This window comes from Streptomyces sp. DSM 120436 (assembly GCF_055778765.1).
Genome location: NZ_JBSKBS010000001.1, coordinates 1976671 through 2087912 on the forward strand (window position 1 = coordinate 1976671; position 111242 = coordinate 2087912).

110 protein-coding genes and 3 pseudogenes (2 of these 113 only partly in view) are annotated in these 111242 nt (G+C 71.5%); 90 read left to right on the forward strand and 23 right to left on the reverse strand.

The genetic code is table 11. The features are described 5' to 3' along the window. Positions 1 to 1232 carry the end of a DNA-directed RNA polymerase subunit beta' gene (locus ACWH4W_RS09100; protein WP_473075285.1) on the forward strand. It extends 2680 nt beyond the left edge of the window, so the window shows 1232 of its 3912 coding nt (coding positions 2681-3912); its start codon lies off the left edge, out of view; its stop codon occupies positions 1230 to 1232. Positions 1233 to 1402: 170 nt separating this feature from the next. Then, entirely contained in the window at positions 1403 to 1933 is a 531-nt protein-coding gene (locus ACWH4W_RS09105) for a DUF1707 and DUF4190 domain-containing protein (protein ID WP_473075286.1), read from the forward strand. Positions 1934 to 2001: 68 nt separating this feature from the next. On the opposite strand, the gene ACWH4W_RS09110 is transcribed toward ACWH4W_RS09105, so the two are convergent. The 6 genes from ACWH4W_RS09110 to ACWH4W_RS09135 form a co-directional block, all read right to left on the reverse strand. Next, entirely contained in the window at positions 2002 to 3339 is a 1338-nt protein-coding gene (locus ACWH4W_RS09110) for a M48 family metalloprotease (protein ID WP_473075287.1), read from the reverse strand. 42 nt (positions 3340 to 3381) lie between these two features. Further along, positions 3382 to 3942 (reverse strand): Pycsar system effector family protein, encoded by a 561-nt coding sequence (locus ACWH4W_RS09115; RefSeq protein ID WP_473075288.1) that lies wholly within the window; start codon positions 3940 to 3942, stop codon positions 3382 to 3384. Next, positions 3939 to 5651 (reverse strand): hypothetical protein, encoded by a 1713-nt coding sequence (locus ACWH4W_RS09120; RefSeq protein WP_473075289.1) that lies wholly within the window; start codon positions 5649 to 5651, stop codon positions 3939 to 3941. The genes ACWH4W_RS09115 and ACWH4W_RS09120 overlap by 4 nt, the downstream gene beginning before the upstream one ends. A 51-nt stretch (positions 5652 to 5702) precedes the next feature. Then, entirely contained in the window at positions 5703 to 7928 is a 2226-nt protein-coding gene (locus ACWH4W_RS09125; RefSeq protein ID WP_473075290.1) for a hypothetical protein, read from the reverse strand. Beyond that, positions 7925 to 8785, reverse strand: a complete 861-nt coding sequence (locus ACWH4W_RS09130; RefSeq protein WP_473075291.1) for a hypothetical protein — start codon at positions 8783 to 8785, stop codon at positions 7925 to 7927. The genes ACWH4W_RS09125 and ACWH4W_RS09130 overlap by 4 nt, the downstream gene beginning before the upstream one ends. A 207-nt stretch (positions 8786 to 8992) precedes the next feature. Then, on the reverse strand, positions 8993 to 9778 hold the full coding sequence (locus ACWH4W_RS09135; protein WP_473075292.1) for a Crp/Fnr family transcriptional regulator: 786 nt from the start codon (positions 9776 to 9778) through the stop codon (positions 8993 to 8995). A gap of 402 nt (positions 9779 to 10180) precedes the next feature. Between ACWH4W_RS09135 and rpsL the strand changes: the two genes are divergently transcribed. The 5 genes from rpsL to ACWH4W_RS09160 all read left to right on the forward strand — a co-directional run bounded on the left by rpsL (position 10181) and on the right by ACWH4W_RS09160 (position 17325). Further along, positions 10181 to 10552 carry a 30S ribosomal protein S12 gene (gene rpsL / locus ACWH4W_RS09140; RefSeq protein ID WP_003948652.1) on the forward strand — a complete coding sequence of 124 codons (372 nt, stop codon included), beginning with the start codon at positions 10181 to 10183 and terminating at the stop codon, positions 10550 to 10552. Between the two features lie 2 nt (positions 10553 to 10554). Beyond that, positions 10555 to 11025 carry a 30S ribosomal protein S7 gene (gene rpsG, locus ACWH4W_RS09145; protein ID WP_003998848.1) on the forward strand — a complete coding sequence of 157 codons (471 nt, stop codon included), beginning with the start codon at positions 10555 to 10557 and terminating at the stop codon, positions 11023 to 11025. A gap of 39 nt (positions 11026 to 11064) precedes the next feature. Next, entirely contained in the window at positions 11065 to 13191 is a 2127-nt protein-coding gene (gene fusA / locus ACWH4W_RS09150) for an elongation factor G (protein WP_473075293.1), read from the forward strand. A 170-nt stretch (positions 13192 to 13361) separates the two neighbouring features. After that, positions 13362 to 14555 (forward strand): elongation factor Tu, encoded by a 1194-nt coding sequence (tuf, locus tag ACWH4W_RS09155; RefSeq protein WP_473075294.1) that lies wholly within the window; start codon positions 13362 to 13364, stop codon positions 14553 to 14555. Between the two features lie 1594 nt (positions 14556 to 16149). Then, positions 16150 to 17325 carry an endo-1,4-beta-xylanase gene (locus tag ACWH4W_RS09160; protein ID WP_473075295.1) on the forward strand — a complete coding sequence of 392 codons (1176 nt, stop codon included), beginning with the start codon at positions 16150 to 16152 and terminating at the stop codon, positions 17323 to 17325. Positions 17326 to 17384: 59 nt separating this feature from the next. Here the strand turns inward: ACWH4W_RS09160 and ACWH4W_RS09165 are convergent, their stop codons facing one another. Next, complete coding sequence (locus tag ACWH4W_RS09165) at positions 17385 to 18185, reverse strand: SAM-dependent methyltransferase (RefSeq protein WP_473077453.1); 801 nt, start codon at positions 18183 to 18185, stop codon at positions 17385 to 17387. A gap of 901 nt (positions 18186 to 19086) precedes the next feature. Here ACWH4W_RS09165 and gdhA point away from each other — a divergent pair. After that, entirely contained in the window at positions 19087 to 20490 is a 1404-nt protein-coding gene (gene gdhA, locus ACWH4W_RS09170) for an NADP-specific glutamate dehydrogenase (protein WP_473075296.1), read from the forward strand. Between the two features lie 73 nt (positions 20491 to 20563). On the opposite strand, the gene ACWH4W_RS09175 is transcribed toward gdhA, so the two are convergent. Continuing rightward, positions 20564 to 21322, reverse strand: coding sequence for a YqjF family protein (locus tag ACWH4W_RS09175; protein WP_473075297.1), 759 nt, complete (start codon positions 21320 to 21322; stop codon positions 20564 to 20566). A gap of 120 nt (positions 21323 to 21442) precedes the next feature. On the opposite strand from ACWH4W_RS09175, the gene ACWH4W_RS09180 reads away from it, so the two are divergent. The 3 genes from ACWH4W_RS09180 (at position 21443) to ACWH4W_RS09190 (ending at position 22855) form a co-directional block, all read left to right on the forward strand. Beyond that, positions 21443 to 21775 (forward strand): cupin domain-containing protein, encoded by a 333-nt coding sequence (locus ACWH4W_RS09180; RefSeq protein ID WP_473075298.1) that lies wholly within the window; start codon positions 21443 to 21445, stop codon positions 21773 to 21775. 138 nt (positions 21776 to 21913) lie between these two features. Then, the gene (locus ACWH4W_RS09185) at positions 21914 to 22561 is read left to right on the forward strand and encodes a hypothetical protein (RefSeq protein ID WP_473075299.1); all 648 of its coding nucleotides are present in this window, start codon (positions 21914 to 21916) and stop codon (positions 22559 to 22561) included. 6 nt (positions 22562 to 22567) lie between these two features. Continuing rightward, positions 22568 to 22855, forward strand: coding sequence for a hypothetical protein (locus tag ACWH4W_RS09190; RefSeq protein ID WP_473075300.1), 288 nt, complete (start codon positions 22568 to 22570; stop codon positions 22853 to 22855). A 196-nt stretch (positions 22856 to 23051) separates the two neighbouring features. Here ACWH4W_RS09190 and ACWH4W_RS09195 read toward each other — a convergent pair whose 3' ends face one another. Continuing rightward, positions 23052 to 23519, reverse strand: a complete 468-nt coding sequence (locus ACWH4W_RS09195) for an ATP-binding protein (RefSeq protein WP_473075301.1) — start codon at positions 23517 to 23519, stop codon at positions 23052 to 23054. A 155-nt stretch (positions 23520 to 23674) separates the two neighbouring features. On the opposite strand from ACWH4W_RS09195, the gene ACWH4W_RS09200 reads away from it, so the two are divergent. Both ACWH4W_RS09200 and ACWH4W_RS09205 read left to right on the forward strand, forming a co-directional pair. Next, entirely contained in the window at positions 23675 to 24520 is an 846-nt protein-coding gene (locus ACWH4W_RS09200; protein ID WP_365417880.1) for a helix-turn-helix domain-containing protein, read from the forward strand. Continuing rightward, positions 24517 to 24705, forward strand: coding sequence for a DUF397 domain-containing protein (locus tag ACWH4W_RS09205; RefSeq protein WP_365417877.1), 189 nt, complete (start codon positions 24517 to 24519; stop codon positions 24703 to 24705). The genes ACWH4W_RS09200 and ACWH4W_RS09205 overlap by 4 nt, the downstream gene beginning before the upstream one ends. 140 nt (positions 24706 to 24845) lie before the next feature. On the opposite strand, the gene ACWH4W_RS09210 is transcribed toward ACWH4W_RS09205, so the two are convergent. After that, positions 24846 to 25193 carry an ATP-binding protein gene (locus tag ACWH4W_RS09210; RefSeq protein ID WP_473075302.1) on the reverse strand — a complete coding sequence of 116 codons (348 nt, stop codon included), beginning with the start codon at positions 25191 to 25193 and terminating at the stop codon, positions 24846 to 24848. A 338-nt stretch (positions 25194 to 25531) separates the two neighbouring features. Here ACWH4W_RS09210 and ACWH4W_RS09215 point away from each other — a divergent pair, with 338 nt between their 5' ends. The 33 genes from ACWH4W_RS09215 to truA all read left to right on the forward strand — a co-directional run bounded on the left by ACWH4W_RS09215 (position 25532) and on the right by truA (position 48484). Beyond that, a complete protein-coding gene (locus tag ACWH4W_RS09215; protein ID WP_473075303.1) occupies positions 25532 to 30058 on the forward strand; it encodes a DUF6531 domain-containing protein in 4527 nt (1508 codons plus the stop codon). Positions 30059 to 30103: 45 nt separating this feature from the next. Further along, the gene (locus tag ACWH4W_RS09220) at positions 30104 to 30592 is read left to right on the forward strand and encodes a hypothetical protein (protein WP_471587789.1); all 489 of its coding nucleotides are present in this window, start codon (positions 30104 to 30106) and stop codon (positions 30590 to 30592) included. Between the two features lie 466 nt (positions 30593 to 31058). Continuing rightward, the gene (rpsJ, locus tag ACWH4W_RS09225; RefSeq protein WP_003948644.1) at positions 31059 to 31367 is read left to right on the forward strand and encodes a 30S ribosomal protein S10; all 309 of its coding nucleotides are present in this window, start codon (positions 31059 to 31061) and stop codon (positions 31365 to 31367) included. Between the two features lie 18 nt (positions 31368 to 31385). Next, the gene (rplC, locus tag ACWH4W_RS09230; RefSeq protein ID WP_019526946.1) at positions 31386 to 32030 is read left to right on the forward strand and encodes a 50S ribosomal protein L3; all 645 of its coding nucleotides are present in this window, start codon (positions 31386 to 31388) and stop codon (positions 32028 to 32030) included. Positions 32031 to 32038: 8 nt separating this feature from the next. After that, positions 32039 to 32698, forward strand: coding sequence for a 50S ribosomal protein L4 (rplD, locus tag ACWH4W_RS09235; protein WP_365417863.1), 660 nt, complete (start codon positions 32039 to 32041; stop codon positions 32696 to 32698). Next, on the forward strand, positions 32698 to 33117 hold the full coding sequence (gene rplW / locus ACWH4W_RS09240) for a 50S ribosomal protein L23 (RefSeq protein WP_006130779.1): 420 nt from the start codon (positions 32698 to 32700) through the stop codon (positions 33115 to 33117). Before rplD ends, rplW begins: the two co-directional genes overlap by 1 nt. A gap of 50 nt (positions 33118 to 33167) precedes the next feature. After that, positions 33168 to 34004, forward strand: a complete 837-nt coding sequence (gene rplB / locus ACWH4W_RS09245) for a 50S ribosomal protein L2 (protein ID WP_106412896.1) — start codon at positions 33168 to 33170, stop codon at positions 34002 to 34004. A 12-nt stretch (positions 34005 to 34016) separates the two neighbouring features. Continuing rightward, the gene (gene rpsS / locus ACWH4W_RS09250; protein ID WP_086726223.1) at positions 34017 to 34298 is read left to right on the forward strand and encodes a 30S ribosomal protein S19; all 282 of its coding nucleotides are present in this window, start codon (positions 34017 to 34019) and stop codon (positions 34296 to 34298) included. Between the two features lie 43 nt (positions 34299 to 34341). Next, entirely contained in the window at positions 34342 to 34689 is a 348-nt protein-coding gene (gene rplV / locus ACWH4W_RS09255; protein ID WP_006130776.1) for a 50S ribosomal protein L22, read from the forward strand. After that, positions 34689 to 35516: a 30S ribosomal protein S3 gene (gene rpsC / locus ACWH4W_RS09260; protein ID WP_004927271.1), complete on the forward strand. Its 828-nt coding sequence runs from the start codon at positions 34689 to 34691 to the stop codon at positions 35514 to 35516. Before rplV ends, rpsC begins: the two co-directional genes overlap by 1 nt. A gap of 5 nt (positions 35517 to 35521) precedes the next feature. Further along, positions 35522 to 35941, forward strand: a complete 420-nt coding sequence (gene rplP / locus ACWH4W_RS09265; protein WP_004984526.1) for a 50S ribosomal protein L16 — start codon at positions 35522 to 35524, stop codon at positions 35939 to 35941. Next, complete coding sequence (gene rpmC, locus ACWH4W_RS09270; RefSeq protein WP_003974259.1) at positions 35941 to 36165, forward strand: 50S ribosomal protein L29; 225 nt, start codon at positions 35941 to 35943, stop codon at positions 36163 to 36165. Before rplP ends, rpmC begins: the two co-directional genes overlap by 1 nt. Next, positions 36162 to 36449, forward strand: a complete 288-nt coding sequence (rpsQ, locus tag ACWH4W_RS09275; RefSeq protein ID WP_473075304.1) for a 30S ribosomal protein S17 — start codon at positions 36162 to 36164, stop codon at positions 36447 to 36449. Before rpmC ends, rpsQ begins: the two co-directional genes overlap by 4 nt. A gap of 95 nt (positions 36450 to 36544) precedes the next feature. Next, positions 36545 to 36913, forward strand: a complete 369-nt coding sequence (rplN, locus tag ACWH4W_RS09280; protein WP_003998823.1) for a 50S ribosomal protein L14 — start codon at positions 36545 to 36547, stop codon at positions 36911 to 36913. A gap of 2 nt (positions 36914 to 36915) precedes the next feature. Beyond that, the gene (gene rplX / locus ACWH4W_RS09285) at positions 36916 to 37239 is read left to right on the forward strand and encodes a 50S ribosomal protein L24 (protein ID WP_086699955.1); all 324 of its coding nucleotides are present in this window, start codon (positions 36916 to 36918) and stop codon (positions 37237 to 37239) included. Then, complete coding sequence (gene rplE / locus ACWH4W_RS09290; RefSeq protein ID WP_004984522.1) at positions 37239 to 37796, forward strand: 50S ribosomal protein L5; 558 nt, start codon at positions 37239 to 37241, stop codon at positions 37794 to 37796. Before rplX ends, rplE begins: the two co-directional genes overlap by 1 nt. 5 nt (positions 37797 to 37801) lie before the next feature. Further along, complete coding sequence (locus ACWH4W_RS09295; RefSeq protein ID WP_003948630.1) at positions 37802 to 37987, forward strand: type Z 30S ribosomal protein S14; 186 nt, start codon at positions 37802 to 37804, stop codon at positions 37985 to 37987. A 211-nt stretch (positions 37988 to 38198) separates the two neighbouring features. Beyond that, positions 38199 to 38597 carry a 30S ribosomal protein S8 gene (rpsH, locus tag ACWH4W_RS09300; RefSeq protein ID WP_014674378.1) on the forward strand — a complete coding sequence of 133 codons (399 nt, stop codon included), beginning with the start codon at positions 38199 to 38201 and terminating at the stop codon, positions 38595 to 38597. Between the two features lie 24 nt (positions 38598 to 38621). Then, complete coding sequence (gene rplF, locus ACWH4W_RS09305) at positions 38622 to 39161, forward strand: 50S ribosomal protein L6 (protein ID WP_473075305.1); 540 nt, start codon at positions 38622 to 38624, stop codon at positions 39159 to 39161. A gap of 3 nt (positions 39162 to 39164) precedes the next feature. Next, a complete protein-coding gene (rplR, locus tag ACWH4W_RS09310) occupies positions 39165 to 39548 on the forward strand; it encodes a 50S ribosomal protein L18 (RefSeq protein ID WP_473075306.1) in 384 nt (127 codons plus the stop codon). A gap of 36 nt (positions 39549 to 39584) precedes the next feature. Continuing rightward, entirely contained in the window at positions 39585 to 40190 is a 606-nt protein-coding gene (gene rpsE / locus ACWH4W_RS09315) for a 30S ribosomal protein S5 (RefSeq protein WP_004984517.1), read from the forward strand. Between the two features lie 2 nt (positions 40191 to 40192). Further along, positions 40193 to 40375, forward strand: coding sequence for a 50S ribosomal protein L30 (rpmD, locus tag ACWH4W_RS09320; RefSeq protein WP_473075307.1), 183 nt, complete (start codon positions 40193 to 40195; stop codon positions 40373 to 40375). A gap of 2 nt (positions 40376 to 40377) precedes the next feature. Further along, positions 40378 to 40833 carry a 50S ribosomal protein L15 gene (gene rplO, locus ACWH4W_RS09325; protein WP_006130771.1) on the forward strand — a complete coding sequence of 152 codons (456 nt, stop codon included), beginning with the start codon at positions 40378 to 40380 and terminating at the stop codon, positions 40831 to 40833. 243 nt (positions 40834 to 41076) lie between these two features. Next, entirely contained in the window at positions 41077 to 42390 is a 1314-nt protein-coding gene (gene secY / locus ACWH4W_RS09330; RefSeq protein WP_473075308.1) for a preprotein translocase subunit SecY, read from the forward strand. Further along, positions 42390 to 43043 (forward strand): adenylate kinase, encoded by a 654-nt coding sequence (locus ACWH4W_RS09335; protein WP_473075309.1) that lies wholly within the window; start codon positions 42390 to 42392, stop codon positions 43041 to 43043. Before secY ends, ACWH4W_RS09335 begins: the two co-directional genes overlap by 1 nt. Before the next feature lie 158 nt (positions 43044 to 43201). Further along, entirely contained in the window at positions 43202 to 44038 is an 837-nt protein-coding gene (gene map, locus ACWH4W_RS09340) for a type I methionyl aminopeptidase (protein WP_473075310.1), read from the forward strand. Positions 44039 to 44187: 149 nt separating this feature from the next. Next, complete coding sequence (infA, locus tag ACWH4W_RS09345) at positions 44188 to 44409, forward strand: translation initiation factor IF-1 (RefSeq protein ID WP_003948620.1); 222 nt, start codon at positions 44188 to 44190, stop codon at positions 44407 to 44409. A 60-nt stretch (positions 44410 to 44469) separates the two neighbouring features. After that, positions 44470 to 44583, forward strand: coding sequence for a 50S ribosomal protein L36 (rpmJ, locus tag ACWH4W_RS09350; protein WP_003974245.1), 114 nt, complete (start codon positions 44470 to 44472; stop codon positions 44581 to 44583). A 192-nt stretch (positions 44584 to 44775) separates the two neighbouring features. Next, positions 44776 to 45156: a 30S ribosomal protein S13 gene (gene rpsM / locus ACWH4W_RS09355; protein ID WP_019526959.1), complete on the forward strand. Its 381-nt coding sequence runs from the start codon at positions 44776 to 44778 to the stop codon at positions 45154 to 45156. Between the two features lie 66 nt (positions 45157 to 45222). Further along, the gene (gene rpsK / locus ACWH4W_RS09360) at positions 45223 to 45627 is read left to right on the forward strand and encodes a 30S ribosomal protein S11 (RefSeq protein WP_003956432.1); all 405 of its coding nucleotides are present in this window, start codon (positions 45223 to 45225) and stop codon (positions 45625 to 45627) included. Positions 45628 to 45772: 145 nt separating this feature from the next. After that, a complete protein-coding gene (locus tag ACWH4W_RS09365) occupies positions 45773 to 46795 on the forward strand; it encodes a DNA-directed RNA polymerase subunit alpha (RefSeq protein ID WP_003966937.1) in 1023 nt (340 codons plus the stop codon). Between the two features lie 191 nt (positions 46796 to 46986). Further along, positions 46987 to 47493, forward strand: coding sequence for a 50S ribosomal protein L17 (gene rplQ, locus ACWH4W_RS09370; RefSeq protein ID WP_473075311.1), 507 nt, complete (start codon positions 46987 to 46989; stop codon positions 47491 to 47493). A gap of 160 nt (positions 47494 to 47653) precedes the next feature. Further along, positions 47654 to 48484, forward strand: a complete 831-nt coding sequence (gene truA / locus ACWH4W_RS09375) for a tRNA pseudouridine(38-40) synthase TruA (protein ID WP_473075312.1) — start codon at positions 47654 to 47656, stop codon at positions 48482 to 48484. Positions 48485 to 48503: 19 nt separating this feature from the next. Here the strand turns inward: truA and ACWH4W_RS09380 are convergent, their stop codons facing one another. Then, entirely contained in the window at positions 48504 to 49385 is an 882-nt protein-coding gene (locus ACWH4W_RS09380) for a hypothetical protein (protein ID WP_473075313.1), read from the reverse strand. Between the two features lie 74 nt (positions 49386 to 49459). Here ACWH4W_RS09380 and ACWH4W_RS09385 point away from each other — a divergent pair, with 74 nt between their 5' ends. The 4 genes from ACWH4W_RS09385 (at position 49460) to glmM (ending at position 53643) form a co-directional block, all read left to right on the forward strand. Further along, positions 49460 to 50665, forward strand: a complete 1206-nt coding sequence (locus ACWH4W_RS09385; protein ID WP_473075314.1) for a glycosyltransferase 87 family protein — start codon at positions 49460 to 49462, stop codon at positions 50663 to 50665. Positions 50666 to 50908: 243 nt separating this feature from the next. Beyond that, on the forward strand, positions 50909 to 51352 hold the full coding sequence (rplM, locus tag ACWH4W_RS09390) for a 50S ribosomal protein L13 (RefSeq protein ID WP_048458033.1): 444 nt from the start codon (positions 50909 to 50911) through the stop codon (positions 51350 to 51352). 42 nt (positions 51353 to 51394) lie between these two features. After that, entirely contained in the window at positions 51395 to 51907 is a 513-nt protein-coding gene (gene rpsI / locus ACWH4W_RS09395; RefSeq protein ID WP_019526966.1) for a 30S ribosomal protein S9, read from the forward strand. Positions 51908 to 52284: 377 nt separating this feature from the next. Beyond that, positions 52285 to 53643, forward strand: a complete 1359-nt coding sequence (gene glmM, locus ACWH4W_RS09400; RefSeq protein WP_473075315.1) for a phosphoglucosamine mutase — start codon at positions 52285 to 52287, stop codon at positions 53641 to 53643. Positions 53644 to 53815: 172 nt separating this feature from the next. Here the strand turns inward: glmM and coaA are convergent, their stop codons facing one another. Then, on the reverse strand, positions 53816 to 54784 hold the full coding sequence (gene coaA, locus ACWH4W_RS09405; protein WP_473077454.1) for a type I pantothenate kinase: 969 nt from the start codon (positions 54782 to 54784) through the stop codon (positions 53816 to 53818). A gap of 176 nt (positions 54785 to 54960) precedes the next feature. On the opposite strand from coaA, the gene ACWH4W_RS09410 reads away from it, so the two are divergent. From ACWH4W_RS09410 to ACWH4W_RS09425, 4 genes are all read left to right on the forward strand, one after another. After that, positions 54961 to 55746, forward strand: a complete 786-nt coding sequence (locus ACWH4W_RS09410; protein ID WP_473075316.1) for a hypothetical protein — start codon at positions 54961 to 54963, stop codon at positions 55744 to 55746. 162 nt (positions 55747 to 55908) lie between these two features. Further along, positions 55909 to 57756 carry a glutamine--fructose-6-phosphate transaminase (isomerizing) gene (glmS, locus tag ACWH4W_RS09415; RefSeq protein ID WP_473075317.1) on the forward strand — a complete coding sequence of 616 codons (1848 nt, stop codon included), beginning with the start codon at positions 55909 to 55911 and terminating at the stop codon, positions 57754 to 57756. A 51-nt stretch (positions 57757 to 57807) separates the two neighbouring features. After that, complete coding sequence (locus tag ACWH4W_RS09420) at positions 57808 to 58179, forward strand: holo-ACP synthase (protein ID WP_473075318.1); 372 nt, start codon at positions 57808 to 57810, stop codon at positions 58177 to 58179. A 223-nt stretch (positions 58180 to 58402) separates the two neighbouring features. After that, positions 58403 to 59239 (forward strand): RNA polymerase sigma factor SigF, encoded by an 837-nt coding sequence (locus tag ACWH4W_RS09425; protein WP_198602489.1) that lies wholly within the window; start codon positions 58403 to 58405, stop codon positions 59237 to 59239. A 163-nt stretch (positions 59240 to 59402) separates the two neighbouring features. On the opposite strand, the gene ACWH4W_RS09430 is transcribed toward ACWH4W_RS09425, so the two are convergent. Then, entirely contained in the window at positions 59403 to 60605 is a 1203-nt protein-coding gene (locus ACWH4W_RS09430; RefSeq protein ID WP_473075319.1) for a hypothetical protein, read from the reverse strand. Between the two features lie 190 nt (positions 60606 to 60795). On the opposite strand from ACWH4W_RS09430, the gene ACWH4W_RS09435 reads away from it, so the two are divergent. The 5 genes from ACWH4W_RS09435 (at position 60796) to ACWH4W_RS09455 (ending at position 65642) form a co-directional block, all read left to right on the forward strand. Beyond that, the gene (locus ACWH4W_RS09435) at positions 60796 to 62280 is read left to right on the forward strand and encodes an NAD(P)H-hydrate dehydratase (RefSeq protein WP_473075320.1); all 1485 of its coding nucleotides are present in this window, start codon (positions 60796 to 60798) and stop codon (positions 62278 to 62280) included. Positions 62281 to 62455: 175 nt separating this feature from the next. After that, a complete protein-coding gene (alr, locus tag ACWH4W_RS09440; protein ID WP_473075321.1) occupies positions 62456 to 63634 on the forward strand; it encodes an alanine racemase in 1179 nt (392 codons plus the stop codon). A gap of 37 nt (positions 63635 to 63671) precedes the next feature. Next, positions 63672 to 64886, forward strand: a complete 1215-nt coding sequence (locus tag ACWH4W_RS09445) for an alpha/beta fold hydrolase (protein ID WP_473075322.1) — start codon at positions 63672 to 63674, stop codon at positions 64884 to 64886. Beyond that, complete coding sequence (tsaE, locus tag ACWH4W_RS09450; protein WP_473075323.1) at positions 64855 to 65358, forward strand: tRNA (adenosine(37)-N6)-threonylcarbamoyltransferase complex ATPase subunit type 1 TsaE; 504 nt, start codon at positions 64855 to 64857, stop codon at positions 65356 to 65358. Before ACWH4W_RS09445 ends, tsaE begins: the two co-directional genes overlap by 32 nt. Before the next feature lie 119 nt (positions 65359 to 65477). Further along, positions 65478 to 65642 (forward strand): hypothetical protein, encoded by a 165-nt coding sequence (locus ACWH4W_RS09455; RefSeq protein ID WP_473075324.1) that lies wholly within the window; start codon positions 65478 to 65480, stop codon positions 65640 to 65642. A gap of 3 nt (positions 65643 to 65645) precedes the next feature. Here ACWH4W_RS09455 and ACWH4W_RS09460 read toward each other — a convergent pair whose 3' ends face one another. Next, positions 65646 to 66191 carry a hypothetical protein gene (locus tag ACWH4W_RS09460; RefSeq protein WP_473075325.1) on the reverse strand — a complete coding sequence of 182 codons (546 nt, stop codon included), beginning with the start codon at positions 66189 to 66191 and terminating at the stop codon, positions 65646 to 65648. Positions 66192 to 66319: 128 nt separating this feature from the next. On the opposite strand from ACWH4W_RS09460, the gene tsaB reads away from it, so the two are divergent. From tsaB to ACWH4W_RS09495, 7 genes and pseudogenes are all read left to right on the forward strand, one after another. Further along, positions 66320 to 66973 carry a tRNA (adenosine(37)-N6)-threonylcarbamoyltransferase complex dimerization subunit type 1 TsaB gene (gene tsaB / locus ACWH4W_RS09465; RefSeq protein WP_106412874.1) on the forward strand — a complete coding sequence of 218 codons (654 nt, stop codon included), beginning with the start codon at positions 66320 to 66322 and terminating at the stop codon, positions 66971 to 66973. Continuing rightward, complete coding sequence (gene rimI / locus ACWH4W_RS09470) at positions 66970 to 67527, forward strand: ribosomal protein S18-alanine N-acetyltransferase (protein WP_473075326.1); 558 nt, start codon at positions 66970 to 66972, stop codon at positions 67525 to 67527. The genes tsaB and rimI overlap by 4 nt, the downstream gene beginning before the upstream one ends. Further along, a complete protein-coding gene (gene tsaD / locus ACWH4W_RS09475; protein ID WP_473075327.1) occupies positions 67520 to 68617 on the forward strand; it encodes a tRNA (adenosine(37)-N6)-threonylcarbamoyltransferase complex transferase subunit TsaD in 1098 nt (365 codons plus the stop codon). The genes rimI and tsaD overlap by 8 nt, the downstream gene beginning before the upstream one ends. Then, positions 68614 to 68877, forward strand: a complete 264-nt coding sequence (locus tag ACWH4W_RS09480; RefSeq protein WP_473075328.1) for a hypothetical protein — start codon at positions 68614 to 68616, stop codon at positions 68875 to 68877. Before tsaD ends, ACWH4W_RS09480 begins: the two co-directional genes overlap by 4 nt. 50 nt (positions 68878 to 68927) lie before the next feature. After that, positions 68928 to 69068 carry a hypothetical protein gene (locus ACWH4W_RS09485; protein ID WP_473075329.1) on the forward strand — a complete coding sequence of 47 codons (141 nt, stop codon included), beginning with the start codon at positions 68928 to 68930 and terminating at the stop codon, positions 69066 to 69068. Between the two features lie 709 nt (positions 69069 to 69777). Continuing rightward, positions 69778 to 70629, forward strand: a pseudogene (locus ACWH4W_RS09490) (helix-turn-helix domain-containing protein). 10 nt (positions 70630 to 70639) lie between these two features. Then, entirely contained in the window at positions 70640 to 70831 is a 192-nt protein-coding gene (locus tag ACWH4W_RS09495; RefSeq protein WP_473075330.1) for a hypothetical protein, read from the forward strand. 15 nt (positions 70832 to 70846) lie between these two features. Here the strand turns inward: ACWH4W_RS09495 and ACWH4W_RS09500 are convergent. Continuing rightward, a pseudogene (locus ACWH4W_RS09500) lies at positions 70847 to 71765 on the reverse strand (IS982 family transposase). A 104-nt stretch (positions 71766 to 71869) separates the two neighbouring features. Here ACWH4W_RS09500 and ACWH4W_RS09505 point away from each other — a divergent pair. The 3 genes from ACWH4W_RS09505 (at position 71870) to ACWH4W_RS09515 (ending at position 74094) form a co-directional block, all read left to right on the forward strand. Beyond that, entirely contained in the window at positions 71870 to 72412 is a 543-nt protein-coding gene (locus tag ACWH4W_RS09505) for a DapH/DapD/GlmU-related protein (protein WP_473075331.1), read from the forward strand. A gap of 228 nt (positions 72413 to 72640) precedes the next feature. Next, on the forward strand, positions 72641 to 72826 hold the full coding sequence (locus ACWH4W_RS09510; RefSeq protein ID WP_473075332.1) for a hypothetical protein: 186 nt from the start codon (positions 72641 to 72643) through the stop codon (positions 72824 to 72826). Between the two features lie 215 nt (positions 72827 to 73041). After that, on the forward strand, positions 73042 to 74094 hold the full coding sequence (locus ACWH4W_RS09515; protein ID WP_473075333.1) for a LacI family DNA-binding transcriptional regulator: 1053 nt from the start codon (positions 73042 to 73044) through the stop codon (positions 74092 to 74094). 225 nt (positions 74095 to 74319) lie between these two features. On the opposite strand, the gene ACWH4W_RS09520 is transcribed toward ACWH4W_RS09515, so the two are convergent. Next, the gene (locus ACWH4W_RS09520) at positions 74320 to 75507 is read right to left on the reverse strand and encodes a THUMP-like domain-containing protein (protein WP_473075334.1); all 1188 of its coding nucleotides are present in this window, start codon (positions 75505 to 75507) and stop codon (positions 74320 to 74322) included. Positions 75508 to 75630: 123 nt separating this feature from the next. Between ACWH4W_RS09520 and ACWH4W_RS09525 the strand changes: the two genes are divergently transcribed. The 6 genes from ACWH4W_RS09525 to ACWH4W_RS09550 all read left to right on the forward strand — a co-directional run bounded on the left by ACWH4W_RS09525 (position 75631) and on the right by ACWH4W_RS09550 (position 81631). Next, positions 75631 to 76518, forward strand: coding sequence for a polysaccharide deacetylase family protein (locus tag ACWH4W_RS09525; RefSeq protein ID WP_473075335.1), 888 nt, complete (start codon positions 75631 to 75633; stop codon positions 76516 to 76518). Beyond that, entirely contained in the window at positions 76515 to 77288 is a 774-nt protein-coding gene (locus ACWH4W_RS09530; protein ID WP_473075336.1) for a polysaccharide deacetylase family protein, read from the forward strand. The genes ACWH4W_RS09525 and ACWH4W_RS09530 overlap by 4 nt, the downstream gene beginning before the upstream one ends. 300 nt (positions 77289 to 77588) lie before the next feature. Next, a complete protein-coding gene (gene groES / locus ACWH4W_RS09535) occupies positions 77589 to 77897 on the forward strand; it encodes a co-chaperone GroES (protein WP_006130737.1) in 309 nt (102 codons plus the stop codon). A 150-nt stretch (positions 77898 to 78047) separates the two neighbouring features. Beyond that, the gene (gene groL, locus ACWH4W_RS09540; RefSeq protein ID WP_290009988.1) at positions 78048 to 79676 is read left to right on the forward strand and encodes a chaperonin GroEL; all 1629 of its coding nucleotides are present in this window, start codon (positions 78048 to 78050) and stop codon (positions 79674 to 79676) included. A gap of 227 nt (positions 79677 to 79903) precedes the next feature. Further along, positions 79904 to 80959 (forward strand): hypothetical protein, encoded by a 1056-nt coding sequence (locus ACWH4W_RS09545; RefSeq protein ID WP_473075337.1) that lies wholly within the window; start codon positions 79904 to 79906, stop codon positions 80957 to 80959. 78 nt (positions 80960 to 81037) lie between these two features. Then, entirely contained in the window at positions 81038 to 81631 is a 594-nt protein-coding gene (locus ACWH4W_RS09550) for a hypothetical protein (protein ID WP_473075338.1), read from the forward strand. Between the two features lie 9 nt (positions 81632 to 81640). Here the strand turns inward: ACWH4W_RS09550 and ACWH4W_RS09555 are convergent, their stop codons facing one another. Beyond that, on the reverse strand, positions 81641 to 82528 hold the full coding sequence (locus ACWH4W_RS09555) for a septum formation family protein (protein WP_473075339.1): 888 nt from the start codon (positions 82526 to 82528) through the stop codon (positions 81641 to 81643). A 127-nt stretch (positions 82529 to 82655) separates the two neighbouring features. Here ACWH4W_RS09555 and ACWH4W_RS09560 point away from each other — a divergent pair, with 127 nt between their 5' ends. After that, on the forward strand, positions 82656 to 82949 hold the full coding sequence (locus ACWH4W_RS09560) for a hypothetical protein (protein ID WP_473075340.1): 294 nt from the start codon (positions 82656 to 82658) through the stop codon (positions 82947 to 82949). Positions 82950 to 83178: 229 nt separating this feature from the next. Here the strand turns inward: ACWH4W_RS09560 and ACWH4W_RS09565 are convergent, their stop codons facing one another. Together ACWH4W_RS09565 and ACWH4W_RS09570 are read right to left on the reverse strand one after the other, a co-directional pair. Next, a complete protein-coding gene (locus ACWH4W_RS09565; protein ID WP_473077563.1) occupies positions 83179 to 83514 on the reverse strand; it encodes a hypothetical protein in 336 nt (111 codons plus the stop codon). 689 nt (positions 83515 to 84203) lie between these two features. Continuing rightward, positions 84204 to 84275, reverse strand: a pseudogene (locus ACWH4W_RS09570) (hypothetical protein); the annotation flags it as partial. 416 nt (positions 84276 to 84691) lie between these two features. Between ACWH4W_RS09570 and ACWH4W_RS09575 the strand changes: the two are divergent. Further along, positions 84692 to 85555 (forward strand): DUF1963 domain-containing protein, encoded by an 864-nt coding sequence (locus ACWH4W_RS09575; protein ID WP_473075341.1) that lies wholly within the window; start codon positions 84692 to 84694, stop codon positions 85553 to 85555. A 242-nt stretch (positions 85556 to 85797) separates the two neighbouring features. Here the strand turns inward: ACWH4W_RS09575 and ACWH4W_RS09580 are convergent, their stop codons facing one another. Next, the gene (locus ACWH4W_RS09580) at positions 85798 to 86571 is read right to left on the reverse strand and encodes an SDR family NAD(P)-dependent oxidoreductase (protein ID WP_473075342.1); all 774 of its coding nucleotides are present in this window, start codon (positions 86569 to 86571) and stop codon (positions 85798 to 85800) included. 143 nt (positions 86572 to 86714) lie between these two features. Next, entirely contained in the window at positions 86715 to 87395 is a 681-nt protein-coding gene (locus ACWH4W_RS09585) for an MOSC domain-containing protein (protein WP_473075343.1), read from the reverse strand. 92 nt (positions 87396 to 87487) lie between these two features. Here ACWH4W_RS09585 and ACWH4W_RS09590 point away from each other — a divergent pair, with 92 nt between their 5' ends. Continuing rightward, complete coding sequence (locus tag ACWH4W_RS09590; protein WP_473075344.1) at positions 87488 to 88384, forward strand: LysR family transcriptional regulator; 897 nt, start codon at positions 87488 to 87490, stop codon at positions 88382 to 88384. Between the two features lie 50 nt (positions 88385 to 88434). On the opposite strand, the gene ACWH4W_RS09595 is transcribed toward ACWH4W_RS09590, so the two are convergent. After that, positions 88435 to 88767, reverse strand: a complete 333-nt coding sequence (locus ACWH4W_RS09595; protein ID WP_006130727.1) for a WhiB family transcriptional regulator — start codon at positions 88765 to 88767, stop codon at positions 88435 to 88437. Positions 88768 to 89148: 381 nt separating this feature from the next. Between ACWH4W_RS09595 and ACWH4W_RS09600 the strand changes: the two genes are divergently transcribed. The 4 genes from ACWH4W_RS09600 (at position 89149) to ACWH4W_RS09615 (ending at position 93920) form a co-directional block, all read left to right on the forward strand. Continuing rightward, entirely contained in the window at positions 89149 to 89760 is a 612-nt protein-coding gene (locus ACWH4W_RS09600; RefSeq protein ID WP_003948568.1) for a response regulator transcription factor, read from the forward strand. A gap of 642 nt (positions 89761 to 90402) precedes the next feature. Continuing rightward, complete coding sequence (locus ACWH4W_RS09605; protein WP_006130726.1) at positions 90403 to 90990, forward strand: sigma-70 family RNA polymerase sigma factor; 588 nt, start codon at positions 90403 to 90405, stop codon at positions 90988 to 90990. A 173-nt stretch (positions 90991 to 91163) separates the two neighbouring features. Then, complete coding sequence (gene guaB, locus ACWH4W_RS09610) at positions 91164 to 92669, forward strand: IMP dehydrogenase (RefSeq protein ID WP_473075345.1); 1506 nt, start codon at positions 91164 to 91166, stop codon at positions 92667 to 92669. Positions 92670 to 92795: 126 nt separating this feature from the next. Next, entirely contained in the window at positions 92796 to 93920 is a 1125-nt protein-coding gene (locus tag ACWH4W_RS09615; RefSeq protein WP_473075346.1) for a GuaB3 family IMP dehydrogenase-related protein, read from the forward strand. A gap of 543 nt (positions 93921 to 94463) precedes the next feature. Here the strand turns inward: ACWH4W_RS09615 and ACWH4W_RS09620 are convergent. After that, complete coding sequence (locus ACWH4W_RS09620; protein ID WP_473075347.1) at positions 94464 to 95672, reverse strand: nucleotide sugar dehydrogenase; 1209 nt, start codon at positions 95670 to 95672, stop codon at positions 94464 to 94466. Between the two features lie 348 nt (positions 95673 to 96020). On the opposite strand from ACWH4W_RS09620, the gene ACWH4W_RS09625 reads away from it, so the two are divergent. The 8 genes from ACWH4W_RS09625 to ACWH4W_RS09660 all read left to right on the forward strand — a co-directional run. Continuing rightward, on the forward strand, positions 96021 to 97727 hold the full coding sequence (locus ACWH4W_RS09625) for a glycerol-3-phosphate dehydrogenase/oxidase (RefSeq protein WP_473075348.1): 1707 nt from the start codon (positions 96021 to 96023) through the stop codon (positions 97725 to 97727). Between the two features lie 347 nt (positions 97728 to 98074). Next, a complete protein-coding gene (locus ACWH4W_RS09630; RefSeq protein ID WP_473077455.1) occupies positions 98075 to 100093 on the forward strand; it encodes a serine/threonine-protein kinase in 2019 nt (672 codons plus the stop codon). Between the two features lie 153 nt (positions 100094 to 100246). Then, positions 100247 to 102712, forward strand: coding sequence for a protein kinase domain-containing protein (locus ACWH4W_RS09635; RefSeq protein ID WP_473075349.1), 2466 nt, complete (start codon positions 100247 to 100249; stop codon positions 102710 to 102712). Positions 102713 to 102860: 148 nt separating this feature from the next. Continuing rightward, entirely contained in the window at positions 102861 to 104510 is a 1650-nt protein-coding gene (locus tag ACWH4W_RS09640; protein ID WP_473075350.1) for a serine/threonine-protein kinase, read from the forward strand. An 83-nt stretch (positions 104511 to 104593) separates the two neighbouring features. Next, complete coding sequence (locus ACWH4W_RS09645) at positions 104594 to 105868, forward strand: serine/threonine-protein kinase (RefSeq protein WP_473075351.1); 1275 nt, start codon at positions 104594 to 104596, stop codon at positions 105866 to 105868. A 100-nt stretch (positions 105869 to 105968) separates the two neighbouring features. Continuing rightward, the gene (locus tag ACWH4W_RS09650; RefSeq protein ID WP_473075352.1) at positions 105969 to 107759 is read left to right on the forward strand and encodes a serine/threonine-protein kinase; all 1791 of its coding nucleotides are present in this window, start codon (positions 105969 to 105971) and stop codon (positions 107757 to 107759) included. A 160-nt stretch (positions 107760 to 107919) separates the two neighbouring features. Next, entirely contained in the window at positions 107920 to 109533 is a 1614-nt protein-coding gene (locus ACWH4W_RS09655) for a succinic semialdehyde dehydrogenase (protein WP_473075353.1), read from the forward strand. A 181-nt stretch (positions 109534 to 109714) separates the two neighbouring features. Further along, positions 109715 to 111242: the 5' portion of a GMC oxidoreductase gene (locus tag ACWH4W_RS09660; RefSeq protein ID WP_473075354.1), read on the forward strand. Its footprint extends 290 nt past the window's final position; 1528 of the gene's 1818 nt are visible here — the first part of the coding sequence; the start codon lies at positions 109715 to 109717; its stop codon lies off the right edge, out of view.

Here is a 111242-nt window from a genome sequence, read left to right on the forward strand (position 1 = left end):
GAGGTCTGCGCCTCAAGATCGCGAGCCGGGACGAGACGGGCGTGCTCCGCAAGGAGGACGACGTCGAGACGTCCGTGTACGCGCGCTGCCTCGCCGAGGACATCGTGGTCGACGGCCAGGTGCTGGCCCCGGCCGGCACCGACCTGGGCGACGTCCTCATCGAGGAGCTCGTCTCCCGCGGCGTCGAGGAGGTCAAGACCCGTTCGGTCCTGACCTGCGAGTCCGCCGTCGGCACCTGCGCGATGTGCTACGGCCGTTCGCTGGCCACCGGCAAGCTGGTCGACATCGGTGAGGCGGTCGGCATCATCGCCGCCCAGTCCATCGGTGAGCCCGGCACCCAGCTGACGATGCGCACCTTCCACACCGGTGGTGTGGCCGGTGACGACATCACCCAGGGTCTGCCGCGTGTCGTGGAGCTCTTCGAGGCCCGTACCCCGAAGGGTGTCGCCCCGATCTCCGAGGCCTCCGGCCGCGTGCGGATCGAGGAGACGGAGAAGACGAAGAAGATCGTCGTCACCCCGGACGACGGCAGCGACGAGACGGCGTACCCGATCTCCAAGCGCGCCAAGGTCCTGGTCTCCGAGGGCGAGCACGTCGAGGTGGGCCAGCAGCTCACCGTGGGTGCCACCAACCCGCACGACGTGCTGCGCATCCTGGGTCAGCGTGCCGTCCAGGTCCACCTGGTCGGCGAGGTCCAGAAGGTCTACAACTCGCAGGGCGTGTCGATCCACGACAAGCACATCGAGATCATCATCCGGCAGATGCTGCGCCGCGTGACGATCATCGAGTCCGGCGACGCCGAGCTGCTGCCCGGCGAGCTGGTCGAGCGGTCGAAGTTCGAGACCGAGAACCGTCGTGTGGTCCAGGAGGGCGGTCACCCGGCCTCCGGTCGTCCGCAGCTCATGGGCATCACCAAGGCCTCGCTGGCCACGGAGTCCTGGCTGTCGGCGGCGTCCTTCCAGGAGACGACGCGAGTCCTCACGGACGCGGCGATCAACGCCAAGTCCGACTCGCTCATCGGCCTCAAGGAGAACGTCATCATCGGTAAGCTCATCCCGGCCGGTACGGGTCTGTCCCGCTACCGCAACATCCGGGTCGAGCCGACCGAGGAGGCCAAGGCCGCGATGTACTCGGCCGTCGGCTACGACGACATCGACTACTCGCCGTTCGGCACCGGCTCCGGCCAGGCCGTTCCGCTGGAGGACTACGACTACGGTCCGTACAACCAGTAAGCGAGTCGCCTGAACCGCAGGGCGGTCACCCGTACGGGGTGGCCGCCCTGCGGCGTGTCCGGGGGCGCGCGGCCTCGGGGCTCCGGGGAACCGAACGCCCCGTGTGCTGCGTTCAAGTGGGTGAAACGCTCATACTGGGATCGTCCGTCCCGGGCCCTGGGGAGGCAGCCGTGTCGTATCCGACTCCGTGGCAGGGCCCTCCCCTGCAGGGGCCCGGCGTGCCGTCGATGCTGGCCTCCCACGCGGACCGCGAGCGCGCGGTGGACGTGCTGCGCGCCGGGTACGGCGAGGGCCGCCTCGACCACCCGGAGTTCGAGAAGCGCGTCGCGCGCGCCTACTCCGCGCGCACGGTGGGCGAGCTGTCCCTGCTGGTGGCCGACCTGCCGCAGGGGCCGATGCCCCAGCCGATGACGCCCCACGGCCCCGTCCCGCCGGCGTTCCTGCCCCGGCCGCAGCCCCGCACCAACGGCAAGGCGGTCGGGTCCCTGGTGTGCGGGGTGCTGTGCGTGGTCACCGGCGGTCTCACCGGGCTCCCGGCCGTGATCCTCGGACACATGGCGCAGTCGGAGATGCGCCGCACCGGCGAGAGCGGTGACGGGATGGCGCTGACCGGGCTGGTGCTGGGCTGGCTGTCGGTGGCCGGCTGGCTGATGTTCCTGGGGTTGTTCGGCCTGCTGGCCGTGGTGGTGCCCGCGGGCTGACCCGGTACGGCGGTACCCGGACCGGAGGGGCCGGCGTCAGCGGGTACCGGTTCCAGCGGGTCCCGGCTTCAGCGGGACGGCTGGAGGTATTGCCGCAGGTGGTGCAGCCGGGTGTGGTAGTCGGGGTGCGAGGACAGCAGCCTGCTCGCCGCCGTCCCGGTCGTCCGCTCGCCGTCCTGGCCGACCGCGGCGAGCTGCGCCTGCGCCTGCGCCTGCTCCTGCTGGTGCAGCTTCTCCAGCACGGCCGCCAGCATCGGCGCGAAACCGAGCGCCGCCGCGTGCTGGTCGGCGCGCAGTTCCGAGCGGCGGCCGACGGCGGCGAGCGCGTACGGCATGCCCAGGAGCAGCAGCGGCAGACCGTACAGGGTGCTGAGGGTGGCGAAGGCGATGCCGCCGACGCACAGGCCGAAGAAGGCGACGCCGATGCAGGAGAACGCCCGCGACACATGGAACAGGAAGCCGGTGACGGCGCGCAGCAGCCGCCAGGCGATCCGGCCGGGCAGCGCGTACCAGTAGCCGAGCAGCCCGGACCAGGCGTGCCCGCCGACGTGGTGGCCCAGCTCGTGCGCCATGACGGCGGCCAGCTCGCCGTTGGGCAGCCGGTTCAGGGCGAAGCTCGTGACGCCGACGATGTGTCCGGCCGCGGCGACCGCGTTGAGGCTGTCGCTGTCCTCGACCCACAGCTCGTAGTTCCTGCCCTCGACGCCGGCGCGGGCGGTGACCTCGCGCCAGACCGGTTCGAGTGTGGCGCGTTCCTGCGGAGTGGGGTAGCGCAGACGGAGCAGATGGCGGGCGAGGGCGCTTTCGGTGGGGCGGTGGAACACGAGTGCGCCGCTGGCCAGCCAGGCGAGTATCACCAGGAAGCCCAGGTCGCCGAAGACCAGCGAGATCAGGGCGACGACGACCAGGCTGCACAGGAAGTTCGGCAGGTGCAGGAGCAGGTTGCCGAAGGCGGTGGCGTCGGTGTGCCGCTGCTGGTTCGAGACGTGGACGCGCCCGCGGTGCCCGGTGTCGATGTGGTGCGGGTGGAGTGGGGAGCCGGGCGGCGGGACCGCCGCGGCCCGGGGGTGTGGGGGCGGGGCCGCCGCTGCGTGCGGGGACGGGGGCTGGGAGGCCGCCGGGTACTGGGGGGCGGCGGGACCGGCCGCGGGGTACTGGGGGGCCTGAGCGGGCGTGGGGTACTGCGGGGGCTGAGGGCCGGGGCCCGTGGGGTAGGGGGGCGGCTGCGCGCCGGGGCTCGTGGGGCAGGGGGGCGGGGTGGCCTGCTGGGGGATGTGCGGCGGGGCGGCCGGGCCGGGCTGCCGCGGGTAGGGCGGCGCCTGCGGCGGGACCTGGGCCGCTCCGGGCCGAGCGGGCCGGCCGGTCGGCTCGGGGTACTCCGGCGGGGTCGGCGGTGGCTGGGTCATGGTGCTTCCTTCACTCGACGTGCGCGGGTGGCCGCCCGGAGGTCAGCCGATCAGCAGGGAGGCCGGCAGCAGGAGCGTGCCGGCGCAGAAGGCGATCAGGCCGGTGCGGATCCACTGGTGTTTGCGCCAGGCGATCCGGCTGGTCTCGGTGAGCGCCGTCGTCAGGGCGGCCACCGGGTCGGCCTCGGTGTCGGCGAGCGCGGTGTCCAGCCGGCCCGCCTCCACGGCCCGCCGGATGTCGCCGAAGTACGACAGGGGCTGTCCCGGCGCCCAGGACCCGTTGCGGTAACGGGGCAGGACGGCCAGGAGCAGCGCCAGCAGGGACAGGGCGAGGACCAGGATCCCGGCCCACCACGCCACGGCCCCGGAGGCGGACAGCGCGTCCGGCGACCAGTCCCGCCCGGCGAGCAGACCGCTGAAGACGCCTGCGGTGATGCCGAGCGCGGCGACCAGCACGGCCGCCTTGCTGTCGGCACGGGCGATCTCGGTCCGCAGGTCGGCGAGCAGCCGTTCGCACACCTGGGTGCGGGCGGGGGAGGGAGGCGCCGGGGGCGACGGAGCGGCCGGGGGCGTGGAGGAGGCGCCCGGGTCGACGGCGGTCATGACCCCGGCTCCTTCCCCGCGGGCTCCGCCGGGTCGGGACCCGCAGGACCGGGCATGGCGGGCGGCTCCTGCGGGGGCGCGGTCGGCGTCCGGCCGTAGCCCGGGGGCGGCTGCCACGCGGGGTCCGCGGGCGGCGGGTACGCCCCGGCGGGTGGCGCGGGTGGTGTGTACGGGGGGCTGGACGGGGGCGTGTGCGGGCCGGGTGGAGGTGTGTACGGCGGGCCGGGCGGAGGGGGGAAGGCCGTGGCCGGAGGCGCGGGCGGGGTGCCGGGGGCCCCGGTGGGTGGCGTGGGTGGCGTGTACGGGCCGGTCGGCGGGGTGGGCGGGGTGCCGGGCGCCCCGGATGGAGGGGATGGTGGCGTGTGCGGGGGGCTGGACGGGGGCGTGTGCGGGCCGGGTGGAGGTGTGTACGGCGGGCCGGGCGGAGGCGGGAAGGCCGTGGCCGGAGGCGCGGGCGGGGTGCCGGGGGTCCCGGTGGGTGGCGTGGGTGGCGTGTACGGGCCGGTCGGAGGTGCGGGCCGGGTGCCGGGTGCCGTGGGCGGGGTGTCCGGCGGGGGTGTGGGCGCGGCGCCCGGGGGCGGGGTGCCGTCCGCTCCGCCCCCGTCCGGCGACGGCAGCAGAGGCGGGTTCTGCGGGACTCCGGGCAGCCGCTGGTTGAGGATGTCGCTGACGGTGCGCAGCGCGAGCTGCTTGGGCCCCTCCAGCTCGAACTTCTCCGCGCCCTCCCCGCCCAGCAGCTCCTTCACCAGCTCCATCTGCGCCTGGATCATGCGGAGTTGGTCCTCGCGCATGCTGTTCATCACCAGTCGCGAGTCCTCCGGGTGCTGCGCCAGGTGCAGCGCCCAGGCCTGCACCCCGCCCTGTGAGAGGTGCCACTGGTAGAACTCGATCTTCTTGGCCTCGACCCGCTGCAACTCCAGCATCTGCTCGCCCTGGAGCATCGCCTGTTCGTGCTGCCAGCGGTGCTGCTGCATGGCCAGTTCCTGCTGCTGACGGCCGTACTCCAGGGACCGCGCGGCCTGCAGCGCGTCCTGCTGCCGGTGGCGTTCGTCCAGGGTGACGTCGACCCGCATGCCCTCCTGGGCCGCGTGGATCTGCTCCTGCGCGGAGTGGCCGATCTGCTGGAGCCGCCGCTGGTGGTCGATGTCCGCCTGGTCCCGGCGCAGCCGCAGCGTCCACGTCACCCGGAGTCCCGCGGGCGCGCCCAGCGGGCCGATGACGGTGACCGCGTTCAGCAGGTCCCGCTCGGCCCGCGCGCTGTCGTCGACGGCGAAGCGCCGGGTCACCGGGCGGGCCGCCTGCTGGAGTTCGCCGATCAGCAGCGCCGGCACGTCCCGGACGCCGCTCGCCACGAACCGCGCCGGGTCCAGCACCTGCCACGAGACGTCCACCTCGGCGGTGAACTCGAAGGCGTCGTTGTCGCTGGGCAGGGTGAGCGTCTCGGTGAACGGGTGGACGCCCATGTCCACCTCGTACACGGCGGTGTAGCGGCGGGCGGCGATCTCGCCGCGGCTGGGCCGGGTGGGCGGCGGATACGCCTCGTAGCCGCCCTTCGGGGTGGAGAAGACCAGGGCGTGGTCGATGCGGACCACGTGCTTCAGGGACAGCTCGAAGCGGGACAGCTGTCTGACGGTGAGCACCGGGTCGGTCAGCCGGGTGTGCCGGTCGGCCGGCTGCTGCCACTCGGGCGGGCGGTGGAAGGAAGGCATGGGACGGATGTCTTTCGTCGGCGGGGTCGGTGCGTCGGCGGGGTCGGTGCGTCAGCGGGGCGGCAGCGTGCCGAGCAGCCGGGCGGCGACCCCCGGCGGGGGGTTGCCGTCCTCGCCGGGCATGGTGCGCAGCAGGTGGCTCAGCCGCTGGTACTCGGTGGGTGTGGTGACGAGCCTCGGCAGCAGCGCGGCGAGCGCCCACTCGACGGCGGTCGAGCGGTCGGCGACGAGGACCCACTCGCGCATCACCGCGAGCGCGCCCCGGGTCTGGAAGGGGTCGCCGAGCGCCTCCCGCCACAGGTGCGCGATGCCGTCGGCGGCCCGGTCCCCGTCGGCGGCGGCGCGGGCGTACCAGTCGAGGACGAGCGGGACGCCGTACCGTTCGCCGTCCTCGGTGCGGTGGCAGGCGCTCACGAAGCCGCCGAGGACCAGGTCGTGCACGGCGCGGTCGTCGTCGAGGTGGGCGCGCAGGTCGTCGAGGACCTCGGAGGAGGCGGGGGAGAGCAGCAGCAGTTCCACGGCCTCGGCGAGCTCCCCTGCCATCTCCACGTCGAAGTCGTCGGGGTCGCCGAAGCGCTGGTACAGCTCGCGGGCGGCGGCGCGCAGCGCGGCGAGCGCCTGGGCCGGCCGCTCCGGGCCGATCAGCGCGTAGGCGCGGACCGCCACCCAGCGCAGCCGGCGGTCCTCGGCGTCCGACCAGGTGTCGAGGATGCGCGGCACGTTGGGGGTGCCGATGTGGTGGGCCAGGGTCAGCGCGTTGACGGCGACGAGCCGGTGCCGGAACCGGTTGGACCGCGCCCACGGCTCGATGACCAGCGCCATCGCGGACGGCAGGTCGGTGCGGGCGAGGACGGCGACGGTGGACGCGGCGCGGGTGCGCACCAGGGGGCGGCCGTCGTCGGCCAGCCGGCGCAGCCACTGGATCAGCGCGGGCCGCGCCGAGGGGTGGCCCGTCCACACCTCGCGCAGCAGCACCAGCGAGGCCCGCTCGTCGTGGAACGCGGCCTTCGTCTGGGTGACCGGGCCCCACTCGGTGTGCTCCTCGCCCTCGGACAGCCGGGCGCGGGCGAGCTGGAGGCGCTTGCCGACGTGGGTGCCGAAGACGGGGATCCCGGCGGTCCGGGACCCGTTCTGGGTCTGCTGGAGGAAGCCGTGGAGCAGGTCGCTGAGTTCGGCGGTGAGCGCGTAGGGGGCGTCGTCGAACGCGGCGAGCGCGATGAGGAACGCCTTGTCCCGCAGGTGGACGGTGGTCTCGTCCTCCTCGAACCACTCGCGGACCTGGTTCTCCAGCGACACCAGGGAGAAGGAGGCGACCTCCTGCTCGGTGGCCTCGCCCGCGGCGTACCGGCCGAGGAGCTGGGCGAAGGCGGCGACCTCGCGCGGCTGGTGGCCGTGGTCGAGGAACTCCTTGACCGCCGGCATCCCCAGCAGGCGCGTCACGGCGTCCTCGCCGGCCCGGACCCGCAGGTGCGCGGCGAGCACGTCCTCGGTCGCGGGCGGCCGCCAGCCGACCGCGGACACGTCGTCCTCCAGGACCGCGGTCGGCCCGACCGTGATCACCGCGTACGCGTCCTGCTCCGCGAGCCGGTCGGCGGCGCCGAGCAGATGGGTCTCGCGCAGGGCGTTGCCGCGGCGGGTCTCCAGGTCGCACAGCACGTAGCCGCGGGCGGCGCCCGTGCCGCCCGCCGTGTCGTCGCGTGCGGTGAAGCGGTCGGCCAGCGACCCCGGGGTGGTCTCGCGGTCGAGGGCGACCACGGGACCGGCGCCGAGCCGGTGCAGCAGCATCAGGGCGGCCGTGCGACGGCCGGTGAAGCGGGCGCCGGACAGCACCAGCACCCGGTCGCGGCGCAGCCGCTCGACCAGTTCGCCGAAGGCGCCGTCGGCGGTGACGAAGGTGGCGGCGAGCCGGTCCAGGGTGGCGCGCGGTATCTCGCCGGAGGCGGAGGCGGCCGTGGACAGTCCGGGGACCGTCCAGTGGTGGACCGTCTTGCTGCCCATGACCACGTCGCCGGTGACCCGGCCGCCGGACACGCCGTGCTGGTCGCCGCCGACGAACCCGCCGCCGAACGCGGCGTGCGAGCCGACCTTCATGGTGCGCGGGCTGTGGTCGACCAGGTCGCGGCGGGCCGCCCAGGCCTTCTGCGGCTGGTCGTGCTCCTCCGGTTCCCCGTCGGCGGACTCCTTCGGGGGAAGCTCCTCGGGGGCGGCCCCGTCGGGTGCGGGGGCGTCCCCCGGCCCGCCCCCGGCTCCCGGGCCCGCCGGGTCGTGGCCGGTCATGAGCGGTCCCCCTCCGTCTTGCCGCCCATCACGACGTCGCCGGTGACCCGGCCGCCGGACACGCCGTGCTGGTCGCCGGCGACGTAGCCGCCGCCGAACGACACCGTGCCGCCGCCGACCTCCAGGACCGGACCCGGCGCCGGGGCTCCCCGCTGTCCGGCCGGCGCCGGGTGTTCCCGGGCGTCCTCCTGGGTGGTCCCGGGGGCCGGGCCGGCCGGCGCCGGGCGGTCCCCCGATCCGCCCGGCGCCTCCCCCGCCCCCCGCTCACCGCGGTCGTCCCCGGCCGACGGCGCCGGGCCGTGCAGCCACGCCGTCAGCGGGCCGTTCTTGGTGTCCACCGTCACCCGGTGGAAGGCGGCGGCCGGGACGCCCGGATGGTCGTGGCGTACGACGCCCTGGTACACGGAGTCGGACACGCACAGGGCGAAGTCGTCGGCGCGCTCCCGCAGGGCCGCGCGCAGCAGGGAGGCGTCCAGCAGCCGGCAGGCGTGGTTGAGGTCGGAGCCGACCCAGCCGTCGAGCCGGTCGACGGCCACGTAGCCGCCGGCGACGACCCCGCGCAGCCGCATCTGCGCCGACCGCGACGCCATGCGGTTCACGGCCCGCAACTGCGCGGGGACCTCGGTGAGCAGGGCCCGCAGCAGGGCGGTGACCGGGGCGTTCGCGTCGATCAGCTCCATCACGGAGTCCCCGCGGTCGGCGCGCGTGCGCAGTGTCTCGTCGATGCCGGCCGCCTCCAGCGCCCGGTCGGTGACGTCGTACAGCATGCGCCGCAGATACGCCTGCTCCACGTCGTCCCGGTCGCTGAACCTCTCGATGTCCAGCAACAGGATCGTGCGGCTCACGGGGTGGGTCATGGTCGCCCTTCGGAGGATGGGGAGGGTCGCGCAGGGCAGCAGAGTGGCGTGAGCGGAGGGTGGGGCGTGAGGGCGGATGACCCACAGGAACTGTGACGGCGTACACAGAAGCGGCTCGCAGGGGAGCGGGGAGCCGCGCGCCCGGCCCTCACCGGCCGGTGGAGGGACTCGGCCCGGCCGTCCCCCGTCCGGCTGGGGGCGCCGGGGTCAGAGGTCCGGGTCACCCCGGCGAGCCGTCGTCTCCCCGTCCCGGGACCGCTGGGGCGACGGGATGCCCGGGGCGGTCTGGTCGGTGGCGGCGATGCGGCGGAGGACGTCGGGGCGGCGGATCAGCAGGGTGCGGCGGCCCGTGGACACCGCGTCCTTCTCCCGCAGTTCGCGCAGCAGCCGCTGCACCATCTCCCGGGACGCGCCCACCGACCCCGCCAGCTCCTGCTTGCTGAGCGGCACGGCGAGCTCGACGCCGTCGGGGGTGCGGCGGCCGTGGCTGCGGGCCAGGTCGAGCAGCAGCACCGCGAACCGCTGGCGCACGTTCATCGACGCGAACTCCAGGCGCCGCCGGTCCGCCGCCCGGGTGCGGTCCGCGGTGAGACCGAGCAGGGCGAAGGACGCGGCCGGCGACCGGCCGAGGAACTCCTTGAACCGCGCGTGCTCCACCGCCACCGCCCGCACCGCCTCCAGCGCGGTCACCGTCGCCGACCGGGGCCGCCCGGTCAGCGCCGCCGACTCGCCGACCACGTCGCCGGGGCCGCGCAGCGCGAGCAGCGCCTCGTAGCCGTTGGCGGCCGCGGCCGTGACCTTCGTCCAGCCCTCGACGAGGAACAGGACGTGGGAGGACGGCTCACGCTGGTGCAGCAGGATGACGCGGGGGGCGAAACGCAGCTCGCGGCCGAGTCCGAGCAGCGCGGTGCGCTCCCCGCTCTCCAGACGGGCCAGGAACGGCACCCTGTCCTCCAGGCCACCGTCGTCCGGGCCGTACGACGTCGATGTCATCAGGCTGGATCCCCCCGTTCGTCCGCGGCGGACGGATCAAAGTACTGAGCGCCCGGCAGGTGAAGGGCGTGATTCGGCCAACCCGGCACAGGGGCGCGCGCCGCGCGAGAGGAACCACGGGGACCGGCAGGAGGAACCGCAAGAAGTCGGGCGTGTCGAGCTCCGTCCCCTTTGTTTTGACCGGAGTCCGTGAGCTGAGTACGCTCAGACCTTGTGCCTGGGGTGTGCCCTGGCCTTCGTGCGTGCCATCACACCGCACCGGGGGCTGTGAAACGGCCACCGTGATTCAGCGCTTCCTTCTGCCTTGCGGTGGGAGTCCGCCGGATTCGACACACCCGACCGCGTGGGTCGGAGATGTTCCAGGTTAGCTGTACCCATCGGCACACAGAAACCGGAGAAGTAGTGCCTACGATCCAGCAGCTGGTCCGCAAGGGCCGGCAGGACAAGGTCGAGAAGAACAAGACGCCCGCACTCGAGGGTTCCCCTCAGCGCCGCGGCGTCTGCACGCGTGTGTTCACGACCACCCCGAAGAAGCCGAACTCGGCCCTGCGTAAGGTCGCGCGTGTGCGTCTGACCAGCGGGATCGAGGTCACCGCCTACATTCCGGGTGAGGGACACAACCTGCAGGAGCACTCGATCGTGCTCGTGCGCGGCGGCCGTGTGAAGGACCTGCCGGGTGTTCGCTACAAGATCATCCGTGGCTCGCTCGACACCCAGGGTGTCAAGAACCGCAAGCAGGCTCGCAGCCGTTACGGCGCCAAGAAGGAGAAGTAAGAATGCCTCGTAAGGGCCCCGCCCCGAAGCGCCCGGTCATCATCGACCCGGTCTACGGTTCTCCTCTGGTGACCTCCCTGATCAACAAGGTGCTGCTGAACGGCAAGCGCTCCACCGCCGAGCGCATCGTCTACGGCGCCATGGAGGGCCTGCGCGAGAAGACCGGCAACGACCCGGTCATCACGCTGAAGCGCGCTCTCGAGAACATCAAGCCGACCCTCGAGGTCAAGTCCCGCCGTGTCGGTGGTGCCACCTACCAGGTCCCGGTCGAGGTCAAGCCCGGCCGTGCCAACACGCTGGCGCTGCGCTGGCTGGTCGGTTACTCCCGCGCCCGTCGCGAGAAGACCATGACCGAGCGTCTGCTCAACGAGCTCCTCGACGCCAGCAACGGCCTCGGCGCCGCTGTGAAGAAGCGCGAGGACACGCACAAGATGGCCGAGTCCAACAAGGCCTTCGCGCACTACCGCTGGTAGTCGCAGACCCCATCGAGACCGAGAGAAGACTGAAGCCTTATGGCTACCACTTCGCTTGACCTGGCCAGGGTCCGCAACATCGGGATCATGGCCCACATCGACGCGGGCAAGACGACGACCACCGAGCGGATCCTGTTCTACACGGGCGTCTCCTACAAGATCGGTGAGACGCACGAGGGCTCCGCGACCATGGACTGGATGGAGCAGGAGCAGGAGCGTGGCATCACGATCACCTCCGCCGCCACCACCTGTCACTGGCCGCTGGAAGACGTCGACCACACCATCAACATCATCGACACCCCGGGCCACGTCGACTTCACCGTCGAGGTGGAGCGTTCGCTGCGCGTCCTCGACGGTGCCGTCACGGTGTTCGACGGCGTCGCCGGCGTCGAGCCGCAGTCCGAGACGGTGTGGCGTCAGGCGGACCGCTACGGCGTTCCGCGCATCTGCTTCGTGAACAAGCTCGACCGCACCGGTGCGGACTTCCTCCGCTGCGTCGGCATGATCTCCGACCGCCTGGGCGCGCAGCCGCTGGTCATGCAGCTGCCGATCGGCGCCGAGGCCGACTTCAAGGGCGTCATCGACCTCGTGAAGATGAAGGCCCTGGTCTGGTCCGCCGAGGCGACCAAGGGCGAGATGTACGACACCGTCGACATCCCCGAGGACCTCGCCGAGCTCGCCGAGGAGTACCGCGGCAAGCTGCTCGAGGCCGTCGCGGAGAACGACGAGGAGCTGATGGAGCTGTACCTCGAGGGCACCGAGCCCTCCGTGGAGCAGCTGTACGCGGCGGTCCGCCGCATCACCATCGCCTCCGGCAAGGGCGACGGCACCACCGTCACCCCCGTGTTCTGCGGCACCGCGTTCAAGAACAAGGGCGTGCAGCCCCTGCTCGACGCCGTCGTGCGCTACCTGCCCTCCCCGCTGGACGTCGAGGCCATCGAGGGCCACGACGTCAAGGACGCGGAGAAGGTCATCGCGCGCAAGCCGTCGGACGAGGAGCCCCTCGCCGCGCTCGCGTTCAAGATCATGAGCGACCCGCACCTCGGCAAGCTCACCTTCGTCCGCGTGTACTCCGGCCGTCTGGAGTCCGGCACCCAGGTGCTGAACTCCGTGAAGGGCAAGAAGGAGCGCATCGGCAAGATCTACCGCATGCACGCCAACAAGCGTGAGGAGATCGAGTCGGTGGGCGCCGGCGACATCGTCGCGGTCATGGGCCTGAAGCAGACCACGACCGGTGAGACGCTGTCCGACGACAAGAACCCGGTCATCCTGGAGTCCATGGACTTCCCGGCGCCGGTCATCCAGGTCGCCATCGAGCCCAAGTCGAAGGGCGACCAGGAGAAGCTCGGCGTCGCGATCCAGCGGCTCGCCGAGGAGGACCCGTCGTTCCAGGTCCACTCGGACGAGGAGACCGGCCAGACCATCATCGGCGGTATGGGCGAGCTGCACCTCGAGGTGCTGGTCGACCGCATGCGCCGTGAGTTCAAGGTCGAGGCCAACGTCGGCAAGCCTCAGGTCGCGTACCGTGAGACGATCCGCAAGTCGGTCGAGAAGGTCGAGTTCACCCACAAGAAGCAGACGGGTGGCACCGGCCAGTTCGCTCGCGTGATCATCGCGATCGAGCCGATCGAGGGCGGCGACGCCTCCTACGAGTTCGTCAACAAGGTGACCGGTGGCCGTGTGCCGAAGGAGTACATCCCTTCGGTGGACGCCGGTGCGCAGGAGGCCATGCAGTTCGGCATCCTCGCCGGCTACGAGATGACCGGCGTCCGCGTGACGCTGCTCGACGGCGCCTACCACGAGGTCGACTCGTCCGAACTCGCGTTCAAGATCGCCGGTTCGCAGGCCTTCAAGGAGGCCGCGCGCAAGGCTTCGCCCGTGCTCCTGGAGCCGATGATGGCCGTCGAGGTCACCACGCCCGAGGACTACATGGGTGACGTCATCGGCGACATCAACTCCCGCCGTGGCCAGATCCAGGCCATGGAGGAGCGGGCCGGTGCCCGCGTCGTGAAGGGCCTCGTGCCCCTCTCGGAGATGTTCGGCTACGTCGGCGACCTGCGCAGCAAGACGTCCGGCCGGGCCAGCTACTCCATGCAGTTCGACTCCTACGCCGAGGTTCCGCGGAACGTCGCCGAGGAGATCATCGCGAAGGCCAAGGGCGAGTAAGGGGCTCCGTTTAACGGACTCCGTACCAACGCTTTAGGCTTGACCCCGGAGCCTGCAAGCGGGCATTCCGCCGCCACCCTGGCGGAATGCCCCGGGCCCGGGTTTCCCAGCAAAGATCACCTGGCGCCGATGAAGTAAGGCGTACAGAACCACTCCACAGGAGGACCCCAGTGGCGAAGGCGAAGTTCGAGCGGACTAAGCCGCACGTCAACATCGGCACCATCGGTCACATCGACCACGGTAAGACGACCCTCACGGCCGCCATTACCAAGGTGCTGCACGACGCGTACCCGGACCTGAACGAGGCCTCGGCCTTCGACCAGATCGACAAGGCTCCCGAAGAGCGCCAGCGCGGTATCACGATCTCGATCTCGCACGTCGAGTACCAGACCGAGTCGCGTCACTACGCCCACGTCGACTGCCCCGGTCACGCGGACTACATCAAGAACATGATCACGGGTGCGGCGCAGATGGACGGCGCCATCCTCGTGGTCGCCGCCACGGACGGCCCGATGCCGCAGACCAAGGAGCACGTGCTCCTGGCCCGCCAGGTCGGCGTCCCCTACATCGTCGTCGCCCTGAACAAGGCCGACATGGTGGACGACGAGGAGATCCTGGAGCTCGTCGAGCTCGAGGTGCGCGAGCTCCTCTCCGAGTACGAGTTCCCGGGCGACGAGGTTCCGGTCGTCAAGGTCTCCGCGCTGAAGGCCCTCGAGGGCGACGAGGAGTGGGGCAAGTCCGTCCTCGAGCTGATGAAGGCCGTGGACGAGTCCATCCCGGAGCCCGAGCGTGACGTCGACAAGCCGTTCCTGATGCCGATCGAGGACGTCTTCACCATCACCGGTCGCGGTACGGTCGTCACCGGCCGCATCGAGCGTGGTGTCCTCAAGGTCAACGAGACCGTCGACATCATCGGCATCAAGACCGAGAAGACCACCACCACGGTCACCGGCATCGAGATGTTCCGCAAGCTGCTCGACGAGGGCCAGGCCGGTGAGAACGTCGGTCTGCTGCTCCGCGGCATCAAGCGCGAGGACGTCGAGCGCGGCCAGGTCATCATCAAGCCGGGCTCGGTCACCCCGCACACCGAGTTCGAGGCCCAGGCCTACATCCTGTCGAAGGACGAGGGTGGCCGTCACACCCCGTTCTTCAACAACTACCGCCCGCAGTTCTACTTCCGCACGACGGACGTGACCGGCGTCGTGACCCTCCCCGAGGGCACCGAGATGGTCATGCCGGGTGACAACACCGAGATGAAGGTGGAGCTCATCCAGCCCGTCGCCATGGAGGAGGGCCTGAAGTTCGCCATCCGTGAGGGTGGCCGGACCGTGGGCGCCGGCCAGGTCACCAAGATCGTCAAGTGACGATCTGACCTGGTAGCTCCTGCTGCGAGCACCTGAGGGGGCCCGCACGACTTCGGTCGTGCGGGCCCTTTCGTCATGCGGGCGGCATCCTCCGGGAGGACGAAGGCCGCGGACTCGTGCGGTGGCTGCCGGGCCGCCCGCTCCGTCCAAGACGCGGGGCGAACGATGTCGGTGTCCGGTCGTAGCCTGCGGGCGCGAGCACAGCACTGACCCAGTCCTGCGCCTACGCGGCCGCTTCCGCGCTGCTGGAATCCGCCTCCGGCCGCAGCCCCGCCCTGGAAACCTCGGGCGGCGCCACACCCGACGGTGAGCAGGCCCGTCCCCGCTTCTTCGACGGCTTCCGGATCGTCCCGACGTCCGCGGCCACGGCGCTGCTCGCGGTCGCGGACGTCGCGGCCACCCGCTACCACCGCCCCAGCTCCGCCGCCTCGCTCGACCCGGTGGTCACCGCGGGCGGCGACCGGTTACGGAAGGAGTCCTTCTCCGGCTGCTGCGGTGTCTACGCGCGCCTCGCCATCCTCGCCCCCGGCTTCGACGGGACGGCGTCGGACACGGCACCACCGACGTCGACACCAACGTCCCGCTGCGTCGGGCGCTCGCCGGGCTCGGCGATCTCGCCCCGCTCCCCGCCTGCGGGTGGGCACCGAAGGGGTGGAGGCGACCACTTCCGAGGGCCGTTCCGTGGAGAAGAAGGTCCCCCTCCCGCAGCGCCGGCTGCGCGGCTTCGCCGAGGCCCAGGTCCTCGCGGCCGGCTTCGCGCCGCGCGCCGAGGTGCCGCCCGCGCAGGCAGCCGCCGTCCTGCGCTCCCTGCCACGCCTGACCCACGGCTCCGGCGCCCGCACGCACCACGCGCTGGGTGGTGCTCGTCGGGAGCGCCCTGCGGCCGGTGGGCAGGCCGGTGCCCGGCGCGGTGTGCCTGCCCGGCGCCGAGCGCCTGCCCGGCCCGGTACCCGTGCTGCGGCACGCGACCGGCGTACGGCTCCGTGCCCCCGGGACCGCCGCGGGCACGGCCACGCCCGTCGCCTGGGAGGCCGGGCTGCCCGGCATGCGGCTGACGCTGCTGCTCTCGCCGAGCGCCTCGCGCGGGTTCTCCGGCGAGGGCGGCGTCCTCGACGACCTCACGCACCGGGCCCGCGGCACGCGGCGCCGAGCGGGTGGCGGAACTCCTCGCCTGAGCCGACGCTGGACGTCACCGTACCGGCCGCGCGGGCCGGCCCCGCGCCCGACCGGGTCCGCGCGGCACTCACGGTGCTCGGGACCTCGGGACAGATCGGCTACGACCTCGCCGAACAGGCGTACTTCCACCGCTACCCGCCCGGGGCGGCCGGTACGCGCAGGCCCGCGATCCCCGGCTGTGCGGGACGCGGGGTTCCGGCACGTGGTCCTCGGGCTGCCGGCGCCGTTCCCCGAGGGCATCGCCCGATGGGTGGCGGAGGAGGTGATCCGCCCGTCGGCGGGCTGAGGGGTCTGGAACACCCGACTCGTGCACGGGTATTGACGCGCCGCTCGGCCGGATCGTACCGTCCGCCCATCCCTAATGTTTCGGATACGCCTTCGAAACATTCGAGAACACGACGGGAATGAGAGCCCCCGCATGAGACCGTTCCGTTTCGCCACCGTGGCCCTCGCCACCGCGGCACTGGCCCTGCCACTCCTGGGCGGTTCGGCGTCCGCCGCCCCGTCGGCCGGCCCCAAGCCGCCGCCGCACTCCCACGCCTCGTTCGACCGGCTGCGCGCGGCCGCCCCCGAAGGTTTCGTGATCGGCACCGCCGTTGCGGGCGGCGGCCACCACCTGGAGCAGGACTACCCGGACCCCTTCACGTACGACAAGGAGTACCGGAAGATCCTGGGGCGGGAGTTCAGCTCGGTCTCGCCCGAGAACCAGATGAAGTGGGACTACATCCACCCCGAGCGCGACCGCTACGACTTCGAGCAGGCGGACCGAATCGTCGAGTTCGCCCGCAAGAACCGCCAAGTGGTGCGCGGACACACGCTGTTGTGGCACAGCCAGAACCCCGCGTGGCTGGAGGAGGGCGACTTCACCAAGGCGGAGCTGCGCGGCATCCTGCGCGAGCACATCACCACGGTGGTCGGCCGGTACAAGGGCAGGATCCAGCAGTGGGACGTGGCGAACGAGATCTTCGACGACCAGGGGAACCTGCGCACGCAGGAGAACATCTGGATCCGTGAGCTCGGTCCGGAGATCGTCGCGGACGCGTTCCGCTGGGCCCACAAGGCCGATCCCAAGGCGAAGCTGTTCTTCAACGACTTCAACGTCGAGAGCGTCAACGCGAAGAGCGACGCGTACTACGCGTTGGTGAAGGACCTGCTCGAGCAGCGGGTGCCGGTGCACGGCTTCTCCGTGCAGGGCCACCTGAGCACGCGGTACGGCTTCCCCGGCGACCTCGCCGACAACCTGCGACGCTTCGACGCCCTCGGCCTGGAGACCGCGGTCACCGAACTGGACGTCCGCATGGACGTGCCGGAGGGCGGTACGCCCACCGCGGCGCAGGAGAAGCAGCAGGCGGACTACTACCGGCGGATGCTCCAGGCGTGCCTGGAGGTGGACGGCTGCAACTCGTTCACCATCTGGGGCTTCACCGACAAGTACTCGTGGGTCCCGGTGTTCTTCGAGGGTGAGGGCTGGGCGACGGTCATGACCGACGCCTTCGCGCGCAAGCCCGCCTTCTACGCCCTGCGGGACACGCTGAGGGAAGCGGCCCGGGAGGACGACTGCGGGAAGAAGGGCCACAAGCACCGGAAGGGCTGAGAACGCCCGGCGGGGCCGCCCCTGTCAGGGGCGGCCCCGCCGTCTCGCTCCGCGAGGGCTCACACCTTGCGGGCCACCGCCACGTACGCCCCGCTGTGGACGCCCTCCTGCCCGGGGACCGGCTCACCGAGTTCCGGGTGCCACTCCTCCGCCGCCACGATGCCGGGGGCGACGATCTCCAGCCCCTCGAAGAAGCGGGCGAACCGGTCCCTGCTGCGCATGTCCATGGTGAGCTCGCCCGCCCGGTACAGGTCGATCACCTTCTTCGACGCCTCCTCCGGGTGGAAGTCGGGCGTGAGGTGCGACATGACCAGGTAACTGCCCGGCGCCAGCGCGTCCTTGAGCCGTTCCACCAGCTCGTACGCCCCGTCCTCGTCACCGATGAAGTGCAGCAGCGCGATCAGGGAGAGCGCGACCGGCCGCTCGAAGTCCAGTGTCTCGCGGGCCCGTTCGACGATCGCGGCGGTGTTACGGGCGTCCGCCTGCACGTAGTCGACGACCCCCTCGGGAGTGCCGCGCAGCAGCGCCTCGGCGTGGACCAGGACGATCGGGTCGTTGTCGCAGTACACGACCCGTGCGTCGGCGGCGATCCCCTGAGCGACCTGGTGCAGGTTCGGCTCCGTCGGGATACCGGTCCCGATGTCGAGGAACTGCCGCATGCCCTGGCCGGCCGTCCAGCGGGTGGCACGGTGCATGAACGCCCGGTTCATCCGCGCCATGACCGGGATGTCGGGCGCGAACGCCACGAGCTGCCTGCCCAGCGCCTCGTCCACCGGGTAGTTGTCCTTGCCGCCGAGGAACCAGTCGTACATCCGCGCGGGATGCGGCTTGCCGGTGTCGATCCGCGGGGGAGCGTGCATGCCGGAGTCCTGCTGATCCACGTCGATTCCCCTTGTCCCGCGCGGCAGTTGGCCTTCTTCAGTCGCGATCGCCACGATAGCCGCCCCTTGCCCGACACGATGCGCCGGGCACTCGTCTCCCTGCCGCCCTGGTAAGGCGGGCGGGTGGTTGCCGATCACCGCGAAGCGGGCGGTGTGGCCGGGCTTCCCGCCCTCGATTCCTTCCCCCGGGAAGAGGCCGACGGCACCGGAGCTTCAGACCCCGGGTTCCGGCCCAGGACGCGTGGGCGAACTCCGTGCCGTGCGCCTCGGAGCGCTGACGCCTCGGCGCCCTGCGTCCCCTGCCCGGTTGCCGCCGGGAGTGGGGCGCGTCGGCGTGCGGGCCCCGGGGACGGTTTCAGGTCGCTCGCCTGTGCGGGCGCGGCCGTCCGGTCCGCCGTCGTCCCGGACCGTGAGGACGACCTCGTCCGGGGCGTGGTCGAGGGTGAGGGCCACCCGTGCGCCGGGGGCGCGCTCGACGACGTTGGTGAGCGCCTCCCGGGCGACCCGGCAGACGCACACGTCGACCATGGGCGGCAGGGGAACCGGCCCACCCGTCGCCGTGGACCGCAGGTCCGGCCGGCCGCCGCGAAGCCGAGGGCGATGACGGCGTCGGCCGGCGGCGGCCGTGAGCGGGGCGGGGGCGTCGCGGGGTGCTACGGCCGGCAGGAGGATCGCGCACCGGCCCGCCGTCCCGTTTTCCGCACGCCAGGTCTCAAATAGCGGACGATCAGACCCGCCTCTTGGTATCCGCTTAACACAGGAGTAACACTGTAAGGGTCGGCCGACCTGTCGTATACGAACGGGCGGTCGCTGTCCCGCGCGCGGCAACGGCGCCGAGCGCTCCTCACCGGTTCCCGCCCATGGTGTCCCATGGTGTTCCATGCGCCCCGCGAACCGGTTGCCAGCCGTGCCAGAAAGGGACCCCGTGACCTCACGCCCCGATCCCAAGATCTCGCTCGACCAGCTCCGCGCCGAGGTGGAGCGCCGCAACCCGGCGGAGCCGGAGTTCCACCAGGCCGCCCGTGAGGTGCTGGAGACGCTCGCCCCCGTGCTCGCCGCCCGGCCGGAGTACGCCGACCCGGGCCTCGTCGAGCGGCTCGTCGAGCCCGAGCGGCAGATCATCTTCCGGGTGCCGTGGACCGACGACAACGGGCGCGTGCACGTCAACCGGGGCTTCCGCATCGAGTTCAACAGCGCCCTCGGCCCGTACAAGGGCGGCCTGCGCTTCCACCCCTCGGTGAACCTCGGGATCATCAAGTTCCTCGGCTTCGAGCAGATCTTCAAGAACGCGCTCACCGGGCTCGGCATCGGCGGCGGCAAGGGCGGCAGCGACTTCGACCCGCAGGGCCGCAGCGACGCGGAGGTCATGCGCTTCTGCCAGTCGTTCATGACCGAGCTGTACCGGCACATCGGCGAGTACACCGACATCCCCGCCGGTGACATCGGCGTCGGCGCGCGGGAGATCGGCTACCTCTTCGGCCAGTACCGGCGCATCACCAACCGCTGGGAGGGCGGCGTCCTCACGGGCAAGAGCGCCGGCTGGGGCGGCTCGCTCATCCGCCCGGAGGCGACCGGCTACGGCAACGTGCTGTTCGCCGAGGCCATGCTGCGCGCCCGCGGCGAGGACCTGGAGGGGCAGACCGCGGTGGTCTCCGGCTCCGGCAACGTCGCGATCTACACCATCCAGAAGCTCGCCGACCTCGGCGCCAACCCGGTCACCTGCTCCGACTCCAGCGGCTACGTCGTCGACGACAAGGGCATCGACGTGGCCCTGCTGCGCCAGGTCAAGGAGGTCGAGCGCGGCCGGGTGAGCGACTACGCGGAGCGCCGGGGCTCCTCCGCGCGGTTCGTGCCGGGCGGGAGCGTCTGGGAGGTCCCGGCGGACGTCGCCCTGCCGTCGGCCACCCAGAACGAGCTGAACGCCGTGGACGCCGACGCCCTCATCCGCAACGGCGTGAAGGCGGTCTCCGAGGGCGCGAACATGCCGACCACGCCGGAGGCCGTGCAGCTCTTCCAGCGGGCCGGCGTCGCCTTCGGCCCCGGCAAGGCGGCGAACGCGGGCGGTGTCGCGGTCAGCGCGCTGGAGATGACGCAGAACGCGTCGCGCACCAGTTGGAAGGCCGACCAGGTCGAGGCCGAGCTGGCCCGGATCATGACCGACATCCACACCACCTGCGCGGAGACCGCCGAGCGCTACGGCGCCCCCGGCGACTACGTGACCGGCGCGAACATCGCCGGCTTCGAGCGGGTGGCGGACGCGATGCTGGCGCAGGGCGTCATCTGACGCGCACGCGGGACGACCGTGGGGCCGGGGGCACGCCGCCCTCGGCCCCACGCGCGTTCGACCCCGCCCGCCGTCACGGCGTGGGGATGCCCCCCGGACGGGCCGGGAGGCCGAAGCGGGCGGGGACGCCCGGCGAGTACAGCACGCTCACCGGCGCCCCGGCCGGCGCCGGCAGCCCGGCCGCCGCGACCAGGTCCTCCTCGCACTCCAGCAGCTCGGCCCGGTACAGCGGCCAGCGCGGATGGGCGTTCGGCAGGTACACCGGCCGCCCGAAGAACGCGCTGTGCATGCCCCAGCGGGCGGTGAGGAAGTGCTCCAGCCCCGTCGGCTCGGCGATCGCCTCGCCCCGTCGCACGGTGAGCCGCGTCCCCGCGCCGCGCGGGCCCGGCCAGCGCCGGGACGCGGTGTACGTGACGGTGCGGTCGTCGACGTGCCGGACGCGCATCCGGGACCAGACGTACGGCATCCGGAAGCCGAGGCGGCCGACCAGCACCGGAAGCAGCCGGGAGGCGTCCAGGGAGAGGAACACCACCCCGCGCCGCCCGTGCTCGTCCACCGAGTACAGGCGGACGTTCGTCTCCGGGAAGTTCCCCAGGTACGGGACGCCCGGCAGCCGCAGCCACCCCACCCGGTGCATCCGGAACGCGACGAGACCGACGTACGTGACCCCGTCGAGGGTGTCGGGCACGGCGCCCGGCGGCAGCAGCCCCGCCACGTCGGCCGGGTCCACCGCCCAGTGCACGAACGTCAGGTCCAGCCAGGACTGGGTGAGCAGCGGACGCGCGATCGCCTCGGGCGGGTCGGGCGTCACGGGCTGGGGTGTCGACGGCACGGCGCCAGTATCGCGGAGGGCGCGGTACGGCCGTACGCCCGGCCCGTACGGCCGTGTGACCCGTCGGCGTACCCCACATGGCCCTGCCGCCGACCGCGGGGCTCGGCGACCCTGGACGGTATGCAGAAGCTTTCGCTCGACGCCCTCGTCCGCACCCACCTGGAACAGGCCGCCACCGCCTCCGGCGGACGCAGCGCCACCACCGTCCACGGCGGCCACGAGCACGCCCTGCGCCAGACCCTGCTGGCGCTGACCGCCGGCACGCGCCTCGCCGAGCACGACAGCCCCGGCGACGCCACCCTGCTCGTCCTGCGCGGCCGCGTCCGCCTGACCAGCGGCGACGCGGACCAGGAGGGCCGCACCGGCGACCTCCTCGTCATCCCGGACGCCCGCCACGGCCTGGAGGCGCTGGAGGACGCGGCGGTGCTGCTGACGGTCGCCAAGAAGGACTGACGGCGGCCGGACGCGCGTACGAGCGCGCCCTGGCAGCGGTGTTCGCCGTGTGACGGCCGAGCGGGCCCGGGACCCGCCCGGGCACGGCGCGATGGCACGATGTCGGGACGTCATCGACCGAAGGGGGACGCCGGCGTCATGGCCCGATACATGGAAGCGCTGACCGTCGAGCGGGGCGGTTTCCGGATCAAGGTGCCGGAGTCCTGGTGGGAGTTCGACGTACGGCCGGAGTCGCGGGACGACTCGATCCACCGCATGGTGACCGAGCGCCTGCGCGCGCACCCCGAACTCGCCCCGCACCGCGACACGTTCGTCTCCTTCCTGCGCAAGGCGGCGGCGGACGCCTGGAAGTCCGGCGCCCTGTACTGCGGGTGCATGGCGGAGAGCTTCGGGGGCGACACCCCGATCACCGGCTCGGTGACGGTGTCGCTGGTCGGCGGCCGCACCGGCAAGGGTGACCCGCTCCCCACCGACCCGGAGGCGGTCGCCGCCCAGCTCGCGGTCAAGGAGGCGAAGCGGGAGGGCGACTCCTGGCGCAAGGTGACGACGGTCGACATCCCGGGCGTGGGCCCGGCGGCCCGGACGTACGGTATCGAGGACGTGCCGGTACCGGGCGACGAGCTCGGCCGCACGATCCGGGCGGTGCTGATGCAGACGTTCGTCCCGGTGCCGGGACAGGAGGGCAAGGTCGCCCTGGTCGCGGGCAGCAGCCAGGTCCTGGACCTGGCGGAGTCCTTCTTCGACGTCTTCGACGCGATCACGTCGACGTTCCGGTTCGTGGACTGAGCGGGCGTGACGCGGCCGTGGGACTGGGCGAGGGGCGAGAGCCTGCTGGCCCTCGACGACCCGGCGGAGTGGGACGCCGCGTTCGCGCGCGGCGAGCGGAGCCTGGGCACGGCGGTGATCGGGCTGGCCTTCAACTGCCCGCTGGAGGAGGCATCCCCTCGCATCGCCCGCGCGACCCGGCTGCCGGACATCGCCCAACGAGGCTTCGCCTTCACGGCGGTGGGCCTGGCCGAATCCCCTGTGCTGGCACGTGGCGGAGGAACTGGGCATCGAGGACGAGCTCGGATTCGATGAGGACGACATCCTCGGAGGGGCGTAGGCGCCATCGTTGGACGTGCCGAATACCGTACGACAGCAGTTGGCACCGGCGACCTGAGCATCGTCTCCGAGCGGGACCTGTACGCGGACCGGGCGAGGGCCGAGGTCCGCATCCGGACGCCGGAGACCACGATGGGGACGTGGGCCGAGTTGCCCTGAGCCGTGCCGTCCGTTACCGCCGGGGCGGGGCGGGTAGCTGCCCGGCGGGCCAGGTCCCCACCTCGGCCCAGACGGTCTTGCGCGGGGGCGGGCCGGGGACGACTCCCCAACGGTCGGCGAGGGCGTCCACGAGCAGCAGTCCGCGGCCGGACTCGGCGTCCTCGGCGTTCTCGGCGTCCTCGGCGGCGGAGTGCTGCGGGCACGGCAGCCGGTCACCGCGCGTGTCGGTGACCTCGATGCGGAGAGTGTCGCCGACGACGTACAGCAACAGCCGGAAGTCCCGGCCGGGGACGCGGCCGTGGGTGACGGCGTTGGCCGCCAGCTCTCCGACGATGAGCTCCGCCGGGTGAGGCGGCAGTCCCCACGTGCGCAGTCGCTCGGTGGCGAGCAGCCGGGCGAGACGGGCGCCGCGAGGTGTGGAGGACAGTTGGAGGCTGAAGTTACGGATGGGGCGGGTGAGGTGGTTTTCAGGGGCACGCATGTCTTGATTCACGTCACTCAGCGTGGCCAACCCTGCTTCCTTAGGTGAGTGACAACGCCTGCACGTACCGTCACTGTCCCGGCTTTTGTCTCGGCTGTCTCGGCTGTCCCGGCGTTGTACGAGTACGGGTACGCGTACGCGCCGAAGGAGGAGCCGTGGACGAGGGTGTCGACGAGGCGGGCTGGGACGTCGAGCCGGGCGACGAGATCGAGCCGGTGGTGCAGGCGGTGGGCCGTCTGCTCAGGGTCTGCCGGGAGTCCGCCGGGATGAGCGTGTCCGAGCTGGCGGCCGCCCTCGGGTACGGCGAGGACATGATCCGCAAGATCGAACGCGGGGCCCGCATCCCCCGCCCGGAGTGCCTGGACCGGGCGGACCAGATCCTGAAGGCGCAGGGGCATCTGCGGGCCTTCATGGAGGACATGAGGAAGGCCCGGTATCCGAAGAAGGTGCGGCAACTGGCCGAGCTGGAGGAGCGGTCGGTGGAGATGCTGTTGTACAGCAACCACAACATTCATGGGTTGTTGCAGACGGAGGAGTACGCGCGCACGCTGTTCGAGATGACGCAGCCCGCGCTCACCGACGACGTCGTCGAGCGGGAGACCGCCGCCCGTGTGACGCGGCAGGCCGTTCTCAGGAGGGATCCCGCCCCCACGCTCAGCTTCGTCCAGGAACAGGTGACGCTCGAACGCCCTTATGGTGGGAAAATGGTGCTGCGCCGACAGCTGGAACACATGTTGGAAGTAGCGAAGTTGAGGAACGTGACGCTTCAGGTCATGCCGACCGACCGGCAGGAGCACGCCGGGTCGCAAGGACTGATCGAGGTGCTGAAGTTCGCCGACGGCACGGCGATGGGACGTTCCGACGGCGCGTTCAACGGCCGCCCGGTGTCGAGCCCCAAGGACCTCCGGATCCTTGAACTGCGCTATGGCATGATCCGGGCGCAGGCTCTCACGCCGAGGGAGTCGCAGTCCTTCATCGAGCGATTGCTGGGGAGACTATGAGCACTGCGGAACTCCACTGGTTCAAGAGCAGCTACAGCAGCAGCGGCGAGCCCGGCGACTGCATCGAAATCGCCCCCACCCCCACCACCGTCCACGTCCGCGACTCCAAGAACGCATCCGGCCCGCGGCTCGCGCTCACCCCGGAGGCGTGGGCGGACTTCGTGACCTACGCGTCGCAGAGCTGACCTCTCGACGGCCGCACCCCGCGCGAAGCCGAAGCCTCGCGTGGGGTGTTGTTCCACGCCGGTGACGGATCAGCCGGCATCTTCGATGACGTCGAGTGGCGGGAGGTGCCTGACGATCTCGATGGTGGCGAGACTGACCGTCACCATGCGCCTGAGCAGGGCAACGATGTAAAGCGGGTCGTCGGACCAGTCGTTGGGGTTCCGCACGCACCCTCTGTGTGACGCTCGTGCCTCACTGCGTGACGGTGGCGCCGGTAGGACGAGCCGATGGGCCGGAAGTACTCCTCGCAGTCCTCGGCGGACATCCCGCAACCGTCGTCCTGGACCCGGACACGGTCCACACCGCCGAGGTCGTTGCGTTCCAGGGTGACGACGACACATCCGGCGTCGACGTCGAGGGCGTTCCACAGCAGCTCCTCGACCGCACCGACCGGATCCCGCAGCCGCGCCGGCTCGGCGACATGCTCACGGCTGGTCTCCAGCCTCACCCTGACCATGATCGGTGCCTCCCGGCGTCCGTGATCCGTGAGGGGGCAGTCTGCCCTGTTCACACCGCACCGCGTGCTGCGACTCGGTGAGATCACCCGACGGGAGAATGACCCGGTACCCGAAAGATCTGCGGGGTACGGACCGGCCGACCCGCTCCCCGAACAAGCGGCAGGGCTGGTGGCCGCGTTCCGAGGGCGCGGTGGGGGATGCCCGGCGGACCCTGCGGCGGAGACGTCCCTGAGGCGGAACGGGCAGGGCTTTTCGTCCAACTGCCGTGCTATGTAGGTTCACGTGTGCATACGGGCGTTGGCAATGTGCGCGTGACGGGGGTTGCGGGATGGCGGGTCACCGGCCTACTGACTGGCATGTCCTTGATCTGGACAAGGACCCGACGCCCGGTGACCCGGAGCGGGTGCGCAGGCTGGCGAAGTTCCTGCACGACTTCGCCGACGACGTCTCCGAGGCGCTGCGTCTGGTCAAGGGGATGGCCGGTGAGGGGACGCTGGCGGAGTGGGCGGGGAAGTCGGCGACCGTTTTCAAGGAGGAGTTCTCCGGCGTTCCGAAGAACTTGAAGAAGCTGGAGAAGTCGTACGCGATGTGCGGGGACGCGCTCGCGGACTACTGGCCGAGGCTGGAGCGGGCGCAGGCGCTGGCGGACAAGGCGCTGGCGAAGGCGCGTGAGGCGCGTGCGGATCTGTCGTCGGCGCAGTCGAGGCTGGCGTCGGCGGAGTCGTGGGTGGGGCGGGCGACGCGGGAGGCCGACAAGTACAAGGACGACCCGACGGGGTCGAGGTCGGATGCGGACAAGCCGGACGAGGCGAAGGTGCGGGCCGCGACCCGCGATGTGCGCAGCGCGAAGTCGGCGCAGGAGAAGGCGCAGTCGGACGTCTCCGACGCGCAGGACGCGCTGGACGCGGCGAAGAAGATGGCCGCGGACGCGCGGAAGATGCGTGAGGAGGCGGCGCGGGACGCGAAGTCGAAGATCGACGAGGCGTCCGACGCGGGGATCCAGAACCGGTCGTGGTGGGAGGAGATCGGCGACTGGTTCACCGACAACTGGGACAGCATCGTGGCCGCCTGCAAGATCGTGGTGGCGGTCGTCGGCATCGTCGCCATGATCATCGGCGGTCCGATCCTCGGCGCGATCGTCCTCATCGCCGCCCTCGTCGTCCTCGCCGACACGCTCTACAAATACAGCAAGGGCCAGGCATCCCTATGGGACGTGGGACTGGCCGCGCTGGAGTGCATCCCCGGAATGAAGGGCCTGACCACCCTCGGCGGGCTCGCCAAGGGCCTGAAAGCCCTCGGTAAGGGGGGCCTCAAGGGGATGGCGCTGGCGGTAAAGGGCGTCGGTAAGAATGCGCGCCTTCTCGGTCGGCAGATGAAGAATCTTTTTACCTGCGGCGATCCGATCGATATGGCCACCGGACAGATGGTGATGTCGGAAAGAGACATAAATCTGGACGGAGTCCTCCCTCTGGAATTGGAACGCCACCACCGCACTGGCCTCCGGACCGGTCGCTGGTTCGGGCCGAGCTGGGCTTCGACGTTGGACCAGCGACTCATCCTCGAACCGGATGGCGTCCGCTTCACCACTGCTGACGGCATGGTCCTCATGTATCCGGTCCCGGAACCGGGCCTTTCCGTGCTGCCGGTCGAAGGGCCGCGCTGGCCGCTGGAGTGGGATGCCGTAACGGCCGGTGCGCTTATCGTGCGCCAACCCGAATCCGGGTTGACTCTACGCTTCTGTCCATTGCCGGAACGTTCGGTCGCGGAACTTCCGTTGAGTGCCGTCACCGACCGTAATGGAAACCTCATCGAGGTGTCGTACCGAGCCGACGGATCTCCCTGCGAGGTCGGGCACTCGGGGGGCTACCGCGTCGGGGTGACGACCCAACGGGGGCGCATCACCGCCCTCACTCTCCTCAGTGCGCCTGACGAGCAGGTCCTCGTGCGCTACGCGTATGACGGTCGGGGCAATCTCACAAAGATCTACAATTCCTCGGATCGTCCGCTGAAGCTGTCCTATGACGAGCAGTGCCGTATCACGGGGTGGGAGGACCGAAACGGCACCTGGTATCGCTACGTCTATGATGCGGAGGGGCGCTGCACACGGACGAGCGGGACAAACGGCATTCTCGATTACACGTACGTCTATGACACGGAGAACGGCATCTCCGTGGCCACCAACTCACTCGGTCACAGCACCACGTATCGCTTCAACGACGCCTATCAGCTCATAGCCGAGACGGATCCACTGGGGAACACGACCGTCCGGAACTGGGATCGGTACGACCGGCTTCTTTCGCTCACCGATCCACTCGGTCGAACCACCTCCTACACCTATGACAGCGCGGGTGACATGGTTCGGGTCGATCATCCGGACGGGAGCTTCGCCTCATACACGTATGACACCCACGGCGAGCTGATCTCGGCGACGGAGCAGGACGGCGCGCGCTGGCAGTACGCGTACGACGACCGAGGCAACGTCGTCGCGATCACGGATCCGGTGGGTGCAGGCACCGCATACACCTACGACGACCGCGGGGCTGTGTCCGGTGTGAGAGACGCGCTCGGCAACGAAAGCCGGGTCCGCAACAATCCGGCGGGCCTCCCGATGTCCGTGGTCTCCGCGACAGGGGAAGAGACGCGGTTCGGTTACGACGGCTTCGGCCGCGTCCGTGAGGTCGTCGAGCCCGACGGCGGTGTCACCGAGGTGGCGTGGACGGTGGAGGGGCATCCGGTTCGACGGAGGTACCCCGATGGGTCGTTCGAGACCTGGAGCTACGACGCAGAGGGCAACCTCCTCAGCCACACGGATGTGAACGGGGGCGTCACCCGCTTCGAGCCGGCGCCCTTCGACCGGATCGGGGCGCGGACCACCCCGGACGGTGCTCGGACGGAACTGCACTACGACACCGAACTGCGTCCGCTCCGGGTGCGCAATGCAGAGGAGCAGACGTGGACCTACACCTACGACGCCCTCGGCAACGTCGTTCAAGAGACCGACTACAACGGACGAACGGTCACGTATGTCCATGACGCCGCAGGAAGGATCACCGCACGGACCAACGGCGCCGGACAGACTGTCACTTATCGCTATGACGCCTTGGACCGGGTGATCGAGCAGCGTGATTCGGACGGCCGTGTGACGCTCTTCGAGTACGACCAGGGAGGAGGGCTGGTTCGAGCGGCCAACCCGGACGCGGAACTGCGCTTCACGTACGACCAGGCGGGCCGGGTTCTGACGGAGACCTGCAACGGTCGGGTACTGACCAGCAGCTACGACGTGGTGGGGCGTCGTGTGTGGCGTCGGACCCCGGGCGGGATGCTCAGCGAGTGGCATTACGACGCGGCCCACCGACCGATCGCACTGCAGGGTTCCGGCCGCAGAATCCGGTTCCGGTACGACACCTCCGGTCACGAGGCGGTGCGCTCACTGCCGCACGGAGTCTCCCTGGAGCATGAGTGGAGTCCGGTCGGGCATCGGCTGGTGTCGCAGTCCCTGCGGATGCCGGGGGAGACGGCAGGTGGTCTGGGCCGCCGGTACTCGTACCGCCGTGACGGACTGCCTGCCGCCGTCGCCGATTCCGACTCGGGAACAGCGGCATACGAGCTCGACGTGCTGGGACGAGTCACTGCTGTCACGACGGCTGAGAGGCAGGAGAGGTACACCTACGACCCCCTGGGAAACCTCGTTCGCTCCGAGTTGTCAGCACCGGTGGCTCACCAGGAGGCGGGCGTTCAAGGGGACATCAGCTACAGCGGCACGCTGGTGCGTACCGCCGGCCGTTCCCGTTACGTGCACGACGCCCAGGGCAGAGTGGTGCGCCACACGCGAGCCCTCCTGTCCGGAGGTTCAAGGACCTGGCTGTTCACCTGGGACGCGGAGGACCGCCTGCGCACCGTGACCACACCGGATGGCCGGCGTTGGCGCTACCGCTACGATCCGCTGGGCAGACGGATCGCCAAGGAACTCCTTCACCAGGACGGTGAAGGCGTGATCGAACGCACCGAATTCGTCTGGGACGGCACCCGACTGGCGGAAGAACGGCGCACCTGCGGGTCCGGCGACGGCGGCGTCATCACGTGGGACTGGGAGCCCGGTGGTGACCGTCCGCTCGTGCAGCGCACCCGTTCGGGAACGAGACGGGACGACGACGGTTGGGTGGACGAGCAGTTCTACTCCATCGTCACCGACCTCGTCGGCACTCCCACAGAGCTCGTCGACGAGTCCGGAGAAGTGGTGTGGCGCGCTCGCCACACTCTGTGGGGCCTGCCGCTGCGGGACCCGTCGCCGGGGGCGGTCGACTGTCCCCTGCGTTTCCCGGGTCAGTACTACGACGCCGAGACCGGTCTCCACTACAACCATCACCGGTATTACGACCCGGGCACAGCGCGGTACCACAGCCCGGACCCGCTCGGTCTGGAGCCGGCACCACACCATCACAACTACGTCATCAACCCACTGGTGTGGGTGGACCCCCTGGGGCTCGCCCCGTCCTGCAAGGCCGTGATCCGGCATTACACGGACAAGAACGGCTACAACAAGATCATGGGCGGCGGCGACAAGAACGGCATCACTCTCAAGGTTCCGAGAAACACCAAGAGTAAGAATGCCACGGCTGTGTACGTGACTCCCATGAGTCCCGCCGACATCGCCAAGAAACCCGGTGGCTTCAAGTCCTACCTGGGTCTCACCAAGGAAAAAAGCGAGTACATGATCGAGTTCGAGGTGGAGAAGAAGCTCTTCTCCGGCCGTCTCAGAGGCGGACGGGACCACATCTGGTTCTCGAACAACGACGTGAAAATCCCTCGTGACGCGATCAGGTATCACGGCCCGACATCGAAGTGGACGGGCTGAGTGACGGACCTGGTGTACCGGCAGCCAGCAACGTGAGGAGCGCATGTGGATCTCACTGGTCATGCGACCGATTTCGTCGTGGACTCGGCTTTCCCCGAGGTCATGAACCGCTTCGTCAGGTCGGCGCAGCAGCGCTGGCCGGGCCTGTACGTGTGCGGCGAGCGCCTGGAGCCCGGCGCCGTGGCCGACTGGCAGCTGCCCGAGCCCAGTGGTGACTATTCGGAGATCGTCACGTTCTCCGCCGGTCAGGAAATGGAGGACTTCTGGCAGGAGAACGGCTACGCCCTGGACTCCACGGGACAGGGGCCGTATTCCGTTTTTTACGGTTTGCACGGCCGGCCGCTCAGGGCGTCCTCCGTATCCGGCGTACGGGCGGCCTCCCCCGAAGAGGCGACAGCGGTCGAGGGTGTCGGGCTCGTGCTGTCGCAGTACTACACAGTCAGCCTGGTGACTCCTGAAGATCCAGCTGCCGATCGCTTCTCCAAGCAGGTGCTGGAGGATTTCCTCGCGTCCTTCGAAGCGCCTGGAACCTGACAGCTCGTGGGGAGTCAAGGCGCCCTTCTCTCGACGGACCGCGCCGGCTCCGGCCAGGGGGCCCGTCCGGGTTTGACCTTCGTCACCCTAGGGGTACTCTCTTCCGCCCGATTGGCCAGCGCGCCGCCCTCTGTGTCAGACTGTCCAAGTTGCTCGGTCGAGTGTTGATGCTGCGCGCCTCCCGCCGGGAGGACCGGAAGCGAGTCCCACAGTACTCGTCGTCCCTGATCAGGGGCGGACGTACGGGAATCTTCCGGGAAGTGTGGTGCGGCGCCGGCCAGGCGCCCGGTGGGCCTTTCGCCCCCGGTCCGCGGTTCTGGTAGGGCCGTGTCAATCCCGCAGGGATGTTCGAACAAGGGACATCTGTGTCAGCGGGAGTGCGACACGCCCGACCGCGTGGGTCGGAGGTGGGGGGATGCCGCTCCGGGTTCCAGAGCGTAATGAGAGACAGGACTACGAAGTAGCCATGGCGGGACAGAAGATCCGCATCCGGCTCAAGGCCTACGACCACGAGGTCATCGACTCTTCGGCGAAGAAGATCGTCGAGACGGTGACCCGTACTGGTGCGTCGGTCGCGGGCCCGGTGCCGCTGCCCACTGAGAAGAACGTGTACTGCGTCATCAAGTCGCCGCACAAGTACAAGGACTCGCGCGAGCACTTCGAGATGCGCACGCACAAGCGCCTGATCGACATCCTCGACCCGACCCCCAAGACCGTTGACTCTCTGATGCGACTCGACCTCCCGGCCGGTGTCGACATCGAGATCAAGCTCTGAGGCCGGTGATCTGAAGAGATGGCTAAGCAGATCAAGGGCATCCTGGGCGAGAAGCTCGGCATGACGCAGGTGTGGGACGCGAACAACCGCGTCGTCCCGGTCACCGTCGTCAAGGCCGGCCCCAACGTCGTCACCCAGGTCCGCACGAACGACGTCGACGGCTACGAGTCCGTCCAGATCGCCTTCGGCGAGATCGACCCGCGCAAGGTGAACAAGCCCCTCAAGGGTCACTTCGCCAAGGCCGACGTCACCCCCCGTCGTCACCTCGTCGAGATCCGCACGTCGGACGCCTCCGAGTACACGCTGGGCCAGGAGATCACCGCCGAGGTGTTCGAGGCCGGCGTGAAGGTCGACGTGACCGGCAAGAGCAAGGGCAAGGGCTTCGCCGGTGTCATGAAGCGCCACAACTTCCGTGGCCTCGGCGCCGGGCACGGCACCCAGCGCAAGCACCGCTCGCCCGGTTCCATCGGTGGCTGCGCCACCCCGGGTCGTGTGTTCAAGGGCCTCCGCATGGCGGGTCGCATGGGCAACGAGCGGGTCACCACCCAGAACCTGACCGTCCACGCCGTTGACGCGGAGAAGGGTCTGCTGCTCATCAAGGGCGCGGTTCCCGGTCCGAACGGCGGCCTCGTCCTGGTCCGCACCGCGGCCAAGGGGGCCTGAGGTAACCGATGAGCACTGTTGACATCCTTTCGCCGGCGGGCGACAAGGCCGGTACCGTCGAGCTCCCCGCGGAGATCTTCGACGTCGAGAAGGTCAGCGTTCCGCTGATCCACCAGGTCGTCGTCGCGCAGCTGGCCGCTGCCCGCCAGGGCACGCACAAGACGAAGACCCGTGGCGAGGTCCGCGGTGGCGGCAGGAAGCCGTACCGCCAGAAGGGCACCGGCCGCGCCCGTCAGGGCTCGACCCGTGCGCCGCAGTTCGCCGGTGGTGGCGTCGTGCACGGTCCCGTGCCGCGCGACTACTCGCAGCGCACGCCCAAGAAGATGAAGGCTGCCGCCCTGCGTCACGCCCTCACCGACCGGGCGCGCCACAACCGCATCCACGTCGTCACCGGCGTGGTCGAGGGTGAGACGCCGTCCACCAAGGCCGCCAGGACGCTGTTCGGCAAGATCTCGGAGCGCAAGAACCTGCTCCTGGTCGTCGACCGCGCCGACGAGGCCGCGTGGCTGTCCGCCCGCAACCTGCCCCAGGTCCACATCCTGGAGCCGGGCCAGCTGAACACGTACGACGTTCTCGTCTCGGACGACGTGGTCTTCACCAAGGCCGCTTTCGAGTCCTTCGTCGCCGGCCCGAACAAGGCCAACGACAACGAAGGGAGCGAGGTCTGATGGCTGCCCGTCACCCCTCGATCGCCTCGAAGGCCGCCAAGGCGGCCAAGGCTGCGCGCGTCGCCAAGGCGCGCCGCCACGAGGCCGAAGGCAAGAACACCGTCGTCACCCCGGCGAGCAAGGCGTACACGGACCCCCGTGACGTCCTGCTGAAGCCGGTCGTGTCCGAGAAGAGCTACGCGCTCATCGACGAGAACAAGTACACGTTCCTCGTCGACCCGCGTGCCAACAAGACCCAGATCAAGGAGGCCGTCCAGGCGGTCTTCGAGGTCAAGGTCACCGGGGTCAACACGATCAACCGCGTCGGCAAGCGCAAGCGCACCCGCACCGGCTTCGGCCAGCGTGCCGCCACCAAGCGCGCGATCGTGACCCTCGCCGAGGGCGACCGTATCGACATCTTCGGCGGTCCGACCGCGTAAGCGGGCGGGATCGTCCAGATTTCGGAATAGCTTCCGAGGACTGAGAGACAATGGGTATCCGCAAGTACAAGCCGACGACTCCGGGCCGTCGTGGCTCCAGCGTCGCCGACTTCGTCGAGGTCACGCGGTCCACGCCGGAGAAGTCGCTGGTCCGTCCCCTGCACAGCAAGGGCGGCCGTAACAATTCCGGTCGTGTGACCGTCCGCCACCAGGGCGGCGGCCACAAGCGCGCCTACCGCGTGATCGACTTCCGTCGTCACGACAAGGACGGCGTGCCGGCGAAGGTCGCGCACATCGAGTACGACCCCAACCGCACCGCGCGCATCGCGCTCCTGCACTACGCGGACGGCGAGAAGCGCTACATCCTCGCGCCGCGTGGCCTGAACCAGGGCGACCGCGTCGAGAACGGTCCCGGGGCCGACATCAAGCCGGGCAACAACCTCGCCCTGCGCAACATCCCGGTCGGTACGACGCTGCACGCCATCGAGCTGCGTCCCGGCGGCGGCGCCAAGTTCGCCCGCTCCGCCGGCGCCTCGGTGCAGCTGCTCGCGAAGGAGGGCACCATGGCCCACCTCCGCATGCCCTCCGGTGAGATCCGCCTGGTCGACCAGCGCTGCCGCGCCACGATCGGCGAGGTCGGCAACGCCGAGCAGAGCAACATCAACTGGGGCAAGGCCGGCCGTAAGCGGTGGCTGGGCGTCCGCCCGACCGTCCGCGGTGTCGTCATGAACCCGGTCGACCACCCGCACGGTGGTGGTGAGGGCCGCACCTCCGGTGGCCGTCACCCCGTGTCCCCCTGGGGCAAGAAGGAAGGCCGTACTCGTTCGCCCAAGAAGGCGTCGAACAAGTACATCGTCCGCCGCCGCAAGACGAACAAGAAGCGCTAAGGACGGGTTGAGATGCCTCGTAGCTTGAAGAAGGGACCCTTCGTCGACGACCACCTGATGAAGAAGGTGGACGTCCAGAACGAAGCCGGTACCAAGAACGTCATCAAGACCTGGTCCCGCCGCTCCATGATCGTCCCGGCGATGCTCGGCCACACGATCGCGGTGCACAACGGCAAGACCCACATCCCGGTGTTCGTCACCGAGTCGATGGTCGGTCACAAGCTCGGCGAGTTCTCGCCGACGCGGACCTTCCGGGGTCACGTCAAGGAAGACCGGAAGTCGAAGCGCCGCTAGGGCGCGGATCGCAACAGACACGTAAGTAACTGGAAGGACAACCATGGAAGCCAGGGCCCAGGCGCGGTACATCCGCGTCACGCCCATGAAGGCCCGCCGCGTGGTGGACCTCATCCGTGGCATGGACGCCACGGAGGCCCAGGCCGTCCTGCGATTCGCTCCGCAGGCAGCCTCGGTTCCGGTGGGCAAGGTGCTGGACAGCGCCATTGCCAACGCCGCGCACAACTACGACCACACCGACGTCGACAGCCTCTTCATCTCCGAGGCCTACGTCGACGAGGGCCCGACCCTGAAGCGGTTCCGTCCGCGCGCCCAGGGCCGCGCCTACCGGATCCGCAAGCGGACCAGCCACATCACCGTGGTCGTCAGCAGCAAGGAAGGAACCCGGTAATGGGCCAGAAGGTTAACCCGCATGGGTTCCGGCTCGGTGTCACGACCGACTTCAAGTCGCGTTGGTACGCCGACAAGCTGTACAAGGACTACGTCAAGGAAGACGTCGCCATCCGTCGGATGATGACGTCCGGCATGGAGCGCGCCGGCATCTCCAAGGTCGAGATCGAGCGCACCCGTGACCGTGTGCGGGTGGACATCCACACCGCGCGTCCGGGCATCGTGATCGGCCGTCGCGGCGCCGAGGCCGACCGCATCCGCGGCGACCTCGAGAAGCTCACCGGCAAGCAGGTCCAGCTGAACATCCTCGAGGTCAAGAACCCCGAGACGGACGCTCAGCTCGTGGCCCAGGCCGTCGCCGAGCAGCTCTCCTCCCGCGTCTCCTTCCGCCGCGCCATGCGCAAGAGCATGCAGTCGGCCATGAAGGCGGGCGCCAAGGGCATCAAGATCCAGTGCGGCGGCCGCCTCGGCGGCGCCGAGATGTCCCGCTCGGAGTTCTACCGCGAGGGCCGCGTGCCCCTGCACACGCTCCGCGCGAACGTGGACTACGGCTTCTTCGAGGCCAAGACGACCTTCGGCCGCATCGGCGTGAAGGTCTGGATCTACAAGGGCGACGTCAAGAACATCGCCGAGGTCCGCGCCGAGAACGCCGCTGCCCGCGCCGGCAACCGCCCGGCCCGTGGCGGTGCCGACCGCCCGGCCCGTGGTGGCCGCGGTGGCGAGCGTGGCGGTCGCGGTCGCAAGCCGCAGCAGGCTCCCGCTGCCGAGGCCCCCAAGGCCGAGGCTCCGGCGGCCGCTCCGGCTGAGAGCACCGGAACGGAGGCCTGACCACCATGCTGATCCCCCGTAGGGTCAAGCACCGCAAGCAGCACCACCCGAAGCGCAACGGCATGTCGAAGGGTGGCACGCAGGTCGCGTTCGGCGAGTACGGCATCCAGGCGCTCACCCCGGCGTACGTGACCAACCGCCAGATCGAGGCCGCTCGTATCGCCATGACCCGCCACATCAAGCGTGGCGGCAAGGTCTGGATCAACATCTACCCGGACCGCCCCCTCACCAAGAAGCCGGCCGAGACCCGCATGGGTTCCGGTAAGGGCTCCCCGGAGTGGTGGGTGGCCAACGTCAAGCCCGGACGCGTGATGTTCGAGCTGTCGTACCCCAACGAGAAGATCGCGCGCGAGGCCCTGACCCGTGCGGCTCACAAGCTGCCGATGAAGTGCAAGATCGTCAAGCGCGAGGCAGGTGAAGCGTGATGTCGGCCGGTACCAAGGCGTCAGAGCTGCGCGAGCTGGGCAACGAGGAGCTTCTGGCGAAGCTCCGCGAGGCCAAGGAAGAGCTGTTCAACCTCCGCTTCCAGGCGGCCACGGGTCAGCTCGAGAACCACGGTCGGCTCAAGGCCGTCCGCAAGGACATCGCGCGGATCTACACCCTGATGCGTGAGCGCGAGCTGGGCATCGAGACGGTGGAGAGCGCATGAGCGAGAACAACGTGACTGAAGAGACGAAGGCCGCCCGCGGTTTCCGCAAGACCCGTGAGGGTCTGGTCGTCAGCGACAAGATGGACAAGACCGTCGTCGTCGCCGTCGAGGACCGCGTCAAGCACGCGCTGTACGGCAAGGTCATCCGCCGCACCAGCAAGCTCAAGGCGCACGACGAGCAGAACGCCGCGGGTGTCGGCGACCGCGTCCTCCTCATGGAGACCCGGCCGCTGTCCGCGACGAAGCGCTGGCGCGTCGTCGAGATCCTCGAGAAGGCCAAGTAATTCCTGCGGGCAAACCCGCAGGACAGTTCCGCCAGGCTCCGGGAGCCGCTCGGTGAGCGGCTCCCGGGGAACCGGCAGACATTCAGGAGATAGACGTGATCCAGCAGGAGTCGCGACTGCGTGTCGCCGACAACACGGGTGCGAAGGAGATCCTCTGCATCCGTGTGCTCGGTGGCTCCGGTCGCCGCTACGCGGGTATCGGTGACGTCATCGTCGCCACCGTCAAGGACGCGATCCCCGGTGGCAACGTGAAGAAGGGTGACGTCGTCAAGGCGGTCATCGTTCGCACCGTCAAGGAGCGCCGCCGTCCGGACGGCTCGTACATCCGCTTCGACGAGAACGCCGCCGTCATTCTGAAGAACGACGGCGACCCTCGTGGCACCCGTATCTTCGGCCCGGTGGGCCGTGAGCTGCGCGAGAAGAAGTTCATGAAGATCATCTCCCTCGCGCCGGAGGTGCTGTGAGCATGAAGATCAAGAAGGGCGACCTGGTCCAGGTCATCACCGGCAAGGACAAGGGCAAGCAGGGCAAGGTCATCGCAGCTTTCCCGCGCGAGCAGCGCGTCCTGGTCGAGGGTGTCAACCGGGTCAAGAAGCACACCAAGGCCGGTCCGACGGCTCGCGGTTCCCAGGCCGGCGGCATCGTCACCACCGAGGCCCCGATCCACGTCTCCAACGTCCAGCTGGTCGTGGAGAAGGACGGCAAGAAGGTCGTGACCCGCGTCGGCTACCGCTTCGACGACGAGGGCAACAAGATCCGCGTTGCCAAGCGGACGGGTGAGGACATCTGATGGCTACCACCACCACTCCGCGTCTCAAGACGAAGTACCGCGAGGAGATCGCGGGCAAGCTGCGTGAGGAGTTCTCGTACGAGAACGTCATGCAGGTTCCCGGCCTCGTCAAGATCGTGGTCAACATGGGTGTGGGCGACGCCGCCCGCGACTCCAAGCTGATCGAGGGCGCCATCCGCGACCTCACCACGATCACCGGTCAGAAGCCGGCCGTCACCAAGGCCCGCAAGTCCATCGCGCAGTTCAAGCTGCGCGAGGGCCAGCCGATCGGTGCCCACGTCACGCTCCGTGGCGACCGCATGTGGGAGTTCCTGGACCGCACCCTGTCGCTCGCGCTGCCGCGCATCCGCGACTTCCGCGGCCTGTCCCCCAAGCAGTTCGACGGCCGTGGCAACTACACCTTCGGTCTCACGGAGCAGGTCATGTTCCACGAGATCGACCAGGACAAGATCGACCGCGTCCGGGGTATGGACATCACCGTGGTGACCACGGCGACCAACGACGAAGAGGGCCGTGCCCTTCTCCGTCACCTCGGCTTCCCGTTCAAGGAGGCGTGAGCGAGATGGCGAAGAAGGCTCTCATCGCGAAGGCTGCTCGCAAGCCCAAGTTCGGTGTGCGTGGCTACACCCGCTGCCAGCGCTGCGGCCGTCCGCACTCCGTGTACCGCAAGTTCGGCCTGTGCCGCGTGTGCCTTCGTGAGATGGCTCACCGTGGCGAGCTGCCGGGCGTGACCAAGAGCTCCTGGTAATCCGGTAGTTCCGGACTCCCAGGGCTCTCGGTAAGCAATGGGAACGGCAGGAGGCCCGCTCCGCATGGCTTAGGCTTGCGGGGTTGGGCACCTGCCGTGCCCGTACGACTTACTACGCCGTAGGTCCACCGCGCCGCACCCGTCCCGTCTCGGATCGGGGAGAGGGATGGCGCACCAGGAAACCCCGGCGAGAGAGGCCGAAGGCCAATTCATGACCATGACTGATCCGATCGCAGACATGCTCACGCGTCTGCGGAACGCGAACTCGGCGTACCACGACTCGGTGTCGATGCCGCACTCCAAGATCAAGTCGCACATCGCGGAGATCCTCCAGCAGGAGGGCTTCATCACGGGCTGGAAGGTCGAGGACGCCGAGGTCGGCAAGAACCTCGTCCTGGAGCTGAAGTTCGGCCCCAACCGTGAGCGCTCCATCGCGGGCATCAAGCGGATCTCCAAGCCCGGTCTCCGGGTGTACGCGAAGTCCACCAACCTGCCGAAGGTGCTCGGCGGCCTCGGCGTGGCGATCATCTCCACGTCGCACGGGCTCCTCACCGACAAGCAGGCCGGCAAGAAGGGCGTGGGTGGGGAAGTCCTCGCCTACGTCTGGTAACGGAAGGGAACGGAGGAAACAGCTATGTCGCGCATCGGCAAGCTCCCCATCGCGGTTCCCGCCGGCGTGGACGTCACCATCGACGGCCGTACGGTCTCGGTCAAGGGCCCCAAGGGCACGCTGACCCACACCGTCGTGGCGCCGATCGAGATCGCCAAGGGCGAGGACGGCGTGCTGAACGTCACCCGCCCCAACGACGAGCGTCAGAACAAGGCCCTGCACGGCCTGTCCCGCACGCTGGTGGCGAACATGATCACCGGCGTGACCCAGGGTTACGTGAAGAAGCTCGAGATCAGCGGTGTCGGTTACCGCGTGGTCGCCAAGGGTTCGAACCTGGAGTTCTCCCTCGGCTACAGCCACCCGATCACGATCGAGGCCCCCGAGGGCATCACCTTCAAGGTGGAGACCCCGACCCGGTTCTCGGTCGAGGGCATCGACAAGCAGAAGGTCGGCGAGGTTGCGGCCAACATCCGCAAGCTGCGCAAGCCCGACCCGTACAAGGCCAAGGGCGTCAAGTACGAGGGCGAAGTCATCCGCCGCAAGGTCGGAAAGGCGGGTAAGTAAGCCATGGCATACGGGCAGAAGATCCTCAAGGGCGACGCCTACAAGCGTGCTGCTATCAAGCGTCGTCACATCCGGATCCGCAAGAAGGTCGCCGGCACCGCCGAGCGTCCTCGCCTGGTCGTGACCCGTTCCAACCGCCACATCGTGGCGCAGGTGATCGACGACCTGAAGGGTCACACCCTGGCGTCGGCGTCCACCCTGGACGCGTCGATCCGCGGCGGCGAGGCCGACAAGTCCTCGCAGGCCAAGCAGGTCGGCGCCCTGGTCGCCGAGCGTGCCAAGGCCGCCGGTGTCGAGGCCGTCGTGTTCGACCGTGGTGGCAACCAGTACGCCGGGCGCATCGCCGCCCTGGCGGACGCCGCCCGCGAAGCCGGGCTCAAGTTCTGAGCCGCTTGTAGCTAGCGGAAAGAGAGAGGTAATCCAATGGCTGGACCCCAGCGCCGCGGTGGCGGCGCCGGTGGCGGCGAGCGGCGGGACCGGAAGGGCCGTGACGGCGGCGCTGCTGCCGCCGAGAAGACCGCGTACGTCGAGCGCGTCGTCGCGATCAACCGCGTCGCCAAGGTCGTGAAGGGCGGTCGTCGCTTCAGCTTCACCGCGCTGGTCGTGGTGGGCGACGGTGACGGCACCGTGGGTGTCGGATACGGCAAGGCCAAGGAGGTGCCGGCCGCCATCGCCAAGGGCGTTGAGGAGGCCAAGAAGCACTTCTTCAAGGTCCCCCGCATCCAGGGCACCATCCCGCACCCCATCCAGGGTGAGAAGGCTGCCGGCGTCGTGCTGCTCAAGCCCGCGTCGCCCGGTACCGGTGTGATCGCCGGTGGTCCGGTGCGCGCCGTGCTCGAGTGCGCCGGTATCCACGACGTGCTGTCGAAGTCGCTCGGCTCCGACAACGCCATCAACATCGTGCACGCGACCGTGGAGGCCCTCAAGGGCCTGCAGCGTCCCGAGGAGATCGCGGCCCGCCGCGGTCTGCCGCTCGAGGACGTGGCCCCCGCGGCCCTGCTGCGTGCGCGTGCCGGGGCGGGTGTGTGATCATGGCGCAGCTCAAGATCACGCAGGTCAAGTCCTACATCGGCAGCAAGCAGAACCACCGTGACACCCTGCGTACGCTTGGCCTGAAGAAGGTCAACGACGTGGTCGTCAAGGAGGACCGTCCCGAGTTCCGCGGCATGGTGCACACCGTCCGCCACCTCGTGACGGTCGAGGAGGTCGACTGATCATGGCGGAGAACAACCCGCTCAAGATCCACAACCTCCGTCCCGCCCCCGGCGCCAAGACCGCCAAGACCCGTGTCGGTCGTGGTGAGGCGTCGAAGGGTAAGACGGCCGGTCGTGGTACCAAGGGCACCAAGGCCCGCTACCAGGTTCCGGAGCGCTTCGAGGGCGGCCAGATGCCGCTGCACATGCGCCTCCCGAAGCTCAAGGGCTTCAAGAACCCGTTCAAGACCGAGTACCAGGTCGTGAACCTGGACAAGCTCGCCTCCCTCTACCCCGAGGGCGGAGAGGTCACGGTCGAGGACCTGGTCGCCAAGGGCGCCGTGCGCAAGAACAGCCTCGTCAAGGTCCTGGGCCAGGGCGAGATCTCCGTGGCGCTGCAGGTGACGGTCGACGCCGTCTCCGGCTCCGCCAAGGAGAAGATCACCGCCGCCGGCGGTACCGTCACCGAGCTCGTCTGACCCGTCAGGTGTCTCGATGACGTAGAGCGATCCCGACCGGGGATACCCCACAAATGGGGTATCCCCGGTTGGTCGTTCCTAGGGCGGTGGTGTCGCCGGTAAGGTGGCCTGCGCTGCCCATTGACCTCGGGAGCCCCATGCGGGGCACCCAGGGCGGCAGTTGTCCGTTAAGAATTCGTCCTCAGTCGGAATCTCAAGACCATCACCCTTGACGCAGTCGCGCGGGGGGTCGCAGGAGGCACCGTGCTCACCGCGTTCGCCCGGGCGTTCAAGACGCCCGACCTGCGCAAGAAGCTGCTCTTCACGCTCGGCATCATCGTGGTGTACCGCATCGGTACGCACATCCCCATCCCGGGTGTCGACTACCGGAACGTCCAGACCTGTATCGACGCCGCCCAGGCGAACCAGGGCCTGTTCGGTCTGGTGAACATGTTCAGCGGCGGTGCGCTGCTCCAGATCACGGTCTTCGCGCTCGGGATCATGCCGTACATCACGGCGAGCATCATTCTGCAGCTGCTGACCGTGGTGATCCCGCGTCTGGAAGCCCTGAAGAAGGAGGGGCAGGCCGGCACGGCGAAGATCACGCAGTACACCCGTTACCTGACGATCGCGCTCGCCGTCCTCCAGGGCACCGGCCTGGTGGCCACCGCCCGCAGCGGCGCCCTCTTCCAGGGCTGCCCGGTCGCGAGCGAGATCGTTCCGGACCAGTCGATCTTCGTGACCATCACCATGGTCATCACCATGACCGCCGGCACGGCCATGGTCATGTGGCTCGGTGAGCTGGTCACCGACCGCGGCATCGGCAACGGCATGTCGATCCTGATGTTCATCTCGATCGCCGCCACCTTCCCCTCCGCCCTGTGGGCCATCAAGGAGCAGGGCAGCCTGGCGGACGGCTGGATCGAGTTCGGCACCGTCATCGCCGTCGGCCTGGTCATGGTCGGTCTGGTCGTCTTCGTCGAGCAGGCCCAGCGCCGGATCCCCGTCCAGTACGCGAAGCGCATGATCGGCCGCCGCTCCTACGGCGGCACGTCGACCTACATCCCGCTGAAGGTGAACCAGGCCGGTGTGATCCCGGTCATCTTCGCCTCGTCGCTGCTGTACATCCCGGCGCTGATCGCGCAGTTCTCCAGTGGCACCTCGGGCTGGAAGACCTGGATCGAGGCGCACCTCGTCCAGGGCGACCACCCGATCTACGTGACGCTGTACTTCTTGCTCATCGTCTTCTTCGCGTTCTTCTACGTGGCGATCTCGTTCAACCCCGAGGAAGTCGCGGACAACATGAAGAAGTATGGTGGCTTCATCCCGGGCATCCGGGCTGGCCGACCGACCGCTGAGTACCTGAGCTACGTACTCAACCGGATCACCTGGCCGGGTTCGCTGTACTTGGGTCTGATCGCTCTCGTACCGACGATGGCGTTGGTTGGTTTCGGGGCAAACCAGAACTTCCCGTTCGGCGGGACGAGCATCCTGATCATCGTGGGTGTCGGTCTCGAGACGGTGAAGCAGATCGAGAGCCAGCTCCAGCAGCGCAATTACGAAGGGTTCCTCCGCTGATGCGAATCGTCCTCGTCGGGCCGCCGGGTGCTGGGAAGGGCACACAGGCAACCCGCCTTGCCGAGAAACTGCGCATCCCGCACATCTCCACGGGTGACCTGTTCCGCGCCAACATCAGCCGGCAGACCGAGCTCGGGAAGCTCGCCAAGTCCTACATGGACGCCGGTGAACTCGTCCCCGACGAGGTCACCATCGCCATGGCCAAGGACCGCATGGCGCAGCCCGACGCCGAGGGCGGCTTCCTGCTGGACGGCTTCCCGCGCAACGTGTCGCAGGCCGAGGCGCTGGACGAACTGCTCAAGACCGAGGGCATCGAGCTGGACGCGGTGCTCGACCTCGAGGCCCCCGAGGACGAGGTCGTGAAGCGGATCGCCGGGCGGCGCGTCTGCCGCAAGGACTCCGCGCACGTCTTCCACGTGACCTACAGCCCGCCGGAGCGGGACGGCGTCTGCGACCACTGCGGCGGCGAGCTGTACCAGCGCGACGACGACTCCGAGGAGACCGTCCGCACGCGCCTGGAGGTCTACCACACGCAGACCGAGCCGATCATCGACTACTACCGGGCCCAGGGCCTGGTGGTGACCATCTCCGCGACGGGTCCCGTCGACGAGGTCACCGGCCGGGCGCTGGAGGCGCTGAAGAGCGGCCGGTAGCCCGCGTTCTGCCGCCCGTACAGCCGCGGTTCCCCCCGAGGGGCCGCGGCTGTCGCGTGGGCGGGCCCGCGGAGCCGCCCGCGGGGCACCGGGGCGGCTCACGCCCGTATCGTTGGAAGCGTTCCTGTCCTCACTGGTCCAGAAAGGCCGTCGTCCCCATGGTGCAGATCAAGAGCCCTGAGCAGATCGCCAAGATGCGCGAGGCGGGGCTGGTCGTCGCCGCCATCCACGCGGCCACCCGCGAGGCCGCGGTGCCCGGGGCGTCCACCAAGGACCTGGACGAGGTCGCCCGGAAGGTGCTGGCCCAGCACAACGCCAAGCCGAACTTCCTCGGGTACGGCGGCTTCCCCGCCACCATCTGCACCTCGGTGAACGAGGTCGTGGTCCACGGCATCCCGTCCGACGACGTGATCCTCAAGGACGGGGACATCATCTCGATCGACTGCGGCGCGATCATCGACGGCTGGCACGGTGACGCCGCCTACACCGCCTTCGTCGGCTCCGGCCACTCCCCGGAGCTGATCGAGCTCTCCCGGGTCACCGAGGAGTCGATGTGGGCCGGCATCGCGGCCATGAAGCAGGGCAACCGGCTGGTCGACGTCTCCCGCGCGATCGAGACCTACATCCGCCGCCAGCCGAAGCCCGGCGGCGGCAAGTACGGGATCATCGAGGACTACGGCGGCCACGGCATCGGCACCGAGATGCACATGGACCCGCACCTGCTGAACTACGTGGACCGCAAGCGCGGCAAGGGACCGAAGCTGGTCCCCGGCTTCTGCCTGGCGATCGAGCCGATGGTCTCCCTCGGCACCCCGCGCACCGAGGTCCTCTCCGACGACTGGACGGTCATCACGACCGACGGCACGTGGTCCTCCCACTGGGAGCACTCGGTCGCCCTGACCGACCAGGGCCCGCTGGTCCTGACGGCCCCCGACGGCGGCAGGGCGAAGCTCGCGGAGCTGGGCGTCACGGCGGCGCCGGATCCGCTCGGTTAAGGATCTCCCCCGGAGGGCAGGATCTCTCGATTCGTTTTTCCGGGTGCGCTGACGTAGACTGACTCGTCGGCTCTTGTGCACCCGCATGTCCGCATGTGGTCACGGTGCACAGAGGAGTCGATCAAGGTAGTCGATTCGAAGGGCGAAGCGTGGCCAAGAAGCAAGGTGCCATCGAGATCGAGGGCACTGTCGTCGAGTCTCTTCCGAACGCCATGTTCAAGGTCGAGCTCCAGAACGGCCACCAGGTCCTGGCACACATCAGCGGCAAGATGCGCATGCACTACATCCGCATCCTCCCTGACGACCGGGTCGTGGTGGAGCTGTCTCCGTACGACCTCACGCGTGGCCGGATCGTCTACCGGTACAAGTAGATCTTGCCCGCGCCCCGGTCCGCCGGGGTGGTGGCACTGACCCGGAGAACCTCACATCCCATGAAGGTCAAGCCGAGCGTCAAGAAGATCTGCGACAAGTGCAGGGTGATCCGCCGTCACGGCCGGGTCATGGTCATCTGCGACAACCCGCGCCACAAGCAGCGCCAGGGCTGACCGCAGCACTGATCCACCCTCCGCGCCTCCCGCAGACTTCGCGCGACGCGAGCAACACACGTTCATACGCAGGACCCGAGCCGCACGGCTCGACACCCCCGGCTCGGAGGCCGGGGACCCGGCCCGTACCTGGTACGGCGGGCGGGGAGCCGGTTCTGTGGAAGACCTCCGACAACCAACTGGAGCCATTGAATGGCACGCGTTTCCGGTGTTGACATCCCGCGCGACAAGCGCGTGGAGATCGCCCTCACCTACGTGTTCGGCATCGGCCGGACGCTTTCGCAGCAGACGCTGGCCGCCACCGGCGTCGACCCGAACACCCGCGTCCGCGACCTGACCGAAGAGCAGCTGGTCGCCATCCGCGAGTACGTCGACAACAACATCAAGACCGAGGGTGACCTCCGTCGCGAGATCCAGGCCGACATCCGCCGCAAGGTCGAGATCGGCACCTACCAGGGTCTGCGTCACCGTCGCGGTCTGCCCGTCCGCGGTCAGCGCACCAGCACCAACGCGCGTACCCGCAAGGGCCCGCGTCGCGCCATCGCCGGCAAGAAGAAGCCGGGCAAGAAGTAGTCCTCAGCGGACTTCGCCGTCCAGCGGTCTTCGCTGTAGGACCGACCACCTCCCGTAGGAGTACAGATGCCCCCCAAGGGACGTCAGGGCGCTGCCAAGAAGGTGCGCCGCAAGGAAAAGAAGAACGTCGCTCACGGCCACGCGCACATCAAGAGCACGTTCAACAACACGATCGTCTCGATCACGGACCCGTCCGGCAACGTGATCTCCTGGGCCTCCGCCGGCCACGTCGGCTTCAAGGGCTCCCGGAAGTCCACGCCGTTCGCCGCGCAGATGGCCGCCGAGTCGGCCGCCCGCCGCGCCCAGGAGCACGGCATGCGCAAGGTCGACGTGTTCGTCAAGGGCCCGGGTTCCGGTCGTGAGACCGCCATCCGCTCCCTGCAGGCCACGGGCCTCGAGGTCGGCTCCATCCAGGACGTCACCCCGACCCCGCACAACGGCTGCCGCCCGCCGAAGCGCCGTCGCGTCTGAGGCATCGGCTTCCTGAGGTTCCGGGCGGTACGGCTCGCAAGGGCCGTATCGCCCGTACCCTTGCAGTACCCGCACTTGTCACCGGGTGCGGTTTCCGTCGGACGTCAAATAGCGGGCGTCCACGAGAGAAGGATCTGATCCCCTCATGCTGATCGCTCAGCGTCCCTCGTTGACCGAAGAGGTCGTCGACGAATTCCGCTCCCGGTTCGTGATCGAGCCGCTGGAGCCGGGCTTCGGCTACACCCTCGGCAACTCCCTCCGCCGCACCCTCCTGTCGTCGATCCCCGGTGCCGCCGTCACCAGCATCCGCATCGACGGCGTCCTGCACGAGTTCACCACCGTGCCGGGCGTCAAGGAGGACGTCACCGACCTGATCCTCAACATCAAGCAGCTGGTCGTCTCCTCGGAGCACGACGAGCCGGTCGTGATGTACCTGCGCAAGCAGGGCCCGGGTCTGGTCACCGCCGCCGACATCGCGCCCCCGGCCGGTGTCGAGGTGCACAACCCGGACCTCGTCCTCGCCACCCTCAACGGCAAGGGCAAGCTGGAGATGGAGCTGACCGTCGAGCGCGGTCGCGGCTACGTCTCCGCCGTGCAGAACAAGCAGGTCGGCCAGGAGATCGGCCGCATCCCGGTCGACTCGATCTACTCGCCGGTCCTCAAGGTCACCTACAAGGTCGAGGCGACCCGAGTCGAGCAGCGCACCGACTTCGACAAGCTGATCGTCGACGTCGAGACCAAGCAGGCGATGCGTCCGCGTGACGCCATGGCCTCCGCCGGCAAGACCCTGGTCGAGCTGTTCGGTCTCGCCCGCGAGCTGAACATCGACGCCGAGGGCATCGACATGGGTCCGTCCCCGACGGACGCCGCCCTCGCCGCCGACCTGGCGCTGCCGATCGAGGAGCTGGAGCTCACGGTCCGGTCGTACAACTGCCTCAAGCGTGAGGGCATCCACTCCGTGGGCGAGCTCGTCGCGCGGTCCGAGGCGGACCTGCTCGACATCCGGAACTTCGGTGCGAAGTCCATCGACGAGGTCAAGGCCAAGCTGGCCGGCATGGGCCTCGCGCTCAAGGACTCGCCCCCCGGGTTCGACCCGACCGCCGCCGCGGACGCGTTCGGCGCCGACGACGACGCGGACGCGGGTTTCGTGGAGACCGAGCAGTACTGAGCTCGGGACCCGCGGTCCGTTGCTGACTGCGGCCCGGTTCCGGCCGGGCGCGCAGTTCCCCGTGCCCCTTCGGGGGCGCGGATCCTCCTGGACGTCTTTCAGGGCGTCCCGGATCTCCGACAGGCGACCGCCTGCTCGGATACTGACCCCGGTACCTGATACGGCCGGGGCAGACACACAGGAGAGTCATCATGCCGAAGCCCACCAAGGGTGCCCGTATGGGCGGCAGCGCCTCGCACGAGAAGCTCATGCTCGCGAACCTCGCGAAGGCGCTTTTCGAGCACGGCCGCATCACCACCACCGAGGCGAAGGCGCGCAAGCTGCGTCCCTACGCCGAGCGTCTGGTCACCAAGGCGAAGAAGGGCGACCTTCACAACCGCCGTCAGGTGCTCCAGGTGATCACGGACAAGAGCATCGTGCACACGCTCTTCACCGAGATCGGCCCGCGGTACGAGAACCGTCCCGGCGGCTACACCCGCATCACCAAGATCGGTAACCGTCGTGGCGACAACGCGCCCATGGCCGTCATCGAGCTGGTCGAGGCGCTGACGGTGCAGCAGGCCGCGGTCGGCGAGGCCGAGGCCGCGACCAAGCGGTCCGCCAAGGACGCCGAGGCCGCCGAGGCCACGGAGAACAAGGCCGACCTGTCGAAGGACGAGGCTGCCGAGGCTCCGGCCGAGGAGTCGAAGGACGCGTAAGCGTTCCGGCGGGGCCGTGCGACCGGCCGGCTGTCGCGCCCACGCGGCGGGCCGCACGTCGAGCACGGTCCCGCGCCCCTCGAGGGTGTTGTCGCGGGCCCGCTCCTTCCGAGGAGCGGGCCCGCTTCCTTTGCGGTGATCGGAGATCCGGGTGAGTGGTGTGGTGCGGGTTCGGCTGGATCTCTCCTACGACGGGACCGAGTTCTCCGGGTGGGCCAAGCAGGCCGGGGGGCGGCGGACCGTGCAGGGGGAGATCGAGGACGCCCTGCGGACCGTGACGCGGTCCGCGACGACGTTCGAGCTGACCGTGGCGGGGCGGACCGACGCGGGCGTGCACGCGCGGGGCCAGGTCGCGCACGTGGACCTGCCGCGCGAGGTGTGGGCGGAGCACCGTCCGAAGCTGCTGAAGCGGCTCGCCGGGCGGCTGCCGAAGGACGTGCGGGTGTGGGCGCTGAGGGAGGCGCCGGAGGGCTTCGACGCCCGTTTCTCCGCGATCTGGCGGCGCTACGCCTACCGCGTCACCGACAACCCCGGCGGTGTCGACCCGCTGCTGCGCAACCACGTGCTGTGGCACGACTGGCCGCTGGACGTGGACGCCATGAACGAGGCCGCCCGCGGACTGCTGGGCGAGCACGACTTCGCCGCCTACTGCAAGCGGCGCGAGGGCGCGACGACCATCCGGACGCTGCAGGAACTGAGCCTGGCGCGCGGCGACGACGGGATCGTCACCGCCACCGTCCGCGCCGACGCCTTCTGCCACAACATGGTGCGCTCGCTGATCGGCGCGCTGCTCTTCGTCGGCGACGGGCACCGCGCCCCGGACTGGCCCGCGAAGGTCCTGGCGGCGGGCGTACGGGACTCGGCGGTGCACGTCGTACGGCCGCACGGCCTGACCCTGGAGGAGGTCGGCTACCCGGCCGACGAACTCCTCGCGGCGCGCAGCGCCGAGGCGCGCAACAAGCGGACGCTGCCGTCGGCCGGCTGCTGCTGACGCGCTCCGGACGGCGGGGTCAGCCGACCGCCGCCGCCGACGCCTGGGCCGCGCCCCTGCGCCGGATCTGACGGTAGGTGAACTCCTGGAGGTCGTCGCCGGTCTTGAAGACGGCCTCGTCCTTCTCCGTCACGTCCTTGCCGCTGGTGAAGCCGGCCAGCGTGAAGTAGGCGTAACGGCCGTAGGCGTTGGTGGTGGAGCGGCAGACCGCGCCGGCGCAGAAGTCCTTCACACCGCCGCCGGACAGCGACTTGACGATGCTCTTCGCGTCCGCCTGCTGCCTGGCCCTCGTGGCCTGCGCCTCGGTCGCGAAGACGGCCACGCCGACCGTCACCGCCACGCCGTCCCGGCTGTAGGTGACCCGGATCAGCCGGGTGCAGTCGTTGTCGGTGAGGACCTTGGGGAGCGTGGCCTTGGCCGCGGACGCGCAGTCCTTGGTGTCCGCCGTCGGCCCCTTCTTGTAGACCGTGTCGCCCATGGTCAGCTGCGTGCCCGGGAAGAGGATGTCGGGGCTCAGCGGCGCCTTGTCCTTCCGGGCGCTGGCGACGAAGTCCTTCGGGTCCAGCGGGGGCGGCGCGCTCGTCGGCGCGAACGACGGGACGGTGCCGGTGGCGCTCGGCAGGTCGGAGGCCCCGGGGAGCTGGGACGAGGCGCCCGGGGAGGCCTGGCCGGAGCCGCCCGCCGACACGACGGCGACCGCCACCGCGGTGCCTATCGCGACGGCGGCGAGTGCGCCGCCGCCTATGAACAGCAGCCGGCGCCGCTTGGCGCGCGCCTCGGACGCGTCGGCGAGCGCCGCCCAGTCGGGCGACCCGCCGGCGCTGCCGCTGTTCCACGGCTGCTGGGAATTCGGTTTCCAGGGATCCCACTGCTGCGAGGACCCCCCCTGCCCAAAGCTCATGGGGCGCATCTTAGACGGGGCAAGGGGTGTGCTGGTCCGTCTCAACGGGCCCGCGAGGCCTTAGCGTTGCGCCCATGGCGACGGGCAAAAGCGACATCTCCGGGTGGTTGGTGCGTCCCGCGGGCGCCGGCTGGTGGGCCGGACTCGTGGCGGTCCTGGGCGCGCTGACGACCCATACGGTGCTGGTGACCTCGGACGGAGGCATGGACAACGGCATCGTCGTGGACGCGGCGCGCACCTGGCTGGACGGCGGATCGCCGTACGACGACGCGCACTTCCTCTATTTTCCGAGCGCGGTGGTCGCGGCCGCCCCGCAGGCGCTGCTGCCGCGGTCCGTGCTGGACGTCCTGGTGCCGGTGGCGGTCGTCGTCGCGCTCGCGCTGGGCTGGGTGTGCGCGCTGCTGCTGCACCGGGTGCCGCTGCGCAGCAGGCTCGCCGTGCTGGGGCTGCTCGGGCTCGCGGCAGGGTTCGCGCCGTTCGCGCAGCTGGTGCGGCTGGGCAACTGGACGGTGACGGCCGTCCTGGCGCTGCCGCTGTGCCTGCTGCTGGCGAGCCGGGGCCGGTGGCTCGCGGCGGGCGCGGTGATCGGGGTGGCGGTGGCGCTGAAACCGCTGCTCGCGCCGATGGTGCTGCTGTTCCTCTTCGCGCGCCGGTGGGGCGCGCTCGCCCTGGCGGTGCTGGTGCCGGCCGCCGCGTCGGTGGCGGCCGCCTTCTTCCTGCCCGACCCCACGGGCTTCCTCACCCGGACCCTCCCCTTCCTGTTCACCGCGGACGACGCCTTCCTGCGGCTCTACGAGGCGGGCCCGGCGGCCGTGCTGCCCCGGCTCGGCGTGCCGCAGGCCCTGGCCACGGCGCTGGCGGTGGCCGCCGCCGCGGTGGGGGTGGGGTGCGCCTGCCGGCGGTGGCGCGGGCCGGGCCCCGGGCCGCTGCGCCTCGCGGAGACGTCCGCCGGGCTGATGCTGTCCGCGTTCCTGGTGTCGCGGCCCTCCTACAACCACTACCTGCTCGTCGTGCTGCCGCCGCTGCTCGCCGGCCTGCCGTACGCGGGGTCGGTGACCCGGCGGCCGTGGTTCTGGCTGGCGCTGGTGCCGCAGCTCCCGGGGGTGACCTGGCCCTGGCTGGAGTCGGGGAAGCGGCGGGCGTTCCGGGACGCCGTCACGCTGTGTGCGCTGGCGGGGACGGTGGCGCACCACGCGGTCAGGGGCGCGCGGGGGACGGGGGACACGGAGCGGGCGCCGGAGGGGTGGCGTGCTGCCGTGCGGGGCGCGGTGCGGTCGTAACATGGTGTGCGCCCACGGGCGGCGGGCTCGTTTTGACCCGTCCGGCCGAGCGCGTATATCCTGCATGTTCGTTGTGTGTAGTGGCTTACTCATTCTCACGTGAGGGGCCCTTACACCGGTCCACCGGGCCGATGACCAGCGACCAGCACGCGGTTTGCGTCACCGCTGTGCGGTCAGGGCTGTCGTGATCGTCTTCGGTGACCTTGTCAGGACCATTCACTGAAGAAGCGAAGGCTACGAACCGTGCGTACGTACAGCCCCAAGCCCGGCGATGTGACGCGTCAGTGGCACGTCATCGACGCTCAGGACGTCGTCCTGGGCCGTCTGGCCTCCACCGCCGCCTCCATCCTGCGTGGCAAGCACAAGCCGATCTACGCGCCCCACGTCGACACCGGTGACTTCGTCATCATCATCAACGCCGACAAGGTGCACCTCTCCGGCAACAAGCGGACCCAGAAGATGGCGTACCGCCACTCGGGCTACCCGGGCGGTCTGCGCTCCGTCCGCTACGACGAGCTGCTTGCCAAGAACCCCGAGAAGGCCGTCGAGAAGGCCGTCAAGGGCATGCTCCCCAAGAACACCCTGGGCCGTCAGATGCTCTCGAAGCTGAAGGTCTACTCGGGCGACCAGCACCCGCACGCCGCTCAGCAGCCGGTGCCGTTCGAGATCACCCAGGTCGCGCAGTAAGTCCGGCCACCCCCTAAGACCGAAGAGAATCTGAGGAGAATCGTGGCCGAGACCACTGCCGAGCAGCCGCTCGAAGAGCTTGACATCGACAGCTACACCACCGAGTCCGAGGTGCCCGTCGAGGGCGAGTACACCTCGGAGTCCATGGCCTCCCGCTTCGGCGAGCCCCAGCCGGCCGCCGGCCTGGGCCGCCGCAAGAACGCCATCGCCCGCGTCCGGATCGTCCCGGGCACCGGCAAGTGGAAGATCAACGGGCGCACCCTCGAGGACTACTTCCCGAACAAGGTGCACCAGCAGGAAGTGAACGAGCCCTTCAAGGTGCTCGAGCTCGAGGGCCGCTACGACGTCATCGCCCGCATCGCGGGTGGCGGTGTCTCCGGTCAGGCCGGTGCGCTCCGTCTCGGTGTCGCCCGCGCGCTGAACGAGGCGGACGTCGACAACAACCGCGGTCCGCTGAAGAAGGCCGGCTTCCTGCGCCGCGACGACCGTGCGGTCGAGCGGAAGAAGGCCGGTCTGAAGAAGGCCCGCAAGGCTCCGCAGTACAGCAAGCGCTAATCGCAGGGCGCTCGCGCGTACTCCGAACGCCCCGGCGGCACGCCATCGTGCTGCCGGGGCGTTCGTTTATTCACTGCCGTGGGCGTATAACGGCATAAGGCACTCAAACGCTAATGTGATCGGATGGTCGGGCCGGGTGGTGACGCCCGGGTCGGGCGGTGACACCTGGTGCGTGCCCGGTGAGGCCGTGGTGAGCGTTCCCGTGACACGGGAACCGCGGCCGTTCCGCGACCGTCGCACGACCGCCGGACACATCAGAAGCTCAGCTTCGTCAGTGGCACAGCCGTCGGCCGTACGGGCCGGTCCAACGCCTCGGCGGGACCTTGGTGGCCGGGCCCCGGACGGCTGTCGGTACTGACGCATTTTCAGGAGGACAAGTGGGACGACTCTTCGGCACGGACGGCGTGCGCGGTGTCGCCAACGCGGATCTCACGGCGGAGATGGCGCTCGGCCTGTCCGTCGCCGCCGCGCACGTACTGGCCGAGGCGGGCACGTTCGAAGGGCACCGGCCCACCGCCGTGGTCGGGCGTGACCCGCGCGCGTCCGGGGAGTTCCTGGAGGCCGCCGTGGTCGCCGGGCTCGCCAGCGCGGGCGTGGACGTCCTGCGGGTCGGCGTGCTGCCGACGCCGGCCGTCGCCCACCTCACCGGCGCGCTCAGGGCCGACCTGGGTGTGATGCTCTCCGCCAGTCACAACGCCATGCCCGACAACGGCATCAAGTTCTTCGCCCGCGGGGGGCACAAGCTCGCGGACGAGTTGGAGGACCGGATCGAGGCGGTCTACGAGGAGCACCGGACCGGCGCTCCGTGGGACCGGCCCACCGGGGCCGGGGTCGGACGCGTGCGGGACTACGGGGAAGGACTCGACACGTACGTCGCCCACCTCGTGGGCGTGCTGCCGAACCGGCTCGACGGGCTGAAGATCGTGCTCGACGAGGCGCACGGCGCGGCGTCGCAGGTGTCGCCCGAGGCGTTCCGGCGGGCCGGGGCCGAGGTCGTGACGATCGGCGCCGAGCCGGACGGGCTGAACATCAACGACGGGTGCGGGTCCACGCACCTCGCGCAGCTGAAGGCCGCGGTGGTCGAGCACGGGGCCGCGCTGGGGATCGCGCACGACGGGGACGCCGACCGGTGTCTGGCCGTGGACCACACCGGGGAAGAGGTCGACGGCGACCAGATCCTCGCCGTGCTGGCGCTCGCCATGCGGGAGCGGGACGCGCTGCGGTCCGACACCGTGGTCGCGACGGTGATGTCGAACCTCGGGTTCAAGCTCGCCATGGAGCGGGAGGGGATCCGGCTCGTCCAGACGGCGGTGGGGGACCGGTACGTCCTGGAGGAGATGAAGGAGAACGGTTTCGCCCTCGGCGGGGAGCAGTCCGGGCACGTCATCGTCCTCGACCACGCGACGACCGGGGACGGGACGCTGACGGGGCTGCTGCTGGCGGCGCGGGTCGCGCAGAGCGGGCGGACGCTGCGGGAGCTGGCCTCGGTGATGGAGAGGCTGCCGCAGGTGCTGATCAATGTGCCTGACGTGGACAAGTCCCGCGTGAAGACGTCGGCGGAGCTGGCGACGGCGGTCGGCGAGGCCGAGCGCGAGCTGGGCGAGACCGGACGGGTGCTGCTGCGTCCCTCGGGCACGGAACCGCTGGTGCGGGTGATGGTCGAGGCCGCGGACATCGAGCAGGCCCGGTCGGTGGCGGGACGGCTGGCGGACGCGGTGAAGTCCGCACTGGGCTGAGGTGTGACGCCGGGGGGGGCGGTCCGGTGGGCGCCGGCGACGCCCCCGTCGGGGAGGCACCCCGTAAGCGCCGGGCCGCGCAGGCTCCCCCCGGCCCGCATCCGCGGCGGGTGACTTTCCGTGCGGGGTGTGCAGCGCCCTCTTGCCTGTGCCTCCCAGGGATGACCGCGTCTCAGAGTTTGCGGAGGCTCAGGCGCTGGACCGTGTGGTCGGGACCCTTGCGCAGGACCAGGGTGGCCCGGCCCCGGGTGGGGGCGATGTTCTCGACGAGGTTCGGCTTGTTGATGGTCCGCCACATCGTGCGGGCGTAGTCCAGCGCCTCCTCCTCGGACACCTGCGTGTACTTCCGGAAGTACGAGGACGGGTCCTGGAACGCGGTGTCCCGCAGCTTGCGGAAGCGGTTCAGGTACCAGCGCTCGATGTCCTCGGTGCGGGCGTCGACGTACACGCTGAAGTCGAAGTAGTCGGCGAGGCCCACCCGGGTGCGCCCGTCCTTGCCGGGGAGGGCGGGCTGCAGGACGTTGAGGCCCTCGACGATCAGGATGTCCGGCCGCCGCACGGTGAGCTTCTCGCCGGGGACGATGTCGTAGATCAGGTGGGAGTAGACGGGGGCGGTGACCTCTTCCTTGCCCGCCTTGATGTCGGCGACGAAACGCGTCAGCGCGCGCCGGTCGTAGGACTCGGGGAAACCTTTCCGCGACATCAGGCCGCGCGCCTGGAGCTCCTTGGTGGGGAGCAGGAAGCCGTCCGTGGTGACCAGCTCCACCCGCGGATGCTCCGGCCACCGGGACAGCAGGGCGCGCAGCAGCCGGGCCACCGTGGACTTGCCGACGGCGACGGAACCGGCGACGCCTATGACGAAGGGCGTGCCCGACTGGGAGCCCTTCTCGCCGAGGAAGGTGTTGAGCGCGCCGCGCAGGTTGTCGGTGGCGCGGACGTAGAGGTTGAGCAGCCGGGACAGCGGCAGGTAGATGTCCCGCACCTCGTCGAGGTCGATGACGTCGCCGAGACCGCGCAGCCGCTCCACCTCCTCCGCGGTCAGCGGCAGCGGCGTCTTGTCGCGCAGCGCGCTCCACTCGGCACGGGTGAGGTCGACGTAGGGAGTCGCCTCCGGCCGCTGCCGGTGGGCGCTCCGGGGCATCGAGGAGACCGGAGAGATCACAGTCCATTGTTAACGGAGTTCGAACGCGGCGACAGGTGGGCTGTGTCACTCCGACGTCCTGTGGGGAACGAGATGATCATCTGTGAGGCGGCTGTGTACAGTGCGCGCACATGGTGCGGACGCCTCCGCACCTTCGAGCGAGAAAGAGTTCCTCCGTGAGAACCAGTTCCGTCCGTCGTACCGCGCTCGCCGCCTCCGCCGCCGCGCTGGCCCTGCTCGTCACCGCCTGCGGCGGGTCCGGCGACGACCAGGACAAGGCCGACGAGGGCAAGGGCAAGGCCGAGTCCACCGCCTCCGGCGCCCCGGCGAAGGCGCTCACCGCCGCCGAGCTGGAGAAGGCCGCCCTCGCGCAGTCGGACGTCAAGAGCGGCAAGGTCGCCACCAAGCTCCCGGCGACGGACGACGTCGCCGTCGACAAGGTGAAGACGGAGGACGCCGCCTGTCTGCCGCTGGCCCGTGCCCAGGCCGCCGTGGCGCAGGGCGAGCCGGCCGCGTCCGTGAAGCGGTCCTGGACGGGCGACCCGGCGAAGCCGTCCGCGGACACCAAGCCCGAGGACGCCCTGATGGCCGCGCTCGACGTGGACAAGGCGCTGGTCAACCTCGCCTCCTACGACGGCGACGGCGCCGAGCAGGCGATGAAGGGCCTGGCCGCGGCGGCCGAGAAGTGCGCGGGCGGCTACCGGGCCACCGTCGTCGGTGAGCCGATGGACGTCGTCAAGGTCGCCACCACCGCGGCCCCCGAGGGCGGCGACGAGGGCGCCGCCGTCACGCTGACCGTGGCCGCCGACGAGGGCGTCGAGGCGCCCAACAAGATCGTCGTGGTGCGCAAGGGCGCCACCGTGGTCACCTTCAGCGCCGTGAACCTCGCGGCCATGGCCACCGGCGAGGACTTCGAGGTCCCGGCCGACGTCGTCGCCGCGCAGGTCGGCAAGCTCGGCTGACGCGGAACCTCTCCGACCGGCGCCTCTCCCACCGGCGCCTCTCCCACCGGCGCCTCTCCCACCGGCGCCTCTCCCACCGGCGCCTCGCGCACCGGTGGGAATTTCCGATTCCGGGCACGCGGAGGCCGTTTTCGGCGGCTGACGGGCCGTAGGCTGCCGGACATGTGCGGAATCGTGGGTTATGTGGGGCCGCAGTCGGCGCTCGACGTCGTGACGGCCGGACTGAAGCGACTGGAGTACCGGGGCTACGACTCGGCGGGCGTCGCCGTGCAGGCCGACGGCGGGCTGGCCACGGCGAAGAGGGCCGGGAAACTGGTCAACCTGGAGAAGGAACTGGCCGACCGGCCGCTGCCGGCCGGGACGACCGGCATCGGCCACACCCGGTGGGCCACGCACGGCGGCCCCACCGACGCCAACGCCCACCCGCACATCGACGACGCGGGCCGGGTCGCCGTCGTCCACAACGGCATCATCGAGAACTTCGCCGCCCTGCGCGAGGAGCTGGCCGAGCGCGGGCACGCGCTGCGCTCCGAGACCGACACCGAGGTCGTCGCCCATCTGCTCGCCGAGGAGTACTCCGCCTGCGCCGACCTCGCCGAGGCGATGCGGCTGGTGTGCCGGCGGCTGGAGGGCGCCTTCACCCTGGTCGCCGTGCACGCCGACGAGCCGGACGTGGTGGTCGGCGCGCGCCGCAACTCGCCGCTGGTGGTGGGCGTCGGGGAGGGGGAGTCGTTCCTCGCCTCCGACGTCGCCGCGTTCATCGCCCACACCCGCGACGCGATCGAGCTGGGGCAGGACCAGGTCGTCGAACTGCGCCGGGACGCGGTGACCGTGACGGACTTCGCGGGGGCTCCGGCCGACGTCCGCGCGTACCACGTCGACTGGGATACCTCCGCCGCCGAGAAGGGCGGCTACGCCTCCTTCATGCTCAAGGAGATCGCCGAGCAGCCGAAGGCGGTCGCCGACACCCTGCTGGGCCGCATCGACGGCTCCGGCTCGCTGACCCTGGACGAGGTGCGCATCCCGGCGAGCGTGCTGCGCGAGGTCGACAAGGTCGTCATCGTCGCCTGCGGCACCGCCTTCCACGCGGGTCTCATCGCCAAGTACGCCATCGAGCACTGGACGCGCGTGCCGTGCGAGGTGGAGCTGGCGAGCGAGTTCCGCTACCGGGACCCGATCCTCGACCAGCAGACCCTCGTCGTCGCGATCTCCCAGTCCGGCGAGACCATGGACACCCTGATGGCGCTGCGGCACGCTCGTGAGCAGGGCGCCAAGGTGCTGGCCATCTGCAACACCAACGGGTCGACGATCCCGCGGGAGTCGGACGCGGTGCTGTACACGCACGCCGGTCCGGAGGTCGCCGTCGCGTCGACGAAGGCGTTCCTGACGCAGCTGGTCGCCTGTTATCTGGTCGCGCTGTACCTGGGGCAGGTGCGCGGCACCCAGTACGCCGACGAGATCCGCGCCGTGGTGCGGGACCTCGCGTCGATCCCCGGTGCGGTCGAGCAGGTCCTCGGGACCATGGAGCCGGTACGGCGGCTCGCCCGCTCCCTGGCCGAGAAGAACACGGTGCTGTTCCTGGGCCGGCACGTGGGCCACCCGGTCGCGCTGGAGGGTGCGCTGAAGCTGAAGGAGCTCGCCTACATGCACGCCGAGGGGTTCGCGGCCGGCGAGCTGAAGCACGGGCCGATCGCGCTCGTCGAGGACGGCCTGCCCGTCGTCGTGGTCGTGCCGTCGCCGCGCGGACGGTCCGTGCTGCACGACAAGATCGTCTCCAACATCCAGGAGATCCGCGCGCGCGGCGCCCGCACCATCGTGGTCGCGGAGGAGGGGGACGGGACGGTCGTCCCGTACGCCGACCATCTGATCCGCGTCCCGGTCACGCCGACGCTGCTCCAGCCGCTGGTGGCGACCGTGCCGTTGCAGGTGTTCGCCTGCGAGCTGGCGACCGCCCGCGGCAACGAGGTCGACCAGCCGCGGAACCTCGCCAAGTCGGTGACCGTGGAGTAGCGGGGCAAGCGGAGTGGGGGGCCGGAGGGCCCGTCGTCTTAGGGTGCCCGCATGAGCATCATCGGAGTCGGGATCGACGTCGCCGAGATCGAGCGGTTCGCCGCGTCCCTGGAACGCACACCCGGGCTGGCCGAGCGGCTCTTCGTGGGGAGCGAGCTGCTGCTGCCCAGCGGGGAGCGGCGCGGCGTCGCCTCCTTGGCGGCGCGGTTCGCCGCCAAGGAGGCGCTGGCCAAGGCGCTCGGGGCGCCCGCGGGGCTCTACTGGACCGACGCCGAGGTGTGGTGCGAGGACAGCGGGCGGCCGCGGCTGCGGGTCAAGGGGACCGTCGCCGCCCGCGCGGAACAGCTGGGGGTGCGCTCCTGGCACGTCTCGCTGAGCCACGACGCCGGGGTGGCCTCGGCCGTCGTGATCGCGGAAGGGTGAGGGACCGTGGAATCCGCCTGGCCCGGGGTGGCCGTCGACCTTCCCGTCTGGGGCGACGCGCTCCTGGTGGTCGCCGCCGTCCTCACCGTCGCTTTCACCCTCGTACGCCTCCTGCGAAAAAAACGTCGATGAGAGTGCGTGCTTCGCAGAAGCGGGGGTACATGCGGGGAGCCGGATCGGAGCGGGGGCACGAATGAGGGAGGGCTTTACTGTGACGTCGACAATGGCACGGACGGACCAGGCGCAGAGCGTGACCGAGCTGCCGGAGGTCGCGGATCCCGGCCAGGTCGCGCCGCAGGACGCGCGTGAACTGTCCCGGCAGTTCTTCCGGCGGCTGACGGAGCTGGAGGAAGGTACCCACGAGTACCAGTACGCGCGCAACACGCTGATCGAGATGAACATGTCCCTGGTCCGCTACGCGGCCGGCCGGTTCCGCAGCCGCGGCCCGGAGGAGATGGAGGACATCGTCCAGGTCGGCATGATCGGTCTGATCAAGGCCATCGACCGGTTCGAGCTCTCCCGCGAGGTCGAGTTCACCTCCTTCGCGATCCCCTACATCGTCGGCGAGATCAAGCGCTTCTTCCGCGACACCTCGTGGTCCGTGCACGTGCCGCGCCGGCTCCAGGAGGCCCGGGTGCAGCTCGCCCGCGCCACCGAGGAACTGCGCAGCCGCCTGGGCCGTACGCCCACCACCGCCGAGCTGGCGCAGCTGATGAGCCTCACCGAGGCCGAGGTCAACGAGGCCCGGCTGGCCGCCAACGGCTACAACTCCGCGTCGCTGGACGCCGCCATCGGCAGCGAGCCGGACGGCGAGAGCGTGCTCGCGGACTTCATCGGCGCCGAGGACGCGGCCCTGGGGCTGGTCGAGGACTTCCACGCCCTCGCCCCGATGATCGCCGAACTGGACGAGCGTGAGCGGAAGATCGTCCACTGGAGGTTCGTGGAGGAGCTGACGCAGGCGGAGATCGGTGAGCGGCTGGGCTGCTCGCAGATGCACGTGTCGCGGCTGCTGTCGCGGACCCTGAAGCGGCTGCGGGCGGGCATGCTCTGCACCAACTGACGGGCCGAGCGGGAGTTTCGGGAGCGGGGTGCGGCGCCTTGGACGGGGCGCCGCACCCCGCTGCGTTGTGCGGTTCGTCCGGTGGGGCGGTTCGCCCGGCGAACCGGCTCGCCGGGCAGGTGGGTCCGCCTGGTGAACCGGCTCGCCCGGCAGGTGGGTTCGCCTAGCAGATCGACTGCGTGCTGTTCACCAGGCGGTTGTTGCGGAAGGTGGTGTTCTCGCCGCACGGGCTCTCGCGGATCGAGGAGTTCGTCACCGTGAGGTTCTGGACGGTGATGTCCCTGTTGTTCGGGAACTCAGAGCGGGCCGCCAGACGGATCTCGCCGCCGCCCGTGACCGTCCCGCTCTGGGCGGCGAGGCTCACGTTGTAGCAGTTCTCGATCAGGATCGCGTTGTTGCCGGTGTGCGAGAGCGTGACCCTGTCGATCGTCGCGCCGCCGCTCTCCGAGACGCAGAACACGCCGCGTCCGCCGCCGCGGGCGATCACCTCGCCGACACGGATGTTCGTCGCGTAGCTGCTGCCGATCCGGCCGTTGCGGTTGGCCATCCGGAAGGCCGCGTAGCCGGTGCCGGTGCCGGCGTTCTCCGCGTCCACCTTCGCGACCGTGGCGTTGACGGTCTGGTTGAGGAGGAGGCCGGACTCGCCCACGTCGCGGGCGGTCACCGTGCCGACGGTCAGACCGTCGACGCCGTACGTCTCCACGGCGTGGCTGGACGCGCCGGACACGTACACGCTGTCGATACGGACGTTGCGCGTCCACCGGCTGGTGTCGCCGCGGTTGTCGATGCGGACGCCGAGGCCGCGGGACAGGCGCATGTCGATCTGGCCCAGGACCACGTTCTCCACGTTGCGCAGGAAGATGCCGTAGAGCGGGGCGCCGGTGACGTTGAGGTGCTGCACCTCGATGTCGCGGGTGCCGCGTGAGTAGACCGGCGCCTGGTCGCCGGAGCCGGTGCCGGTGACGTCGATCGTGCCGCAGACGTCGAGGACCGTGTAGCTGGGGAGCGAGATGCGGGAGCCCGCGGAGAGGGAGCCGGAGCCGCGCACCACGACGCGTTCCTTGCCGGTGCGGTTCGGGGTGAGCGCGCCGATCGCCGCTTGGACGGCGGCGCGCATGTCGGTTCCCGTGTAGACCGTGCCGCTGCCTCGGCGGGCGGTCCAGGTGGAGCCGTTCTTGACGGCTTCGGCGTGGTACGTGCCGTCGCCGCAGGCTGCTGCGCGGGCGGGGGCCGGGGTGTGGACCGGGTCCGGGGCGGGGGCCGGCGGTTGTGCGGTCGCGGTGGGGGCGGTGAGGGTGGCTGTCGCCGTGAGGAGGGCGGTGGCCGCTGCTGCGAGTAACGCGGCTTTGCTCCGTATGCGTCGCATGGGGTTCTCGTCCTTGTCGTCACGTCGTCGAACCGGTTCGAGTGAATCGATTCATCCGGTGGGGGCCGGGAGTGTGGCAAGGGCGCCGGGTGGAGTCAAGAGGTTCTGGTGACGGGAGGGGCAGAGGGAGAAGGAGGGGGGAGGGGGAGAGGGAGGGCAGGGGACGGGGCTTCGGGGAAGACTCGGAAGCATGCGGACTGCTTACAGCGTGGAGACGGTCAGGGCGGCGGAACGGGAACTGATGGCGCGGCTGCCGGAGGGGGCGCTGATGCAGCGCGCCGCCGCCGGGCTCGCCGCGGCGTGCGCGGATGTGCTGGGGCGGGTGTACGGCAGCCGGGTGGTCCTGCTGGTCGGCAGCGGGGACAACGGGGGCGACGCCCTGTACGCCGGTGCGCGGCTGGCCCGGCGGGGGGCCGGGGTGCGGGCGGTGCTGCTGGCGCCGGGGCGGGCTCATGCGGGCGGGCTGGCCGCCCTGCGGCGGGCGGGGGGCTCCGTGGTGGCGGACGCCGGGAGCGCGGTGGGGCTCGTCGAGCGGGCCGATCTCGTCGTGGACGGGATCGTGGGGATCGGGGGGAAGGGCGGACTGCGGGAGGAAGCGGTGCCGTTGGCCGAGGCCGCTCGGCGGGGACGGGACCGGGGGCGGGGGGTCGTGGTCGCGGTCGATCTGCCGAGTGGGGTCGATGCGGACACGGGGGAGGTGCGGGGGGCCGCTGTCCGGGCGGATGTCACGGTCACCTTCGGTGCGTACAAGCCGGGGTTGTTGATCGATCCGGCTCGGGAGTACGCGGGGGTCGTGCGGTTCGTCGACATCGGGCTGGGGCCGGGGCCGGGGCCGGGTGGGGCGGGCGCGGCTGCGGCCCGGGCGGAGGCGCTGCAGCACGGGGACGTGGCGCGGTTGTTGCCGGTGCCGGCCGCGGAGAGCGACAAGTACCGGCGGGGGGTCGTGGGGGTCGCGGCCGGGTCCGCGCGGTACCCGGGGGCGGCCGTGCTGGCGGTGGCCGGTGCCTTGCGGGGTGGCGCCGGGGCCGTGCGGTACGTGGGGCCGGCGGGGAGTGCGGTGCTGGCTCGGCACCCCGAGACGCTGGTGTCGGAGCGGGGGCCCGCGCGGGCGGGGCGGGTGCAGGCGTGGGTCGTCGGGCCGGGGGCCGGGGATGACGCGGCGACGGTGGGGGAGGTGCTGGCGGCGGACGTGCCGGTGCTGATCGACGCGGACGGGCTGCGGCTGGCGGAGGCCGGGGCGGTGCGGGGGAGGGGCGAGCGGGGGGTGCCTACGCTGCTGACTCCCCATGCGGGGGAGGCGGCCGCGTTGCTGGGGGTCGAGCGGGAGGAAGTGGAGGCGGGGCGGCTGGCGGCCGTGCGGGAGCTGGCGGGGCGGTACGGGGCGGCTGTGCTGCTGAAGGGGTCCACGACGCTGGTCGCGGAGGCGGGGGGCGGGGGTGCGGTGCGGGTGAACCCGACGGGGACGCCGTGGCTGGCCACGGCGGGGAGCGGGGACGTGCTGTCGGGGCTCGGGGGGTCGCTGCTGGCGGCGGGGTTGTCGGCGGTGGACGCGGGGAGTGTGGCGGCGTACGTGCACGGGTTGGCGGGGCGGTTCGCGGCGGAGGGGGCGCCGGTGAGCGCGGAGGATGTCGCGGGGCGGATTCCGGAGGCTTGGCGGAGCGTGGTGCGGGGCTGAGGTGTGACGCCTGCGGCGTGGCTCCCCCTGGTGGGGGGGGGGAGAGACTGATGCCTGCGGTACGGGTTTCTGCGGCTGGGGTCCGGTGCCTGCGGCGCGGGGTGGCGGTCCGGTGGAGGCGGGCGTCGCGCCTACGGGCGGTGGGGGGTGTGAGGGCTCTGAGAGACTGTCCGGGATGAAAGAGACAGGTGACCCGCACGGCGCGGAGGCCCGGGCCCGTGCCGTGATCGATCTGGCCGCCGTGCGGGCCAATGTGCGCGCCCTCCGTGAGCGCGCCCCCGGCGCCGCCCTGATGGCCGTCGTCAAGGCGGACGGGTACGGGCACGGCGCCGCCCCCTGCGCCCGTGCGGCCGTCGCCGCCGGTGCGACCTGGCTGGGCACCGCCACGCCGCAGGAGGCGCTCGCCTTGCGCGCGCCCGGTGCCGGTGTGCCGGACGACGTCCGGATCATGTGCTGGCTGTGGACGCCCGGCGGGCCCTGGCGCGAGGCGATCGAGGCCGACGTCGACGTCTCGGTGAGCGGTCTGTGGGCGCTGGACGAGGTCACCGCCGCCGCCCGTCTCGCCGGCCGGGCCGCGCGGGTGCAGCTCAAGGCGGACACCGGGCTCGGGCGCGGTGGCTGCCAGCCCGGTGACTGGGCCGAGCTGGTCGCGGGCGCGTTGCGTGCCGAGGCCGAGGGGCTGCTGCGGGTGACCGGGCTGTGGTCGCACTTCGCGTGTGCCGACGAGCCGGGGCATCCGTCGATCGCCGCCCAGTTGTCGACGTTCCGGGAGATGGTGGCGTACGCGGAGGCGCGGGGTGTGGAGCCCGAGGTGCGGCACATCGCCAACTCGCCCGCGACCCTGACGCTGGCCGAGAGCCATTTCGATCTGGTGCGGCCCGGCATCGCGGTGTACGGCGTCTCGCCCAGCCCCGAGATCGGCACGCCGATGGAGCTGGGGCTGCGGCCGGCGATGACCCTGACGGCGTCGCTGGCGCTGGTGAAGAACGTGCCGGGCGGGCACGGGGTCGGTTACGGGCACCACTATGTGACTCCGGGGGCCACCACGCTCGGTCTGGTGCCGCTCGGGTACGCCGACGGCATCCCGCGGCATGCCTCGTCCGCCGGGCCCGTGCTGGTCGAGGGGAAGTGGCGGACCGTCGCCGGGCGGGTCGCGATGGATCAGTTCGTCGTCGATCTGGGCGGCGATGAGCCGGGGCCGGGGGCCGAGGCGGTCCTGTTCGGTCCCGGTGACCGGGGCGAGCCCACCGCGGAGGACTGGGCGCAGGCGTGCGGGACCATCGCGTACGAGATCGTCACCCGGATCGGCAGCCGTGTCCCGCGGGTTCATGTGAACGGGGAACAGAGCGGGTAAGGGCCCCTGCATGAGGGCCGGGGAAGGGGAGCGGTACGTGAGCGAGAGCAGTGCGCAGGCCGTGACGGCCGCGTCCGCCGGGGGATGGCGCCGGGCGACCGGTGTCGCGGGCCTCGCGATAGGCGTGCTGGCCACCGGGGCCGCCGCCGGTGTCGCCGTCGAGCGGATGACGGTCGGCCGGGGCATACGCCGCAAGGCCCGGCTGGTCCTGGACTCGGCGGGGCCGTACGGCTCCCTGCGCGGCACGCCCGGCAAGGCGTGCGCCGACGACGGCACCGAGTTGTACTACGAGGTCGACGAGGTCGAGCCCGAGGGGCGGGAAGGGCGGCGGCGGCGGTTGTTCGGGCGGCGGGCGCCCGCGCCGGTGACCGTGGTGTTCAGTCACGGGTACTGCCTCGGTCAGGACTCCTGGCACTTCCAGCGGGCCGCGCTGCGCGGTGTGGTGCGGACCGTGCACTGGGACCAGCGCGGTCACGGGCGTTCGGCACGGGGCGCCGCGCAGGTGGAGCGCGGGGAGCCGGTCACCATCGAGCAGCTCGGGCGTGATCTGAAGGCCGTGATCGACGCGGCCGCTCCCGAGGGGCCGCTGGTGCTGGTCGGGCACTCCATGGGCGGGATGACCGTGATGGCGCTCGCCGACCAGTTCCCGGAGCTGATCCGGGAGCGGTGCGCGGGGGTCGCTCTGGTGGGGACGTCGTCGGGGCGGCTGGGGGAGGTCAACTTCGGGCTGCCGGTGGCCGGGGTCAACGCGGTGCGGCGGGTGCTGCCCGGGGTGCTGAAGGCGCTGGGGCAGCGGGCCGAGCTGGTGGAGAAGGGGCGGCGGGCGACGGCCGACCTGTTCGCCGGGGTCGTCAAGCGGTACTCGTTCGCGTCGCGGGACGTGGATCCCGCGGTCGCCCGGTTCGCCGAGCGGATGATCGAGTCGACGCCGATCGACGTGGTGGCCGAGTACTACCCGGCCTTCGGCGATCACGACAAGGCGGAGGCGCTGGCGCACTTCGCGGGGCTGCCCGTGCTGGTGCTCGCCGGGGTCGGGGATCTCGTGACCCCGAGCGAGCACAGCGAGGCCATCGCCGAGCTGCTGCCCGGGGCCGAGCTGGTGCTCGTGCCGGACGCCGGGCACCTGGTGATGCTGGAGCACCCCGAACAGGTGACCGACCGCCTCGCCGACCTGCTCGTCCGCGCGGGCGCCGTGCCCGCAGGGGCTACCGTGGGTGGCTATGGAAGCAGCAGCACCGCACACCCCGGCTGAACTGACCGTCACCTCCCCCGAGCAGATGCGCGACCTCGGGCGGCGGCTCGCCAAGCTGCTGCGCGCGGGCGACCTCGTGCTGCTCTCCGGCGAGCTGGGAGCCGGCAAGACGACCCTGACGCGCGGGCTGGGCGAAGGGCTCGGGGTGCGGGGCGCGGTGACCTCGCCGACGTTCGTCATCGCCCGGGTGCACCCCCCGCTGGGGGACGGTCCGCCGCTGGTGCACGTCGACGCCTACCGGCTGTCCGGCGGGCTCGACGAGATGGAGGACCTCGACCTCGACGTCTCGCTGCCCGAGTCGGTGGTCGTCGTGGAGTGGGGCGAGGGCAAGGTCGAGGAGCTGGCCGAGGACCGGCTGCACGTCGTCATCCACCGTGCGGTCGGGGACACCGCGGACGAGGTCCGGCACGTGACCGTGCGGGGGCTCGGCGCGCGCTGGGCGGGGGCGGAGCTGGGCTCGCTGTCCGCCTGAGCGTTCCGACAAGGTGTCGGCATGGTGTTGCGCCCGCGGTGTCCGGCGTGGTCACATGGTATCCAGCTCGTGGTTAGGTATACCTAAGCACGTCCGCCCCCGACTTTCAGGAGGCGTCCATGCCGGCCATCCAGAGCAGGCGTGAGCCCGCGCCACGACCGGTGCCCATGCGCGACCTGCTCGCCGCCTGCGCGGCGGCCGCCGCCGTCTCCACGCCGCCGCCCGCCCCCGAGCCGCGGCGGCAGGAGGAGAAGGCCGTGCGCGGCCGGCGCGAGGCCGCGTAGCCCTTACGGCACCACGACGACCGTCCGCCCGATCGTCGCGAACGTCCACATCGCCGCGGCGTCCTCCCGCGTCTCGCGGATCCCGCCCGTGCGTTCCCGCGGGTCGAGGACGGGCGCCGAGCCGTCGACCGCCGCGCTGAACCCGATCACCGTGCCGTCCACGCTGGCGAACCGCACGACGCGCTCCACCGGCACGCCGTCCGACCCCGTCACGGCGCCGGCCCGGGAGGTGACCCGGTAGGCGCCCGGCGCCGGGTCGACCGTGCTGGGGCTGACGCCGAAGGTGCGGCGCACCCTGTCGCCCTCGTCCACCAGCCACACCCGGTCGCGGCCCAGCGAGTAGACGACGCGCTGCCCCTGCCCCGAGCGCGGGGGCAGCGCGGCCGGGTGGCCGCCGCGGGGTCCCTTCGGCGCGGGCGCCGGAGAGCCGGACACCGGCCGGCGCAGGTCGGGCGGGACCGTCTCCGCCGCCCGGTGGCCGAGGTAACCGACCGTCGCGAGGGCCGCCGCGGTCAGCCCCGCCACGATCACCGAGCTGGTCCCCGCCATCGACGTCACCCCTGTCCCGCTTCGCCCTGCTCCGTCCCGTCCTGTACGGGCGTGACGCGACCGTAGCAGTCCGTGACCGTCCGGCCCGTGCGGCCGTGGCCGGGGCGCGGGAGCCGTAGGCTGTTTGCGTGCTCTTGCTCGCTCTGGATACCGCCACCCCCGCCGTCACCGTCGCGCTGCACGACGGCGACGACGTCATCGCCTCGTCGAGCCAGGTGGACGCCCGCCGCCACGGTGAACTGCTGCTCCCGGCCGTCGACCGGGTGCTCGCCGAGGCCGGTCTGCGGCTCGACGCCGTCACCGGGATCGTGGCCGGCACCGGCCCCGGCCCCTACACCGGCCTGCGGGTCGGCCTGATGACCGCCGACGCCTTCGGGCTCGCCCTCGGCGTGCCCGTGCACGGTGTGTGCACGCTGGACGGCCTGGCCTACGCGGCCGACCTGGAGGGCCCCTTCGTCGTGGCGACCGACGCCCGCCGCAAGGAGGTCTACTGGGCGCGGTACGCCGACTCGCGCACCCGCCTCACCGACCCGGCCGTGGACCGCCCCGCGGACATCGCGGGCCAGGTCGCCGGCCTGCCCGCGGTCGGCGCGGGCGCGCTGCTGTACCCGGACACCTTCCCCCGGGCGCACGAGCCGGAGCACGTGAGCGCCGCCGCCCTCGCCCGGCTGGCCGCGGAGAAGCTGGCGGCGGGCGAGGAACTGCCCGCGCCCCGGCCGCTGTACCTGCGGCGGCCCGATGCCCAGGTCCCCAAGAACTACAAGGTGGTCACCCCCAAGTGACGGGAACCGAGACGGTCGTCCTGCGCGAGATGCGCTGGTGGGACATCGACCCCGTGCTGGAGCTGGAGCGCGACCTCTTCCCCGAGGACGCGTGGTCGCGCGGCATGTTCTGGTCCGAGCTGGCCCACTCCCGGGGGCCCGGCGCGACCCGGTGCTACGTCGTCGCCGAGGAGGGCGACCGGATCGTCGGCTACGCGGGTCTCACCACCTCCGGCGCGGAGGGCGACGACGGCGGCGCCCCGGCCGCCGACGTCCAGACCATCGCGGTCACCCGCGACCACTGGGGCACCGGACTGGGCTCGCGGCTGCTGACCGAACTGCTGCGCGCGGCCACGGCGTTCGAGTGCGCCGAGGTGATGCTGGAGTGCCGCGTCGACAACGTCCGCGCCCAGAAGCTCTACGAGCGCTTCGGCTTCGAGGTCATCGGAGTCAGGCGCGGCTACTACCAGCCGGGCAACGTGGACGCGCTGGTCATGCGCTTGACCGGCCCGTCCGCCTCCGTGACCCCGGGCCACCCCGACAACGGCGTACAAGGAACCGAGACCCATGGCTGACGAACCCCTGGTACTGGGGATCGAGACCTCCTGCGACGAGACCGGCGTCGGCATCGTCCGCGGCACCACCCTGCTCGCGGACGCCGTCGCCTCCAGCGTCGACGAACACGCCCGCTTCGGCGGCGTCGTCCCCGAGGTGGCGAGCCGCGCCCACCTCGAGGCGATGGTCCCCACCATCGAGCGGGCGCTGAAGGAGGCGGGGGTCGCCGCCCGCGACCTCGACGGCATCGCCGTCACGGCGGGACCCGGGCTGGCCGGCGCGCTGCTGGTCGGCGTCTCCGCCGCCAAGGCGTACGCCTACGCCCTCGGCAAGCCGCTCTACGGGGTCAACCACCTCGCCTCCCACATCTGCGTCGACCAGCTGGAGCACGGGCCGCTGCCCGAGCCGACGATGGCGCTGCTGGTCTCCGGCGGCCACTCCTCGCTGCTGCTGTCCGCCGACATCACCTCCGACGTGCGCCCTCTCGGCGCGACCATCGACGACGCGGCGGGCGAGGCCTTCGACAAGATCGCCCGGGTGCTGAACCTCGGCTTCCCCGGCGGCCCCGTCATCGACCGGTACGCCCGCGAGGGCGACCCGGACGCGATCGCCTTCCCGCGCGGCCTGACCGGCCCCCGCGACCCGGCGTACGACTTCTCCTTCTCCGGTCTGAAGACGGCCGTGGCCCGCTGGATCGAGGCCAGGCGGGCGGCGGGCGAGGAGGTGCCGGTGCGGGACGTGTCGGCGTCCTTCCAGGAGGCCGTCGTGGACGTGCTCACCCGCAAGGCCGTGCGGGCCTGCAAGGACGAGGGCGTCGACCACCTGATGATCGGCGGCGGCGTGGCCGCCAACTCCCGGCTGCGCGCGCTGGCCGAGGAGCGCTGCGAGGCGGCCGGCATCCGGCTGCGGGTGCCGCGCCCCAAGCTGTGCACGGACAACGGCGCGATGGTGGCCGCCCTCGGCGCGGAGATGGTCGCCCGCAACCGCGCGGCCTCCGACTGGGACCTCTCGGCGGACTCCTCCCTCCCGGTCACCGACCCGCACGTGCCGGGCGCCGCCCACTCCCACGACCACGTCCACGAGACCGCCCGGGAGAACCTCTACCCATGACCGTCGCGCTGATGTGGGAGGCCCGCGCGGTCCCCGGCCGCGGCCCGGACCTGCTGGCCTGGGCCGAGGAACGGGCCCGCGAGCTCCCCCGCCGCCCGGTCCGCCGCGAGGCCTTCCGCGCCCCCCAGGACCGCGTCCTCGTCATCACCTGGTGGCACGCCCCCCTCGACGCCGACCTCCCCGAACTCCCGGAACCGGAGGGCACGCTGGTCACGCGGGCGGTCCACCGGTGGCGGTTCGAGTCGCTGGGGAGCGTGTGATCCGACTCGTTCGACGCCCCCGGTACCGGGATCGACCGGATGGCGGGCTTGTGGGATCCGGCAGTGTTTACGGCGCTGGTGGGGGCCGAGTTCCGTGGGTCCAGGACCTGGAAGCAGCCCTGGACGAGTCCAAGGCGACCGCCGAGGTGCTCGGCGGTGAAGTGATCGAGGACGAGGCCGAGCCGGCCTGACTCGACGAGGTCAACGCCCCCTTCCGTACGCTCTCGCACCGGATGTGGGCAGGACCGCCCACATCCGGGTACCGCCGCCGGGCTGCCGCGCCGCGTCGAACCCCCACGCTCCGCCGCAGGCCCGGACGACCGCCGCGAGGACACGCAGGGTCCCCTTGCGCCGCGCGTCGCAGGTTGCGGCGAGGCGGGGGTGGGTGTGCCGGGGGTGGCTGTCGTAGGCGGTCACCCGGACCGTTCCGTCACGGTGCCGTAGGGACACATAGATGTCGCCAGCGGCACTGAAACGGCAGGCGCAGGCGACCGGTTCGCTCACCGTCTGCACCACGGCCTCGGTCACATCCCCGAGTCCGTACAGGTCAAGGGCGGCGCGAGTCGCCGCACGGACCATCGTCGCGCTGGCCGGGGCGGCGGGCAGGGTGAGGCTGCAGGAGAGGGCGTCGGACGTGGGCTCGATCGCCGGAAGTGCGTCCGACGAGATGGGGCACAGAGTGACGGCTGTCATCGCAGACATGGCGGATCCCCTTACGGCAGAGGGCAGATGAGGGTCAGGTCGCGCGCAGCCGGTGGCTTGTCTCCCTGACGCGAGCCCACCTCTCCCAGGGCAGGAGGACGCGGGCAGGCTCACGCGATGCACTTCCAGTAGCACGCTGTGCTCTCTTCATCGCTGACAGTAGAAGTCCAGGAGTGCCTCAACTCCACGAAGGACGCCATGTCGACCAGAACCATGCCGACCGAGCGGCAGAAGCGACTCGGTGCCGAGATGCGAAAGTTGCGGCTCGCTGCCGAACGCACGACCGAATATGCCGCGGGACTCTTGGGGATCGATCGCACCAGGCTGTCCAACATGGAGTCCGGCATCCGGCCCTTCTCCGCCGACCGCGTTCGCACACTGGCCTGCAACTACGCTTGTACAGACGAGCCTTACATTGAAGCGTTGGTGGCGATGGCTGCCAACAGGGAGCGCGGCTGGTGGGAACGACACCGGGGATCTCTGCCCGCCGGGTTGCTCGACATCGCTGAACTCGAGTGGTACGCCACGCGCATTCGTACCGCCCAAGTGGTTCACGTACCAGGGCTGTTGCAGACTGAGGAATACGCGCGAGCCGTCTTCGACGCGGTTCTGCCGCCCCTGACCAGGCTCCAGGTCGAACTGCGCGTCGTTCACCGCATGGAACGCCAGCAGGTTCTCGACAGCCCTGGAGAAGTGCCCTACGTCGCCTATGTCCATGAGGCTGCCCTGCACATGCCCTTCGGGAGCCCTACGGCAATGCGACGGCAACTGGAGCACCTGTGCAAAGCATCCGAGCGTGAGAATGTCGAAGTGAGAGTCGTTCCATTCAAAGTGGGTGGCTTCCCCGGAGCTGGGCACGCCCTGCTCTAAGCGCAAGGGCCCGTGGCCCAGCTCGACACCGTGCAGCTCGACTCGGCCCACGGACCCGAGTTCACCCATGCCGAGGCTCAACTTGCCAAGTACCGCAGCCATTTGGAGTGGATGGACGGGGCCTCGCTGTCAACGCCCGCTTCCCGCGACCTGATCCGCCTGCTCACGAAGAACCTCTGAGGGAGTGACCGTGACCGACATACGATGGGAAGACCCGTTCTGCGGCGAAGGCAACAACTGCTTCCGCCTCGGCACCGACACCGAAGGCAACGCCTACATCGCCGTAGCCGGCCAGGAGGACCACCCCCTCACCGACACCCGCGAGGCCCTCGCGCAGCTCATCCGGGGGATCAAGGCAGGCAAGGCTGACCACCTCCTCTAGATGACCGATTCCAAGTCAATGGTCGTAGGCGGTCAGTGAGCGTAGGACGGGCCGTCCGGTGTGGTCGTTGTGCCAGATCGCGGCGGTCAGCGCGAGGATGCGCTGCATGACGCGGGCGATTACGCCGCCTGGTGTGCGGCCTCGGTGCTGTTCGAGGTTGAGTTGGCCCTTGAAGGTCTCGTTGACCGATTCGATGACCTGCCGCAATGGTTTGAACAACGGGGCTCCGGGCCGTTCCGGCTCGTTCTTGCGGGCCGGCCGCAGCAGCCGGATGTCCAGTTCGGCAAGCTGGTCTTCGAAGGTTCGGCCGAAGGTGGTTCTTGTCGCCGATCAGCGTCTGTCCAGGGCGGGCGGAAGTCAGGCCCGGTTCGGCGGCGAGCAGGTCCAGCAGGGTTTCGCGTTCGTCGGCCTTGGCGCCGGTCAGGGCGAATGCGACGGGCAGGCCTTGGAGGGTGCGCACCCGGTGCAGACGCATGCTCCAGAAGAAGCGGCTGTGGCTGGCGCAGTACCCGTACTCGGCCCATCCGGCCAGGTCGGAGCGTTTGACGGTCTCGCGGGAGCGGCCGCATTCCACCGGGGGGGGGGAGTCCACGATCCACACGTCGTCGCTCCATACCGAGGTGCCGGCGGCCAGCAGCCGGGTGACCCGCCGCAGCAGCTCGGCGGCCTTGCGCAGGCGCTTGTTGTAGCCGGGCTGCTGGGGCAGATACGGGAAGAGGTGCCGCAGGTGGGCGCGGGCGTGGCGGAGCCACCTGGCCTCGAAGGTGAAGCCGAGCATGGCCTGCATCCTTGCCAGCGTGACGAGTTCGGCGTCGGTGAGCTGCGGGGCGATCCCGATGGCCGGGCGCCATGGCGCCAGATGCGGAGACGCTTTCAGCAGGTCGTCGGTCTTCACATGGAGTGCCGTCGCGAGGGTGTCCAGGTTGTTCGTCACAAAACGATCTCGGACGCCCTCGTTTTCGTCTCCGTCGGCACTCCTTGGCTTTGATCATCCGGTGAGTCTTGTCCCGCCACCGGTGCACGGACAAGGATCGTGGCATGTCCAGCGACCGTCTCATGCGCATCCGCAGCGCCGAGTTCCAGGCCATGGCCGAGAGGGTCCTGCGGGTCACCGAGCTCACCTCCCGCCTGAACGTCCTGCCTTTCGAAGACGAAGCGGGCAAGGCGGAACTGTTCGAGCAGATCCTTGGCAAGCCACTGCCGCCGAAAGTCACGATTTATCCGCCCTTCTACACGGACCATGGCCTGAACCTCGACCTCGCCGAGCGCGTCTTCATCAACCAGAACTGCACGTTCCTGGACTACGCCGGTATCCGACTCGGCGAGCGCGTGATGATCGGACCGAAGGTCACGTTCATCACCAGCGGCCACCCGGTCGATCCCGGGGAACGGCGGCTGTACCTCACCGGCGCACCCATCGACGTGGCGGAGAATGCGTGGATCGGTGCCGGCGCCACGATCCTGCCCGGCGTCAGCATCGGCCGTGACGCCGTGGTCGCCGCCGGCGCGGTCGTGGCCGATGACGTCCCGCCGGCAAGCCTGGTGACCGGCAGTAAGGCAACCGTGCGCCGAAAGTGGTGACGGCCCCTTTTCGGGGCCACACCGAGCCCGACCGTGGGCAGCCGTAGCCACGTCGGAAGCCTGGAGTTTTCCCCGAAGCGACTGGCTCCAGTCCAAGGTGTAAGAGACCCTCCGCTCACTCCCCGACCCCTTGGAATTGATCATCTAGCCTCGATCGAAGACCTGCGCAAGAAGTTCATGGAGAACTGAAAGCTCGAGCACGACCGGGAGCAGGTCGCCCATACCCAGGTGCTCGACGACGGCCGTGTTCAGGTGGCCTCCGGCGAGAGCTTCGGGTCCCTGTCCGCAGCCGGGGAGTTCGTCCTCCGGGCGAAAGCGTGCCCCGGAGGGAACTTCTGGCGTGCCCGGATCGGCGACCGGGAGGTACGACTCGTCGAGGTCAGGCGTGAGGCGCTGGAGAAGGGGCTCGTCTGACGGTTGGCGCATGCCCTTGAATCCCCTTGGCAGGGGCCACGCCCTGGCTCTCAAGGGGGACGAGGGTGTCCGGGGTGCGACGGTTTCTAAAGCCCAGCCAGAACCCTCATGTGTACAGGCTCGGCGAACATTTCGAAGTAGATATCGAATGTTCCGGAGGTGCAGGACTGCCTGAAGGGTTCGCCCTGTGAGCTCACAGAGATACGATCGCCGCCATGACTTCTCCGCAGCCCGCTGAGACCCGGACCAACGGGCGCAGCTCGCAGACCGCGACGCTCGCCGAGATCGCCCGCGAGGCGGGTGTCTCCGCGCCGACTGTTTCGAAGGTGCTCAACGGCCGCGCCGACGTCGCCCCCGGCACCCGTTCCCGGGTCGAGGAACTGCTGCGCACCCACGGCTACCGGCGCCGCCGAGCCGAGGCCAGCCGCTCGCCCCTCATCGACCTCGTCTTCCACGAGCTGGAGAGCGCCTGGGCGATGGAGGTCATCCGGGGTGTGGAGAACGTCGCCCGGGACGCCGGACTGAGCGTCGTGCTGTCCGAGAGCGCGGGGCGGCTCACGCCCGGCCGCACCTGGGCCGACCAGGTCGCCGCCCGCCGCCCGCACGGCGTGATCCTCGTGCTGTCCGGCCTCGACGAGTCCGGGCGCGCGCTGCTGACCAGCCGTTCCATCCCCTTCGTGGTGATGGACCCGGCCGGCGACCCCGGCACCGACGTGCCGTCCATCGGCGCGACCAACTGGCAGGGCGGGCTCGCCGCCACCCGGCATCTGATCGAGCTGGGCCACACCCGGATCGGCGCGATCAGCGGGCCCTCGCGGATGATGTGCAGCCGGGCCCGCGTCGACGGGTACCGGGCCGCCCTGGAGACCGCCGGGCTGCCGGTCGACCCGGAGCTGATCGTCACCGGCGACTTCCACCACGACGCCGGCTACCGGCAGGGGCTCGCCCTGCTGCGCCGCGAGGACCGGCCCACCGCCGTGTTCGCGGGCAACGACCTCCAGGCGCTCGGGCTGTACGAGGCCGCGCGCGAGCTGGGGCTGCGGATCCCGGAGGACCTGAGCGTGGTCGGGTTCGACGACCTGCCGGTGGCCCGCTGGGTGGGCCCGCCGCTGACGACCGTACGGCAGCCGCTGACGGAGATGGCGGAGGCGGCGGCCAAGCTGGTGCTCGACCTGGGCAAGGGCGAGGACGCCCCCGCGGCGACCCGCGTGGAGCTGGCGACCAGCCTGGTGGTGCGGAGCAGCACGGCCGCGCCGGCGGGCCGGTGAGAGCGGAGCCGGTTTCCTGCCCGAGCAGGTGATGTGCGGCTGGACGGGGGAGCGGACGTGTGCGGCCGAGCGGGGTGAGGCCGCCCCGCGCCGCCGTACGGGGCGGCGACGGGCCGGGGCGGCGGCCGGGGGACCGCGCCGTCCGGTCGGGACGGCGGGCGGATGACCGCGCCGTCGGGCCGGTGTACCGGGCCGGTCCCCGCCGCCGGGCCGGGCCGGGGCCGGTCAGCGCGCCGGGTGGCCCAGCAGCATCGTCGGTGCGCCGGCGACCCGGGTCAGGAAGACCGTGACCGACGCGGTGCCGTGCGGTTTCGGCAGGGCCTTGCGGCGCAGCTCCTCCGGTTCGACGGCCGAGCCGCGCTTCTTGACCGTGAGGGTGCCGACCTGCCGCTCCCGCAGCAGTGCCTTGAGCTTCTTGACGTTGAAGGGGAGCGTGTCGGTGATCTCGTAGGCGACGGCGTACGGCGTCGCGTGCGGCGCGTCGGACGTCACGTAGGCGATGGTCGGGTCGATCAGGCCGCCCGCCACCTCCTCGGCGACCTCGGCGACCAGGTGGGCGCGGATGACGGCGCCGTCCGGCTCGTAGAGGTACGCGCCGACCGGCCGGACCTCGGGGTCGGGGCGCATGGTGGCGGGGGAGGCGTGCAGGGAGGCGCCGGAGGGGAGCAGGGTCGCCCCGCGCGCCCCCGGTGTGACGCCGGAGCCGAACCACAGCACGGCCTCCTTCACGTCCCCCCCGTCCGAGACCCACTCCGCCCCCGCCTCGGCGGGGATCGCCTCGTGCGGGATGCCCGGCGCGATCTTCAGCAGGCCGAGCGGCGCCCGCGACGCGGCGGAGACGGCCCAGGACAGGGGAGGGGAGTAGGCCTCCGGGTCGAAGATCCGGCCGCGCTTCGTGGAGCGCCGGGCGGGGTCGGCGAACACGGCGTCGTACCCGGTGGTGTCCACCTCCGTCACGTCGGCCTCGCGCACCTCGATCAGGTCGGCGAGGCCGAGCGCGTCGGCGTTGGCGCGGGCGGCCTGGCAGGTCAGCGGGTCCCGGTCGACGGCGAGGACGCGGATGCCGGCGCGGGCCAGGGCGATCGCGTCCCCGCCGATCCCGCAGCACAGGTCGGCGACCGACCGCACCCCCGCCGCCCGCAGCCGCTCCGCCCGGTACGCGGCGACACTGCGCCGGGTCGACTGCTCCACCCCGTTCGGCGTGAAGAACATCCGTCCCGCGTCCTGCGCGCCGAACTTCGCCACCGCCCGCTGCCGCAGCCGCGCCTGGCCGAGCGCCGCCGACACCAGGTCGGCGGGGTGCTCGCGGCGCAGCCGGGTCGCGACGGCGAGTTCGCGGGCCGGGTCGGTGTCGCGCACCTCGTCGAGGAGGGCGCGGCCTTCGGGGGTGAGGAGCGGGGCGAGGTCGTTCACCGGGTCATTGTGGGCCAGTCGGCGGACCGTGCGCCTCCGGCCGCGGTGTCGGGCCGGACGCGGGCCGGGCGGCTGCGAGGATCCGGCTCCATGCGAGTAGTAGGACAAAACGATAAGAAGCGGATGCGGCGGGCGGGAGCGCGGACCGGTCTCGCGGCCCTCGCGCTCGCCGTCCTCGCCCCGGGCTGCGGCCAGAACGGCGACACGGTCGAACCGGCCGGCGGCCGGCCCCTCCAGGCGCCCCCGGCCCGCGCCCTCGACTCCTACGCCACCAAGCTGCGCGCCGCGCAAGCCGCACGGGCCGCCGCGGCGAAGCGCTGGGGACTGAAGAAGGTCCCGCTGGCCGCGCCGCCGCCCCCGGCGAAGAAGCCGCGCATCACCACCCGGGACGGCTTCGAGGTCGACGGTCACGAACGGCTCGGCCTCCCGCCGGTCTTCACCACCGTCCCGGTCGAGGAGAAGGTCGTCTTCCTCACCATCGACGACGGCGCCGAGAAGGACCCCGAGTTCCTGCGGATGATGACCGAGCTGGGGGTGCCGTACAGCGCCTTCCTCAGCGACTACCTGGTCAAGGAGGACTACGGCTACTTCAAGGACATGCAGCGGCGGGGCGCGGCCCTGCACAACCACACCCTGCGCCACCCGTACCTGCCGGCCCTCTCCCACGCCGAGCAGAAGCGCGAGATCTGCGGCATGCAGGACGTCGTCGAGAAGCGCTACGGCACCCGCCCGGTCCTCTTCCGCCCGCCCTACGGCAACTACGACAAGGACACCCTGCGCGCGGCCAAGAGCTGCGGCATCACCCACGTCCCGCTGTGGAACGAGGAGGTCTTCGCCGACCGCTGGGAGTACCGCGAGTGGGACCGGAAGATCCGCCCCGGCGACATCGTGCTGTCCCACTTCCGGGGCCGCGGCGACTGGAAGGGCACCATGCCGGACATGATCCGCCGCTTCCTCGACAAGGTCACGGCCGAGGGGTACGCCGTGGGCAGGCTGGAGGACTACCTGTGAGGCGGCGCGGGGCCCCGCGGGTCCTCCCGGCGGTCCTCGCCCTGCTCGCCGCGACCGCCGGCTGCGCGGCCCCGTCCGGCGCGGGACACGTGTCCTCCCGCGCCGGCGCGGCGGCGAGCGTCCCCGCCCGGGCGCCGCTCCCGCCCGTCGTCGACCACGTCGCCACCGGCGACCCGGTCGTCTTCCTCACCTACGACGACGGCGCCGAACGCGACCCCCGCTTCATCGACCTGGTGCGCGCCCGCCGGCTGCCGGTCAGCATGTTCCTCACCGACAGCGTGGTGGGCCCCGGCTACGGCCACTTCGCCCGCCTGCGCGCGGTCGGCGCGAACCTCCAGAACCACACCCTCGACCACCCGGCCCTGCCCGGCCTGCCCCTCGCCGCGCAGCGCGCCCAGATCTGCGGCCAGCAGCGCAAGCTCGCCGCCCGCTTCGGCGTCCGCCCCCGCCTCTTCCGCCCGCCCTACGGCCGCCACGACGCCACCACCCTGCGCGCCGCCGCCGAGTGCGGCATCGCCGCGGTGGTCCTGTGGCGCGTGACCCTCGAACCCGACGGCCACCTCACCTACGCCCACGGCCCGCACCGCCTGCGCCCCGGCGACATCGTCTCCGTGCCCTCGGGCGAGGCCCCGCCCCTGACCCTGGCGGAACGCACGACACGGCTGCTGGCGGAACTGGAGGAGCGGGACTTGAAGGTGGGCAGACTGGAGGATCACGTAGGCCGGCATCCAAGCCCGGCTGCGGGCACCTCCGGCCCGTCCGGCGCTTGAGGACGAGGCCGTCAGGCCGACAGCAGGGGCCCGGGGGCGCAGCCCCCGGCGGGCGGTCACAGCACCACCGGCATCACGCGACCCCATGCCGAAAAACACCCCCGCCCCCCGACGCGCCGCACGGCAATTGGCACTCCGCTTGACCGAGTGCTAATCGCGGTCATAGTCTCAGGTCTGGCACTCCCCCCTGGAGAGTGCCAACAACGCGACGGGCAGGTCCGGCACCCGCGACGACGGATCGACCTGGTCGCCACCTCAGACAGTTAACCCCGTGAGATCTCCGAAGGGGGAGGTCGGATCGTGACGACCGCCAGCTCCAAGGTTGCCATCAAGCCGCTCGAGGACCGCATCGTGGTCCAGCCGCTCGACGCCGAGCAGACCACGGCTTCGGGCCTGGTCATTCCGGACACCGCGAAGGAGAAGCCCCAGGAGGGCGTCGTCCTGGCCATCGGTCCGGGCCGCTTCGAGGACGGCAAGCGCGTCGAGCTCGACGTGAAGGTCGGCGACGTCGTTCTGTACAGCAAGTACGGCGGCACCGAGGTCAAGTACAACGGCGAGGAGTACCTCGTCCTCTCGGCTCGCGACGTCCTCGCGATCGTCGAGAAGTAAGGGGACCCCGGGGCCTGCCCCGGACGACTCGACCTCGTAGCAAGTACTTCTGCTCGAACACTGCGCCCCTGGCCCCAGCATCCGACAAGGAGCCGGGTGGCCCAGGGGCGCAGTGATTTCACCTAGATTTCCGAGAGGGCTCCCGCTGCCATGGCGAAGATCCTGAAGTTCGACGAGGACGCCCGTCGCGCCCTCGAGCGCGGCGTCAACAAGCTTGCCGACACGGTCAAGGTGACGATCGGCCCCAAGGGCCGCAACGTCGTCATCGACAAGAAGTTCGGCGCCCCCACCATCACCAACGACGGTGTCACGATCGCCCGCGAGGTGGAGATCGAGGACCCGTACGAGAACCTCGGCGCGCAGCTCGTGAAGGAGGTGGCGACCAAGACCAACGACATCGCGGGTGACGGCACCACCACCGCCACCGTGCTGGCCCAGGCGCTGGTCCGCGAGGGTCTGAAGAACGTCGCCGCCGGCGCCTCCCCGGCCGCCCTGAAGAAGGGCATCGACGCCGCCGTCGCCGCGGTCTCCGAGGACCTGCTCGCCTCGGCCCGCCCGATCGACGAGAAGGCCGACATCGCCGCCGTCGCCGCGCTGTCCGCCCAGGACCAGCAGGTCGGTGAGCTCATCGCCGAGGCGATGGACAAGGTCGGCAAGGACGGTGTCATCACCGTCGAGGAGTCCAACACCTTCGGTCTGGAGCTGGACTTCACCGAGGGCATGGCCTTCGACAAGGGCTACCTGTCGCCGTACTTCGTGACGGACCAGGAGCGCATGGAGGCCGTCCTCGACGACCCGCAGATCCTGATCACCCAGGGCAAGATCTCCGCCATCGCGGACCTGCTGCCGCTGCTGGAGAAGGTCATCCAGGCCAACGCCTCCAAGCCGCTGCTGATCATCGCGGAGGACGTCGAGGGCGAGGCCCTGTCCACCCTGGTGGTCAACAAGATCCGCGGCACCTTCAACGCCGTCGCCGTCAAGGCGCCCGGCTTCGGTGACCGCCGCAAGGCGATGCTCCAGGACATGGCGGTCCTCACCGGCGCCACGGTCGTCTCCGAGGAGGTCGGCCTCAAGCTCGACCAGGTCGGCCTGGACGTGCTCGGCTCCGCCCGCCGCGTCACCGTCACCAAGGACGACACCACGATCGTCGACGGCGCCGGCAAGAAGGAGGACGTGGAGGCCCGCGTCGGCCAGATCAAGGCCGAGATCGAGACCACGGACTCCGACTGGGACCGCGAGAAGCTCCAGGAGCGCCTCGCGAAGCTGGCCGGCGGCGTGTGCGTGATCAAGGTCGGCGCCGCCACCGAGGTGGAGCTGAAGGAGAAGAAGCACCGTCTGGAGGACGCCATCTCCGCGACCCGCGCCGCGGTCGAGGAGGGCATCGTCTCCGGTGGCGGTTCCGCGCTGGTCCACGCCGTCAAGGTCCTCGAGAACAACCTCGACAAGACCGGCGACGAGGCCACCGGTGTCTCCGTGGTCCGCAAGGCCGCCGTCGAGCCGCTGCGCTGGATCGCCGAGAACGCCGGCCTCGAGGGCTACGTCATCGTCTCCAAGGTCGCCGAGCTGGAGAAGGGCAGCGGTTACAACGCCGCCACCGGCGAGTACGGCGACCTGGTCAAGGCCGGCGTCATCGACCCGGTCAAGGTGACCCGCTCCGCCCTGGAGAACGCCGCCTCCATCGCCTCCCTCCTGCTCACGACCGAGACCCTGGTCGTCGAGAAGAAGGAAGAGGAAGAGCCGGCCGCCGCCGGTGGCCACGGCCACGGCCACGCCCACTGACGACCTGAGTCGCCGGAACCCGAGCTGAGGCCCGGCCCCCCGTCCGCACGGACGGCGGGCCGGGCCTCCGCCGTACCCCGCCGCGGCACCCCTCCGCCACACCCCGCTGCGGCGCCCCTCAGCCCCACCCCGCCGCCGTCCCCCGCCCCGCCCCGTCCGATCATGGAACCGCACCACGCCCGACCGGAGTCCGAGCACACGACGGCCGAAACGAGAGGGGGACGGCGATGGACCAGCTGCTGTACGGGGAACGCTCCCGCAACCCGCTCGCGCGCACCGTGCGCCTCACCGAGCACGCGCTGCACCGCGGCGGCCGGACGACACCGCTGGAGGAACTGAACCTCGCCGCCATGGCCGAAGCGTTTCTGCGGGGCGCCTGGCTCGGCGGCGGAGGCACGGAACGTCCCCTGCAGGCGCTCCCCGAGGACGCCGGTCCGGTCCCCGTCACCCGGGCGACCGGCACCTGCACACCCCTGAAGGTGCGCCGGGCAGCGGCGTTCGCCCGCGCGCTCGGCGAGCTCGCGGTGCGCCGCTGCGGCGGCCCCGGGCAGGTCGCCGCCCTCGCCGCACGGGCGCGGGAGGAGGACGTACCGCTGTGGATCGCCCGCCGCTACGCGCACGGCCCCGCCGGCCCGATCGCGGTGGCCGTGGACCGCCGCCAGGTCCGCGTCGACGTCTGGGGCCCGTACGCCCCCGCCGTCCGCCTGCGCGCACCGTACGGCTTCCGGAGCGGCGGCGCCTCCGACACGGACACGGGGCTGGTCCTGACCGTGGGGGACGTCGTCGCCCAGCTCGCGCTGCGCAAGAAGTTCCGCAAGTCCAGGAGCGCGGTGGAGATCCGGCTGCCCGACCGGCAGTGGACCCTGCGCCGGGCGGACGCGGCGAGCTCCTGGCTGCTGCGGGGGGAGACGCCGGTCGCCCTGCTGACCCGGCCGCCCCGCGGGACGGCCCCCGCCCCCGGCACCTTGCTGCTGCCACTGGCCGACGTCCGCCACGAGAGCCCCGACCCGCTGGACGCCGTGATGGCCCACGCGGTCGCGGTGTCCTTCGGCCTCGGCGACGCGACGGGACTGGCCCGCTTCCGTTCCGCCGACCCGCGCCACGACATCGATGACGACGACTGGGACCTGCCCTGGTTCAGCAACCTCGGCCTCGGCCGCGACGACAACGAACCCGGCGGCGGCGACGGCTGGGGCCGCGACGGCGGGGACGCGGGGGACGGAGGCGGCGGAGGCGGCGACGGAGGAGGGGGCGACGGGGGTGGCGGCGGAGGGGGCGACTAGGACGGACGACCGGCCGGGGCGACCGCGAAGGCGCCGGCGCGACCCGACGGCCCCGGATCGACCGACCCAGGAGGCGAGATGCTGCTGCAGGCACAGCTCAGGGCGCTGCTGCGGGAAGGTGCGCGCGGCGCCGAGCGGTACGACGCACGCCATCTGCGAGGCTCGTGGCGGAAGTTCGCGGCTTTCGCCTATGTCGTCGAGCAGTACGGCTACCGGTACGACGGACTGTCCCCCCTTTCCCCCCAGGGCAGCCCGAACCCGTACTTCGCCTTCCGCCGCATGCCGGACGCCGCCGAACGGGCGGCCCGCACCGCCGCGCTGCACCCGGACGCCCCGGACGGCGGCCCGCTGCCCGGCATGCGTCCCGGCGGGCACCGGCTGCGTCCGCTGCCCGAGGTGCGGCGCGAGGTCGACCTGCTGCACGCGCGCATCATGGTCGACCACAGCCGCACGCACCGACGGCGCGGGCTGATCGCTCTGCTGCTCATCCCCTTGGCACTGCTCGTCCCGCTCTCCCAGGCCGGCTTCTCGCGGGGAGCGGTCCTCGTGTGCGCCGCCGTGTGGCTGTCCTTCGCCGTCCTGTGGGCGCTGGGCCTGTTCCTCGCCCGCCGCCGGCGCCGCACGTACGGCCGGATGCTGCGGGACGCGGGCATCACCTGGCCGCCGGGCTGAGGCGGGACCTCAGCCCGCCCAGACCTCGGCGTCGTCGGCCGGGACGGTGGTGGCCAGGCCCAGTTCTTCGCGGGCGGCGACCGACTTGCCCGGGTCGATGAGGGTGAACCCGGCGTCGTAGGCGACGTAGAAGGTGTCGAGGTCGGCGGCGTTCGCGGCCTTCCTCCACTCGCCGGCCGCCTTGGCCAGCGTCCCGCGGAGCGTGCCGACCTCGCTGCCCTCGACGCCCTCCAGCCCCTCGACGTGCGTGTCGAGGGCGGCGGCGACGGCCTTGGCCTGCGCCTGGTAGCCGTCCAGGTCGCCCTCGACGTCGTCCGTCTCCGGCTGGTGGGCCCACAGGGCCTCGTACACCGCGTGGGAGCCCTTGAGATAGGTGAGCTGCTCGGGCCCGAGGGTCTTCGCGGTGTCCAGCGATCCCTTGAAGGTGCCCTTCTCCGTGCTGTACGTGCAGGTCACCAGCCGGTCGTCCGTCGCCCAGCTCTCGGCGGTCGGGGTGTAGTACGACAGGCCGACGCCCCGGGGCAGTGCCCAGGTGTCCGGGGCGAACTTCTGCGCCTCGGCCGGGCAGCGGGTGTCCGCGATCGCCGTGACGGCGTCCTCGCCGGGGAACTTCCCGTCCTGCTGGAGCGCGAACTCGCCGACGACCTGCCCCTGATGCGCCTCGTCGCAGGGCACGATCTCGACGAGGTACGCCTCCCCCTCGGCCTTGCCGTTCGGGTTGTAGCAGTCCCCGACGTCCAGCGAGAACACCGAACGCTGCCGGGCGGCCTTCTTCGCGCCGTCCTTGGCGCTGTCGACGGCCTCGGACACGTCCGAGCACCCCACCGCACCGGCCGCGAGCACGGCGACGACGGCGGACAGGCCGCGAAGCGAACGGTACGGGGAACGGACGGTCATGGTGTCTCCAAGCTGCGGTGCGCTGCGCGGGGAGGCCTCACCTCCCCTGCGCCTGTGACACGCGGAGGCCCGGAAAGGTTGTAACGCCGCCGCTTCAGCGCGCCGTCGGGGCGCCTAGGATGCCCGCATGCCCGTGCCGAGACGGAAGAAGTACCGCAACTGGTTCGTCGCGTGGGCGGTGTTGTGCGTGGCCGGTCTCGCCGCCACCGACGCGCTGACCGACTCCCCGGCGCCGGACCCGCGGCCCGAGAGGCCCGTCAGCGCCGAGTGCGCCGAGTACGTCGCGGACGTCGAGAGGCAACTGGCCGGTGCCCGGCAGGGAGGCGAAGGAGACAGAGAACTGGCCTTCGCCCTAGTCCGGTCCGGCACCGGACACGACTGCGACGACGAACTCCGCGAGCACCTCGACGGCGACCCGTGAGCCGTCGGCCCATGGGCCGACGGCCCGTGAACCGCTCAGAGTTTCTCCGCGCGGCCTTCACCGGTGTCGTGTCGGCGATGCGCCGACCACCGACGCTCAGGAGAAGGCGCACCGGTTCGGCCGGAGCCGCCTGCGTCCCCTCCTCACACGGGTCACCCGTGCCCCTCGTACTTTCCTCCCCGGTCCCGTCAGCTCCGGCCCGGACGCGGACCGGGCAGTCATGGACCGTTCACACTCCAGAGACAGCGGTCTTCAGGGCACCGGACAGGTCCGACACGAATGCCTGCCACGACGGCACCTCGGCGACGGGCCCGTGTCGGTTGAGCAGGTCGAGCAGCCGGTGCCGGTTCCGGGGGAAGCGCTGCTGCGGTTCCGCGAGGCGTCGTCCCTTGCAGCCGCTGGCCTTCGCGAGGGTGTCCTTGAGCCGCTGCTTCGGATCGGCGACGCGTTCCACGGCCGTCGCCTTCGGCAGGTCGAGCGGGATGCGTCCGCGAGGGTTGCCGGCAACCTCCCGGATGGCCTGTTCGTCAAGGAGGAGCCATGCTTCAAGCATGCGTACCGGCACGACAGGCACGTGCGCCAGCTCGGGCCAGACCTCGTCGACGGCCGGAGCTGCGCAGCGCCGGCGGCTCCAGGGCGAGCCGCCGCCAGGACTGCATCTCCCGGCGTACCGCGAGGATGGTCGGGTCGTCGCTGGTGTTGACCGTCGAGACGATGGTGGCCCGGGCCCGCGACGCCGCGGCTGCCTCCGTCCTGGTGGATGCGGATCACGGATTCGGTGCCCTCCACCGTGGTGGAGATGTAGGAGACACCCGAGCGCCGACCGGTGACCACCGCGTCCCGGAACCGGGCCCTGGAGTGGGGGAAGCGCAGCCGGGCCCGTGCGTCGCCCTGCTTGGTGTGCCGCAGACTTTCGTGCAGGAGTGACAGCCTGCCGATCTTTTCCGCGCCCTGGGGCGGGTGGTGGCCGAGCTCCAGTTCATAGCGCAGGAAGGACGTCGTCGGCGTGGCCGGCCGTCCGAAGTCGTCCTCCACGGGCTCCGCCGGTACCAGCATTTCCGCCGCGAACCGCATCCGGTGCGTCCCGTGGTCGTAGCCGTTCCAGAAGAGGTCCCGGGCGTCGCCGTGCCGCTCGCCGTGGGTGCCGCGGACCTCCTGGGCGGCCTCCGTCAACGACCGGTCGGCGAGCAGGCTGAGGAACTGGATGGCGTCGAACACATTGGACTTGCCTGTGCCGTTCTCACCCGCGATGCAGGTGAACGGACCCAGTTCGACCGTCAGCCCCAGCAGGTTCTTGAATCCGTCGACCTCGAGCCGTGTGAGCATCCGTCCTCCCCGGCGGTCCGCCCGGTCTCCGCTCCGGCCGGGTCGGCGTCGTCAGCATATGTTCCGGGGGAGCCCTTCAGCGGTGCTGTGAGCATGACGTCGAGGGGTGCGGCGCCCGTCGGGACGCCGGCCACGGCCCCACACCGTCTTGTCCGGCCCGTCCGCAGACCCTCCAGGTGTCGGAGAGGGTGCCCACCAGCGACAGGCCGCCTTCCCGCTCCGCTCAGACCCGTTCCTTCAGCCGGTGCGCCACCGTGCCGCTGTCCAGCGGACCTGCGTGGGGCGGTGGTGAGGTGAGGGTCGGACCTGCCGGGACGATCCGGAGCGGGCCAGTCGCCCGCGCCCGCCACGCACGGCCCGTGCTCGTCAACACCCCAGTGGGACAGCCGAGTTGAAAAGGCCTTATCTTCTCGGGCATGGATCATCGGGAAGAGTTCCGTCGGGCGGCCCTTGAGCTGGGCGTCCCGGACGACGAGATCAGCAGGTTCAGCGGGCACCTCCGTCTGGCGATCGGGATGTCCGGGGGTGGCGACGGCCCCCCGGTCGGGCACCTCGGTGGGCTGCCCCGGCTGCCGGTGGGCATGGAGTGGCCGTCCGCCGAGGGTGTTCCGTTGCCGTTGCTCCTTTCCGTCGACTGCGGGGCGCTGCCGAGGGTCGACGGCCTCGACCTGCCGACGGACGGGACGCTGCTCTTCTTCGTCGACCGGGAGATGGACTTCGGCGAGTACCGGGCCGGTCCGGGGCAGTACGCGCGAGTCGTGCACGTGCCGGACGGCACCGAGACCGCGGTCGCGGAACCCCCTGACTCCGTGCGCGTCAGCGAGCGGATCGACGTCTGCGCCGAGCTCAGAGCCGATCTGCCCCTTTGGCTCGAGGAGGGCGACGAGGACTGGCACGAGTTCTGGGAGGATCTCGAACGGGACGACATGTCGCCCTTCCAGCAGCAGTTGGCCCGGTACATGGAGCGTGAACTGCCGCACCTGGACGAACTCCGGGATCTGGCCCACGACCTCTGGTCGTCCAGCGCCTACCTCGCCATCGGCGGGTACGCCGACGACGAGGAGACGGTCGACGGCATCCTGACGAAGACCCTCGCGAAGACAGCAGGGGCCGTCTGCGGGGACGAGGACCGGGTCAAGACGGCGGACGAATGGATACCGCTCGCCGGTGAGGCCCGGGTCTACGAGGAGTACTACACGAGATTCATGATCCGCCACGACGACCTGGCCGCCGCCCGGTGGGACAAGGTGCTGACCGTGACCCACTTCGAGGCCCCGTGACCGGTTCGACGTACCTCCACCAGCGGGAACAGCTCCGGACGCGGTGAGAGCGCCGTCCCGCCCGTCATCGATGCGGCCGGCTCCACCAGCCGGGTTCCGGCGAGCGGGACCATGTCGTCCGGAGCTGCGACGGCACGTGGTTCACGCAGGACGGTGGTTCCGCCCGGCAGCGGCTCCCGGCGGACCGGACCGGCGGCCACGGCCATCTCCCTCCGGGGAGGGGAACCCGTGCCCCGCCGCCGCTAGCGGGGCCCGTACTTGCGGCCGGTCTTCGAGGAGATGCCGCCCAGCAGGTTCCGCGGGACCAGCTTCGACGCCCCGAGCAGCACCTTGTACCGCGGGTCCGGGACGGACAGCGACTTGCCCCGGGCGAGGTCCGCCAGCGCCGCCGCGGCGACCTTGTCCGCGTCCAGCCACATCCACCCGGGGATGTTGTCCGTGCCCATGCCGGCCCGCTGGTGGAACTCGGTGCGCACGAAGCCTGGGCACAGCGCCATCAGGCGTACGCCGTGACCGGCCAGGTCCTGCGCCGCGCCCTGGGTGAACTGCACGACCCACGCCTTCGACGCCCCGTACGTCCCGCGCGGCACGAACGCCGCGGTCGAGGCGACGTTCACGACCCCGCCGCGCCCGCGCTCCCGCATCGCCTCCACCGCCGCCGACGTCAGCCGGAGCACGGCCTCGCAGTGGACCTTGAGCATCATCAGCTCGTCGGACATGGGGACCTCGAGGTAGCGGCCCTTGTGGCCGAACCCGGCGTTGTTGATCAGCAGGTCGACGGGGTTCCTGCGGTCGCCGAGCCGGCGTTCCACCGCCTCGATGCCCCGGTCCTCGGCGAGGTCGGCGGTCAGCACCTCCGCCTCGATGCCGTGGCGGTCGTGCAGCTCGGTCGCCTGTTCCCGCAGCCGGGCGGTGTCCCGGGCCACGAGTACCAGGTCGTGCCCCTCGGCCGCCAGCCGCCGCGCGAACGCGGCACCGATCCCCGCCGTCGATCCCGTAATCAGAGCCGTTGTCATGGCCCAAGAGTAGTTACCCGGAGCGGAGGCGTCCGCTCTGCGGTCCGGGCCGACACCGGGCCGAGACCGAGCTGTGCGACCGCACCGGGCCGGCACCGGGCCGACCGGACAGAGGCGTCCGTCGGGCAGAGGCGTATGTACGGTCAGACCTCGGCGGTCACACCCGACCTCTCCCCGTGCTCCCGCGCCTTCCTCAGCGCCTCCGGGTGCAGCGCGTCCCCCGCCGCCAGCAGCCGGGGGAGCAGGTCGCGCTCCGTCGTCACCGCGCGGAACTGGAGGGCCACCGTCACGTCGTGGTCCGGACGGTGGACGATGCGGACGGCGTCGCCGGCGCGCACCTCCCCGGGGGTGATCACCCGGAAGTACGCTCCCGGCGCGCCCCGCTCCGTGAACCGCTTGACCCAGCCGTCCTCGCCCAGGTGGCCCTGGAAGGTGCGGCACGGAATGCGTCCCGAGGTGACCTCCAGGACGACCTCGGGTCCCACGGCCCAGCGTTCGCCGATCAGCGCGCCGGAGACGTCGACGCCCAGGGTGGTGAGGTTCTCGCCGAACGAGCCGTGGGGCAGCGTGCGCCCCAGGGTGCGCTCCCACTCGTCGAGGTCCTCGCGGGCCACCGCGTACACCGCCTGGTCGTCCCCGCCGTGGTGCCGCGTCTCGCACACCGCGTCACCGGCCAGACCGCTCCCGCCGGTGCCCTTCGGACCGGGCGCGGCCACCCGCACCGGCCCGTCCACCGGACGCTTGTCGATGCCGGTCAGGCCGTCCCGCTGACCCGTGTACGGGACGGGCCGGGGCCGGCCCAGGTTCACAGACAGAAGCTTCATGCGGTGCACGGTAAGGCATGCACATCAAAGCGTCGACGCGTTTATTTCCTCTTGGTCAAAGGCGTGCTTATCCCTGTGCGTATCCTGGCAGGGTGATCGAAGCCCGCCACCTCCGCGTACTGCGCGCCGTGGCCTCCACCGGTTCCTTCTCCGCCGCCGCCCGCGAACTGGGGTGCACCCAGCCCGCCGTCAGCCAGCAGATGAAGGCCCTGGAGACGTCCGTCGGCACGCCGCTGCTCATCCGCTCCGGCCGCGAGATGCGGCTGACCCAGGCCGGTGAGGCGCTGGTGCGGCACGCGGCGGCCATCCTCGCCGGGCTCACCGCCGCCGAGGAGGAGGTCGCGGCCATCGCCGGACTGCGCGCGGGACGGGTGCGGCTGGTGTCCTTCCCCAGCGGCAGCTCCACGCTCGTACCGACCGCCCTCGCCGCCCTGCGCGACGCCCACCCCGGCACCCGGGTCTCACTCGAGGAGGCCGAACCGCCCCGCTCCGTGCGGATGCTGCGCGAGGGCGACTGCGACATCGCCCTCGCCTTCCGGTACGAGGGCGCGGCGGGCGCGGAGGAGTGGGACGACCTGGTGGTACGCCCGCTGCTGTCGGACCGGCTGGTGGGACTCGTGCCGGAACGGCACCGGCTGGCGCGCGCGGGGTCGGTCGCCATCGGCGACCTCGCGGGGGAGCCGTGGATCGCGGGCTGCCCGCGCTGCCGGGGCCAGCTCGTCGAGGTGTGCGAGACGGCCGGCTTCACTCCGCGCATCGACTTCGCGACCGACGACTACCCGGCGGTCGCCGGCCTGGTCGGCGCGGGGCTCGGCGTCGCGGTCCTGCCGCAGCTCGCGCTGGAGTCGCTGCGGCCGCGCGGCGTACGCACCGTGGACCTGGAACCCGCCGTGCGGCGGGAGATCGTCGCGCTCACCCTGCCGGACCTCGCCCAGGTGCCCGCGGTCACCGCGACGTTGGAGAAGCTGGCGGCGGCCGCCGCCGGGTGACGGCCCCAGGGCACGCGAGTGTGCCCGGGCTTCTTCAAAGAAACGTTCCTTCAGGTGTTCGAGGCGGTGGCGTGCCCACCGGCGCCCGACGCCGACACCAGCCGGTTGCGCGCCCGCCCCATCAGCTCTTCGCGCTCGTCCTCGGTCAGGCCGCCCCACACGCCGTACGGCTCGCGCACCGCCAGCGCGTGCGCGGCGCACTCGGCGCGCACCGGGCACCTCATGCAGACCTCCTTGGCCGAGTTCTCACGTGCGCTGCGGGCGGCGCCCCGCTCGCCCTCCGGGTGGAAGAAGAGCGAACTGTCCACCCCGCGGCAGGCGGCCAGGAGCTGCCAGTCCCACAGGTCCGCGTTCGGTCCGGGAAGGCGGGAGAAATCTGCCATTGCGTGACCCCTTGTAGCCGTGACTGGGCGGATCCGGTGTCCACAACCGTACAACTGCGATCAAAGGAGATGAAAATATGACTCATTGCGAATTTAGCCCTGGACACTGATGAAAGGGAAGAAAAGGGTCTGAATGGGGCATGAGTGGTGATGAAAGTCCGGGGGTGCGCCGCGCGTGTCTCCACCGTGAGCACCTCCTCACGTAGAGTGCCGAAGATGGCAGACGGCCCCGTAACTCTTTCGAGTGACCGTCGTTGAGAGTGCGAGGCGGTTGAAGGAACAAGCGCTCGGGCGGGCGTCCGAGACGGTCGACCGCACAGGTGTCGATTTCGTACCAGCCTGGAGGCTCAAGGTGACGCGCATCAGCTGCGGAGGGCGGCCATGACTTCCGTCCTCGTCTGCGACGACTCCCCGCTTGCCCGAGAGGCGCTCCGCCGCGCGGTGGCGACCGTGCCCGGCGTCGAGCGCGTGACGACGGCGGCCAACGGCGAGGAAGTCCTCCGCCGCTGGGGCGCCGACCGCTCGGACCTGATTCTGATGGACGTGCGCATGCCCGGTCTGGGCGGCGTCGAGACAGTACGGCGGCTGCTTTCCGCCGACCCCGGAGCACGCATCATCATGCTCACGGTCGCCGAGGACCTGGACGGCGTCGCCCTCGCGGTGGCCGCCGGGGCCCGCGGCTATCTGCACAAGGACGCCTCCCGCGCGGAGCTGCGCGCCACGGTCACGCAGGCGCTCGCCGACCCGACCTGGCGGCTCGCCCCGCGCCGGCTGCGCTCGGCCGAGATGGGCGCGGCGCCCACGCTCACCGCGCGTGAGATCCAGGTGCTCGAGGGGATGAGCCACGGCCGCTCCAACGCGGAGATCGGCCGCGAGCTGTTCCTCTCCGAGGACACGGTCAAGACGCACGCGCGCCGTCTCTTCAAGAAGCTGGGCGCCTCGGACCGGGCCCACGCGGTGGCGCTCGGGTTCCGGTGGGGTCTGGTGCGGTAGGCCGACCCGTCCTTCGGGCCGGGCCGGCCGGGATGCGGGGCGCCTCACGGGCGCGGGGGCCGGACGCCGATGCGGATCCGGACCTCGGACCGGTGGGCGGTCGCCCCGCCGGACGCGGTGTCCGGGTCCCGCGGAGCGGGGCCGGGCGGCGATCCGGTTCCCGGTCGTGGCCGCGACGCCGCGCGTTCCGTGCGGGACGCGGGCCGGCGCGATGGCCGTACGCACGGTCCGCGCACGGACACCGGCGTCCCCCGCGGCCGTCGGCGTCCCTGACCTCCCGCGCGGTCGTGTGCCGTGCGCCTCGTCGCGCCGCACGCGGGCCGGGGCGTACCGGAACCGGCGCACCCCCGTGCGCGGGTCCCGTGTCCGGTGGGCGGGCCCTTCCCGTGCGGGCCCGCGCAGGGCCTGCCGCGTGGGTCGGCGCACAGGCCGGACGTGGTGTTCGCCGCGGCCGGGAGGGACCCACTGCTCGTTTCGCGGCGGATGCCGCATCCTTGAGGTGTGGAGTTCCTCGGGGACGAGTCGGTCGAGCGGAAGGGGAGGGCGCAAGGGATGACTTCCGGCGCACCTGCTCATAACGCTTCGGTGCACAACCAGGGACACGGTGCCGCGGACCAGACGTCCGCAGGGCACCATGGACCGATGCGCGACGACGAGGCGGGCACGGCCCAAGGGGCGATCGGTGCGCTCGTCCACCGCGCTGTCGACGGAGACGAGCAGGCCACGCACGACCTGCTCGCCCACGTCCACCCGCTCGCCCTGCGCTACTGCCGCACCCGTCTGTCCCGGCTGCCGGGCGACGCCCGGCACTTCGTCGAGGACCTCGCCCAGGAAGTCTGCGTGGCGGTGCTGCTCGCGCTGCCCCGCTACAAGGACACCGGCCGGCCCTTCGAGGCGTTCATCTTCGCCATCGCCTCCCACAAGGTCGCCGACCTCCAGCGCGCCGCCATGCGGCACCCCGGTTCGACCGCGGTGCCGTCCGACGAGATGCCGGAGCGGCCCGACGACTCGCTCGGCCCGGAGGAGCGCGCCCTGCTCAGCAGCGACGCAGAGTGGGCCAAGAAACTGCTGGCCAGCCTGCCCGAGAACCAGCGCGAGCTGATCCTGCTGCGCATCGCCGTGGGGCTCACCGCGGAGGAGACCGGCCAGATGTTGGGAATGTCACCCGGCGCGGTCCGGGTGGCGCAGCACCGCGCGCTGAGCCGGCTGCGGGCCCTGGCGGAGCAGTAACGCCCGTCCCCGCGCCGCCTCTTCGCGCAACCCGTCACACATGTGAACGGACGATCAGCCGTTCCCGTACGAATATACGAAGCCGGGGCCCGTGCGGAATCGTGGAATGAGACACCCGCGCTTCCCGTTAGCATGGACATCCGCACCGATCAAGGCCATTTGGGGAAGGTGTCATGACTGCCAACGTCGACGGAGTGCCCGGAAAATTCGCGACACTCGGGCTGACCTACGACGACGTGCTGCTGCTGCCGGGCCCGTCGGACATGGCACCCGACGAGATCGACACCGCCTCGTACGTCTCCAGGAACGTGCGGGTCAACATCCCGCTGCTGTCCGCCGCCATGGACAAGGTGACCGAATCCCGCATGGCCATCGCGATGGCCCGCCAGGGCGGCGTCGGCGTGCTGCACCGCAACCTGTCCATCGAGGACCAGGCCAACCAGGTCGACCTGGTGAAGCGGTCCGAGTCGGGCATGGTCACCGACCCCATCACCATCCACCCGGACGCCACGCTCGCCGAGGCCGACGCCCTGTGCGCCAAGTTCCGCATCAGCGGCGTCCCGGTGACCGACGGCAACAAGAGGCTGCTCGGCATCGTCACCAACCGTGACATGGCCTTCGAGACCGACCGCACCCGTCAGGTGCGCGAGGTCATGACGCCGATGCCGCTGGTCACCGGCAAGGTCGGCATCTCCGGCCCGGACGCCATGCAGCTGCTGCGCCGGCACAAGATCGAGAAGCTTCCGCTGGTCGACGACGACGGCGTCCTCAAGGGACTCATCACGGTCAAGGACTTCGTCAAGGCCGAGAAGTACCCCCACGCCGCCAAGGACGCCGAGGGCCGCCTGCTGGTCGGCGCCGCGGTCGGTGTCGCCGGTGACGCCTTCGAGCGCGCCCAGGCGCTGATCGAGGCGGGCGTCGACTTCATCGTCGTCGACACCGCGCACGGCCACTCCCGGCTGGTCGGCGACATGGTCGCCAAGATCAAGTCGAACTCCTCCGGCGTCGACGTGATCGGCGGCAACATCGCCACCCGCGACGGCGCCAAGGCGCTCGTCGACGCGGGCTGCGACGGCATCAAGGTCGGCGTCGGCCCCGGCTCCATCTGCACCACGCGTGTCGTCGCCGGCGTCGGCGTCCCGCAGGTCACGGCGATCTACGAGGCGGCGCTCGCGGCCAAGGAGGCCGGCGTGCCGGTCATCGGCGACGGCGGTCTGCAGTACTCCGGCGACATCGCCAAGGCGCTCGTCGCGGGCGCCGACACGGTGATGCTGGGCTCGCTGCTGGCCGGCTGCGAGGAGTCGCCGGGCGAGCTGCTGTTCATCAACGGCAAGCAGTTCAAGTCGTACCGCGGCATGGGGTCGCTGGGCGCCATGCAGAGCCGCGGCGACCGCAAGTCGTTCTCCAAGGACCGTTACTTCCAGGAGGGCGTCGCCTCCGACGAGCAGCTGGTGCCCGAGGGCATCGAGGGCCAGGTGCCCTACCGCGGCCCGCTGTCGTCCGTCGTCCACCAGCTCGTCGGCGGTCTGCGCCAGTCGATGTTCTACGTCGGCGGCAAGACCGTCCCGGAGCTCCAGACCAACGGCCGCTTCGTCCGGATCACCTCCGCGGGCCTCAAGGAGAGCCACCCGCACGACATCCAGATGACGGTCGAGGCACCGAACTACAGCCGTCAGTAGCGGCGGGCCTCCCGAGGGCGGCTCCGGACCACCGGGGCCGCCCTCGCCGTGCGTCCGGGGCGGTGGGCGCCGCGGCCGTCGGGGATACTGGAGGGCGCTGCAACGCAACAGGGAAAGGCCACAGACGTGACTGAGATCGAGATCGGGCGCGGCAAGCGCGGCCGCCGGGCGTACGCCTTCGACGACATCGCGGTCGTCCCCAGCCGCCGTACGCGGGACCCGAAGGAGGTCTCGATCGCCTGGCAGATCGACGCCTACCGCTTCGAGCTGCCGTTCCTGGCCGCTCCCATGGACTCCGTGGTCTCGCCGGCCACCGCGATCCGCATCGGCGAGCTCGGCGGCCTCGGCGTGCTGAACCTCGAGGGCCTGTGGACCCGCCACGAGGACCCGCAGCCGCTGCTGGACGAGATCGTCGGCCTGCCCGCCGAGACGGCCACCCGCCGCCTCCAGGAGATCTACGCCGCTCCCATCAAGGAGGAGCTGATCGGGCAGCGCATCAAGGAGGTGCGCGACTCCGGCGTCGTCACCGCCGCCGCGCTCTCCCCGCAGCGCACCGCCCAGTTCTCCAAGGCCGTCGTCGACGCGGGCGTGGACATCTTCGTCATCCGCGGCACGACGGTGTCGGCGGAGCACGTCTCCGGCTCGCACGAGCCGCTGAACCTGAAGCAGTTCATCTACGAGCTCGACGTCCCGGTCATCGTCGGCGGCTGCGCCACCTACACGGCCGCCCTGCACCTGATGCGCACCGGCGCGGCGGGCGTCCTCGTCGGCTTCGGCGGCGGCGCCGCGCACACCACGCGCAACGTGCTGGGCATCCAGGTGCCGATGGCCACCGCGGTCGCCGACGTGGCCGCCGCCCGCCGCGACTACATGGACGAGTCCGGCGGCCGGTACGTGCACGTCATCGCGGACGGCGGCGTCGGCTGGTCCGGCGACCTGCCCAAGGCGATCGCCTGCGGCGCGGACTCCGTGATGATGGGCTCCCCGCTGGCCCGCGCCACCGACGCGCCGGGCCGCGGCCACCACTGGGGCATGGAGGCCGTCAACGAGGAGCTGCCGCGCGGCAAGAAGGTCGACCTCGGCACGGTCGGCACGCTGGAGGAGATCCTCACCGGCCCGTCCCACACCCCCGACGGCTCCATGAACCTCTTCGGCGCCCTGCGCCGCGCGATGGCCACCACCGGCTACAGCGAGCTGAAGGAGTTCCAGCGCGTCGAGGTGACGGTGGCGGACTCCCAGCACCGCCGGTAACCGCAGCGCGGGCTTTCGTACGGCACCGAGAGGGCCGGTCACCTGGACGGGTGACCGGCCCCTTTCGCATGCCCGACGGGCGCACGCGGTGCCCGGGGGGCGCGGTTGCGCCGGGACCTTGTTCGCGCGGGTATGCCCGGTCGAGGCCGCCAGTGCCGTCGACGGCGCTCCGGTTCTTCCGGGAGCCCCCTTCCAAGGACCTGGCCCGGACCCCGCCCTTCGGGGCCCGGCCCGGTTCCGACGGACCGTCCACCGGACCACCGGACGGTGTTGTGGAAGGGGGCGTCCATGGGACGCCACCGCAGGCCCACCCGCTGGGACCGGATCCGTCAGTGGACGGTGAAGTGCCGGAGGAGGTGGATCTCGCGGATGTTCGGATGGTGAGCGGCCGCCCCCGGAAGAAGTAGGGGCGGACACCCGTGAACCATTCCGGAGCCTGCCGCAGTGCCCCCCGCGGTGGGCTCCACCCGACGTCCACCGTACCCGCGCGGCACCCCGCCCCCCACCAGTCTCGGTGACACGGAGAGCCGTCGCGCGCCCCTCTCACAACCGGTGCGCCGCCCCCGTGGGGGTCGCGCCCCGGGTGTCCAGGAAGAGCTGGGCCTTCACCGACAGGCCCTGGAGGTCGTACGTGCGGTGCTGCTGGAGCAGGACCGTCAGATCGGCGTCGGCGACGGCCTCGTAGAGGGAGTCCGCGCGGGGGACGGGGCGGTCCAGGACGGTCCAGGACGGCACGTGCGGGTCGTGGTAGCTGACCGAGGCGCCCAGCTCCCTCAGGCGGACCGCGATCTCCTGCGCGGGGCTGCCCTGGAGGTCGGCGAGGTCGGCCTTGTAGGTGACCCCGAGGAGCAGCACGCGTGCGCCGCGCGCCGACTTGCCGTGCTCGTTGAGCAGTGCGGCGGCCCGCCGCACGACGTAGCGGGGCATGCGGCCGTTGACCTCCTGGGCCAGTTCCGCCATGCGCAGGGTGCGGCCGGCGTGCGCGGTGAGGTCCTGGGGGACGGTGTGGCCGCCGACGCCGGGGCCGGGGCGGAAGGCGAGGAAGCCGAAGGGCTTGGTCTCCGCGCAGCGCAGCACGTCCCACAGGTCGATGCCCAGGTCGTGGCAGAGCGCGGCCATCTCGTTGACCAGGGCGATGTTGACGTGCCGGAAGTTGGTCTCCAGCAACTGCACCGTCTCGGCCTCGCGCGGGCCGCGGGCGCGGACCACCTTGTCGGTGACGCGGCCGTAGAAGGCCGCGGCCGACTCGGTGCAGGCGGGGGTGAGGCCGCCGATGACCTTCGGGGTGTTGGCGGGGGTGAAGTCGCGGCTGCCGGGGTCGACGCGGGTGGGGCAGTGGGCGAGGTGGAAGTCGCGGCCCGCGCGCAGGCCCGACCCGGACTCCAGCAGGCGCAGCAGCGGGCCCTCCGTGGTGCCGGGCGGCACGGGGGACTCCAGGATCACCGTGGTGTGCGGGCGGAGCTGCGCGGCGAGGGTGCGGGCGGCCGCCTCGACCTGGCCGAGGTCGAGCCCGCCGTCGGCCGCGGGCGGGGTGGGGGCGCAGATCACGGCGGTGCGCACCCGGCCGAGCTCGGCCGCGCTGGTGGTGACCCGGAAGCCCTGCGCGAGCATGCGGCGCTGCTCGGCGGGGCTGAGGGAGCCGGGCTCGGGGCCGGTCCGGTACCCCACGGTGGGGATGCCGGCGGCGACGGCGGCCTGGGCCAGGGGCAGTCCGAACGGGCCGAGTCCGATGACGGCGAGATCTGCGGGCATGGCGTGGGCCGTCCTTCCCGATAGCCGGAGTACGACAGGGGCGCAAGCGCTGTGAACGGGACAGGCGAGCGCAATGTCAGACTAGGAGTAAATATGACCGATATGTGGGATTGATGGGCTGGTTTTCGGTGCGTCGTTCCGCGCGGCCGTCCTGCGGTGTTTCCGGCGGGGCCGTTCACGGGCCCGTGGCCGCGCGGTTGTCCACAGCCTGCGGCCCGGCGGTCGTCCACAGCCTGAGGCGGTGTGTGGCTGAAGCGGGGCAACCCGGTCAGAATCTGGGCATGAGGGTGAGGTACCGGGCTTCGCCCGACGGGTGCGGCCGATGCGACCGACGAGCGGGAGGCAGCGGTGAGGACAGCGACACTGGGGCCGGCGCAGCGCGCCGAATCACTGGCGGCCATGGCGGAGCGCGAGCTGGACGTGCTGGTGGTGGGCGGCGGCGTGGTCGGCGCGGGCACGGCGCTCGACGCGGTGACGCGCGGCCTGTCCACGGGACTGGTCGAGGCGCGGGACTGGGCGTCGGGCACCTCCAGCCGCTCCAGCAAACTGATCCACGGCGGCCTGCGCTATCTCGAGATGCTGGACTTCGCCCTCGTCCGGGAGGCGTTGAAGGAGCGCGGCCTGCTGCTGGAGAAGCTCGCCCCGCACCTCGTGCGCCCCGTGCCGTTCCTCTACCCGCTGCGGCACCGGGGCTGGGAGCGGCTCTACGCGGGGGCGGGCGTTGCGCTCTACGACACCATGGCGATGACCCACGCCCATGGCCGGGGCCTCCCCGCGCACCGCCACCTGAGCCGGCGCCAGGCCCTGCGCGTCGCCCCCTGCCTGAAGAAGGACGCGCTGGTCGGCGCCCTGCAGTACTACGACGCCCAGACGGACGACGCCCGCTTCGTGCTCACCCTCGTGCGCACGGCCGCGGCGTACGGCGCCAGGACCGCCAACGGCGCCCGTGTGACCGGCTTCCTGCGCGAGGGCGAGCGGGTCGTCGGCGCCCGGGTGCAGGACGTGGAGGGCGGCGGCCGGTACGAGATCCGCGCCAAGCAGGTGGTCAACGCCACCGGGGTGTGGACCGACGACACCCAGGCGATGGTCGGCGAACGCGGACGCTTCCACGTGCGCGCCTCCAAGGGCATCCACCTGGTCGTGCCCAAGGACCGGATCCACTCCACCACCGGGCTCATCCTGCGCACCGAGAAGTCCGTGCTGTTCGTCATCCCCTGGGGCCGGCACTGGATCGTCGGCACCACCGACACCGGCTGGGACCTCGACAAGGCGCACCCGGCCGCGTCCAGCGCGGACATCGACTACCTGCTGGAGCACGTCAACTCCGTCCTCGCGGTGCCGCTCACCCGCGACGACGTCGAAGGGGTCTACGCGGGGCTGCGCCCGCTGCTCGCCGGCGAGTCGGACGCCACGAGCAAGCTGTCCCGCGAGCACACGGTCGCCCACCCCGTCCCCGGCCTGGTCGTGGTGGCGGGCGGCAAGTACACGACGTACCGGGTGATGGCGGAGGACGCCGTGGACGCCGCGGTGCACGGACTCGACCTGCGCGTGGCGGACTGCGTCACCGAGGACACGCCGCTGGTGGGCGCCGAGGGCTACCACGCGCTGTGGAACGGCCGCGCGCGCACCGCGGCCCGCACCGGTCTGCACCCGGTCCGGGTGGAGCACCTGCTCCAGCGGTACGGGGCGCTCGCCGAGGAGGTGCTGGACCTCATCGCCTCCGACCCCTCCCTGGGCGAGCCGCTGCGGGCCGCCGACGACTACCTGCGCGCCGAAGTCGTCTACGCCGCCTCGCACGAGGGCGCGCGGCACCTGGAGGACGTGCTGACCCGGCGCACCCGCATATCCATCGAGACGTTCGACCGGGGCACGCGCAGCGCGCGCGAGGCCGCCGGGCTGATGGCGCCCGTGCTGGGCTGGGACGCCGGCCAGATCGACCGTGAGGTGCGGCACTACGAGAAGCGGGTGGAGGCCGAGCGGGAGTCGCAGCGGCAGCCCGACGACCTGACCGCGGACGCGGCCCGGCTGGGGGCTCCCGACATCGTGCCGCTGTAGACCGGCCGACGGCGTCCCCACGGGTCGCGGGGCCGCTCCCCGGCGCGCGAGGGCGGAACTCGGCCATGTGTGCGGCCGGTTCGGGACCGGCGGCGGCCGGGCGTTCCGCCCCCCGGGCGCTCGCCGACCCGGGTGATGGTGTGTCAGGACGGTCCAAGCGTGACCGAAACGGTGCGCTTCGAACCCCCTCTATGTCGGGACCCGTCCGGCAGGGTGAAGGAACGCTTCGTTCCCCCGCCGGTCCGCCCGCCGTGTCCGGTGGGCGGGCAGAGGCACCCTGGGCGTCGGGCACTTGTCGCGTGAGGGACAATGAAGGCTCTGTCAGGGCGGGTTGCATGAGGGGACGCATGTCGGAGGCGGAGCGGGCGGGGACATCCCGTCAGGACAAGAGCGCACGTCTCCTCGCCGGGCGGTACCGGCTGGGAGGCGTGCTCGGCCGCGGCGGCATGGGGACGGTGTGGCGGGCCGAGGACGAGACCCTGGGCCGCACGGTCGCCGTCAAGGAGCTCCGCTTCCCGTCGAACATCGACGAGGAGGAGAAGCGGCGGCTGATCACCCGGACGCTGCGCGAGGCCAAGGCGATCGCGCGGATCCGCAACACCGGCGCCGTGACGGTCTTCGACGTGGTCCAGGAGGACGACCGTCCCTGGATCGTCATGGAGCTCGTCGAGGGCAAGTCGCTCGCCGAGGTCATCCGGGAGGACGGCACGCTGAAGCCGCGCCGCGCCGCCGAGGTCGGGCTCGCCGTCCTCGACGTGCTGCGGTCCGCGCACCGCGAGGGCATCCTGCACCGTGACGTGAAGCCGTCCAACGTGCTGATCGCCGACGACGGCCGGGTCGTCCTCACCGACTTCGGCATCGCCCAGGTCGAGGGCGACCCCTCCATCACCTCGACCGGCATGCTCGTCGGCGCCCCCTCCTACATCTCCCCGGAGCGCGCCCGCGGGCACAAGCCCGGACCGGCGGCCGACCTGTGGTCGCTCGGCGGCCTGCTGTACGCGGCGGTCGAGGGCACCCCGCCGTACGACAAGGGTTCCGCGATCGCGACGCTCACCGCGGTGATGACCGAGCCGCTGGAGGAGCCGAAGAGCGCCGGCCCCCTGCGGGACGTCATCCACGGGCTGCTCAACAAGGACCCCGCCCAGCGGCTCGACGACCGTGCCGCGCGGGCCATGCTGACCGCCGTCATCAACGCCCCCGACGCCGGGGACGCCGACGGACAGCCGGCGGACGCCACCCGGGTCGTGCCGCTGCCCGAGCAGCCCGGCACGCGGGACACCGGCGCCAAGCGGGGCGAGGAGGCCGCGGAGAAGCTGCGCGGCGCGCTGCGCTCCGTCCGCAAGGCCGCCGTGGCGGCCGGTGCGGCGGGCGCCGCCCGCACCAAGTCCGGTGACGCCACGGCCGCTCCGGCGTCCGGCGCGGCGACCCGCGCCCCGGCCGCGAAGCCGGCCGCCGCCGCGCGGACCGCGGCCACCGCGAGCCCCGCCGCCGGCACGGCGCGCGGCGCCGACGCGGCCACCGGCGGCCGCAGTTCGGGCTGGCCCGTGATGACCCCGCCGGACCTCCCCGCCCGGCCCGCGCCGCGCGCCTCGATCACCGACGTGGTGCCGCGCCGGACGCTGGTCGTCGTCGCGCTGGTCGTGGTGCTCGCCGTGCTCGGCACCGTGCTGGCCCTCACCCTCGGCGGCGACGACGGGGGCGGCGACGCCGCCCGGGACGGCAGCGGCGACCGGACCGCGGCGGAGAGCACCCCCAGCGCCGAGACCAGGACGGACGACGAGGGCGGCACCCGCACCGACGGCTCCGCCACCACGTCCGCCGGGGCGGGTGCGAGCGCGGAAGCCTCCCCGGACTCCACCGGAGCGGGCGCGGGCGCCGGCGACGACGCCCCGGACAGTTCGCGGGACGACGGCGACGGGGCCGCGGGGAAGACCGGGGACCACACGACGTACCGGGGGAAGCAGGGGTACTCGATCGGCCTGCCCGCGGGGTGGAAGTACCGTTCGTCGGACGGGGCCGGTGACCGGTTCACGGGGCCGAGCGGGCAGAAGCTGCTCATCGGCTGGACCACCACGCCCAAGGACGACCCGGTCGCGGACTGGAAGAACCAGGAGCGTTTCATGGTGCGCTCCCAGTACAAGCGGATACGGATCGTGCCGGTGGAGTACCGCGGCTGGAAGACGGCCGACTGGGAGTTCACCTACGTCGACGGCGGCGTCACCTACCGGTCGGTGGACCGGGGCACCGTCGTCAACGACGGTCTGGGCTACGGGCTGATGTACACGGCCCGGGCCGACGCGTGGGACGGCGAGCAGCGCAGGAACACGTGGCGCACGCTGACGGAGACGTTCCGCCCCAAGTCCTGACCCGGCCCGGCCCGCGGATCGGGGAGCCAGATGTGGCATCCCCTCTCGGCGGGTCGCCTCCGGCACGTATCGTGAGTGGTTGCGGACCGTACGGAACGGGAACGGGCCGTCCCGAGAACGGAACTGACCGACCGTAGTGCCGGGGGAGGCAACGTGGACGACTACGCGGGACGGGTCCTCGCCGACCGCTACCGCCTGCCCCTGCCCCCCTCCGACGAGTACGAGCTGACCGAGAGCCCGGCCTTCGACACCTACAGCGGCCAGGAGGTCCTGGTCCGGCAGGTGCCGCTGCCGGAGGTCGTCGAGGCCGAGGTGCTGGACGCCGAGGGGCTGCCCGAGGGCTTCACCGCCCGGGACGGCGCCGCGCGGCGCGGCGGGGGCGTCCCCGGCGGCCGCGGGGCGGTGCGCCGGCCCGCCGATCCGGTCGTGCGGCGCGCCGTGGAGGCCGCGCAGGCCGCGGCGGCCCTGCCCGACCATCCGCGCCTGGACCAGGTCTTCGACGTGTTCGCGGAGGGCGGTTCGCTGTGGATCGTCAGCGAGTACGTCGCCGCCCGCCCGCTGGCCGCGCTGCTCGCCGAGAAGCCGCTGTCGCCGTACCGGGCCGCCGAGGTCGCCTCCGACGTGCTCACGGCCCTGCGCGTGCTGCACTCCCACGGCTGGGTGCACCGCAACATCACCGTGCGCACGGTGCTGGTCTGCGACGACGGCCGGGTGATGCTCACCGGGCTGGCCGTGGGCGCCGCCGAGGAGGCGCTGTGCGGCTACGACCCGGTGCCGCCCGCCGACGAGGAGGAGGGACCGGAGCGGGGCGCGGCGCTCGAGGCGCTCGGTCCGGGGACCGGCCCGGACGGCGGACGCGGACCGGCCTGGCCGCCCGGGCTCACCGCCGGCCCCGACCCGGACGCGGAGCGCCGCGCGGCCATCGAGGCGCGCGCCGGACGGCTGCCGGGCGGCCGGACCGGCGCGCCCGGCGACCTCTCGCCCGTGGTGGCGCCCCGCGCCCTGGACAGCGCGGGCGACGTACGGGCGGCGCGGGCCGGGGCCATCGCCGCGTACCGCGCGGGCGCCCGGGCCGCGGCCCGGGTGCAGGAGGCCCAGCAGGGCTCCCGCGCCGCGCTGCCCGGCGCGCGGCCCGCCCCCGAGGAGGGCGGCGAGCAGCAGCGGCCGATGCCCCCGGGACAGATAGCCGACCCGTACGGGGTGGCCGCCTCCGGCCGGCACGGGGCCGCACCCCGCATCGGCGCACAGGCGAGCGGCGCCCCGGCCGTGCCGGGCCCCGCCTCCGCAGGCCCGTCCGGGGCGCCCGCCGCCCCCGCCGGCCGCTGGGACGAGCCCGCCGCGCACGCTCCCGCCCGCCGGGGCCCCGCCACCGCGCTGGCCGCCGAGCGGGCCCGGCAGGCGCGGATGGCCGTCGTCGGGCCCGTCACCGAGCGCTGGGCGCCCGAGCAGGCCGGCCCCGTGCACGAGAACTGGCAGCTCGCCGCGCCCATCGGACCCGCCACCGACCTGTGGGCGCTGGGCGCGCTGCTGTTCCGCGCCGTGCAGGGGCACGCACCCTACCCCGAGGAGTCGACGGCCGAACTGGTGCAGATGGTCTGCGCCGAGCCGCCCGCCTTCGCCGAGGAGTGCGGCCCGCTGCGTCCGGTCGTGGAGTCGCTGCTGCGTCAGGATCCCACCGAGCGGCCCGACTTCGAGGAACTGCGCGGCTGGCTGCGGTCACTGGTGCGGTCCGCGCCCGAGCCGGAGGCGGGCCTGAACGTGATAACGGCCCCGCCGGTCGACGTGGGACGCCTGCCGATCGTGCGGCGCCGGGGCGAACTCGTGCGCAAGCGGCGCGCCGGGCTGCCCGCCCGCCACGGACGGCACAAGAAGGCCGCGCCGCGCGGCGGTTCACCGCGGCGCCTCGGGCGCACCCTGCTCCTGCTGGTGCTGCTCGCCATGGCGGCGGCGATCGCGTACGCGGTGCTGTTCCTGCCGAAGGCCGGTGAGGAGACCACCGGATCGCCCGCCGCCGACCGCACCGGGACCGCGGGCGGCGCCGCGCCGGGCCCCTCGGACGACGCGGGCCGCCCGGACAGCAACAACTCCCCGAGCGGCGGCGGCAGTCCGCGCAGCAGCTCCGAGGAGTCGGCCGGCTCCGACGGGACCCGGAGCACCGGACCCGAGGTCGCCGACGGCTTCACCCTGCGCAAGGACCCCGAGGGCTTCCAGGTGGCCGTCGCCGAGGGCTGGCAGCGCACCGGGAAGAACGGCAGCGGCCAGGTCGTGTACGCCAAAGGCGGCTTCGAGCTCATCGTGGTGCCGGGCCGGGACAGCGCCCGGCAGTTCGGCAACGACCCCATGGCCTACCAGCGGGACGCCGAGCGCGAGCTGCAGCCGTACCGGGACTCCAGCTGGGCCACCTCCACCGGGCTGAAGACCATCGAGGTGGGCGGACGGGTCATGGCCGAGGGGCAGTTCACCTGGACCGGCGACCGGGGCGAGCTGTACGTGCGCAATCTCGCCGCGCTGATCGACGGCCGCTACCACGTGCTGCAGGTGCGCGGCCCGGACGGCGAACGGGACGAGGTGACACGGATCTACGAGCAGGCGGCCGCGACGTACCGGCACACCGGCTGACCAGGGGGCGGGGCCAAGAGGGGCGGCGCGGGACCGGGGGGCGACAAACCATCACAGTGCGGTCTCCTTGGCACCCCCTCGGTTCCCAGGACGGGCCGGGGTACCTACCCTGGCCCTGTCAAGAGCATTGCGGGGCAACGTGAATCAGATGCAGGGCTCGCTCGTCGCGGGCCGCTACCGACTCGGCGAATCCATCGGGAGCGGTGGCATGGGCCGGGTGTGGCGCGCACACGACGAGGTGCTGCACCGTTCCGTCGCCGTCAAGGAACTGACCGCCGCGCTCTACGTCTCCGACAGCGAACAGGCCACCCTGCTGGCACGCACCCGGGCGGAGGCGCGGGCCGCCGCGCGGATCAACCACTCGGCCGTCGTCACCGTGCACGACGTGCTGGAGCACGACGGCCGGCCGTGGATCGTCATGGAGCTGGTCGAGGGCCGCTCGCTGGCCGACATGGTGAAGGAGCAGGAGCGGGTCGAGCCCCGCGAGGCCGCCCGCGTCGGCCTGTGGGTGCTGCGCGCCCTGCGCGCCGCGCACGCCGCCGGTGTCCTGCACCGCGACGTCAAGCCCGGCAACGTGCTGCTCGCCCGGGACGGCCGGGTGCTGCTCACCGACTTCGGCATCGCGCAGATAGACGGCGACGCGGCCATCACCCGCACCGGCGAGGTCGTCGGGTCCGTCGACTACCTGGCGCCCGAGCGGGTCCGCGGCCACGACCCCGGCCCCGCGTCGGACCTGTGGGCGCTCGGCGCGACCCTGTACACGGCGGTGGAGGGCGTCTCGCCGTTCCGCCGCACCTCGCCGCTCACCACCATGCAGGCCGTCGTCGAGGAGGAGGCCGAGCCGCTCCGGCACGCCGGGCCGCTCGCGCCCGTCATCAGCGCGTTCCTGCGGAAGGATCCGGCCACCCGGCCCGACGTCGCGACGGCCGAGCGGATGCTCGCCGAGGCCGCCGAGGGACACCGGCCGGGAGCGGCGCGGGAGTACGCGCCCACCCGGGCCGTCGACGCCCACGTGCCGCTGCCGCGCCAGACCGGACCGCACCCCGGCACGGGCACACCGCCGTACGCGACCGCGACGCCGGCCCGCCCGCAGGGGAGCGGCTCCACCGTCGTGCAGAAGCCGTACGGGACGCCCGCGGTGTCGCGCCGGCGCTCGCGCGGGCGGATGGTCGCCCTGGTCGTCGCGCTGGCCGCGATCATCGGCGGGGGCACGGCGGTGGTGCTCCAGCAGCAGGACGACAGGGGCCGTGCCGCGGCGGGACCGGCCGCGACCCCCGGCGCCGCGGTGGCGCCCGGCGTGTCGGACACCGGCGGGACCGCCCCGGGCAGCCTGCCCGAGGGATGGGTGCGCCGCAGCGACCCCTTCGGGTACACCGTCGTGCTGCCCGGCGAGGACTGGGAGCGGGTGGTGTTCGACGAGGAGACCCGGCAGGTCGACTACACGCCCGACGGCGGCGAGCACTTCCTGCGCATCGCCGTCGACGACGCCCCGGACTTCGACGATCCGTTCGACCACCTCAGCGACCTCGACCAGCAGGTCGGCGGGCGTCTCGTCGACTACGAGCAGATCGAGCTGAAGCGCCTGACCTACCGCGACCGCCCGGCCGCGCGCCTGGAGTACGGCTGGACCGCGCTGCCCAAGGACACCGAGTTCCCCGGGCCCTACCGGGCGGTGGACCAGATGTACCTCACGCGCGACGGCGTCGAGTACGCCCTCTACATGGCCGGTCCCGCCGAGGACTGGGAGACGACCAGGCAGCAGTTCGAGACGATCCTCAGAGGCTGGCGCGAGCCCTGACCGCCCCCGGCGTGCGCGGACGTGCGCCCGTTGGCCGAATCGCCGTACCGGAGCGGACACATCCGGTGAGGCATGATGGGCGCATGGTGACCGAGGGGGAGCCGGACAACGGGACCGGCGGGGGCAACGCCCGCGTCGTGGCGGGACGTTACCGCTTGGAGGAACTGCTCGGACGCGGCGGCATGGGCGTGGTGTGGCGGGCCACGGACCAACTGCTCGGCCGGGGGGTCGCGGTGAAGGCGCTGCCCTTCGACGAGACGCTCACCGCGGCCGACGCGCGGCAGCAGCGGGACCGCACCCTGCGGGAGGCGCGCGCCCTGGCCCAGCTCAGCCACCCGAACATCGTCGTCGTGCACGACGTGGTCGAGGACGACGAACGGCCGTACATCGTCCTGGAGTTGATCGACGGGCCGTCCCTCGCCGAACGGCTGGCCGCCGAGGGGCCGGTGGACGCGGCGGAGGCCGCGCGGATCGGCGTCGACCTGCTGGGCGCGCTGCGCGCCGCACACGCCGCCGGGGTGCTGCACCGCGACCTCAAGCCCGCCAACGTCCTGCTGGAGAACGGCACCGAACGGGTGCTGCTCACCGACTTCGGCATCGCCCAGATGCCCGGCTCGACCACGCTCACCGAGAGCGGGTCGTTCGTCGGCTCGCCCGAGTACACCGCCCCCGAGCGGATGTCGGGCGCGCGGACCGGGCCCGAGTCGGACCTGTGGTCGCTGGGCGTGCTGCTGTGCGCGGCGCTCAGCGGCGAGTCGCCGTTCCGCCGGGACTCGCTGAGCGGGGTGCTGCACGCGGTGGTCGTCGACGAGATCCGGCCGCCCGCTCAGGCCGGTCCGATCCTGCCCGTGGTGCTCGGCCTGCTGGAGCGCGACCCGGACCGGCGGCTGGACGCGGACCGGGCCGAACGGATGCTGCGCGCGTTCCTCGCCACCGGCCGCACGCCCGGGACGGCCCCGCTCGGCCTGCTGCCGGACCGCGACCCGCCCCGCCGCCGGCTGCCGCTGTGGCGGGAGGTCCCGGAGCCCGGCCCGCAGGGCGCGCGGGGCGGGCGTGCCGTACGGCTTCAGCCCACCCGGGGCGCGCTGGTGGCCGCGCTGGTGATCGCCGCGCTGGCCGGGGCGGGCGTGTCCGCGGGGGCGCTGCTGCTCCAGGACCGGAACGGCGAAGGGGGCGGGGGCACGCCGAGCACCACGGCGCCGGGGACCCCCGCGCCCGGGCCCGTGCCGCCGTCCACCGCCCCGCGGCGGCCGGCGCCGTCGTCCCCGGGGGCCGGGGCGGGCGGTGTCCCGTCCACGCCGACGGAGGGTCCGACGTCCGCGTCACCGGGGTCCTCGGCGTCCGCCTCGGCCGCATAACCGCAGGAACGCCGCATAAGGCGCGGTGCGGGTCACGGGTCTGTGACCAGTGGCGACCCGCTGTGGAACGGCGGTGGTCCGGCACGATATGGATGGACCCATGAGCAGTGACGGGGGAGCCCGCAACGAGGCCGACGAGCCGACCAGTTTTGGTCTGCAACCGCCCAACCCGAACCCGCCGGCGGCCGTGCCGCACCCCGGCAACCCGTACGCGGCGCCGACCGTCGTGGTCCCGCCGCAGGGGCACGGCCAGGCGCACGGCCACGACCGGGCGCAGCACGCCGCGCCGGACGGCGCACGCGGACGGGACGCCGCGCAGGGGAGCGGACCGCAGCAGGCCGCACCCGGCCCTGCGTCCGATCAGGGCCGGCCCGGCGGGTCCGCGCCCGACCCCGGCGCCGGGCGGCTGATCGCCGGCCGCTACCGGCTGCTCGCCAAGCTCGGCCACGGCGGCATGGGCACGGTGTGGCGGGCCAAGGACGAGACGGTGGACCGCGAGGTCGCCGTCAAGGAGCCCCGCGTCCCCGACCATCTTCCCGAACGTGAACGGGCCAACGCCTTCGAGCGGATGCGCCGCGAGGCCCGCGCCGCCGCCCGGCTCGACCACCCCGCCGTGGTCACCGTCCACGACGTCTGTGTGGTCGACGGCCGGCCGTGGATCGTGATGGAGCTCGTCCAGGGCCGCTCGCTCGGCGCGGTGCTCCAGGAGGAGGGCACGCTCTCCGCGCGCGAGGCCGCCCGCGTCGGTCTGGAGGTCCTCGGCGCGCTGGAGGCCGCCCACGCGGCGGGCGTCCTGCACCGGGACGTCAAACCGGACAACGTGCTCCTCGGCCGCCACGACCGGGTCGTCCTCACCGACTTCGGCATCGCCCAGATCGAGGGCGAGACCAACCTGACGGACACCGGCGGCTTCGTCGGCTCGCCCGAGTACATCGCCCCGGAGCGGGTGCTGGGCCAGCGCCCCGGCCCCGCCTCCGACCTGTGGTCGCTCGGCGTGGTGCTGTACGCGGCGACGGAGGGCGTGTCGCCGTTCCGCCGCAGCAACACGCCGGCCACCCTCCAGTCCGTGCTCAACGCCACGCCGGCGCCGCCCGCCTCCGCGCAGGGCCCGCTGGCCGGCATCATCACCGCGCTGCTGCAGAAGGACCCGGCGCGCCGTCCGAACGCCGCCCAGGTCCGGGCCGCGCTGGAGGCCGCCGCGAACCCGCCCGCGCCGCAGCCCACCCAGGTGGCCACGCTGCCCGCGCCGGGCCGCGAGGGCGGCATCCGCATCGGCCGCAAGACGCTGCTGGGCCTGGGCGCCGCGGTGGTCGCGGCGGCCGTCGCGGTGGGCGTGGTGGTCGCGGACCCGTTCGCGGGCCCGCTGCCCGACGGCTGGAAGACGCACGACCTCGGCGACCGGGCGGGCGTGTCCCTCGCGGTGCCCGAGGGGTTCGTGAAGGACAAGCCGGACGACAACGACGCCGACGCCGACGGCACCGTGGTCTCCTTCACCGACCCGAGCGGCATGGTGCGGATCGAGACCGACCGCGACCTGAAGTCCGAGGACGAGGACGGCAAGCTCATGGCGTCGGCCTCGGAAGAGGCGTTCGAGCACTGGAACGACCTGCGCGACGGCGAGTACGGCCGGGGGATCGCCGCCGACCCCGCGCCGCAGGGCCGGCCGCGCGAGACGACGTACAAGGACCGGGACGCGGCGACGAACACCGTCGTCTACACGACGACCACCACGCCGGCGGTGCGGCGGGAGGTGCGGCTGCTGTACTACCGGAGCGAGAACGGCGACATGTACACCCTCCAGGTGGACTACCCGGCCACGGGCTACTTCGCCAAGGACGGCCGGGAGATCGCCCGTACGGTGATCGACTCCTGGGACGTCCACACGCTCTGACCGCACCTGACCGTGGACCCGTCGGCGCCTCGGGGCGCCGGCGGCGACAACGCGCTGATCAGCGGCTTCGTTGCCAGCTTTCACTGGCGGTGTGTGAGCCCTGCGGGAATCTGTTACCGACGGGTACACAAAGTGTGCGCCCCGGCATACCCTGCGCCTCATGACGGACGCGCAGACCCGGGAAAAAACCGGCACCAATCCCCTGGCCCCCGCCCCCCGGGGCGCCCGCACCGCCGCCGACGTGGTCACGCCGGAACTGGTCGCCCAGCTCACCAAGGGCGTGCCGGGCTCCGGCCGCACCGCCAACCACACGCCGTTCACCGGCGAGAAGCTGGCCGACCTGCCCGAGTCGACGCCCGAGGACGTGGCGAAGGCGTTCGAGGCGGCCCGCGCCGCCCAGGCCGTGTGGGCACGGATCCCGGTCCGGGAGCGCGCCGCCGTGCTGCTGCGCTTCCACGACCTGGTGCTCGACCGCCAGGCCGAGGTGCTGGACCTGATCCAGCTGGAGACCGGCAAGGCCCGGCTGCACGCCCACGAGGAGGTCCAGGCGGTCGCCGTCGCCGCCCGCCACTACGGCCGCCGCGCCGCCGCCTACCTGCGGCCCAAGCGGCACGCGGGTGCCATGCCGGTGCTGACGAAGGTCTCCGAGCTGCGCCACCCGCGCGGGGTGATCGGCCAGATCGCGCCGTGGAACTACCCCCTGGAACTGTCCGTCGGCGACGCGCTCCCGGCGTTCGTCGCGGGCAACGCCGTCGTGATGAAGCCCGACACCGAGACCTGCCTGACCGCGCTGTGGGCCCGTGACCTGCTGATCGAGGCCGGGCTGCCCGCCGACGTGTTCCAGGTGGTCCTCGGCGAGGGCCCGGTCGTCGGCCCCGAGGTCGTCCGGCACGCCGACTACGTCTCCTTCACCGGCTCCACCCGCACCGGCCGCGAGGTCGCCCAGGGCGCCGCCGCCCGCCTGGTCGGCGTCTCCCTCGAACTCGGCGGCAAGAACGCCATGCTGGTGCTGGACGACGCCGACCTGGACAAGGCCGCCGCCGGCGCCGTCCGCGCCTGCTTCTCCTCCGCCGGCCAGCTCTGCATCTCCATCGAGCGGCTCTACGTCCACGAGGCGGTCGCCGACGCCTTCCTGCAGCGCTTCGCCGCCCGCACCAAGGCACTGCGCCTGGGCACCGCCCTCGCCTACGGCGCCGACATGGGCTCCCTGGTCGGGCAGCGGCAACTGGACGCGGTGACCCGGCACGTGGAGGACGCCGTCACCAAGGGCGCCACGGTCCTCGCCGGCGGCACCGCCCGCCCGGACATCGGCCCCTACTTCTACGAGCCGACCATCCTCGACGGCGTCGAGGCCCCGATGAGCGTGTGCACCGAGGAGACCTTCGGCCCGGTCGTCTCCGTCTACCGCTTCTCCTCCGACGACGAGGCGGTGGAGCGCGCCAACGAGACGCCGTACGGGCTCAACTCCTCGGTGTGGACGAGGAACGCCCGGCGCGGCCGGGAGATCGCCGCCCGCCTGCGCACCGGCACCGTGAACGTCAACGAGGGCTACGCGCCCGCGTACGGCAGCGTGCAGTCGCCGATGGGCGGCATGAAGGACTCCGGTCTCGGCCGCCGGCACGGCTCCGAGGGGATCCTCAAGTACACCGAGGCCCAGACCGTCGCGCAGCAGCGGCTGCTGCCGATGGCGCCGTCGCTCGGCATGGACGACGAGAAGTACGCGGCCTTCATGAGCCGCAGCCTGCGCCTGATGAAGGCGTTCGGTTTCCGCTAGATCCGCTAGATCCGCTAGATCCGCTAGATCCGCTAGATCCGCTAGATCCGCCAGGTCCTCCAGATCCGCCAGGTCCTCCAGATCCGCCAGGTCCTCCAGATCCGCCAGGTCCTCCAGATCCCCCGCCCGGCCCGGTCCCGGCGCCCCTGCTTCGAACGAGAGCTTTCGACGAGGAGAGCACGTGTCACAGGAGAACTCCGCCCCCGCCGCCGGCGACGACACCGGCTACGACTACGACGTCCTCGTCGTCGGCTCGGGCTTCGGCGGTTCCGTCTCGGCGCTCCGGCTGACCGAGAAGGGTTACCGCGTCGGCGTGCTGGAGGCCGGCCGCCGCTGGACCCGCGCGTCGCTGCCGAAGAGCTCCTGGGACCTGAAGAACTACCTCTGGGCGCCCAGGCTCGGCATGTACGGCATCCAGCGCATCCATCTGCTGGGCAACGTGATGGTGCTGGCGGGCGCGGGCGTCGGCGGCGGTTCGCTGAACTACGCCAACACCCTCTACGTCCCGCCCGCGCCGTTCTTCGAGGACCCCCAGTGGGGCGGCATCACCGACTGGCAGGAGGAGCTGGCGCCGTACTACGACCAGGCGCGGCGCATGCTCGGCGTGCGGCTCAACCCGACGATGACCCCCTCGGACGTGCACCTGAAGGCGGCGGCCGAGCGGATGGGCGTGGGCGACACCTTCCACATGGCACCCGTCGGGGTCTTCTTCGGCGACGGCGAGGACGCCGACGGGTCGGTGAAGGCGAAGCCGGGGCAGGAGGCGCCCGACCCGTACTTCGGCGGGGCGGGGCCCTCGCGGCGGGCCTGCGCCGAGTGCGGCGAGTGCATGACCGGCTGCCGGCACGGCGCGAAGAACACCCTCAACGAGAACTACCTGTACCTCGCCGAGAAGGCGGGCGCGGTCGTGCACCCGATGACCACGGCGGTGTCGGTGACGGAGGACTCACGCGGCGGGTTCGCCGTCGCCACCCTCCCCACCGACGACCGCCGCAAGGGCAGGGGCCGCACGTTCACCGCGCGCCGGGTGGTGCTGGCCGCCGGCACCTACGGCACGCAGACGCTGCTGCACCGGATGCGCGCGGGCGGGCAGCTCCCGCACCTCTCGGACCGGCTGGGCGAGAGGACCCGCACCAACTCCGAGGCGCTGGTGGGCGCGCAGACCGACGACCGCCGCTACCGCAAGGTCACCGGCGAGCCGAAGGCCGACTTCACCCGCGGCGTGGCCATCACCTCCTCGATCCACCCGGACGAGAACACCCACATAGAGCCGGTCCGCTACGGCAAGGGCTCCAACGCGATGGGCTCCCTGTCGATCCTCCAGGTGCCGTACGCCGACCAGTCCTCGGGCGCGGCCCGGGTGCTCGGCTGGCTGGGCAACGCGGCCCGGCACCCCTGGCTGATGCTGCGGTCGCTGTCCAACCGGCGCTGGTCGGAGCGGACCATCATCGGCCTGGTGATGCAGTCGCTGGACAACTCCCTGACCACCTACCTCAAGCCGTCCGGGGTCGGCCGCGGACTGCTCACCGCGCGCCAGGGGCACGGCGCCCCGAACCCCAAGCAGATCAAGGCCGCGACCGACGGGGCGTCCGCGCTGGCCGCCGAGATCAACGGCTTTCCCGGCTCCAACGTCGGCGAGCTGACGGGCATGCCGCTCACCGCCCACTTCCTCGGCGGCTGCGCGATCGGCGACTCCCCCGAGACCGGTG

Excerpts from the sequence above, each read along its gene's own strand:
- ACWH4W_RS09620 (WP_473075347.1), bottom strand. The coding sequence starts at position 95,672 with ATGCCCGCAGATCTCGCCGTCATCGGACTCGGCCCGTTCGGACTGCCC.
- ACWH4W_RS09560 (WP_473075340.1), top strand. The coding sequence starts at position 82,656 with ATGCCCGTGCCGAGACGGAAGAAGTACCGCAACTGGTTCGTCGCGTGG.
- rplP (WP_004984526.1), top strand. The coding sequence starts at position 35,522 with ATGCTGATCCCCCGTAGGGTCAAGCACCGCAAGCAGCACCACCCGAAG.
- ACWH4W_RS09585 (WP_473075343.1), bottom strand. The coding sequence starts at position 87,395 with ATGAAGCTTCTGTCTGTGAACCTGGGCCGGCCCCGGCCCGTCCCGTAC.
- ACWH4W_RS09575 (WP_473075341.1), top strand. The coding sequence starts at position 84,692 with ATGGATCATCGGGAAGAGTTCCGTCGGGCGGCCCTTGAGCTGGGCGTC.
- tsaE (WP_473075323.1), top strand. The coding sequence starts at position 64,855 with ATGGAAGCAGCAGCACCGCACACCCCGGCTGAACTGACCGTCACCTCC.
- ACWH4W_RS09545 (WP_473075337.1), top strand. The coding sequence starts at position 79,904 with ATGGACCAGCTGCTGTACGGGGAACGCTCCCGCAACCCGCTCGCGCGC.
- ACWH4W_RS09505 (WP_473075331.1), top strand. The coding sequence starts at position 71,870 with ATGTCCAGCGACCGTCTCATGCGCATCCGCAGCGCCGAGTTCCAGGCC.
- ACWH4W_RS09110 (WP_473075287.1), bottom strand. The coding sequence starts at position 3,339 with ATGACCCAGCCACCGCCGACCCCGCCGGAGTACCCCGAGCCGACCGGC.
- rplV (WP_006130776.1), top strand. The coding sequence starts at position 34,342 with ATGGAAGCCAGGGCCCAGGCGCGGTACATCCGCGTCACGCCCATGAAG.
- ACWH4W_RS09650 (WP_473075352.1), top strand. The coding sequence starts at position 105,969 with ATGAGCAGTGACGGGGGAGCCCGCAACGAGGCCGACGAGCCGACCAGT.
- rplX (WP_086699955.1), top strand. The coding sequence starts at position 36,916 with ATGAAGATCAAGAAGGGCGACCTGGTCCAGGTCATCACCGGCAAGGAC.
- rpsQ (WP_473075304.1), top strand. The coding sequence starts at position 36,162 with ATGAGCGAGAACAACGTGACTGAAGAGACGAAGGCCGCCCGCGGTTTC.
- ACWH4W_RS09480 (WP_473075328.1), top strand. The coding sequence starts at position 68,614 with ATGACCGTCGCGCTGATGTGGGAGGCCCGCGCGGTCCCCGGCCGCGGC.
- ACWH4W_RS09365 (WP_003966937.1), top strand. The coding sequence starts at position 45,773 with ATGCTGATCGCTCAGCGTCCCTCGTTGACCGAAGAGGTCGTCGACGAA.
- glmS (WP_473075317.1), top strand. The coding sequence starts at position 55,909 with ATGTGCGGAATCGTGGGTTATGTGGGGCCGCAGTCGGCGCTCGACGTC.
- ACWH4W_RS09130 (WP_473075291.1), bottom strand. The coding sequence starts at position 8,785 with ATGACCCACCCCGTGAGCCGCACGATCCTGTTGCTGGACATCGAGAGG.
- rpsE (WP_004984517.1), top strand. The coding sequence starts at position 39,585 with ATGGCTGGACCCCAGCGCCGCGGTGGCGGCGCCGGTGGCGGCGAGCGG.
- ACWH4W_RS09125 (WP_473075290.1), bottom strand. The coding sequence starts at position 7,928 with ATGACCGGCCACGACCCGGCGGGCCCGGGAGCCGGGGGCGGGCCGGGG.
- ACWH4W_RS09180 (WP_473075298.1), top strand. The coding sequence starts at position 21,443 with ATGCAGAAGCTTTCGCTCGACGCCCTCGTCCGCACCCACCTGGAACAG.
- rpmJ (WP_003974245.1), top strand. The coding sequence starts at position 44,470 with ATGAAGGTCAAGCCGAGCGTCAAGAAGATCTGCGACAAGTGCAGGGTG.
- rplE (WP_004984522.1), top strand. The coding sequence starts at position 37,239 with ATGGCTACCACCACCACTCCGCGTCTCAAGACGAAGTACCGCGAGGAG.
- ACWH4W_RS09460 (WP_473075325.1), bottom strand. The coding sequence starts at position 66,191 with ATGGCGGGGACCAGCTCGGTGATCGTGGCGGGGCTGACCGCGGCGGCC.
- ACWH4W_RS09195 (WP_473075301.1), bottom strand. The coding sequence starts at position 23,519 with ATGCGTGCCCCTGAAAACCACCTCACCCGCCCCATCCGTAACTTCAGC.
- rpsS (WP_086726223.1), top strand. The coding sequence starts at position 34,017 with ATGCCTCGTAGCTTGAAGAAGGGACCCTTCGTCGACGACCACCTGATG.
- guaB (WP_473075345.1), top strand. The coding sequence starts at position 91,164 with ATGACTGCCAACGTCGACGGAGTGCCCGGAAAATTCGCGACACTCGGG.
- ACWH4W_RS09420 (WP_473075318.1), top strand. The coding sequence starts at position 57,808 with ATGAGCATCATCGGAGTCGGGATCGACGTCGCCGAGATCGAGCGGTTC.
- ACWH4W_RS09525 (WP_473075335.1), top strand. The coding sequence starts at position 75,631 with ATGCGGCGGGCGGGAGCGCGGACCGGTCTCGCGGCCCTCGCGCTCGCC.
- ACWH4W_RS09185 (WP_473075299.1), top strand. The coding sequence starts at position 21,914 with ATGGCCCGATACATGGAAGCGCTGACCGTCGAGCGGGGCGGTTTCCGG.
- ACWH4W_RS09580 (WP_473075342.1), bottom strand. The coding sequence starts at position 86,571 with ATGACAACGGCTCTGATTACGGGATCGACGGCGGGGATCGGTGCCGCG.
- ACWH4W_RS09435 (WP_473075320.1), top strand. The coding sequence starts at position 60,796 with ATGCGGACTGCTTACAGCGTGGAGACGGTCAGGGCGGCGGAACGGGAA.
- ACWH4W_RS09160 (WP_473075295.1), top strand. The coding sequence starts at position 16,150 with ATGAGACCGTTCCGTTTCGCCACCGTGGCCCTCGCCACCGCGGCACTG.
- rpmD (WP_473075307.1), top strand. The coding sequence starts at position 40,193 with ATGGCGCAGCTCAAGATCACGCAGGTCAAGTCCTACATCGGCAGCAAG.
- ACWH4W_RS09165 (WP_473077453.1), bottom strand. The coding sequence starts at position 18,185 with ATGCACGCTCCCCCGCGGATCGACACCGGCAAGCCGCATCCCGCGCGG.
- ACWH4W_RS09645 (WP_473075351.1), top strand. The coding sequence starts at position 104,594 with ATGGTGACCGAGGGGGAGCCGGACAACGGGACCGGCGGGGGCAACGCC.
- rplR (WP_473075306.1), top strand. The coding sequence starts at position 39,165 with ATGGCATACGGGCAGAAGATCCTCAAGGGCGACGCCTACAAGCGTGCT.
- ACWH4W_RS09455 (WP_473075324.1), top strand. The coding sequence starts at position 65,478 with ATGCCGGCCATCCAGAGCAGGCGTGAGCCCGCGCCACGACCGGTGCCC.
- tsaD (WP_473075327.1), top strand. The coding sequence starts at position 67,520 with ATGGCTGACGAACCCCTGGTACTGGGGATCGAGACCTCCTGCGACGAG.
- rplD (WP_365417863.1), top strand. The coding sequence starts at position 32,039 with ATGAGCACTGTTGACATCCTTTCGCCGGCGGGCGACAAGGCCGGTACC.
- ACWH4W_RS09135 (WP_473075292.1), bottom strand. The coding sequence starts at position 9,778 with ATGACATCGACGTCGTACGGCCCGGACGACGGTGGCCTGGAGGACAGG.
- rpsM (WP_019526959.1), top strand. The coding sequence starts at position 44,776 with ATGGCACGCGTTTCCGGTGTTGACATCCCGCGCGACAAGCGCGTGGAG.
- ACWH4W_RS09335 (WP_473075309.1), top strand. The coding sequence starts at position 42,390 with ATGCGAATCGTCCTCGTCGGGCCGCCGGGTGCTGGGAAGGGCACACAG.
- alr (WP_473075321.1), top strand. The coding sequence starts at position 62,456 with ATGAAAGAGACAGGTGACCCGCACGGCGCGGAGGCCCGGGCCCGTGCC.
- rplB (WP_106412896.1), top strand. The coding sequence starts at position 33,168 with ATGGGTATCCGCAAGTACAAGCCGACGACTCCGGGCCGTCGTGGCTCC.
- ACWH4W_RS09655 (WP_473075353.1), top strand. The coding sequence starts at position 107,920 with ATGACGGACGCGCAGACCCGGGAAAAAACCGGCACCAATCCCCTGGCC.
- groL (WP_290009988.1), top strand. The coding sequence starts at position 78,048 with ATGGCGAAGATCCTGAAGTTCGACGAGGACGCCCGTCGCGCCCTCGAG.
- gdhA (WP_473075296.1), top strand. The coding sequence starts at position 19,087 with ATGCGCCCCGCGAACCGGTTGCCAGCCGTGCCAGAAAGGGACCCCGTG.
- ACWH4W_RS09640 (WP_473075350.1), top strand. The coding sequence starts at position 102,861 with ATGCAGGGCTCGCTCGTCGCGGGCCGCTACCGACTCGGCGAATCCATC.
- rplC (WP_019526946.1), top strand. The coding sequence starts at position 31,386 with ATGGCTAAGCAGATCAAGGGCATCCTGGGCGAGAAGCTCGGCATGACG.
- ACWH4W_RS09295 (WP_003948630.1), top strand. The coding sequence starts at position 37,802 with ATGGCGAAGAAGGCTCTCATCGCGAAGGCTGCTCGCAAGCCCAAGTTC.
- fusA (WP_473075293.1), top strand. The coding sequence starts at position 11,065 with ATGGCTACCACTTCGCTTGACCTGGCCAGGGTCCGCAACATCGGGATC.
- ACWH4W_RS09550 (WP_473075338.1), top strand. The coding sequence starts at position 81,038 with ATGCTGCTGCAGGCACAGCTCAGGGCGCTGCTGCGGGAAGGTGCGCGC.
- ACWH4W_RS09630 (WP_473077455.1), top strand. The coding sequence starts at position 98,075 with ATGTCGGAGGCGGAGCGGGCGGGGACATCCCGTCAGGACAAGAGCGCA.
- ACWH4W_RS09115 (WP_473075288.1), bottom strand. The coding sequence starts at position 3,942 with ATGACCGCCGTCGACCCGGGCGCCTCCTCCACGCCCCCGGCCGCTCCG.
- rplO (WP_006130771.1), top strand. The coding sequence starts at position 40,378 with ATGGCGGAGAACAACCCGCTCAAGATCCACAACCTCCGTCCCGCCCCC.
- rplW (WP_006130779.1), top strand. The coding sequence starts at position 32,698 with ATGGCTGCCCGTCACCCCTCGATCGCCTCGAAGGCCGCCAAGGCGGCC.
- coaA (WP_473077454.1), bottom strand. The coding sequence starts at position 54,784 with ATGCCCCGGAGCGCCCACCGGCAGCGGCCGGAGGCGACTCCCTACGTC.
- rplQ (WP_473075311.1), top strand. The coding sequence starts at position 46,987 with ATGCCGAAGCCCACCAAGGGTGCCCGTATGGGCGGCAGCGCCTCGCAC.
- ACWH4W_RS09555 (WP_473075339.1), bottom strand. The coding sequence starts at position 82,528 with ATGACCGTCCGTTCCCCGTACCGTTCGCTTCGCGGCCTGTCCGCCGTC.
- rpsJ (WP_003948644.1), top strand. The coding sequence starts at position 31,059 with ATGGCGGGACAGAAGATCCGCATCCGGCTCAAGGCCTACGACCACGAG.
- ACWH4W_RS09605 (WP_006130726.1), top strand. The coding sequence starts at position 90,403 with ATGCGCGACGACGAGGCGGGCACGGCCCAAGGGGCGATCGGTGCGCTC.
- ACWH4W_RS09430 (WP_473075319.1), bottom strand. The coding sequence starts at position 60,605 with ATGCGACGCATACGGAGCAAAGCCGCGTTACTCGCAGCAGCGGCCACC.
- ACWH4W_RS09595 (WP_006130727.1), bottom strand. The coding sequence starts at position 88,767 with ATGGCAGATTTCTCCCGCCTTCCCGGACCGAACGCGGACCTGTGGGAC.
- ACWH4W_RS09120 (WP_473075289.1), bottom strand. The coding sequence starts at position 5,651 with ATGCCTTCCTTCCACCGCCCGCCCGAGTGGCAGCAGCCGGCCGACCGG.
- ACWH4W_RS09380 (WP_473075313.1), bottom strand. The coding sequence starts at position 49,385 with ATGAGCTTTGGGCAGGGGGGGTCCTCGCAGCAGTGGGATCCCTGGAAA.
- rpmC (WP_003974259.1), top strand. The coding sequence starts at position 35,941 with ATGTCGGCCGGTACCAAGGCGTCAGAGCTGCGCGAGCTGGGCAACGAG.
- ACWH4W_RS09205 (WP_365417877.1), top strand. The coding sequence starts at position 24,517 with ATGAGCACTGCGGAACTCCACTGGTTCAAGAGCAGCTACAGCAGCAGC.
- map (WP_473075310.1), top strand. The coding sequence starts at position 43,202 with ATGGTGCAGATCAAGAGCCCTGAGCAGATCGCCAAGATGCGCGAGGCG.
- ACWH4W_RS09215 (WP_473075303.1), top strand. The coding sequence starts at position 25,532 with ATGGCGGGTCACCGGCCTACTGACTGGCATGTCCTTGATCTGGACAAG.
- rplF (WP_473075305.1), top strand. The coding sequence starts at position 38,622 with ATGTCGCGCATCGGCAAGCTCCCCATCGCGGTTCCCGCCGGCGTGGAC.
- rpsG (WP_003998848.1), top strand. The coding sequence starts at position 10,555 with ATGCCTCGTAAGGGCCCCGCCCCGAAGCGCCCGGTCATCATCGACCCG.
- rpsH (WP_014674378.1), top strand. The coding sequence starts at position 38,199 with ATGACCATGACTGATCCGATCGCAGACATGCTCACGCGTCTGCGGAAC.
- rpsK (WP_003956432.1), top strand. The coding sequence starts at position 45,223 with ATGCCCCCCAAGGGACGTCAGGGCGCTGCCAAGAAGGTGCGCCGCAAG.
- ACWH4W_RS09600 (WP_003948568.1), top strand. The coding sequence starts at position 89,149 with ATGACTTCCGTCCTCGTCTGCGACGACTCCCCGCTTGCCCGAGAGGCG.
- ACWH4W_RS09385 (WP_473075314.1), top strand. The coding sequence starts at position 49,460 with ATGGCGACGGGCAAAAGCGACATCTCCGGGTGGTTGGTGCGTCCCGCG.
- ACWH4W_RS09515 (WP_473075333.1), top strand. The coding sequence starts at position 73,042 with ATGACTTCTCCGCAGCCCGCTGAGACCCGGACCAACGGGCGCAGCTCG.
- ACWH4W_RS09425 (WP_198602489.1), top strand. The coding sequence starts at position 58,403 with ATGGCACGGACGGACCAGGCGCAGAGCGTGACCGAGCTGCCGGAGGTC.
- rpsC (WP_004927271.1), top strand. The coding sequence starts at position 34,689 with ATGGGCCAGAAGGTTAACCCGCATGGGTTCCGGCTCGGTGTCACGACC.